Raw genomic sequence first — 115,343 nt, 5'->3', positions numbered from 1 at the left:
AAAATTAACAGAGCGTTCTCTTCAATTAGGTGAAAAATTAGTTGGGCAATTAAAAGAGATTGATAACCCAATGATCACTGAAGTTCGTGGTAAAGGTTTATTCATCGGTATCGAATTAAACGAGCCAGCTCGTCCTTACTGTGAACAACTAAAAGCAGCTGGTCTATTATGTAAAGAAACACACGAAAATGTAATTCGTATCGCACCACCTCTAGTAATCTCTGAAGAAGATTTAGAGTGGGCATTCCAAAAAATTAAAGCTGTATTATCGTAATGATAGAGAGGTTGTCCGACATGTTGGGACAACCTCTTTCTTTTTATATTCATTTATATTAAGATGGAATTGTAATTTTCTGTATTTTAAAATCGTAAAGGAGGTGCGACATGCTATTAAGATATGGTAAACATATTAACTATTTAGCTACAGCTTTTATTTTAGTTACATTCTTCGGTTTCCTACTTTCCACAACATGGCTTCATTACTCAACTCCTACTACACTCACACTACTGAAAGCATCATTTTGGACTTCTGTTATTCTTACTATCATTGGTTTTGGACGAGAAAAAAGCGCACTTACGGTTATACTATTTGGCATTTGTACACTTGCATTCATTGGTCTTTACACTTTTGCCGTTATCGATTACCTCTATAACCCAAGGCCATAAAAAAAGAGCTATCTTTTAACAAGATAGCTCTTTTCTTTATTTCACTACATTTCGTAAAGTACCAATTCCTTCTACTGTAATGACCACTTCATCACCAGCATGTAAAAACTTCGGTGGTGTAAAACCTTTTCCGACACCAGCCGGCGTTCCTGTTGCGATAATATCACCTGGTTCTAAAGTCATTCCTTTACTTATCGTTGAAATAATTTCTTCTATTGAAAAAATCATTTTATTTGTGTTAGAAGTTTGCCTTACTTCTCCATTTACTACCGTTTCAATGTGTAATGCATTCGGCGCATTAACCACCGATTTATGAATTAAATACGGTCCCATCGGACAAAATGTATCGAAGCTTTTCCCAAGGAAAAACTGTTTATGTTTTCTTTGAATGTCTCGAGCTGTTACATCATTGATAATCGTATAACCAAAAACATGCTCAAGCGCTTTTTCTTTTTTTATTTGCTTCCCTCGCTTACCAATAATGATAGCTAATTCTCCTTCATAATCTAGTTCGTCCGTTGCATGAGGGTGACCATTAATTTGCTCATTTATGCCAATAACTGTTGTTGGCGCTTTCGTAAAGATCATTATATTTTCTGGAATAGACTCTACTCCGCCCATTTCTACCGCATGCTCACGATAGTTTTTTCCAACGCACAAAATATTCTTTCTTGGCCTTGGAATCGGCGCTAATATTTTCACCTCTGTTAACGGATAATACGCCGCTTCCCCGTTCTCTTTTGCCCAATTTACAATTTCACATACTTTCTCAAAGCATTCAGTCCCTCTTTCAATACACTCTAACATTGTAATAGGGATTGTAACCTTTTCCCCTTTTTGTCTTTGCGCTTCTCTTAAGTGTAATACCTTTTCTTCTTCTTCATCTACAATACCTACAAATACCTTTTCTTCTTTCTTCGCCGTTACAAAACGCAATATTTCCACTCTCCATCCTAAAACTCATACCCTTTAATTGTATTCGCATCCGCAAGAAAAAAACCTTCTCATGCACGCTAATTTTTACAATATTCTTCTCATCCCCTATTCGTTACCCCTTTATCATTTGGCATAAAATGTAGAAATTTTACTTTTTTTAGCGAATGCATTTCTTTTTTATGAAGTTTTTGTATAATATGTACTACATATATACTAAAAATTTCATTTAGAGATGGAGCCGATTTCAATGTTTGAGCAAGCGATTGAAAAAAAACGTGAAAAAATGATTTATTTTGCTGAACGCTATGGAATGACTTCTCAAAAAACAGTGGATTGTAGCCAAGAACTGGACAGGCTCTTAAATGTAATTTGTCATGTACATACGGATTTACACCCTAATCAAACGTTCAAAACACACACGCAATAATGCGTGTGTTTCTTTTATTTCAAAAAAATACACATTTTATTGGAAACGCCCATACAATAGTAGAAAAGAAAATTTTAAAAACGAAGGGTGTTTTGTATGCCAGCTATGGTCGGACATATTCGTATCGTCAATATTGGATCAAGTGGTATTTTTCATATTGGAGATGTATTTGCGATTAGGCCTATTAGTTACTCACGTGCTTTCGCCGGGGCCGGCTCTTTCAACGTTGGAGATAATGTTTCTGTCTACAATTATCAAAGTGCAACGACTGTCAACGATTCAGATGTAATCGATCAAGCGATAATTGGCTCAACTTAAAAGGAGGCAATTGCATTGAATTTTTATGTAAACCAAAGTATCATCATCAACAGTATTAAAATTGATAGCATTACAACCTCTTCTGTGTTCCAAATTGGTACTGCCGGAAGTATTAAAGCCCTATCTAAATTTTCAAATACGGGCGGATTTACGGAACCGCTTCGCCCATTACAGGCAAAAGGACAAATTATTTCTATCAAACCATCAACTAGTTCTTCTTAAGACATCCTTGTCATAAATATATAGCAGGAATATTTTTACCCTCCCTATTGAAAAGGAGGTTTCACAAATGAATCAAGATATATATACTTACTTACACCAACTTCAACAAGCTCTTCAAACACAACAAGCAGCCATCCTAAATTTAGAAGATCAAGTGCGCCAACTCCAAGAAGAGCTTAACGAATTAAAAAATCGCCCCTCCTCTTCTGTAGGAAAAGTGGAATACAAATTCGATCAATTAAAAGTCGAAAATTTAAATGGTACTTTAAATATTGGTTTAAACCCATTTTCAGCAAAAGGACAACAAATTGAAGATTTTCAAGTGGATACAGAAACATTGAAGGTAAACCCTGAAACCGAAACAAACCCAGACTTTTATCAAGGTATCCTCCAAGAAATGCATCGATACTTAGATGAAGAAGCATATAATCGTATTCTCCATTTTGAACAAGAAGAGCGAACACCGCTTGATGAAATGTATCGACAAATGATGGTGGATGACATAAAAAAACAGATGGAGCATCGACTCCCTTATTATTTATCACAAGCGCAATCATATGAAGGTATTTCAACAGATCCAGATTATTTACGAGATATCATTATTCAGGCAATGAAACAAGATATTGACAAAGCCTTTCTCTCCTTTATTCAGCACATACCGGGAAATTTCCGAAAGGAGTAAGTATGTATGAACCTTAACGTTGTAAACCGTGAGTTAAAAGTCGGACAGATTAAAATGAACGGTGTATCGTCGTCCGCACTCTTTTTAATTGGAGATGCAAATCTCCTCATTCTATCTTCTATTCTCGATACACCATTTGAAACAGTTACAGAGGGTCCATTTGTACCATTAGTAACAGATGTCCCCCCTACTCCAGGTTAAGGAGACTGAAAAATTATGTTGCATCATGTGTCCATTGTCCAAAATGTTTCTATTGTTTCGTTAGGGATTGCTGCCGTATTTCAAGTTGGAGATGCCAATCAAATGGAATTAAAAAGTAGAGCTATTGCCGTCCACCGTGAAATTCCTTGTTATATACGGGGAGAAGGTAGCTTTGATGCTTTTGAAATCTTTACAGATGAACACATTACAATTCCAAAACGAACGACAGATGTAAAATTAAATATTGTAAATGAATGCCCTTTTATTGAAGTGAATAACGTTGAATTGCGGACACTTTTAAATTCTGGTTGCTTTCAAATTGGAAATGTTGATTATGGTTTTAATAACTCTCGTATTATACAAATCCGCCAATATATTACGGATGAACCTTCCGCACAATAATTCATATAGTAATTAAAAAGCTTAGTAAAGTAGGTGGATGGTATGCCTTCGGTTGTAGGAAATCTCGTCGTGCAAAACAGTAACGGCTCTTTCAACTTAGGAGATTTTTATAACGTATCTCCGAAAGAAAACACGAAAGCCTATAACGGATCTGGAGCTTCCAATGTTGGGTTTGTCGTGAATACGTTTAACGGTGTTAGTGCAACGAATACATTTGATTCTGATGTGGCAGATCAAGATCAGATTGGAACAGCGTAAAAAAAGTAGGAGATATTCTCCTACTTTTTTCTTTTATCTAATTCAAAATTATTAAAATGAAATTTTAATAAGCAAGAGCTTTACAGTCCACAAATAGTGGTATAAACACGTAAGTAGTGAAGAGGCACTATTTCATTTTATTTAAATGATAACCCACTCTCCTCCAAAGCCTTCCTAAGCTTCGGCAAAGACGCAGGTCCCATACCATGCAGTTTTAAAATTTCTTTTTCACTATATTTTGAGAGTTCTTCTACAGTTTGAATTCCACGGTGCTCTAATGCCCTTCTTGCTGGCGCTGAAAGAAGAGAGAGAAAACCTTCTTTTGGTTTTCTCTCTTTCTCACAGACTGGGCAAGTTGGACAATCGCTACTTTTATAGTACTCGTGTCCCTGTTCACAAGTTCTTAACGTTTTTTCCGTTACCATTTTCAAGCCCCTCTATTCTTCAATATTTACAACGTGATTCCCATCAAAGAAGTATAAACATTTCTCTTTTACAGGATGTTGTAAGCTTTTCTCCAGTGCTTTTGCATATAACGAAAGCTGCACTTTATATCGATCTTCTAAAATTGGTTTCGCTTGTTCGAATCCGCCTGGGAATTTCCCTTCAATCGTATCTGTTTTAAAGTCGATTAACGTAATGCCATCTTCCTCTTCAATCATGCAGTCGATAACCCCTTGGACAAGAATCATTTCTTCACTCTTCCCTTGCCAATCTTGATATGCTTCTTCTGCTGCAAGCATCATCGTAAATGGTACTTCACGCTCAACACTTTTCGCCGCTAATACCCTTTTACCTAAGTCACTGTCAAAGAATGAAATTACTTTTTCAATCGCTATTTCTTCCGCCTGCTCGAATGTTAATAATTCCTTATTTACCATTCCAGCAATTTGCTCTTGAAGAACCTCAATCGTAATCGGCTTCTTCAAATCAACATGCTGCATAACGGCATGGACTGCTGTTCCGCGCTCTGCGTACGTTAACCCTTTTTTCTCCATAAATCGCGGGCGTGTTTTAATTGGTGCACGTAGTTTTTTAATAAAGGCGTTATCGCTACCTTCTTCAGATTGATAATTTCTCTTTATTTCTGTAACAGATTGCTTCGCACGATGAGATGTCGCATCCTCATATCCGTACTTCCACATTAATCTGTCGTACACTTCTTCTTTCCGTTCACTTTGCAGGGGAACAGCCTTTTTCTCACGAAGCGCTTCTAACAATTCTTGTTTCTCTTCTTGAACTGGCTCTGGTGCAAGTAGCGTGTTACCGTCCACAACTTCTACTTTCCAGCTAGTGTCATACCCGTAAATTTCATCTGGAATACTTCCTTGTCCTAATTCAAGAAGCATTTCACTATCACGGTGTCTATATAATGAAGGTGCAATCCAGTCTAAATAACAAGACGCTCCGGCACGTATGTGATCTGGTAATAACCATTCACTATGTTCCCTCGCATCAAGCCATTTTTCCATTTCCTTATTTGCATCCTTAACTGTGCCGATTAAAATTAACTTCTCTTTCGCACGCGTCAATGCTACGTATAGTACGCGCATTTCTTCCGCAATTAATTCCATTTTCATTTTACGCTTAATCGCAAGCTGTGATAATGTTGTATATTTAATTCGTTTACGCGGATCGATAAATTGCGAACCGAAACCGAAATCTTTATGCAATAAGAAACGTTTCATTAAGTCTTGTGTATTAAAACGACGACCGAGTCCAGCTACAAATACAACTGGGAACTCTAACCCTTTACTTTTATGAATTGTCATAATGCGAACAACGTCTTCTTGTTCACCTAGAGCCCTCGCCGTACCCATATCATCACCGCGTTCTAAAATACGTTCAATAAAACGTAAGAAGCGGAATAATCCTCTAAATGATGTTGCTTCATATTGTCTTGCGCGGTCATATAGTACGCGTAAGTTTGCCTGCCTTTGCTTTCCAGCTGGTAAACCGCCAACGAAGTCGTAATAACCTGTCTCACCGTACACTTTCCAAATTAAATCAGAAAGTGATTGTTGACGTGCAAATTCACGCCATCCTTGCAGTAAGTTATAAAACCACTCTAATTTATCATGAAGTTCTTGCTCCTCTTCAAGCGGTGCCCCTTTTAAGAATGAGCTCATTACTTCATAAAACGAGCCTTTCTTTCCATGAGCACGAAGCGTTGCAAGTTCTTCATCGCTCAATCCAACGATTGGGGAACGAAGTACAGCGGCAAGCGGAATATCTTGCATCGGATTATCAATAACGCGGAATACGTTCATCATAATATTTACTTCCGTCGCTTCAAAATAACCAGTCGCGAGGTCAGCGTATACTGGAATTCCTTGTAATTTTAACTCTTCCATAATTTGCGGGGCCCACGGCATGGAGCGAAGTAAAATAACGAAATCGCGGTATTGCACCGGACGCATACTATCATTTTTACGGTCATACACTTCATAACCGGAATCAACCATCGCTTTAATGCGCTGCGCCATAAGGCGAGCTTCAAGCTGTGCTTTTTCGACTTCTGCACCTTCTTCACCGTCTATTACTTCTTCTTCCGTTTGCTGAATACATAATAATTCTGCTGCTACATCTTCACCTTCTGGATAGGTAGCACCTAGCTTTAGTTCGGCGTCAGCATCGTAGTCAATTTCCCCAACTTCTTCGCCCATAATTTGTTTGAAAATAAAGTTCGTACCTGCTAGTACTTCATGACGACTACGGAAGTTTTTCGCTAAGTCAATCTTCATTCCGCCGCCTAATCCTTCTTGTGTGAAGCGTTTATACTTTCCTAGGAATAATCCTGGTTCTGCTAGTCGGAAACGATAGATCGACTGCTTCACGTCACCTACCATGAACAAGTTTCCTTCACTCTCAGAATCTTTCGTTACGAATTTAATAATGGATTCTTGTACGAAGTTCGTATCTTGATATTCATCGACTAATACTTCAGCAAATTTATTACGATATTGGAGCGCCACTGCTGACGGATTCATTTCACCATTTTCACTTTGTTCACTTAAAATTTGTAAACAGAAATGCTCTAAATCTGTGAAATCAACCATTCCTTTATCTCGCTTCATCGCTTGGAAACGCTCTGTAAATACTTTTACAAGTTGAACAAGCTTTTCTAATACTGGGTGCATATCTTGAAAATCTCGTAAGAAACTTTCAGGTTTGCGGCTAAATAACTCTTCTTGTAATTTCTTCACTTCATCTTTCGCTTTATTACGAAGAGAGTCTACTTGTTTTACAACATCTTCATTGTAATCACTTTTCTTAATACGCTTTAACGTTTGCCACGATACGTTTTGCATCGCTTCATACACACTTGTCCACGATTCACGAGCAGCTGATGATAGCGTTCCAAGTAATGCTACATCTGCTTGCAGAGTTTCAATGCGAGGCGCTGGACCATCAGGAAGCATTGCGAGTTCAGTTGCCTTACGAATATGCTGTTCCGCTGTTTCAAGCTGGAATTTCACATCTTCTAATAAATAAGAAGCATATACTAAATCTTCAATTGTCTTTCCTTCTACGTCATATGCTTCTACTAATTTATCAAGCCATTTTTCCGGATTTGGATGCGCCCTTGATTCTGTATGAAGCGCTAAAATCATACGTTGCAAGTCATCATCACTACGGTCACTCGTATAACGATCAACAAGTTCAAAGAAGATTGTATTATCTTCGATTCCGTACTCTTCTTCTAATATGTCATCTAGCACTTCTTCTTTTAACAATTCATTTTCTGTTTGATTCGCAATACGGAAACGAGGATCAACATCAAGCATGTAGTAATATCCTCTAATTACTTGTAAACAAAATGAGTGAATTGTTGAAATGGAAGCTTTATTTAATAGGCTCAGCTGCTTTCTTACGTGTTGAGAACCTGGTTCATCAATTAATACCTTTTCTAACGCTTCCCCGATTCGGTTTTTCATCTCTTGCGCTGCTGCATTCGTAAATGTTACAACGAGCAGGCGGTCGACATCGACTGGATTCTCTTCATTAATAATCTTTTTAATAATACGTTCAACTAATACTGCTGTTTTACCTGATCCAGCTGCAGCCGCAACTAAAATATCACGCCCGTTCGCTACAACAGCTTTCCACTGGTCATCTGTCCATTGACTACCTTCTGGTTTTTTAGGCCAATTTTCTATCATTCTCCGCCAACCTCCTCTCTTATTTTCTCCATCGCTTCGCTATCTTTCATATCTTTTAACGATCGGAACTGATTATCTTCCAGTGACTCATCAAATTGACAAACAGACTTGAAGTTACAGAACGTACATGCTGCTTTATTTCCCATTTTATAAGGAGCAATATCGATAACACCTTCTGTAATGTCTTTCCCGATGTTTTCAAACGTATGGTGTACGTATTTTTGAAGTACGTTAAACTCTTGCTCACTTGCAATACTTGAACGCGCACTAAAGCTACCGTCTTTTTTCAGACCAGCAGAAATAATATCTGAGCTTCCGGTTGAAAGTTTGTTATCCATTAAACGAACAACGTCAGCATCTCCTAGTACGAGTCCTTTCATTTTAAATTTCTTCAAAATTTCTTTTTCAATTTCTGCTTCCGTTGCGTCACCCTTCATCTCAACGATTGGATTATGAATATGGAAATACAATACACCAGCAGGTAATGCTGCATGGCCTTTTTTCATCCATGTCTGCGCATTTGAAGTAACAACATCTAAATACGTTAACATTTGAAGTGCTAATCCGTAATACACTTCCGTTAAATCTAACGCTTTTGAACTTGATTTATAATCAATAATACGTAAGAACGTCCCGTTTTCATCTTCTGCCTTATCAACACGGTCAATACGGCCGACTACTTCCATCTTCACACCATTTGGTAATGAGAATTCCATCGGCGGAAGTGATCCTGTACCACCCATACCGAACGGCACTTCTAAATCAACTGGTACGAATCCGCTTGACTTCGCATGTTCACGAAGAATGATTGACGTACGGAAAATGATTTGTTGTAGTTTTTGTTTTAAATAGAAATGACGGTTTGAACTTAATAAGATTTGTCGTTGTAATAACGGTGCGATTTCTTCTATTACTAAAACAGAAAGATGCTCACACTCTTTTATGGATAAATCCGCCCAAGTACGGTTTTCACGCAATAACTTGTCCGCAATTTTCTTTAATGCCGCATGGAATAATTCGCCGATGTCCGGCGCATCAAGCTTGAAAATATCACGCTCTCTAAGCGATAAACCGTGCTGCGCAAAATGAGCGTATGCACAACGGTTAAATAGTTCCATACGAGAGACACTTCCTTTAATTATATCTCCGTATAAATCTCTACTTACTGCTGTACTTAATTTCTTCGCACGATTTCGATAGAATAAACTTGATAAGACGCGGCTACTTTTTTGTTTCCATTCATCTGAAGTTACGTAGAAATTATATACGTCCCACCAAAAGTCTAAATTCCCTTCAAATCCGTATCGCTTCCACGTTTGTAGTTGCTGCATAACGTAAGATAACGTTACTTCTGGCGTTGCTACGTATGAAATTTGTTCTGAACGTGATAAATCGTTTACGTCATTCGTAATAAATGAATCTTTCACATTAGGGAACATTCTTTTTATTTTCTTAATAAAGCTAGACGCAAGTAACGTCTTTCCTTCTTCATCTGCAAGCGGGCATGAAATGTATAGCTTCTCAGATGCTCTCGTTACCATTTGATACATAACGAACTGTTCTTCTAACAAAGTTTGTCTCGTCGTTGGCGCTAACTCAATCCCTGCTGCACCAAGAACTTCTCTTTCTTCATCAGAAAGCATACCTTCGTCCATAGGTGCAGCTGGAATAACACCCTCATTTACACCTATAATAAACGTTGCTTTCACGTCAGATAACCTGGAGTGATCAATATTAGCAATTAACACTTGGTCTAATGACGGCGGAATGTTAGCAAATTGAAGTGCCTCAAGACCAGTCGACATAACGTCAGTAAACATAGAAAGAGACATTTTCTCTTCCCCAAGCATCTCTACAAATGTATCAAGAAGGCTCATTACTTCTTCCCATACTTGTTCATGATCTGTCGCAAATAAGAAATCTCCACTTTCTTCTGCACGTATACGTAATTCTTCTAGTTTTTTCGGAACATCCAGTTCTTCTAAAAACAAGTAAACTGCTTCACACATTTGCATAACTGTTCCTGCACGCTTTAACCTTTTTTGCATGCGAATAACAGGTGTTCTTACAACGTCACGTAGCCTATTTATTTTCTCTTCCATTTCACGTTCACTGTCTGTAATCATCCCGTTCGTATCATCAAGAGAACGATAACGGCGATACATCCATGGATCTTCAGCAGTCCATCTCTTTCCTTGTACACCGTACGCTAAACAGTAATTTTCAAATTCATCCATTTCTTCACGCATCGCTTCTTTTCTTACGTCTAATGGATATAAAAGCTCTGTTTTCACGCAACGGAACACCGCATCATAACGCCAATTCCCACTAATAATCTCGAGTGCAGAACGAATACATTCTACTAATGGGTGGTGTGACATTGGGCGCTTTTCATCGATGAAGTGCGGGATATTGTAATCTGTAAATAACGTTCGCATCACATCGTAATAACTTTCCCCATTACGAAGAAGCACTGCAATATCTCGGTAACGATATTTTTCATCCGCAACAAGTTTACGAATTTCACGAGCAACACCTTCTACCTCCGCTCGTAAATTCGCAGCTGTACTAATCGTTACACTCGCTTCACCGTTAAATTTTTCATTCGGACGCGCTTCATAATGAGCTTCTAAATGCGCTAATGCCGGAGAATGAAAACGCGGCTGTTCCATAAGTGGAATTGTTTTTTCAATTTCTATTTTCTCTTCACGCGCTACTTGTTTTATTTTTTCATACGTTAACGTCGTTTCATAAAATAAATCGAGTTCATTTACTGGCTGCGCTAACGTTTTTTCATCTATCGTTAACGTGATCGTAACTCTCGCTCCGCAAATCATAAGCTGTCTTACAATCTCTAACTCTTGCGGGGAGAATGAATGAAATCCGTCTATATAAATTTCCGCACCATTTACATATTCAGACTGCGGAAGCTTTTCCACTAGCAATTGCAGGTAGTCTTCTGAATCTAAATATTTTCCAATTAAAGCACGTTCAAAATCATCGTATAACAGCTGTAAATCATACACTTTATTCGCTAGTAACTTTTGTTCGGCACTGCTACTATGCGCATCTAATTGTTGCCACATTTCATATACGTTAGATGGCGTTACATTGTAACGTTTAAACTCTGCAATCATACTGCCAAGATGTTCAAAGAAACCGTTTTGCTCCGCTGCTTTTTGGAACACCGATAATCCATCTTTACGAGACTCTACAATTTTACGGAGTAACATATGTACACCAGCTTCATCAATATGAAGACGACTCGCTCCGCCAACTTCTTGCAGTACCTTCCACGCTAATCGTGAAAAACTAAAAACTTGTGCCCGAATAGAACCTCTTACATCCTCACTTCCAATTAACGCCTGCTGCGTCTGGAATGTCATCTGTTCTGGCACAAGATATAATATTGTTTTCCCTCTCGGGCGTTGTTTTAACTCTTCTTGCACTTCGCGTAAACAAAGTGTACTTTTTCCACTTCCCGCTCTACCAATCACAAATCGAAGTGACATGTAACCCCACCTTTCACTTACATAACGAACGTTAGTTTGCTACTATAATTGTATTATAGGACACGAAAAAAGACAAACTGAGTTGTTTGCCTTTTTCTATACTTCTATCTATTATATCAACCTTTTGAAAAATTCGTTTGCACCTCTTGAATTGGCCAATATCGCAAATCAACTTTACCGACGACTGTATCAACTTTTACAAAGCCAAAGTGTCTACTATCCCAGCTCCCGAGCCGGTTATCACCTACTACAAAAATAAACCCAGGTGGCACCAGTTTTTCTTTCGTTAACTCTTCTAATGTAAAGTCGCCTGTTAGTTGCCTTCCGTTTATCTCTTTCTTATACTTCTCTAAATACGGCTCATCAATAAATTGACCGTTTATATATAACTTATCCTGCTTATATTCAATATGATCTCCAGGTAAACCGATAATCCGCTTTACATAGTCCTCTTTTTTATTCGCATGAAATACCACAACGTCAAATCTGTTCAAGTCCCCAACTTGATAACTCACCTTATTTACAACTAGCATATTGCCATCTTGCAATGTCGGCATCATTGACTTCCCCTCTACAACATACGTTGAAAAGAAAAACGTTCGAAAAAATACAGCTAATAATACACCAATTAAAATTGTTCGTATCCACTCCATGCCTTCTTTTTTCAAAGTTTTCTTCATCTGCTTCTCCCCTTATCCTTTAATACTGAAGCTTTCCTTTACAAAGAAGACTATTCTTAATGTAGTTCTAACTTTACTTCGATTTTCTTACCGACATACCATAAAATAAAAATACCAATCGCTACAATAACTGATTTCACCGGATTATGAATAAATGACATTAAATCATGACCGATATACGTTAAAATAAAAATCATCACAAGTTTTCCGAATGCTAACGCTAGACCAAACTGTTTTACACTAATTCGGGATAAACCAGCGACAACATTTATGAGCGCTGACGGTGTAAACGGAAAACAAAATATAACAAAAATCGGTGCGAATCCTTTCCTTTCAATCCACCCCATTGCTTTTCGTACTCTCTCATGCTTATTTACAAACGAAAAGAAACGACTGCGACCAAAATGGCGGATGATGAAAAAGACAAGTAATGCACCCATTACTGATCCAAGCCATGAATAAAGAAAACCGAGCCAAAAGCCAAATGCAACAGCATTCGCCAGTACAAATACGATAAGCGGTAATGCTGGAATCAACGCCTCTATCATCGGTAAACCAATACCAAGAAGTGGTCCGAACGCTTTATAACTCTCAACAATATGATCCATATTTTCTGGTGAAAAATACTCTTTGATTGTCTGAAAATCCATTCTACACTTTACCCCTTTACTCTAAATACTATCCCTACTGTATCATTGCTTATATGAAAGAGGAAATGGTAGATACGACATATGGAGATGTATTTATTAAAGTTTCCATATCTTTCATAAGAATTCCTTCATTATTTAGCTATGATAATCTATCAATATTCGACAGGACGTGTCATTCGTTTTGTTATTTAGATTGTTTTTTTGATTTTTTCGGTAAATGAAATTACAATGGTGATTTTCTAAATATAACAATTACAACTCGGTTTTTCTAATATATCGCCTTACCTACAAAGACTGATAAAGTGAAACTTTAATCAGTGGGGATTTTGTTGATCCCCCGCTTAACTTCTTTGCTTTCGCTGAATTTTGAGGCGGGGGTCTTACTGCCCACAAATAACAGGATAAACAAAAAAGAATGGGGATTCCCCCATCCTTTCACACTTCGCCTTCCTTCACAAAATACACACTCTCATAAGCGGGTCTTAATGTTGATTCCTCTTTTTTATCAACCTCTTTAAAACAAGGATTCCCTTGTTTTTTCCTACGATCTTCATATTCAGTACGTAATTTCGCTGTACGATTTTGTTGATTTTCAAAACTAGTTTTTGATATCTCTAATTTCACAGCAAAGCCATTTATAAATCTAATAATAAGATTTCCATCTTTTAGTTCTTTATTACTTTCAATATAAAAATGAGACAACCAAGCGCACTCTTTTCTAGAGTAAGAATAGGTAGGGAAAAAATAAAGCTGATCTGCTGGACTAATCGCAATCGGTGCTTTATGTGTAATATGAGTTAACTCTTTCGTTCCTTCTTTTCTGCCTAAGAAACTAGAGCCATGCTTGCGGCAACTTCTTTCTATAATATCTAGAGGTTTTTGAAATACGAAAAAAGAATCATTCATTTCAACGACTCGCGTAACAATTTTCTTTTCACTTAGAATAACAGGAAGTAAGGCCATCGTATTTTTCGTTACAACATAATTTTCGACATAGCGTTCCACTTTACTTTCCATACTCCATTATCTCCTTTTTTCCATTTATATTAGCAGCTGCATATATAATTTTAGCATCTATGAAAAGGAAATAGCTTACAAGTTCCGCTTTTTTACATTTTTTTATCATTTATCAAACATTTGTCAAATGATAAAATCACGATATAGTAATTATTTAATTTTAAAGTTATAAAAACAGTATTTATACTACCTATAAATATTTATTACCCCTTCCTATTTTCACATCATGAAAACAATTAACTTTGCTATAATTAAAATGTAAATCCAATATATGGAGGGCCACTATGGAGGAAAAAGAGATCCAACCATCGATTCAAATGAAAAATAGTAGCGTCATTATCGTGAAAAACTCAGCTAGTATTATATTTGGTTTATTTTTCATTCTGCTATTCTTTGCTAAACCGTTTCGTAAATCAAGATGTCCAGAATGTAAAAAACGTGAGAAGAAAAAATTAGAGCAAGAACAATAAAAGGCCTTCCTTTATGGATTGCCTTTTTACATTTGTAGTATCATTTTATTTATTCTTCTCCCTAAAAAAACAACTATATTTTCTCCCAAGGTTCTCTACATCTTTTTTGATTTGTAATATGATCCTTATATAAAACATGAGAAAGAGTATTACTTGTTACCCGCTTTTAATTTTTATTAAACACTTCAAATTTGTACATCTTTATCCATCACTAACAATTCGTTAATTAGTTAACTTTGTAATATAAGTTTTGTATATAATGTCATTCAAAAACACAATATATATAAGTAGCTATTTATAATTACATTGCTTTTTATCGAATTCCAAAAAGGAGCTGTATACTATGGACAAAGAAAATCTATTAAGCCAGCAGGTTAATAGCATCCCCTCAGATGCTCTGAATACCCCTAGTAAGGAACAAGAACAACTGTTAGAAACATCATCTCAAAACGTACAAAATTCCAACAACAACACTAACAAAAAAGATGTTACTCAAGGTCTATCTGGAAAAGATTTCCCCATTTCAACAGAGAATACAAATTTATAGTTATTTACTATCATACGCAGCAAATACTCTTGCTGAACTAATTCTTCTACAGAAACTAATACGCATTCCAGATAATTTTTCACCCGTTGTAACATAGAAAAAGAGATTTAGATATAAAAACAGGCTCTGAAAAAACTTTCCCCACAACAAAAAAAGGATGGCATTAGCCATCCTTTTTTCCATCATCAACTATAAAATTATAGTTTGATTACGTTTTTAGCTTGAGGTCCACGGTTACCTTCTTCGATTTCGAAGCTAACTTTTTGGCCTTCTTCTAGAGATTTGAAACCTTCAGTTTCGATTGCAGAGAAGTGTACGAATACGTCGTTTTCGCCTGGAACTTCGATGAAACCGAAGCCTTTTTCGTTGTTAAACCATTTTACTTGTCCTGTTACTGCCATGATTATTTCCTCCTAAGAAAATACAAATTTTTAATTTTTTAGTCTTCCTGTCTAAAAAAAGAATCCACACATTATCAAATACGAAACATAAACTAGTTCTCACATACTTTTTCTCGTTCGTTTCCAGCACTTGATAACATATGGATTGCTTAATTTAACTATTCAACTGACATCATCATAGCACATTAAAATAAAATGTACAATCTTTTTCGAAAATAGAATTTCTAATTTTTAGTATTTCTTATAAAATATAATTATCTCTATTCTAAATAAGGAGGAGTTTATGACCAATAAAATTCCTAGAAAAACATTAAAAAGAATTGAAGAGGATATTGAAAATAATAATCTTGGAAAAGCAAGGGATAGATTGCATGGCCTCATCTTTACATACCCAAATGAATTACATCTTCGAAAACAACTCGGAGATATTTATTATACATTACAATATCCAGAAATGGCTGGACGTTACTGGTATCTAGAGGAGCATAAAGTGAAACTTTAATCAGTGGGGGTTTTGTTCATTCCCCACTGATTATTAGTTGAACCAATCGGGCTTTTACGGGCAGTTGATCCCTCACCTAACTTTTTCGCTTTCGCTAAATTTTGAGGTGGGGGTCTTACTGCCCGTTAATGCGGGATAAAACAGACATTATGCATGAATCATGTTTATTATTTGAAAAATCAATGGGAAATAGTCCTCATCATATTGCACGTGCTTTAAAGTTTAAAGGCGATTCTAACCATATAAAAGGTTTGTATAAAGATCAACCTTTATCTTCAGTGCAGAAGAAAGTAGCAGAGGAGTTAATTTATGAGTATAAAGAAACATGGCAAGATAAGCTAGTTCCTTTTTGCTGTCTAGCATTGCTTGCTTCCCTTCTCTTTTCTGCCGTTGTTGGTTTATTCACTATTTGGAATTGGATTTTTTAATCACAGGGGGAATTTTCACATGTCAAATTACGCTAAAGAAGAAAGGCTAACAGGGGGAAACGTCTCAAGCGTATATCGTTCTGAAAATACTGTTCGGCGAGAGTTAAAGCCAGGCAATGAAAAGATTCATAAGTTATTGCAACATTTAGAAAACAAAGGATTTCATTATGCTCCAAAGTTTTTAGGTGTAGATGAAAAGGATAGAGAGATTTTATCCTTTATTGAAGGAGAAGCTGGCAATTATCCTTTAAAAGAATATATGCGATCTAATAATGTATTAAAAGAAATAGCAAAGATGCTCCGCCTTTACCATGATGCTGTAAGTGATTTTCTGTTATTAGATGATTGGAAACCGATGGATCACACTCCAAATAACATTGAGGTTTTATGTCACAATGATTTTGCCATATATAACATTATTTTTAATAATGAGAAGCCAGTAGGGATTATTGATTTCGATGTTGCTGCTCCTGGTCCAAGACTATGGGATATTGCTTATACACTTTATACTTGTGTGCCTTTAAGTAGAGTGTATTATACAGAATCCGGTGAAGCTGTTCATTATGACTCATCGCAACATGCAGATCGCATTAAAGAGAGAATGAATTTGTTCGTTCAGTCCTATGATAAAAATATGGATGAAGATTACTTAGGAATGGTGTTGCTTCGATTAGAAGGATTATGTACATATATGAAACGAAAAGCGCAAGAAGGCGACTTGAATTTCCAAAGAATGATTGATGAAGGACATCTAGAGCATTATGAGAAAGATATGAAGTTTATTCGTGATCATAGGGCTGAGTGGAGTTGATTTAGTAATAAAGAAAAGGAAGTATCGTTTTTTGCCGACAACTCAATCTCTCTTTTCGAATCGTTTAGAAAATAACAAGGGGCACCCTTCAAAAAGGTGCCCCTTCCTTTTATTTCGTAAACTGTGCTTCTTCCGTAGATCCTTTTAACGCTGTCGTTGATGAAGTTCCGCCTGTAATCACTTGTGCAACTTCATCAAAGTAACCTGTTCCTACTTCGCGTTGATGACGTGTTGCAGAGTAGCCATGTTTTTCAGCTGCGAATTCTGCTTGTTGTAGTTCAGAGTATGCTGCCATGCCGCGCTCTTTATAGCCACGTGCTAGTTCAAACATACCGTAATTTAATGAATGGAATCCAGCAAGTGTTACGAATTGGAACTTGTAACCGTAAGATGCGATTTCCTTTTGGAAGCTTGCAATTGTTTTTTCATCTAGTTTTTGTTTCCAGTTGAATGAAGGTGAGCAGTTATATGCAAGTAGCTTCCCTGGATGCTCCTTATGAATTGCGTCCGCAAATCGTTTTGCATCTTCTAAATTTGGTTCTGACGTTTCACACCAAACGAGGTCTGCGTACGGTGCATACGCTAAACCGCGCGCAATTGCTTGATCAAGACCTGCATTCGTACGGTAAAACCCTTCTGGTGTTCTTTCTCCTGTAATAAATGCTTTATCAACAGGATCGATATCGCTCGTAATTAAATCAGCTGCATCCGCATCTGTTCTTGCAACGATAATTGTCGGCACTCCCATTACATCTGCTGCAAGGCGTGCAGAAATTAAATTGCGTACTGCTGTTTGCGTTGGTAGTAGTACTTTTCCGCCTAAATGGCCACATTTTTTCTCTGAAGATAATTGATCTTCAAAATGCACACCTGATGCACCTGCTTCAATCATACCTTTCATCAGTTCGAATACATTTAATTGCCCACCAAATCCAGCTTCTGCATCTGCTACAATCGGTACGAAATAGTCTGTATCATCGCTTCCTTCCATATGCTGAATTTGATCCGCACGTTGAAGCGTTTGATTAATTCGTTTTACTACAGCAGGTACGCTGTTCGCTGGATATAAACTTTGGTCTGGATACATATGTCCAGAAAGGTTTGCATCAGCTGCTACTTGCCAACCACTTAAGTAAATCGCTTTTAACCCAGCTTTTACTTGTTGCATCGCTTGGTTTCCTGTTAATGCGCCAAGTGCGTTAATATAGTCTTCTGTATGAAGCGATGTCCAAAGCTTCTCAGCACCGCGACGCGCTAACGTATGTTCAATATCAATTGACCCGCGCAGGCGAATTACGTCTTCTGCCGAATATGGACGTGTGATCCCTTTCCAACGCTCATCTAATTCCCAGCTTTCTTGTAACTTCTCGATTCTTTCGTTTTTCATTTGTTCCATCCCCTTTTCATTTTTTATAAAATTTCATAACCCGGTAATGTTAAAAATGGTACGAATTCATCATTTCGAACGAGATCTGTAAACAACGTTGTCGCCTCTTGGAATCTCCCTTTCTTAAAGGCTTCCTTACCAATCTCTCTTTCTATTTTTGCTAATTCTTCTTCTTTTAGCTCTTCCATTAATTCAAGCGTAATATTACGACCATCATTTAGTTTTCCACCTTCATGACGAATCCATTGCCATACTTGTGCTCTTGAAATTTCAGCAGTTGCCGCATCTTCCATTAAGTTATAAATGGGTGCTGCTCCCCGTCCGCTTAACCAAGATGCAATATATTGAATACCTACGCTAATATTCATGCGAAAGCCCTCTTCTGTAATCGTTCCCACCGGTACCTCTAGTAAATTGTTTTCTGTTACACATATTTCTTCACGTTTTCTAAAAATTTGATTCGGTGTTTTCATAATGTGATTAAATACTTCCATTGCAACCGGTACAAGTCCAGGGTGGGCAACCCAAGTCCCATCATGACCGTCTAAAGCTTCGCGCTCCTTATCAGCACGCACTTTTTCAAAAGCTGCTTCATTTGCTTCTGGATTATTTTTAATCGGAATTTGTGCCGCCATTCCTCCAATTGCTGGTGCATTACGTCGGTGACATGTTTGAATTACTTTCAAAGAATACGAACGCATAAATGGTGCCGTCATCGTGACTTGTGCTCTATCTGGTAGTAAGAATTTATTATGATTACGGAAACTCTTTAAAAAGCTAAAAATATAATCCCATCTTCCGCAGTTTAAGCCAGCAGAATGATCTTTTAGCTCATATAAAATTTCATCCATTTCAAACGAAGCGTGAATCGTTTCCAGTAACACAGTTGCTTTAATCGTTCCATTTGGAATGCCGATATATTTTTGAGCAAATACGAATACATCATTCCATAATCTCGCTTCTAAATAACTTTCCATTTTCGGTAAGTAAAAGTATGGGCCGCTTCCTTTTGCTAAAAGAGCTTTCGCATTATGGAAAAAGTACAAGCCGAAATCTACTAAGCTACCCGACATATTCTTCCCATCAACTTGCATATGCTTTTCCTCTAAATGCCATCCTCTTGGACGTACAATGAGTACAGCTGTTTTCTCATTTAATCTATATTCTTTCCCTTTATCATTTTTATGTGAAATCGTTCCCTTTACTGCATCTCGTAAATTGATTTGACCTTCAATTGCGTTTTCCCAAGTTGGTGCATTCGAATCTTCAAAATCCGCCATAAAAAGATGCGCTCCTGAATTTAAAGCGTTAATGACCATCTTTCTATCTACCGGTCCAGTAATCTCTACGCGGCGATCCTCTAAGTCTTTTGGCAGCTTGGCAATTGTCCAATCCGCTTCACGTATGTGTTTTGTTTCTTCTAGAAACTTCGGAAACTCCCCTGCATCAATTCTCTTTTGTTTTTCTACACGTTTTTGTAAAAGTTCTATGCGGCGCTCATTGAAATTCTCATGTAGTTCCTTCAAAAAACTAAGCACCTCAGGTGTCAATATTTCGTTGTACGCTGGTAACATTTCTCCAACGAGTGTAACCCGTGAAGTTTGCGTCGACATATTAGCATCCCCTTCTTAAACTGTTTTATAACAGATTTGATTTCATGTTTTATATTATATAACAAATCTTCAGAAAAGGAAGTTTTTTTTGGAAATTCATTTCATTTTTTTTCAAAACGCCATTCTTTCGTGCTTTATTTCATACAAAAAAGGCCGCTGTTATACAACAACGACCTTTTTGTATTATTTTTAAATTTCACTTTGACTAGTTAAACTTTATTACTGCCCTTGTTCCATATCATGCAATATTGCTCTATGTAAAAACTGTGCGTATTGTTCTCTCGTTACCTTCATAGACGGACCGAATTTACCTTCTCTGATTCCCATTGTAATACCATTTGTTTGTACTGCACTAATTGCATTCGTTGCCCATGAATTTGCTGAAACATCATTAAAGTTATGAGATCCCTTTGCCTGTAAGTCAAAAGCATTCGTAAGAACTTGTGCCATTTCCGCACGCGTTAACGTCGCCTTCGGTCTAAAGTTTCCATTCTCATCTCCCTGGAAAATTCCCATTTCCGTTAAAGCCAATATCTCCTCGATAAAGCTTGTTGAATTTTCATCAATATCTCCATATGGGTTTTCATATTCATCTTGTTCTTCCATATCAAACACACGGTAAATTAAAGCTGCAACTTGCTCACGTGTTACATTATCCCCAAAACCGAATATTCCATCGCCATATCCTAAAATAATTTCTTGTTCCGCTAATTCATGAATTGCCTCATATGCCCAATGTCCTTTTGGTACATCTTTAAATACAATTGTATTTGTTTTTTGCAACGGTGCACTTTCCGCTTTTACACTATTACTCTCTGCTGAGAATAACACCCCACCCATAATTGTTAATGCTGTAGCTGTTTTTAATAATTTTTTGCTCATCAAATTATCTCCCCAATATGTATATGTTTTTTTAAAAATATACAGAATAAATGGTATAGTGACAATATATTTTTCGACACATTTCGTGACGGTTTTGTGAATCATATTAAACATCATGTCTTTTTCATCGGGTTGATTATAAAGCTTGTGTATAACCATAAAAATACATAAATTCGAATAATAATTCTTTTTTAAACAAACAAAAAAGCACAAATATTTCTATTTGTGCTTTCATATTTCACTCTACTTCCAATCCTCTTTCAAATGATAATTAATAATCGCATTATTAATAAACTGAGCATATTGTTCTCTAGGTACAGGGCGATTTAATTCATACATGTCATTCCCAGTTCCTCTCACAACATTATTAGATTGTAACGCACTAATTGCATCTTCTGCCCAGTGGCCTTTTGGAATATCTTTAAATGTATGTTTTTGTTTCGTTTCAAAATTAAATGCTCGTTTTAAAATGACAGCCATTTCCGCTCTAGAGATTGGTGCTTTCGGCCTAAAATTCCCTTGGCCATCCCCTGAAAAAACACCACGTTTTGTTAACGCCAAAATTTCCTTTTTAAAAGTTGTTGTACTATCAGAAACATCTTTATATGGATTCGCTACTGGCCCTTCTTCTTTTATCTCAAGTGTTCTGTAAATAGTCCCAGCTACTTGTTCACGTGTTATAAGATCGCCAACACCATACTTCCCGTTTCCATACCCTAATATAATTTTATGATATGCTAAATCCATAATAGCATCATATGCCCAAAATCCGTATGGAACATCTTCAAACACAATCATTTGTGGATACTCTTCCGCTTTTACAGGCGTCACATTCGTCCCTGCAAATATACCTCCTGCCATTGTCGCAATCATCATTACACCCAATATTTTTTTCTTCATTGTCCTCTCTCCCTATTTCATTCAAATAAAATGAACTTCATTGTTTCAGGAGTACTATTTTTTGGTGAATGTAAGATAAAATGTAAATCTTCTAGAAGAAATATTTCCACTACCTTTCTGCTTTATACTCCCTTCTTTCTTTTTCAAAAAGGAAGTTGTCACATCTAAGGTGTTATATACTAAAACATTCTACAATCTCTTTATAAACTCCTTTTCACTTTATAACTTCCCTTTATTGGCACCTAAAGGAGATACCTAGTGGAGGCTACTATATTCATGGTTTATATTTCAGAGGTAGCATTCCCCTTCACTGATAACTCGTTTTCGCTGAATTTTGAGGTGGGGGGTCTTACTGTCCAGCAAATAGCGGGATAAAAAAATCATCCTTTTTTCTTAAAAGAGGATGATTTTTTTATCTTTATTAACACTCAAATATGCTACTACTTTTGAAGAGTAAATTGGGCAACTATTTGTTTTAGTTTTCCTGCTGCGTTATGCATATGTTCAATTGAAACCGAAATCTCTTGAACAGATTTTTCTTGCTGTTGAATAGACTCTTTTACCCTATCAGTTCGGTCAGATGATCTTTGGGAAATTTGAGCCATGTCTTCTGCAGAAGCCGAGATTTCCTCACTACTCGCTGCAATTTCATCTGTTGACATAGATACCGTTTGAATTTGCTCAGATACTTGCTGTACTTTTTCTGTAATTGTTCCAAATACTTTTTCTGTATGCATTACTACTTGTGTACCTGCCTGTACCTCATTATCTACTTTCCCCATCATATGTACTGTATGGTTCGTTGTTCCCATAACTTGAGTAATAAGATTCTCAATTTGTTTTGCAGAATCACTAGATTGTTCTGCTAATTTCCGCACTTCATCTGCCACAATTGCAAATCCTCTACCACTTTCACCAGCACGTGCAGCCTCAATTGCGGCGTTTAATGCTAATAAGTTAATCTGGGAGGTAATACCTTGCATAACATCAATGATTTTAACAATTTCTTCTGATTGTTCTTTCATAGTCTCTACTTGTCTCACACCGCTATGTACCGAATTTTGGATTGTATCCATCTGTTGAATCATTTGTTTCATTAATTTGTTACCATTCTTTGCATCTAATGCTGATTGAGCAGATAATTCATTTACAGAGGATGATGTATTGACTATACTCTGCATTCCTTGTGTCAACTCTTCCATCGCACCCGCAGTTTGTTCCATTGCTTGCATTTGACTCTCTGCACCATTTGCGACTTCTTCAATATCCATAGTGATTTTTTTGGCTGCACTACTAGATACTTCTGATGCAGATACTACTCCGTCTGCATGTTGAAATAAAAGCTGAATATTATTCTCTACTTCTTGCATATTTGTTCTTAGCCCTGCAATCATCTCGTTAAAATTACTTACTAATACACCTAATTCATCTTTAGCATTATAATCACCATGTACGGTTAAATCTCCTTCTTTCGCTCTTTCCATCATACGACTAACCGTTTGTAAAGGAGCAACTATAAGCTTGCTAATAATATAACTTACTATACATATAACGATTGTAGTAACTACTACAAGAATGATAAAGGTAATAACGGAACGATCAATCATTTTTTGCGAATCTTTAAATACTTGGTCAGCTAAATTTGAAACATACGATTCTAGGTCCACTGCATAACCAGCTAACTCTATTCCCTTCGGTTTTAATTCCTTCTGAAATTCATTTACCATTTGCGGCTCGTTTGTTGCCTTCGCCTTTTCAAATAATTTTTTATATGTATCTTTATAACTTGGCAAAGATTTCTTCATCTTCTGAAACAGTTCATCCTCTTGCTTACTTAAATTAAAACCATCATCATATTCTTTTAATAAAGAATCATATTTTTTAAGATCCTTTTCAATATTATCAATTATTCCCTCTTTATTTGCCACTTCATTTTGTGATACCGTAATTAATTCTAATAAATTATATTCTAGTGAATTTTGTGTGCGAAGCATTCCTTCTAATAAAATTGCAGAATATTGATAATCATCTACTACAACCTCTGTATCATGCTTAATCTTATTAATAGAATGAATTGCTACACTGCTTATAATTACCATACCTAAAACTGCTAATGAAATAAGCGCTAATAATTTATATTTCACTTTTAAATTTTGTAAAAAATACATTTTTCCACCTTTATTCCTTTATATATAGATTTTTAGAATTTTATAGCTTATTATTTACAAAATCACAATAAAAAGCAATGATAAATATTCCCAATATGAAACTTATATCTCTATAAAAAAAGAAGTAGCTATCATGCTACTCCTTTTTGCTTTGTTTCTCATATTGTTCAAACGTATGAATTCTTTCAAAAATTGGTGGGTGCGTGTATAAGAAAAATTTCACTAACGCAGGCGGATTTACTTGGCTTAAACTTGTTTTTGATAAATATTGAAAAGTTTTCACACCAGATTTCCCATCCTTCGTCATATTTAAAGCATATTGATCTGCCGCTCTTTCTTCTATACGTGAAACATAGTTTGTTGCTGGTTGTGCTGCAAAAGAGAGTATAGAAGAAATTAAGAAAAATAAAGGTAAAATGGAGAAACATGCCACTTTTGAAATTTGCAATGTATCTCCCCATTTGCGAATACACATATTTATAATACGACTAATTAAAAACATACCTATAAACGATAGCAATACATAACTTGCAACGCCAAAATATATATGCTTCATAACATAATGCCCCATTTCATGGGCCATGATAAATAAAATCTCTTTATCTTTTAACTGCTTAAGCGTTGTATCCCACATTACAATACGGGCGTTAGGGCCAATTCCTGTTACGTAAGCATTTAATGCATTCGTTTTTTCTGACATATTTACTTCATATACGTGTTTAGCAGGAATATCCGCTTTGTCTGCTATCGCTAAAATTTTCGTTTCTAATTCTTTATTTTTCAGCGTCGAAAAGTCGTTATACAGTGGGTCAATAACGACAGGCTGTATGAATGTTAAAAAGATTGTAAATGGAACAGAGAGCGCCCACCCTGCTAGCCACCATCTCTTCGGAAATTTACGGATAAGCCATAATAGAACGGTCACTACAATTAACATAGTCGCATAACTTTCCCAAAAACCGATAACATGATCTTTTATCCAGCTTTGTGTACTTTGCGTTGAAATGCCGTAATCAACGGACACTTTCCGGCCAATCCATTGCATCGGTAAGGCAAGCACTGTTGTCAGTAATGATAAATAAAAGAAATAAATCGCAACTTGCAAAACACTTATTTTAGTCGTTTCCTTCGACCATTTCTCAAACTTTCTTGAAATACCTAGCACAAGTACAAATAATAAAATAATCCATTCAAGAGGCGTCGCTAAAAAGTATAGTAAATTTTTCACGCGCGAATAATCTTGGCTTAGCGTAAGCTCTCTCGCACTCATAAACGTTTCTGGATCTGCACTCGTTCCCTTATACATGTCCGGAATAAGTTCATGATTCCATCCAAATAAATACCAATATATAAGTAACGCAAATCCAACGTACAAAAAAAGCGACCAACCGATAACCTTCCTCACGCTATTCCCTCCTCTATGCTGCCTGTCTATTATTATTGTAAGTTCGTACACGCTAAATTAGAACAAGCTTATTATGTGAATTGCTCGAAATCCTTTTATTTACATAAAAAACTCTTCTACATAAGAAGAGTTTTGCCTATCTTTAAACACTTTCTTCGGTTCACAATCCGGAATAAGGATCGCACTTGCAAACCAACACGTACCCTACTTGCTTTTTAGATAACATAAAGAGCCTCTTTAAGGAAGTACATCTATTAATAAACTAAAATCTTGTAAAGAGAAAGAACTATATTTCATAATCCCCTGTACAGCTAAAAGCAAAACAAGACCGATCACACACATATAGTTAACGCTTTCTTCATTCTTTTTTTCAGTAACGACTCCACCACTTATACATAAAATCCCCAACAAATGGAGCGCTAAATACATGAAAAAATAAGCTTCCTCCCAGCGCAAAATAACATTCACTGTCGTTATTAACACTAGACTAAGTAAAATCAAATAAAAAAACTTATTTGATGATATCGTTTCATTCATATAATTTTATACATCCCTTTCAAATTTCGAATTAATGATGTTTCAAAGCTATAAAGTAAATGATTGTTTTTATACCATAAAACAAAAGGAAAGCCACCATTACTTTCTCGAATACTTTATGAATCCACATATACTTCTCTTCATTCTTTTTGAAGATGCGCTTCATCATTTCTTCTACAATTAGACCAAATATTAGTAAAACCCCGAACACAATAAGAAGAGAAATAATATTTTCTTTTAAATGAGTACTAGAAAATACGTAATACCCTGGAAACACAATCGTATCTACTACAGGTTGAAGCCAATGACAAACGCTTTTATCACACATATCTGTAATAGACGTAGAATCTATAATGTCTTTTAATATTTTTTCAACCGTCTTCTTCATCTTATTTACTCCCGACTACATCTGAAAAGCTCTTTTTCTGCTCTGCATATATAACTGGCACTTCTTTACTCCAATATTTGCGATTAACAAATAAAAAGATAAGTACTAAGTTTAATCCTGTTATAAAAATAATAAGTCCAGGAAAGAATGTCGTATAACTTGAGAAATCGGCAAAACTCATAATTTTTTCTCTACTTATTAGAAAAGACGCACCTATTACAAATGCATTGTTTAACATATGTATTGCAATTGGCATGAGTAAACTTTTCGTACGAATATATACGATTGACAATACGATGCTGAATATGGCTGCACCGAGGAAATCAACATGTAACAACGCAAACAATATTGCTACAACGATGGTCGCTATGCTCGTTCCCCATTTTGTTGCAAAACGTTGAAGTAAAAATCCGCGAAAAACAAATTCCCCGATAATTGGTGCGATGAATACGACCCTAATGACTTGAGATACATATCCCCCAGTACTATCTACAATTGGTTCATGCAGGGCGTTCATAATAAAGTCCGGTGTAATCCATGCAAAACTATACATATACAAAATAAGATACCCGTAACTAAACATGCATAACATAACCGTAATGTATAAAACTTGTACCAAGTTAAATGTTTCATTTTTATTAACAAATAATGAAAATGAAATGTGGTGCTTTCTATACTCATAAGAAATCCATACCATCGGAAGGATATAGAATATAAGGATATTTATAAAAGAAGAATTTTGTATATGAAATATACTTGTTAGCAAATCGCCACTACTTCTCGCTATTAAAATTAATAGTGCAAATACAATTAAAAAATATCTAGCTCGCATCACTTGAAACGGGTTCACACTCATCTCCTCCCCTATGTTACTTTTATCATATCATTTGATTCTTAATTTTTTGCGAAAGAAAACCTTAAAATTTCCTTAAAAATTCCATAAGTTACAAAATGATGATATGATATTCGAGAAAATTAGGAGGGATGTTTATGTACCAAGCAAATATTTTACTCGTTGATGATGAAACAGCAATTTTACAATTACTAACTACCATTCTTGAAAAAGAAGGCTTTTCTCATATTACAACTGCAACATCAGCTGAAATGGCTTTATCTCTAACTAAGCAAAACAATTACGATTTAATTATTTTAGATGTAATGCTTCCTGGACAATCTGGTTTTGATATTTGTCCAATCATTCGCCAACAAACAGATTGTCCAATTTTCTTCCTATCAGCAAAAGCATCTGATTTAGATAAAATATCCGGATTTTCATACGGTGCAGATGATTATATTACGAAACCATTTAATCCATTAGAAGTAGTAGCACGCATGAAAGCACAGCTTCGGAGACATATGAAACAAACCGTACCACACGAACAAAAATCACACTCGATTTCATTTGGAAGATTTGAAATTGATCAGCACTCTGCAGAACTAACAGTAGATGGGCACATTGTCGAATGCTCCGCTCAACTCTTTCAACTACTACTCTTCTTTTGCGAGAATCCGAACTACGTATTTTCGAAAGAGGAAATATACGAAAAAGTTTGGGGAGCACCTGCCTATAATGGCGATGACAACACTGTTATGGTCCACATTCGAAAACTACGTGAAAAAATTGAACATGATCCAAGTAAACCAGAATATATAAAAACCGTTCGCGGGCTTGGTTATAAGTTCGTTACAAAGTAGGGTGACGATATGAATTTTAATAAACGACTTATTATTCAATTTATCATGCAACACGTTTTTGTTTTAGTTACATTACTTATCGCTGTAGTTGCTGCTTTTACTTATTTAATTTTTCTTCTTACTAGTACTTTATACGAACCTAATATTCCAGATTCTGATAGTTTTACAATTTCAAGATACATCTCTTCAGAAGATGGGCATATTTCGTTACAATCTGAAGTGCAAGATTTAATAAAGGAGAAAAATGATTGGCTCCAAGTTGTAGATGAAAACGGAAAAATCCTCTACCACTTTAATACACCAAATGATGTTCCGAATGCTTATACGAAGACATCTTTAGTCGCATATATACAACATCATATCGAAAGTAATTATAAATTTACATATTGGGAAATTGAATTAGAAGAAAAGAAAGTACTTGTTATTTATGGTGGTATGTTAAAAAGCAATGCGTTACTGACAGCAATTCAAAAGGATCACTCCTCTTTAACGATGGATTCGTTCACATTAACAGATCAAGAAAAACAGTTACTGTCTAAAGAAAAAGCAGCACTTCAAATATTTAATCAAAATGGCGAAGAGGTTTTTGCCTATCCAGCTGGAAAGAAAAAAACATTTTCAGCAATACAAATCGCCCTTAATGAAAAAGAACCGTGGAATCATAAAGAAAATACGTCTAGCTTTTACGATGCAAATAGTGGCAACCTTCTCGTTGTAACTGCAAAAAATGAGCACTACTATCCAGGTGACGAAATTGAAGATGTATTTACTAAGAAGTTTCTCATCGGATGCGGATTAATCCTTCTTATCGTATTTGTTTATTTAGTCATTCTTTCTATTTGGTACGGTAATAAATTCGGGAAACCGTTATTACATGCGATGCGCTGGCTTAAAAATATCGCTGGTGGAAAGTATGAAGAACCTATTAGTAAAAAAGGAAAACCCGTCAGGTTCCGGCGATCTGGTAAAGAAAAATGGTCATTCCGTTTGTTTAGAGATGTAACAAGTTCACTAGAACACCTTTCTATTACACTCAAAAAAAATGATGCGATGAGGCAAGTCCTCCAGCAAACACGAGAAGAATGGATTACCGGTCTAACACACGACTTAAAAACACCACTTAGCTCTATATATGGCTACGCATTATTACTCGAATCGAATCAATATAACTGGACTGATCGTGATATTCAGCAATTTGGTAGTGTTATGAAAGAGAAATCTCAATATATGACAACATTAATTGATGATTTAAGCTTAACGTATCAATTAAAAAATAACAGCCTTCCTGCCCAACACGTAAACGTTGAAATCAATCAGTTCGTTCAAAAAGTGTTATTGCAATTTATTAACAATCCAACACTCCAAAATCAAAATATTGAATTCGTACCGAGCTCAAATAAAATTCAATATTTCATTGAAGAAAAATGGTTCCAGCGTATTATCGAAAACTTACTCGTAAATGCTGTAAAACATAATAATGAAACAACTACTGTCATCGTAAAACTATCACAAAACGCTAATTGCTTTACACTCTCCATTTCAGATGATGGAAAAGGAATGGATGAAAAAACGAAAGAACTTCTATTTGAACGATATTACCGCGGAACAAACACAGAAGAAAGCAACATCGGAACTGGACTTGGCCTAGCCATTACAAAACAGCTCGTTCATGCTCATAACGGAACAATTTCCGTTGATAGTGCACTCGGAAAAGGAACGACGATTATTCTTGTATTTCCGTTTCGTTCGTAGGAAAGACGCTATGTGGCGTCTTTTTTCTTTTCTGGGATGATTTTACAGTAATTGAAATTATGTGGATCGTTTTTTTGAGGTGTTTTATCGGTATATGAAATTATATCGGCGATTTTTTGAATATATCAGCGCAACTCGAATTATATCAGCGATTTTCTAGATATATCGACTTACCGACAAAAACCGACAATACTAACATGCTTCCCTACTATACAAAGTAAAAATAAAACTATTAACAAATACATTTCTAAACTGTTATACTATAAATAGAAGTATAAACTAACTAAGTTTTGCATAAAATGAAGTAGACGAGGTGCTTCCAACACCCCGTCACTGCAACTAATTACCGCAAGGTGGAAGGTTGCAACTAAAGCTTATTTGCGCTTAGAAGACTTCCCACGCTTCGCAGGCAGACGGGTGGTCTTCTTTTTGCGCTTTTTTGCCGTTAATTTCTTAAATCCAAAAACTATACCTTCTCTAGCTATAGTTTTTGTAATTTCCAACAAAATTTGCAAAAGAAATTCCATACGATTACACCTCCTTTCTTCACAAAATGAAGAAAGGGCATAACCTTCCACCCGCAATATTTAATTGCTATTTTATTTTACCATTTTCATATGTATTACAGATAAAACAATACAAATTTAACAATCCACTTATAAAAAAGCGAACCATCTCCCAATGATTCGCTCTTACCCTATTATTTTTTCTTCACCGGTATCCAAAGCTCTACTTGTGCAAACTCACTCTTATCTTCGTCACAACGCTCATCGTACAGTTCAAACTCTGTAACTCCGCAATGTTCATACCCTGAATGCGGGAACCATTCTGAGAATACTGCATTCCAAGTTTGGTGGATAGACGATACCATTTCTTCATGAGGAACTTTCGGCGTTGTAAATACTGCATATGTTGCTGCCGGGAAAGTACGCTTTGCAATTTCATTTGGTACATTTTCAAAGTCTGTAACTTCCATTCCGATAATATAAGTGAAGTCTCCCGTTTCTAAATTAAAATCAGTACATAATCCAAGCTCTACCCATTGACTCGTATCTTTACGATTCAGAATCGTCGTTCCAAGATCTTTTTGTAAATATTCTTGCCAAAATGCTGGAATGTCTTGATGGTTTTTCCCTTCTTTACTTGTCGTCTTCAGTTCATAACCCGCCACTAAAAATTCTGGTTTATTTACAATACGATATTCCATTTGTATGCCTCCTAAATACGGATTTAATTTTCTTTGCTTTACATTTACTCTGTAATACATCGGTGTTTCGATTTCTTGTTTTCGATATTCACTCGGTGTCATTTGAAATAATTTTTTAAAGGCTCTCGTGAACGTTTCGTGAGATTGAAAGCCATGTTCAAACGCGATATCAATAACTTTTTCATCCGTATGAGAAAGTTGATAAGCTGCCCGGGCTAACCTCCTCTTTCGAACATACTCCATTACCGTATCACCTACTAACGCCTGAAATACACGATGAAAATGAGACTCAGAAAAACCTGCAACCCGCGCTAAATTACGCAGCGTTTGTTTTTCCATTACATCTTCCTCAATATAATCAATTGACCTTTGAATTTGTGTTTCATAGCTTTCCATCTCTGTTCACCCACCTTATATGTATTATGATAAAAGAGAACGCAATCCAATTCTTGACGTTTTTTACTATAATTCCATAAAAAATTGTAACTTTTTTATATGTATTTCGTTGTTATGTATGAAGGGAGGGAAATGTAGTGAAACGTAAACAATCATTAGAAGAAATTTACTCAGAGCATATGCAAGATTTATTTCGCTATCTTCTCTCCCTAACCGGAGATTCCCACTATGCGGAAGATCTCATGCAAGAAACATTTTACCGAATGCTCGTCCATATTGACTATTATAAAGGAGAAGAAATTAGGCCGTGGTTATTTACAATTGCCTACAATGCCTTTATCGATTGGTATCGAAAAGAAAAAAAGTATAAAACAACTACAGTGGAAGAATTCCATTTACCAAACGTGCCAAGTACAGAACATGAATATTTCGTAAAACATGAGATTGCTAGTTGGTTAGACAGTTTATACGCTCTTCCGCTCGAAAGACGAAATGTCCTACTACTACGAGATTACTATGGATTCTCCTATAAGGAAATAGCAGAAATGACTGGTCTCTCATTAGCGAAAGTGAAAATTGAATTACACAGGGGACGGAAAGACACGAAAAGCATAAAGGAGTGATACGGATGGGTTGTACAGAATTTAAAAAACTATGGAAGAAGTATGAAAATGGAACGCTCACGCATGATGAACAAGAACTGTTAGAAAGTCATATTGAGTCATGTGAAGAGTGTGAAGCTTACTTAGATGAGCTGTTAACAAAAACAGAACCAATTAAGAAAAAGTTACCTCCAAAAAATCTTAAAATTCCTTTTTGGAGAATTAAGTGGAAACATCGTTTACAAACGTTTGGTTTTATATTATCAATTTGCATCGTTATCTATATAATCGGCGGGGTATTATCAGCCTTTTATTTTCAAGCTAATAATGATAAAAGGCTAGAAGAAATTAGAGAGGTTCCTTCGCTTGCACTTGAAGCAACGATCCCAAATAGCCGTGTTATGGGAGGCGGAACAAGTGTAGAAGCTTTTTTCCGTACGAATAGCCAATTTGATTTAGTACGAACCGTCGGTAAAAAAGAAATGCCCCTCGGTACAATAGAAACAAAAAGCTTCTTATCATCTGTAGATGTTACGAAGCGAACTTGGATGAATCCGTTCTATCAACCAAAACTCTTCTTTGTTCATCCAAAAACAGAGCAGGGTGATTATTTAAAGGATTCATCAAAAAAAGTATGGGATACACTTGCAAAAGTACATGATGGAACCGTTGCAGAAGTAGCAATTTCTTTTGATAAAGCTTACACTTTAAAAGAATTAGAACCGCTTTTATATAGCACATTCGAGGCACAAGAACTCCCTCCAACTCCTTTATGGTACGCTTTAGATACAGGACAAGAAAGAAAAAATGTAGATGACTATATCCTACATGGCGGAGAAGCTATAGGGTTTCCAGAACATGTAAGATTCCTCGATAATGAAACTGACGGGCAGAAAACGCAAGAAGACAAAGTAACCGAAATGATGCGCGTCCTTTCTATCCATAAAAAAACGGTAAGCAAAATAGCAGCGCTTTCTGAGAAAGAACTAAACTTAGATAAACGTTATGAATATGTAAAAGAGAATGGCGTAAAAGTATACGGCATTGTCATTACTGGCCCGTCGAAAGAGTTATTAAAATTACAAAACTCCCCGCACGTACGTTATGCGACTCTTGGAGATATTGAGATTTGGAATTGGTTTGATCATTAATAAAAAAGAAGTAGCGCTCTAAAAACGATGCGCTACTTCTTTTTTAATTCGAAATCACTTTCACATACATCCCTCTCACCGCTTTTTCATAAGCAATATCACTCATCTGTCTTATGTTTTCTGACACAACAGATGCTGGAATAACTTCACCTTCACGAAGTAACGGAGGATCAATAAGACGGACTTTATTTTTCTGATACAAATCGTAATCGTCTCTATCTTCTTTTACTTTTACATTGGGATGAACTTTTCTTAATAAAGCATGGACTTCTGAATCATTACATTGCTGCAATTTCGAAATAAGCTCAGCATCTTCAAGAAGGAAATCATCTGCATGAATAACCTTTTTATGAAGAGCTAACTTTAACGTTTTCACTAACATATCATTTCCGTAAATATTCATTGGTTCCATAAAGAAATCGATTACTTCTTTGTAATACGTTTCTGTAAACCATTCCGCTATTTGGATATTTTGCAGAACCATTTTCCCCTCTACTGCGATAATATCCTCTAAAAATCTATGAACCTCTTCTAAAGAAATATATCCGTATGTATACATATCTCGTAACGTATAATCTACTCGATCTGCGCATAATTCGGGCGCTGACCTTTCTAGTAACGTCCACTTCGAATCATCTAATAAAATATCTTCATAGTTATAACCATACTTCGCAAGGATCGCTGGAATTTCTGAGTTTTTCACAACAGAACTAAATATCTCTTCATGATAACTCTCATCTTCATTATCAAAAACGTAATCAATCACGTGGGAAAAAGCAGTATGCGATACGTCATGAAGTAAACTAGCGATCTGTTCTTCTACTGAACCACCTAGTTTTTTAACTAATAACATAACACCAACGGAATGATCAAAGCGCGTTACATTCCATTTCTCGTTCATTAAGTAACTTGCGCCTCCTTGATGAATCCCCTTTAGTCTTTGCATAGACTTACTTGAAATTAATTCTTCTACTACTTGATCCACTTCAAATTCTCCGTATAGTACATCTGATATGATCACTTACAATCCCCCTTTATTTTAATCGACTCTTATAATCGTATCTCTTTTATGAAATTAGCACCAACATAAATATTTATTGTTATTTGTTTTTATTGAAAAAAATAGAGAGCAATCAGCTCTCTATTTCATAACCCCTATTCAAACGTAACTTCTACCTGCACAATCTCCGACCTACTACCAAGTCTAAGCGGGGGTCCCCAAAATCCAAATCCAGAAGAAACAATTGCGTGGAACGCGCCTTTTTGTGCGTATCCCCAGTCTAGCTCGTACATTCTTCTCGTTACAATATGATTGGGCGCCATTTGTCCGCGGTGCGTATGACCGGATAATAATAAATCTACACCTGCCGCTGCTGCTTGTTTCAACTCAAATGGCTGGTGATCCATTGCGATAACAGGCATCGATTTATCTACCGTACTCATTAATTGTTTAAAGCTTTGACGATCTCGCTCTGTTTTATCTCTTCTTCCAACGAGATAAAAGTCATCTTCAATTGTAATTACTTCATCTAAAAGAATACGAATATCAATCTTATCCATCTCTTGTAAAAACTCTGGAACTGCTCTGCCGTAGTATTCATGGTTTCCTAAAACGCCATATACGCCTAATGGAGCTTTCATTTGTTTCATGATCGATCCCATATTCTTTTGAATGAACACACCTGGATGATCATCGATAATATCACCTGGCAGTAAAATAATATCAGGTTCCATCTCATTTACATGACGAACAAGTCTTTTTAAATGTGAAACGCCAGACAGTTTACCGAAATGCATATCAGAAGCCATCGCAATGCGTAAACTTTTACGCCCCTCTACCTTTTTCGGTATGTGCACCTCGTACTTTCTTACTACCGGACTATACGCATTAAATACTCCGTACGCAAAGATAAAGATAAATGCAGCTATCACAGCCGCTCCTGTCCAAATAATTGCCTCTTCTTTCTCTACTGAAAACTGTAAAAGAAAGACCATAATATTAGCTAATGGCAACAACATAAGTGCATATTGTATGACCGCAAACCAAATCGAACCTATCGTTCGCAGAAATGGCAGAAACTTAAACACTTGCACGAGAATGTACGCATATGAAATAAATGCGACTATGAAAGCATAATATCCCCAAGATTCCCAGCCAAATACCGCATGAAGCCAAACCCATCCGTTCCAGCCGATGTAAAACATAAGTAGTGTGTATATAATTAATATCGTAAATATATTGAGATAACGAAGATTCTTCACAGCCAGCCTCCTTATTGATTTCTTTTATTATAACTTGTTATGCACTTATAACGTAAATATTAAGCGCTTCAATCTTCAGAATAAGAACATTGATAAACATATTGTCTTAAAATTTTTAAGAACGGCTGTAATGGACATTTTCGAGTCTTAAGTGTTGGATGAAATTCTATTATCTTTATCCTTCAAAACTCATCTATGCAATTATGCATAACCATCCATTCCGTTTTATTTTCATGTTACGATATAAATGTAATACGACATATATCGACAAAGATAAAAGGAAGTGATTGTATGAAACGTTCTAAAACATACTTAAAATATTTAGCATTATCCGCTGTTTTTGCTAGTAGCGCTGTAACTCTTTCAACACCTGCTGCTTATGCTCAAACAACATCGCAAGTTGTAACAGATATCGGGCAAAATGCAAAAACACATACGAGCTATAATACATTTAATAATGACCAAGCTGATAATATGACAATGTCTTTAAAGGTAACTTTTATCGATGACCCAAGCGCTGATAAACAGATTGCCGTTATTAATACAACTGGTAGTTTTCTAAAAGCAAATCCTACTATAAGTGATGCACCTATTGATAACTACCCAATCCCTGGCGCTAGTGCAACATTACGTTATCCTTCACAATATGATGTTGCATTTAACCTTCAAGATAACAGCGCTCGTTTCTTTAACGTAGCACCTACAAATGCTGTAGAAGAAACGACTGTAACATCTAGCGTATCTTATCAACTTGGTGGCTCTGTTAAAGCTTCTGTAACGCCTAATGGCCCTAGCGGTGAAGCTGGTGCAACTGGTCAAGTCACTTGGTCTGACTCTGTAAGCTATAAACAAACTAGTTATAAAACAAATTTAATTGACCAAACAAACAAAAACGTAAAGTGGAACGTATTCTTTAACGGATATAACAATCAAAACTGGGGTATTTATACACGTGACTCCTATCATTCTTTATATGGAAACCAACTTTTCATGTACTCTCGCACATACCTATATGAATCTGATGCAAAAGGTAATTTAATACCGATGGATCAACTTCCAGCGCTAACAAATAGCGGTTTCTCTCCTGGTATGATCGCTGTTGTTATCTCTGAAAAAAATACAGATCAATCTAACTTACAAGTCGCTTATACAAAACACGCCGACGATTACCAACTTCGTCCAGGCTACACATTCGGAACTGCAAACTGGGTTGGAAACAACGTAAAAGACGTTGATCAAAAAACATTTAATAAATTGTTCACACTAGATTGGAAGAATAAAAAGTTAGTAGAGAAAAAATAAAGTAAAAAAAACGAAGGGCTATTTAAACTCTTCGTTTTTTTACTTATTCATAATAAGCTCCCGCGAGTAATACCGTCGCTATGAAATTCCATGATATATTTTTAGGCATCTCTTCACCTTTATTTTGAAAAGCACCATCACAATCATTTAGCCATGCTTCCAATGATTCTAAGTAATCTTCTAACGTTATATTCTCCCACTCATCTTTATTTTCTTTAAAATCTTTTTGAAGATAAAACAGGAATTCTACTAATTTTTCTTTTGAATCTACACCAGTAGCTAGCTCATACATATCCATATTATTACTCCTTTCAAATACAAGTAAAATCCGCTATCTCTTCAACACAAAAACATTCTTTTTTATAAAACGCTATATTTCTCTTCCAACCAATCTTCTATAACATATTGTCCTGCTATCCCTGAAGGATTTTTAATTTTCTTACCTTCTTCTTCACTAACCATTTCAAAATCGATTAAAGGACCATCTGCTCTCCCTCGGCTCACAAAATAAGTCCCCTGATTCTTATTCTCAAACACAAAATCTGGAAGATTATACTCCCCCGGATCAAACAATTCCATTGGTAATCCACCAATAATTTTCCAATCACCATCTAACCAACCAGACCAGGCAGTATACGCCGTAAATAATACTTCTTTTTGATTCTTGTAATAGTTTTTAAACTCGCTTATCCGTATTTTTTCATCTGTAAATAAAGAAAAATATTCTACATATGTTTCCCCATCATATGGCCTCGTAACATTTTGTCCTTTCACTAACATTCCGTACCCATACTTATTAATATTTTTAAGATTTATCGCAAAAACTATCCCTGGCTTAAATGATTTTTTGCGACGTTTCTTTAATTTAAACTTACAATCTACTACTTCTTGTTCCTCTAAAGAAAAACTATCACTCTGCATTTCTAATGCATTTTTCAACATAATCTCTAACTCATTTATATGTGGTAATCTGCGAGGCCCTTCATTATATATCTTTTCAATCTCTTGAAAAGCATCCATTAAAATATCAATGCTTTCATCACTTATAATCAATTTATCCCCTTTTATTTCCTCTTTATAAAAAGACATATTTTCTCTCCTTTACTCTCTTATACATATCCCTTGAAGACTCTCTTTTTCTTTCTATCACACTAAACCACGCACCACTTCTTCTAATAATAAATTCAACCATTCATCCAATTTGTTTTAAAACACTCTAATACACTCAGCTTTCTTTCCATAGTACTATCTCGACATTATACTCATTCTTTAGAAAAGAAAAAGCACTTCTCATTGCTTCATCTACTACAATAAGGCTAGAATAAATTAATCCTCTTTGAGCATCGTCATATCCAATGAAATGTAATACTTCTTTTGTATATAACATGAAATCTTCTAATTCTAATTGCACACCAAAGTCCCAATTTTCATGTGCATACCATACAATAATCTTCTTAGACAATAAACTAGTTAATTCACGTTCAAATTCTTTTATTTCATTGATAACTTGTTCAGCATTTAATTCACTCATAACTTTGATAGGATTCGGTGTTTCATCAATTAAAAAGTTTACTAATGAAGCAATTTTCTTCCCGCTAATAATCTCAAATTCTTTTATAGACGGACATAGCATCAAAAACTTTTCTCTAGTAGCCTTTTCCTCGACCTTTTCTCTTAACATTGCAATTTTCTTTAAACGTTCATTCACATTTATCACCTCATACATTCAGTAAATTAACATAATAAAGCGTATCATCCGTTTGAAAATACATAACCGATCCGCGGCTATAATAATTAACAAATTGAATCGGCTCTCCAAAATGTTCATAGTATTTTTTCTGAATGTCACTTAATTTATTTTTTCGAAAAAAATTCATTTATGCTCTACAACCCTCTTTCTACTATACAACCTTGTTATTAAAGATAGATTTCTTCTTTCCAACTACTGGATTTAGATTGAACTACTATTAGATTTTCACTTTCCCATTTTAATGTACCCAAAAATCTTGCATACACCATTTCATTCCCTACCTCTTCTACCAATAGTTGATCTCGAATCTTTAATCCCTTTTCATCATACACTTCACATCGTAGCTGGAAACCTTTAACACGATGAATTCCTTTTAATATCGCTATCTTCTTACGGCTTGGGCTTTTCTTAGGTGTCTTCCCAACTAAAAATATTCCTTCATAGTTTTGCTTCACAATTTCATCTAAAGATTCCTCTATATACCCTTTAACAACAGATGATGAAAGAGTAGAGTTTTCTTCAAGTCCAAGGACAACATATTGGCGTACTAATTTGCAAAACTCTTTATATTTCTCTTCAACTGAATTTAATGCTAAAAAGTCCATAAAATCATATGGAACATATATACGAATTTCACCCAAAGCTCTATTCACTTCATATGAAATATCAGTGTTTTCGTTAGCTAAACAAAAGACAGTTACTTTTTCAATCTCTCTTAATCCCATCTCAAACTCGCTAACTTTCTTTGAGAAAATTAGCTCAAAAATTCTAATTTCATGTACAAGCAAGTAATGTTTTTTAGGACGTTTTTTTTTCCAATCGTAAAACTTTACTTCAAGCAATATAATTCACTCCTTTAAATTTATCACCATGCATCGGGGACCTATGATACCTTTTATTAATTTATTAAACTGTACTCCTTTTTCATTCTACCTTATCTATATTTTTAATATCCTCTACTCACAATGCACGCGGTGACATAACAGCCATAAATATATCACTTCTCTCACCTGGTGCCATATACATTCCTTCTGCATCTAAATATTCAATGGAAAAGGCTGCTAGCTCATACGCCATTTCTTGATCGCATTCAAAAAGTGGATTTATAAAAACCTCACTTCCTGTAATCTTTTGTAAACCTTTCAAACAGTTAGACTTACTTCTTGCATAATCAGCCGCATTCTCATTAGACCAGGACCACATCCAACTGTTACTCTTTTCAGACCAAGAACCTATAAAAACAACACTAAATTCAAGTAATACTTGATCATTTTTTTTAAACTGTAATATACATCGATCTTGATCATACCAATACTCATCAAAGTTATAGATATTATAATCCGAAATGAATTTTTGCTGTTTACTTTCTAATTTGTCATAACACATAACAAGATAATTCTCGAATTGTTCATCCGTCATTGCCAATTATCACACGCTCCCTTCATTCAAGATTTCCGCTACAAACAATATATCTTATATCTTACTCTCTCAAAACCTATATAAAGTGAAACTTTAATTAGTCCTTACCAATCGGGCTTTTACCGGTAGCCCCCCGCCCACATATCATATACCTTTCTACCACTAAGATATCTTAATATATACAAAGAAAGAAGAACTTATATAAGCCCTTCTTTCCATAAATAGTTTCTTTACTACATCTAATTTATTTTATCACGATAATTAAATTCACTATTACACAAATGCACCCCAACCATCTGTATATCCACTAAACTCTTCACCGAGTTTATTCAATTCCTTTTGCATCTCTACGATATCCTCATAAATTAAGAACATTTCTTTAGAACAAGTACATGTCCAATCTTCAAATTCTTCATTATAATCTAATTCACAATTTAAGCCCAATGCTTGTAATCTAACAAGTACTTTTTCCCCATTGTCTTGATCAGGAATTGCAATAAAGAAATCTACTATATGTTTTTTATTAAAATCTATCCCTTGCTTGTATAACATATTTAATACTTGTCCATCTTCATCTTTTGGGAATTTCATTATAATACCCTCCTGTATACCATTAAAACTCTTATTTTTATGCGAATAATGCCTCTTATCCATAAAGCTACCAAATTCTATCCCTTTACAGACACTAAAATCATCATCTACAACATTACTTTCTGCAAAAGAGAACTACTTTAATCTACACAATGTTTCTATAAAACTTATTGTAATTACATCCCCACAACTAAAAATATTTAGGACCTCTAAATATTAAATAGCAGAAAAATCTTCAATTAGACCTTGCAGTAGCTTTAATTTTAATTCTTTTTTGTTCATATAATTCCTTCCCGTTCTCTATTTTGATTTATCCCACGAGGATTAGATACATGTCCTATCCTATATATAAAGAAAAAAGAGCCTATATTCGCTCTTCCTTCATACAAACATTTAACAAATGCATCTTTCTAACCACTAACTTTTCTGGTGATATATTAATAGCCTCTAAAAGCAAACTGAATATACATGTATGTACCAACACCATAAACAACAAAAGCAACTATAGTAATTAGCCAATTTTCACGAGTTTTTTGTACATACTTCGAGCATGCCCAAAAAAGAAGTAAAATAATTAATTGAATTGCAGTCACTTTTGAGACAGCAATTATAGTAGTTTCTGTAACATATAATATCCACACTCCTAGAGACATACGTATGATTGGAATAATAAACAAAAACCTATTCTTACTAATACTTTCTTTAATATCAAACAGATAATTTTCTTGAAAAAAAACGACCAATGTTAATATAAGACTTAAACTCAAAACTATAATAAACTCTAAAAATTCTAGAAACGCTATCCACATCAACAATTCCCTCTTTCTTTTCCTATAGCATAAGGTTCATTGTAAATTTTTAATGCAGCTATTCTATTTTTACTAGAAAGATTCAACAATCGTTTTGCATTCACATCATACTAATATGTAACATTACCATGCATCTTAAACTACCATTAATTTGTTATCAACATTATACCGATACGTAACAAGAATCCTTTGCTCCATATTTTTTTAATTGCGTTGATATTCCTTCAGCATACACCATATTTTTTGGGATAGATTCAAAATACATAGAATTTAAGATAGTGTCATGGTTATGCGCCAAACGCCCTAATGCCTTCACTCTTTTTTTAGGTGAAGTTAGTTCAAAAATAATTCTATCCTGGATTTTTTTTTGAAAAAAACTCCTAACTATGAGTTCTTCATATTCTTTATCCATGTATCTTTTATCCTCCTATATTCTTAAAGTTACCTTTTTTGAAAAATATAAGTGGTGCGACATATATATATTAATTAACTTTGGATATCTCCAGTATCTCCTTGCGCTAAAAAAATCATTTAATTACCTCTTATTATTTTCATGTTGCATAAATATCGAAATTATTACTAGCAATTGTTAAAAGCGCACCATCATATTGAATAAATGCACACGCCGATGATGGAACTAATTCGATTTGTGGTACAACACATTCTCCCATTAAACACTTCATCAATTTACTTTGATTTATTTCCTCTAGTTTAATACCAACGCTATTTCCTAAACTGATAATAGCAAAAGTATTTTCTATACTTACACCATAAAAATACTTGATTATATATGATACTTCTGTCCTTGGTATAGAATCAAAAACAAAGAAAATGTTCCTTCTTCCCGAATCAAAAACTGTGTAGGAAATGTTTTTAGACTCTATTTCTTCTTTCACATTTTTTTCCTCAGATTTATCTACATGTACAATAAACTGATTAATCCTCTCTTGAACAAGTAAACTTAAATTATCAACATTACGATTATAATCATCAAATAAATCTGTTTCATAAATATCAGTTATATTACTAACACGGTATATATTTGCATCTTCAATACGTTGAACCTTTTCGAATGTAAACTCCATAGTACACCTTCTTTTCTCTCAAAGTTATATTTATCCCTATTCCATCCTACTATTCTCATTTAATAATATTAAGTTTATCTATTCCTATTTGTTTTTATAAATCAATAATAATCTAATTCTCCTCACAGAGAATCCGCTTTTCACCTTATAATACGCTACTTGTAGAGTATGCATACCATTCCCTTTTCCATATCTGTTTCGTATAACGGATTAATGTTGTCTCCATTTAAATCAAAATTCCGAATTATAGGCATTTAAATCCCTAGCTTCTTTAAAGTAATTTCTAAATTTATCATCAATATTTATATCGTTACTTAATAACAACATCAAACTGGAATCCCAACAAACAATTTCAAGTTTTGCTTGAGGGTGCTGAATATTTGGACTTGGTACCCAGAGCCCTTCGTTTCCATTTGCATAGGGCTCTACAAGCAAATTATTAATATCAATGTTTATAGACTTATCAAACGCAGATAGTACGCCCCAAATAAATTGAGGATTATATTTCTTTACGAGATTTGAAAGATCTTCACCTGCTATCCAAACTATTGGATACGACATTTTAGGATAATCTCGGATAAGTTTCTCTTCCTGATGTGCGACAATCTCCATGTCTGTTATAAGCCAATTAAACTCTTTTTCCCTACTTTCAAATGAGTCAAAAACGGAAGCCAAAACTGTATGTTTAGATCCATGTAAAATGAAGTTCATCCAATCCCTCCAATTAGTAACAATCGATAAGTTAGCCTTCTTGAACTTATTATGTGTAGATAATTAAACAAATACCAATGAATACTGTTACTATACACAATATAATAGTTGTTGCAGTATCTAGCAAAATGCTTACGGCTAGGAAAATTATTGATTTAAGGGCAAAAGAAGGTCCTTTTTCTTTCCATTGCCGATAGATTTGTATCATTGCATAAATTAATGGAATCATACCACCTATAATCAGAATAATCCCTATTATTTTCTCCATGTTTCCTCTCCTTTTAAAGATTCGAATCAATAAATATACTATATAATCATACGCCCTCAGAATATATCCTTATATTTTTGGAGTTATTCTACACATGCAAAACTCTCTAATCATAGCTACGCTCGTATTAAGCGCATTGTTAAAAATTATATAATCTTTCATTCTGTAATTAACGGAACTTTCCATCTGCTAAAAACGTTGCCATATAGCTTAACATTTTCTAAGGTATTAAATTTCCTAAGATATCAATTAGCTCTTCTAATGCTCTTCCCAAATCGTTTATATTGTCTCGTTCATCAAAACCTTTTTCCATTAATTCATCTACTATAATATCTCTCAATTTATTTATTTTTTCAGTTTCTATCATACTTAAGTCTTCATAAACATTTAACCATAGTAAATGTTTATTTTGTGATTCTAATGTCTGTTTCAATAAAATCTGCATCTCTTTATTTAATTTAAACAACCTTATCTTCTCCTTTCCCAGTTTATTTTGAACCCTTAGCAAAAGTTGTAATTACTTTACCTTTTTTATTTAAAACTACTACAGCCTGTTTACTAGTAGATTTAGTTCTACCGCCACTTTGTATAACTTTTTCGCCAGTTTTAACAGCATTTAAAATGGCCTTAGATGATACTCCTACACCATTACGACTAATTGCCTATACCATTTCTTTTCTTTCATAAACTCACCTGTTATGAAGTGACCTTTGTCAATAGTTTTTCACCCATAATATTTTTCTTGATGGCATACAAAAGCTTCAGAAATAAGATCTATCGACAGTTAACCACTCTGTTATTCGTGGATTGGTTACCTCAGGTTAATGGTTCGTCGTTAGGCTCTTATAATCTCACTGCGTGGATCACACCTTTTCAAATTCTAATAAATAGCTTGTTTATCAGAATTTCAGCCATGCCAGAAGAGGTGAGTCATAGATAGCCAGACCTGTAATTCACTATCTCTGAAGCTCATCTATGCCATCAATTGATACCTTTGGTTTCTAACTATGAATGAATCAATCAACTTCATATCCTTCCCTCTTTATTTTCGGTGAATTTTACCTGTTTCTAATCCCCATATAAAACACCCCAGTTCTCTTGCGATAGCTGTAACGGCAACATTTCTAGGTTTCCCTTGATATATCATGCGATAATATTTTCTTTGTAACCTTTCTACAGCCTGATCCGCATAAGCAATCACTTCGCTTCGTTGCCCTTTTTGTCTTGCTTTCACTCGCTTCGATTTTAATCCGATTGTTCCTTTTACCAACGCATTTGCACATTCTACAAGAGTAGACCTAACGGTCGAATTTCCTTGTTTTGTAATCGAACGTCGACTGATTTTTTCTCCACTTGAGCTTTCGCTTGGTGTCAATCCTACATAAGCCATAAATGCTTTAGCCGTGGGAAAACGAGTGAAGTCTGCAATTTCCACATGAACAGTCATTGCCGATGTTGTATCTATACCTTTTAAGCATCTTAAATTTGCGATTGGTTCTTCGTACCTTTCACGATGAGATAATTCTTCTAATCTCAGACTGAACCGCTCAATTTTATCGACTAGAACATCATACTGTAATAGGTATTCGCCTAACGTTTCTTTGAATAATCCTTGTAGATCAAGATTCTTTAACCATTTCATATAAGCGATTGTCCAGCTTGATTTCCCTTCATACACATAGCCATGCCTTAAAAGGAATGCTTTTATCTGTTGTTTTATTTTTTTCAAAGATGTTTTAAAATCACCTAACATGCGGATATACTCTTTCACGGCAACATCCTCTTCTTCTGGAACATATACTTCTTTATAGGTGCCATTTGCTAAATTAAGAGCAATCATTTTGGCATCGAATTTATCATTTTTAACCATTTTATTTTTTGATGAACTGTACATTGTTGTGGGAGCTAAAATATCACAATCAATTCCATTTTGTTCAAGAAGATTATGAAGTGAATACCCTAAACAACCAGCCTCATATCCAGCTTTAATTTTTATATCTTCACCATATTTTGTTTTCAGTTTCTCAACGAATTTTTTTACGAGAGATACATTTGAAGCACATCGTGCTTCTCTTACAATTTCCCCAGTTGTTCCGTGTAGTGCACATAAGCTAAAACTTTCCTTGTGGACATCCATCCCAATATAGATTATATTTTCCATAGTGGCCTCCTATTATCATAGGGTATAACCCCATTCATAATGTTTTCATTCATTATTATGGGTTAAAATCCCTGACTTGATAATCTAGGAGGTCGCTTCATATTATCTCGCTGAAATATTTTTTAACACAATAATGTTACATATCCAAATCTAAATAAAATAAAGAGTAAAGTAAATACAGTTTAAAAATAAATACATCTATCATAAAAAAGAAAAGACGATTTCTTTTCTCATTTATGCTTGTAGTATCCCAATCCGATTTAACGATTGATAAAATAAGACAAGGGCCTTTTTGGAATCATCGGTTAAACTTGCAATTTAGTTGAAGAAGGAACAAACTGATGATGCGGAAAAACGTAGTATATAGAAGACTATGTAAGGAGTTTGTCATATGATTGATAACAGAATTTCGAAAGATTATGATCATGAAATAGATGATTCTTTAAAAGAAATTACAGATACAACCATCTTACTTAATTTTCAAAAAGCGATTGTAAGTTTATATCCTCATCTAATACCAATTCATGCTTTTGCCTATGACGCATGGGATGATATTGTAATGCCATTGTTTTATGAAATGGTATATAAAACCTTTGCTTTTAAATACGGGATAGATATTAACTTTAAAGAAACTCATACCTATATGTTTTCGCTTAATAGTTATAAAGGGATACATCACATCGAGTGTGTTCCAAAGTGCACAACATTTAAGATTTATATTAACGAAGAATGGATTGAAATGGATAATAAAAGTTTGAAAGACAATGTATTTGTATTTAAGTCATTTGGGGATGGATTGCATTTTCTAACTGGTGGAATTGAAATTGAAGATGCTTATCGTGTAGGATTTGACCTTGTTGAGGTTGATATTGTTTCTACCATAACAGGTCTTCCATCTAAAACAAGTATTTTTATTGATAAAGAGCGTGTAGACTTTGTGTTTGTCGCAGAAACATATGATACAAATATCCAAAATTAAAAATTTTATGTAAGAAAGTAAGAAGAATCTCTTCATTACTACTCGTACCAAATAGTTGTGTGAACACGCTCCGCTATTATATATGCAAACTTCCGACTACATTTCATATGAGAAAAGTTATTACGATAAACAAAGAAAAGGTCTCCTAAAATATCTTTTAGGAGACCTTTTCTTATTAATAGATTTTGTAATTTAAGAGTGAACACTCTTAAATTACAAAATCCTCCGGAATAAACACTTTCACTTCTTTCGGCTGTACGTATACGAAATCACCCGCTTGAATGTTCAGCTGCTTGAACTGTTCTTTCGTAATTTCTGCTTCTAAATATTCATCTGTTCCGTCTCGTTTTAATTCTACATATACGATATTTCCGACTGCGTGAGAATAAGATACTTTTGCCGGGATTGCATCTATGCTCTGTTTCGTACGAGAGATTGATAAGTCATGCGGCCTTACGTAGGCTATTCCGTCTACGTTGGAAACGTGCTTATGCTCTGGTGCTTCTAGTTCGACCGATCCTACATTTAGCTTTCCTTTATGAACGCGGCCGTGAAATAAATTTACATTTCCTAAAAAATCGTAAACGAACGGGCTTGCTGGGTTTTCATATACTTCTTCCGGTGTTCCCATTTGTTCAATGCGACCTTCATTCATTACAACGATACGGTCTGCAACGTCTAACGCTTCTTCTTGATCATGCGTTACGAATACGCTCGTAATTTGAAATTCGTCATGTAATTTTCGGAGCCATCTTCGTAATTCTTTTCTCACCTTTGCATCGAGTGCACCGAACGGTTCATCAAGTAATAAAATTTTCGGTTCGACTGCAAGTGCCCGGGCTAGTGCAATACGTTGACGTTGTCCACCAGATAATTGCGCTGGATAACGTTTAGCAAAGCCATCCATCTTTACGAGCTTTAATAATTCTGTTACCTTTTCTTCTATCGCTTCTGCTGACGGTCTTAAGCTTTTCTTTCTTACTTTTAAACCGAAAGCGACATTCTCAAATACATTCATATGTTTAAAGAGCGCATAGTGCTGAAAGACGAAACCGACTTGCCTGTTTTTCACGTGAATGTCTGTTAGATCTTCCCCATCAAATGAAACAGAGCCTCCATCCGCTTCTTCTAATCCTGCAATAATGCGTAATAACGTCGTTTTCCCAGAACCTGACGGGCCTAATAAGGCAACAAGTTCACCTTTTGGAATATCCAAATGAATGTCTGTTAGTGCTTGAAATGTACCATATTGCTTTGATACACCTTGAATTTGAATACTCACCGTAATCCCCCTCTTATTGTCGTTTTTCCATTCGCCATTCAATCCAGTTTTTTATAACGAGTGTAAACACTGCAATTAATGACATTAACGTCGCTACTGCAAATGCTGCTGAAAATTGATATTCATTGTACAAAATTTCAATATGGAGCGGCATCGTGTTCGTAATGCCACGCACGTGACCTGATACGACAGAAACGGCTCCAAACTCACCGATAGCACGGGCATTACATAGAATCATGCCGTATAAAAGACCCCATTTTATATTTGGAAGCGTAACGCGCCAAAACATTTTCCAGCCACTTGCGCCAAGTGATAAAGCTGCCTCTTCTTCACTTTTCCCTTGCGCCTGCATAATGGGAATTAATTCACGTGCAACGAACGGGAAGGTTACAAAGATTGTTGCGATAATAATGCCTGGTACAGAGAAAATGAGTTTCACTCCATGTTCAAGTAACCATTCGCCAAGAGCACCCCTCGGTGTGAAAAGTAAAACGAATACTAATCCTGCGATAACTGGTGACACAGCAAACGGCAGTTCAATAAGAGAGAGTAATACTTGTTTTCCTTTAAACTGAAACTTTGTAATAAGCCATGCGGCCGCTACCCCAAATATCGTATTAAGCGGCACAACGATTAACGCAACGAGAAGCGTTAATCTAATTGCTGAAAATGCTTCTTGATCTGTAATAGCGGCAATGTATACATCCATCCCTCTTTCAAAGGCTTTTAGAAAAATAGTTATGAGTGGCAGTAATAGAAAGAGAGATAAAAATAAAACTGTAATCGTAATTAATATGCCTGGTACAAGCTTAGATTCTTTTTTAGCTGATACGCTTTTTACTATTTTCTTTTCTAATAATGTTGGTTCCATTTTCTCTCCCCCTATTCACTTTTTAGTTCATGCCTTCTACTCCAGCTTTGAATCATATTAATCAGAAGAAGGAAAAGGAGGGAAATAATAAGCATCACGGTCGCTACAGCTGTTGCCCCCGCGTAATCATATTGTTCTAGTTTTGTCATAATCATGAGTGGTGCAATTTCTGTTTTCATCGGCATATTACCTGCGATGAAAACGACAGATCCGTATTCTCCTAATGCTCTTGCAAATGCGAGTGAAAAACCTGCAAGAAGAGCGGGAAAGATTTCTGGTAAAATGATTTTCACAAATATTTGCAAGCGGGATGCACCTAAGCTCGAAGCTGCCTCTTCTACTTCTTTATCAATATTTTGCAGCACTGGTTGCACCATTCGAACGACAAATGGTAAACCGATAAAAGTAAGCGCAACGATAATTCCGAGTGGTGTAAAAGCTACTTTTATATGCAACAGACCAAATATTTTCCCAATCCATCCATTTTCCGCATAAAGCGTTGTAAGTGTAATACCAGCTACAGCTGTCGGAAGTGCAAACGGTAAATCAATGAGTCCATCTAATAGTCGTTTCCCTGGAAATTTGTAGCGTACGAGCACCCAAGCTATTAATAAACCGAAAATGGCATTTACAATAGCCGCTACCAATGAAGTTGTAAAACTAACTTGATAGGAATGCAACACACGCTCGTTCGTTATAACCCCAGCGAACTTCTTCCAACCTAACTGTGAAGTTTGAATAAATACGATAGAAAGTGGTATAAGTACGAATAAACTCATGTACAACATTGTAAATCCAAGCGATAATCCAAACCCTGGTAAAACACGCTTCTTCCTCATCCTCTTTCACCTCTTCCCCCTTTAGCAGTGCATTATTTTTGATAAATTTTATCGAATACGCCGCCGTCATTAAAGTGTTTTTCTTGTGCTTTTTTCCAACCACCAAATAGTTCACCTACTGTAAATAATTGAACTTTCGGAAATTGGGATGCATATTTTTCTGCTACTTTTTCATTACGCGGACGATAAAAGTTTTTCGCCGCAATTTCCTGTCCTTTTTCTGAGTACAAATATTCAAGATACCCTTCTGCTACTTTTTTCGTTCCTTTTTTATCAACGACTTTATCTACAACCGCTACTGGTGGTTCTGCAAGTACACTAATAGAAGGGGTTACAATTTCAAATTTATCTTTTCCAAGCTCTTTTTGAGATAATAACGCTTCATTTTCCCATGCGATTAATACGTCACCAATTCCTTTTTCAACAAATGTTGTCGTTGCTCCGCGCGCTCCTGAATCTAATACTTCTACGTTTTTATAAATTTGGCTAACAAACTCTTTCGCCTTATCTTCACTATTATTATATTTTTTCAATGCGTATCCCCACGCCGCTAAATAGTTCCAACGTGCTCCGCCTGATGTTTTTGGATTTGGTGTAATGACAGACACACCTTTTTTCGTTAAATCATCCCAGTCTTTAATTCCTTTCGGGTTTCCTTTTCGAACAAGAAATACAATTGTTGACGTGTATGGAGTGGAATTATTCGCAAGTCGCTTCTGCCAATCTTCTGCTAGTTGTTTTTTCTTACTAATGGCATCAATATCATAAGCAAGTGCTAGTGTAACAACGTCTGCTTCTAAGCCATCAATAACAGAACGCGCCTGACTTCCAGATCCCCCGTGTGATTGTTTTACATTTACTGTTTGCCCGTGCTTCTCTTTCCAATACTTCGCAAAATCTTTATTAAAATCTTGATATAACTCCCTAGTTGGATCATAAGAAACATTTAAAAGCTCAACTGTTTTTTTATCCCCACTTCCTTCAGAATTACTAGTGGATGTTGCCGAACCACACCCTGATAAAAGTACAACTGCTGATAATAAAACACCTGTACTTTTCATAAACGCTGCCTTACCCCACTTTTTCATCGTTAAGCCCCCTTAGTTTATACAATAGAAAAAGGCACACAATATATTCACAAATGTGAACATTGTGCGCCTTCAGTTTATCTGATTAGCTTCTAATGTATTGTATTCGATTTCTTTTCATTTTAATTCTGTAATTCATATGTGTCAACTTGGATTTTAAATTTTCTTGCTAAACTAAAATATTGGCATACTTCGAGCCCAATGATTTTTCAAATCAGCAAATTCTTTTGGTAACTTACTATTTTCATTCCATTCTAATTTATATGCATTTACTAACACCGTAGCCATTGATTCACGGTTCATTACTCCATTTTGATTAAAATTACCGTTCTTATCATTTTCAGAGTTCATCCATAATTTCACAAATAAGATATTGCACTCGCCGTAAGCGTTAATCCCTTCTGTTCTATGTATATCTCCTCCTTGTTGGTCATATGAAGCTTTAAATATATGGCACCACAGCTTAATCAATGCACAAAAAAATGAGGCAACCACCTTCAAAGATGGTTGCCTCATTTTTACACTTGCATCGCTTTCTCTCTCAATGCTCTTCTTAACAACTTACCAGTCGTATTCTTCGGTAATTCTATTAAAAACTCAATGCTTTTCGGCACTTTATATTTCGCTAAATGTAACGTGCAGTAATGCATTAGTTCTTCTTCTGTTACGTTTGCTTGCTTCAAAACGACGTACGCCCGCACAGCTTCTCCTAAGTTTTCATCAGGAACACCGATTACAACAACTTCCGCTACTGATTCGTGCGTATATAATACTTCTTCTACTTCACGAGGATATACGTTATAACCGCCAACTAAGACGATATCTTTTTTACGATCAACGATATAGAAGTAACCTTCTCCATCCATTTTCGCCAAGTCACCTGTATATAGCCAGCCGTCTTTCAATGTCGCAGCTGTATCTTCTGGTGCATTATAGTATCCTTTCATAACGTTAGGTCCGCGAACGATTAATTCGCCGACTGCGCCGACAGGTACTTCTTCCCCAAGTTCATTTACAATTTTATTTTCTACATGCCAAATATTTGTGCCAATCGACCCTGGTTTACGAGGACGATCTAGCGGATTGAAACAAGTAACTGGTGATGCTTCTGATAAACCGTATCCTTCTGAAACAATAACGTTAAAACGTTTTTCAAAGTTTTGTAGAAGAGCAACAGGCATCGATGCGCCACCGGAAATACAAAGACGAAGCGTCTTCACATCTTCTGCGCTTGCTTCTTCAAATAAATATAAATAATTGTACATCGTCGGTACGCCAGCAAAGATCGTTGGTTCGTACGTACGACAAATACGGAATACTTCTTTCGGACTAAATTTCGGTAACATTAAAATCGTTGCCCCGTTCACAATCGGTGCATTTACCGCCACTGTTAAACAGAATACATGGAACATAGGCAGTGCCGCAACAACACGGTCATCAGCCGTATATTGTAAATACGAAGCCACATCGCTCGCATTACTATATAAATTTTTATGTGTAAGCATAGCGCCTTTCGGTTTTCCAGTTGTGCCCGAAGTGTATAGGATAACCGCTACATCTTCTTCATCTAGTTCAGGACCTTCGTAAGTTGTATCTCCAGTCCCCACAAAACTAGTAAACGTTTTCATTTTTTCGGTTTCTGTATGGTTAAAATCTGATGAGGTTTCGCATATGATGATGTTTTCTAATGAAGGAAGTCTTGTTGTAAGAGATTGTATAACAGGTAGAAGGACGTCGAGTACGATGATTGTTTTTACATCTCCATTTTGTAAAATATAATGCATTTCGTCTGCTGTATAAATTGGATTAACTGGAATAACAGTTGCTCCGGCTTTCATTGTTCCGTATAAACCGACCAAAAAATGTGGTGAGTTCCCAACAACTAATGCGACATTGTCCCCTTTTCCAATGCCTATTTCTGCTAAATTGCCAGAAAACCTTGTGACCATTTTGTTTAATTGGTCATATGAGACCGACTGATCCATAAATATATAAGCCGGTTTATCCCCCTTCTTTTTTGCCGTTTCAGCCAAAGATTGAACGAGATTCACAAAAACCCCACCTTTATAAAATTTAGAATATTTAAAAATTCTAAATTAATTATATTAAAAGAAAATTAAAGTGGCAAGTGATATTCTATTAACTGCATATAGACAGACCACCTACTCTTAGTTTACTTTGGAAGAATAAGGGGATTTTATTTGTAAGTAATTTATGAAACTAGACCAGAAATCATTTTAGGATAATATGCATTCATCTTTTCTCTAAGTTTATTAAGTTCCTCTTTATTTAACGTCGTATGCTCGCCGTGCAAGTTAAGAGCGTCCGCTCCATCTTCATGAAAATACACCGTAACATATAACGTCGGTAACCCTTTGTTGTTTTCATCTATTGATAAGACGACATCTGGTGTTTTATTAACAGTGCTGAATGTTTCATTTCTTTTCCACTTCTTATTTTGAAACATGTCTTGTATATCATGTATCTTTCGTTTGTTATCTGTATGCGTAAAATATATAACATTATCCTCAGCCGGTTTTCCGATAGACAAAATTGTACGACTTGAGGGCAATCCACTGTTACACGCTGTCATTCCGATGACGAAGCTGAGCAATAATATAACGTACATTACCCTTTTCATTTCGATTCGCCTCCTTTTGAATATATATATTCCTTTACGAGGGGCAAATGTCCTGTGATTTTATGTTTTTTGGTAAATGAAATTATATGAGCGATTTTTCAGTTATATCAGCGCAACTCAATTTATATCGGCGATTTTCCAAATATATCAGCGCAACTCGGTTTATATCGGCGATTTTTCAAATATATCGACTTACCGACAAAACCTGACAATCTACGCAAAAAGAAAGAGGCTGCCCGTTATGGAAGCCTCCCTCATTTTTAGAAGAATAAATGTAAGAAATCTTCTGTTGTAATGTTACCGAAGTAGCGTGCAATATCTACGCCTTCTAAAGCTGCAGTGAATGCATCTTTATCGAACTGAACGCCTGTTAGACGCTCTTCGATATCATGAACATCTAATGAACCGAAGAAGTCGCCGTAAATTTTACATTCTGTTACTGTTCCTTTTTTCACTTCAAGACGAACATCAACTTGTCCAACTGGGAAGCGGTGTGAATGTTGTAAGTTGAACTTCGGTGATTTTCCGTAGTTCCAATCCCAATTTTGGTAACGTTCTTCAGAAAGTTTGTGGATCTCTTTCCAAACATTTTCTGTTAATTCATACGTTGGGATTTCTGTTTCTCCTTCGAAAATTGTTTCTAGAAGAAGTTGTCTAAACTCCTCTGTCGTCATTTCTTCGTTTAGGAACTCTGTAATGTTCGCAACGCGGCTACGGATTGACTTAATTCCTTTTGATTGAATCTTATCCATTTTTACTTTTAACGCTGATACGACGTGATCGATTTCAGAGTCAAATAGTAACGTACCGTGGCTGAACATACGACCTTTCGTTGCGAACTGTGCGTTACCTGAAATTTTTCTGCCTTCAGCTAAAATGTCGTTACGACCACTTAGTTCTGCATTTACGCCTAATTTACTAAGCGCTTTCGTTACAGGCTCTGTGAATTTTTTGAAGTTGCTGAAACTGTCTCCATCATCTTTCGTAATAAAGCTGAAGTTTAAGTTTCCTAAATCGTGATATACTGCGCCTCCGCCTGATAGACGACGAACGACATGAATACCTTTTTCTTTTACGTAATCTGCATTAATTTCTTCTACTGTGTTTTGGTTTTTACCAATGATAATCGAAGGCTCATTAATGTAAAACAGTAAATATGTTTCGTTAATATCTAAATTTTTCACACAATATTCTTCAATTGCTAAGTTTATTCTAGGGTCTGTAATTCCTTTATTATCAATAAATAACATCGTATCACCTCATGAGTTCCATACGTAGCCACTATGCGCTAGCGTAATGTGACCACTGAAAATTTGTTTTGCTTCTGTTACTAAATCAGATGGGTTGCCTGTATGCGGTAAGTGCGTTAATAAAAGTTCTTTTACATTCGCATCTTTTGCAATACTTGCTACTTCTGTACTATTCATATGCCCTGCTTTTGCAGCCTCTTGATGTGCATACATATTACACTCACAAATGAAAAGATCAGCATCTTTTGTGAATGGAATGAATTCAGGAATATAACTTGAATCAGCGCTGTATACTACAGCATCATCTCCAGCTGTAATACGCATCGCAAAGCATGTAACAGGATGAACAGTTTTTAAGAATGAAATCGAGAACGGTCCAATTTGAAGTGTTTCTTCTGGATTGTACGGGATTCCTTTCGTATGCGGTTCATGCGTTAAAGAATGGAATCCATTCTCATCAAATGTATGACCGTATATTGGTAGTTCTGGTAGTTGCCTTGTTGTCGCACTCGTAATTAGTCTCGCATATTGCAATACCCCAATGTCTGCAACATGATCGTGATGATAGTGCGACAGTACAACTGCATCTATATCAGACGGTGTTATATATTTTTGAAGCTGTGCTAGTACACCACTACCACAGTCTACAAGTAAACGAAAACCATCGTGTTCAAACAAATACCCCGACGTTGCTTCTCCCGCTTCTGGAAAGCCGCCCCAAAAGCCGACAACAGTCATTTTCATATGTATCCATCCTTTCTAAAACCGAGTAGAAATGCATGTTTTGCTTACATCCTACATTGTTAACTATAATCCATTTCCTAAACTTTTTCATTAATTTTCAATTTTGTTATAAAACAGTTGTTGACTTTTATTTTTTGTACTAATACAATAATAGTAAGAAATGGAAATGGAGGGATTGACATGATCGATCAACCAATGGAGTTTTTCAGAAATTTACCGACGAAAACTTGTGCGCACTGCGGGAAAGAAATTGATGAGCAGCACGAAGCATACCATAACAAATGTGATGATTGCGTTCACGAAGAATAGTAGTTTGTGAACATAAAAAAAACCTAGCAGATATAGTCTACTAGGCTAATAACATCTTATTCTTCATCGTTGAACCTTTCACCAAGAGCTCCAGTTCAAACTCATACAATTCTTTTTTTCGATAATTTTTCGTATGGATTTTATCCATCATTAGGTCGACAACTTTTCGGGCCATTTCATCAATTGGCTGTTCAATTGTCGTAATACCTGGTTCTGTAATCTGCGATAATATTTGATTATCAAAACCGATAACAGCGAGATCATCTGGAATGCTCCAGTTATGGCGTTTCGCCTCTGAGATAATTCCAGCTGCTACCTCATCGCCTCCTGCCAAAATCGCGGTAGGATTTTTTTTGTCCTTTAATACTTCATGGAATATTCGTTTTCCATCTTCCCAAGAGAAAGCGTTTTCAAGAAAGTCAATCGCTTCTACTTGGCGGCTCTTCTCAGTTATTGCACGTAAAAAGCCCATTTTTCGCTGCTGGCTAACAACTTTGGTTTCGTTACCACGGCAAAAAATAAGATTACGATATCCTTGATCTAACACATGCTTCGCAGCTATGTATGCTCCTTGCGCATGATCAAACTTCACTGTTGGAATATTTGCTTCCTCAATATATTCATTACACAACACGATTGGACCGTGCTGTAAGTATGGCTCTACATCTTCCCACGGGTTTTCTAGTGAACATAGAATAATCCCATCTACTTGCTTCGTAGATAATAATTGTAAATACTCCATCTCTTTTTCCGGTAAATATCTTGTTTGACAAATAATCAGTTTATATTTATGTTCAGAAGCAGCAATCTCGATTGCTTCGATAAATCTACTGAAGAAAGGATTTGTAATCCTTGGAACTAGCACCGCAATTGTTTCCGTTTTTTGTTTACGAAGCCTTCTCGCCGCAGAATTAGGAACGAAGCCTAAATGCTTCATTGCTAATTGAACCCTTTTTTTCTTCTCATCTGAAACATATGGATGATTATTAATCACCCTAGAAACCGTTGTCCTTGATAACCCCGCTAATTTCGCCACGTCCTCTATAGTCGACACGAAATTCTCCCCCTTTGCATGAAAACGTTTTCTTAAATTGATTATATAGTATATTATTGGAAACTGCAATATCGGTTGTTATGATTTTACTATATTAATATTATACATAGGTAAAAGTCTGTTAATGCAGGGGAATTTATACTGCTTTTAGAAGTTTACAGTAGGTATATTTATAAAAATTTGAAGGTGATATTCCATGAATCGGACAGATCGTTTATTAGCTATATTAATTGAATTACAAAGAAGACAAACTGTTACAGCACAAAGCTTGGCTAAAAAATTCGAAACTAGTATAAGAACTATTTATCGAGATATGGATGCACTTAACGAATCGGGTGTTCCTATTTATTCAATGCCTGGCTACGGCTATTCATTAATGGATGGTTATTTCTTACCACCCATTCAGCTTACGCCTGAAGAGGCTGTTACTCTTTTATTAGGCGGTGATTATATCGAGAAAACTTTCACTTCTTCTTTTTCTGTACATGCACGATCAGCAAAAGAGAAACTTGAAATTGTTCTCCCTGCTGATCAACAAAAGAAAGCCCGGGAATTACGAGGAACTTTTCGTTTTCTTTCTCCTATATTTTCGCAGCAACAACCTGAACAAAAAAAACTTGAAAACCAACTGATTCTGTTGCAAGAATCTATACAAAAAGAACAAGCTGTCTCTTTTTCTTATCGTAAACCGAGGGAAAATACAAAAATGCAGCGGACCGTCCATCCTTACGGCTTAGTCAATATTTCGGGAATTTGGTACATCGTTGCACATTGCTTACTTCGAAAACAAATACGCAATTTTCGTTTAGATCGTATGGATACGTTACAGCAAGAACAAGAATTCTTTACAAAGGGTTCTGGTGCAACAATAGTGGAATGTGAAAAAAGAATAGAAGATTCCTAACGGAATGGAACTTTATGCTGTTAAACCAAAGAGTTCATTGATAAGATATATCTGCTTTTGGACAGACTTCTCCCCTTGGAGAGTTTGTCCTTTTTTGATCATATGCATAGCTTCTATTCCAGTAATCATTTTTATAGCTGTAGGGAATGATTTCAATCCTAGCATATTCCGAATCCGTTTTTTGATAAACCGATGATCTTGCTCAATGATATTGTTTAAGTATTTTTTTACACGAAGTGGTATACCGTGTGGTATACACTTTTCTTCCTTTAGTTCACGTACTGCAACAGGATAGGCTTTATCGCCATCAGCAGTTATCGAACGAGGTTTTGTGGCATGAACAGAAGCCAAGGCTTTCTTTAGAAAACGTTTGGCAGCCTTCGCATCTCTTTTACGACTTAAATAAAAATCAATCGTGTTTCCTTCAGAATCAATCGCGCGATATAAGTACATTTTCTCTCCTTTGATTTTGATGTATGTTTCATCCACACGCCAAGAATCATTGGTTGGTTTCAAATGTTTTCGAATACGCTCATTTAATTCTGGTCCATATTGATGCACCCATCGCATAATTGTTGTATGTACTAAGAATAATCCTCTTTCCTCCATCATTTCCACTAAATCACGAAGACTTAAGTTGTACCGCAGGTACCAACGTACGGTTAATACAATGATATCAGGCTGATACTGTTTCCATTTGAATATATTTTCTTTTTCCATACTGATCACACACCTTTTTTTAGTAATAGCACCAGTATTGCCAAGTTTGAAAGAGCATTTTCAAATCATTTCGCTTTTTTGCACCAGAACCTGCAATTCACTTGATCCGTCGTGTAGTTTACTTGCCCCTTCTGATCCATCTGCTAATCCTTTTGAGACGTCTTTAATAGAATCGAACATTTTCTCTGCATATGTTTTCGTTAACGTGCTTGATACTTCAGTTTTAATCTTTTCAATGGCTGTTCCTCCAATTTGTGAAGATAAGAAGTTTAAACTTTCGTTTGGAATGTACTCTAAGTTTAATGGCTTTGGATTGTCTTTTAGTAACGTTGTAGCGTTACTTGAGAAGTCATCTGGAATGCGCACTAACATGTAATACTTTCTACCTTCCATTCCTTTCTTCGCTTCTTTTTCACTTACGAACTCCCATTTAAAACTTTTATTATCTTTTAAATTATCAACGAGCCCTTTTCCGACCTCAATTGGTTTCCCATCAAATACTGCGCCTTTATCTAAATTGACTACTGCAACTGGTAAGTCATCTAACTGTTTATACGGATCCCAAAAGGCCCACAAAAACATCCCTGCATATAAAATCGGTACGAATAAGACCGCAATAATTGGAATTAATATTTTTTTACTTTTTATAATTTCCGTGAACTCTTTCCGAAGTAACTGATTCCCTTTCATAATTTCTCCCCCTTTTATAAAATGACCAAAATGTTCATATAGTCATTTTCACCCAAACAAAAAGGCTATACTTGTTCATACATATGCCTTATCCCCGAATTTATTACTATGCAACTTTTTCTCATTATGATTATAATTTTTCTATATCCCCTCTTAACTTAAATATATGACCGTATTATTCATTTGGTCATTTTTTATAAAATTAAAAGGATCATCTTAGTTTGACAATCCTTTTAGTAAATAAAGTTCAAATAACTCTGCAATTTTTTCTTTTTCAAGCGGTTCATGATTTTTTTCCCAATCAAAAATAAGCGATACATATAGACGAAGCATAATAAATGCTGTAATTTCTGGATCACATTTGCTAATTTCACCTTTTTCAATCGCAATTTTTAAATACGATTGAATAACAGAAACGATTTCCACATCAACTTGTTGCATAACTTCTTGTACTTCTTTCGTTCCCATATCGCGCTCTTCTTGAATTAATTTAATCATGAGCTGATGTTCTTTTCTAAATTCCAAGATGCTATATAATGCTCTATGTACATTTTCAAAAAATGAAACATCTGAACGAATTGCACTTTCTGCAACTTGCTTCATTTCTGTAATTAAATTAGAAATAATTTCACCAAATAGCTCTTCTTTATTTTTGAAAAAAGTATAAATCGTTCCTTTTCCTACATTCGCTAACTTCGCTACTTGATCCATCGTTGTTGCTTTATAACCGAACGCTGAAAAAGACTTTGTTGCAGCTTCAATAATAGAACGTTTTCGATCTATCGCCACATTGTCACCTCCAAAAATGACCAATTGGATAATATAGTCAATCAGTACATCTTTGATATTACCACACGCTTACATTCTATACAAGTTCTCTTTTTATTATTTCCAGTATAAAAAAATTCCAGTCAGTGTATATCATACTGTCCATAGTTTATCAGAAGAAAAGAGAAAAGGAAAAGGTGTTCTTGAGATATACATCTTAAGAACACCTTTTTATTATTTCACCATAGAAAGCATAACCTTCTCTAACTCTTCTTTATTTACATTCTTATCAAATACTGCTTCTCCTTGCTTCTCTAAACTATGATTAATAATGACAATTTGATATGCACTATCTTTCCCTTTTGCTGGAACAATCATCTTCATACCTTGTAAATTACTATCCGAGTGATGAGTAGCGTAGAATATTTGATTCCCTTCTAGTTCGTACTTTTCTATATTTTCAGGCACTATAAACTGGTGGCTAAATGGGTCTTTGCTTTCCCCAAAAACTTGCGATTGAGAAATTGTATAATTTCCTTTTCCGTTCGCATATTCTAATTCAATAGTGAATTCCGGCTTTATCTTAAGATAATAATTCACTCTTTCGTCTTTTTGGGTATATCCTTTAATTGTATAAGTTGGCCTCTTGATTTTGAAATCAACATGTTGCTGCACTTCTTCAACTGTATATGTTAAATACTTCCCTACCTTATCCTCATAAGGAGTTGTTTTATTACGAATTTCTTTTAATTTTTCACGATCTTCTGTACTTAAGCGCTCTTCTTTCACCTCTTTTATATCCCCTTGGAAATTTTCGGGTAAGTTTAATCTAACTAATCCTTTTTTCTCGATCTGTAATACCTCTTTATATAACTGCACATAATTCTCAAACTCTTCCTTTCTCAAAGCTTTTTCAGCATGATATAAAAAGGCTGTTCGGTTTTCATATTGCCAGTTTGACATTCCCCACTCTTTTCTCGCCTTTTCCTCTGTACCAAATAATGTATCTACAGCATTTTGGAAAGCATCCTTTGACTGCTCTACTTTATCCTCTTGCTTTTCTTTTCCTTCCGTTGCACGTGCATTGAATAAAGAAAGGGATGCAATAGCAACTATAGCAATAACTCCAAGTAAAGAAAGACGATACGATTTCTTTTGGAATTTTTTAATCATAACGATTCTCCTTTTTAGTGTTCGTTTATTTCTACTTAAATTTGCTAGGCTTGGTACTTGATAGGAATAGTGTTGTAGAAGGGTAATAATTGTATGTCCGTATGCAATTTGTTCCTCTTTATCTATAAAAGTAAGTGCATATGCATCACAGGCTAATTCTTGATCTTCTCGCATACAAAAATAGGCGTACCAAAGAATCGGATTGAACCAATTTAATAGGATTAAACTGTACATAATCCAATTTACAGCTACATCGTTTCTCTTAATATGAGCTAACTCATGGTAAAAGACATATTGTAATTGTTGTTCATTTAATACTTTCATATGTTTTTTTGATAGTAATACTTTCGGACGAAAGAAACTAAACACAGTTGGGCTCGCAATCTTTCCCGCCAGACGTAACGAAACTGCCTTCTTTATTTTCATAGACTGCTTACAGCGATTAAACACTGTAACGACCTGTTCATTCGTAATATCCGGTTGTTTCTTTATGTACGAATATAACCGTCTATTTGTACGAAACGTAATATATGCTAATACGATGACCCCAGCTAGCCACACATACAAAGCAATTTTGTATAAAGAAAATGTAGTCTGTTGTTCCGAACTTACTTCTACTTCCGGTTCGCTAGTTTTTGTCACCATTTTAGGATTTGATTCCAATTCCACTTTACGGTCGCTTTCTATGTTCACTATATTCTCAGTAGCCGGCATATTTTTTGGAATAACTTCCGATACACTAGAACGATAGGAAAGTAATGAGTAAATGCTATAAGAACTATCTGGCGACCACGGTAAAAGGAGTCTTACCATTAATACGATCCACAGCATATATTGCCACCGGGGTGTTAATTTATTTCTAAATAAAATTTTTATACATAAAATAAAACCCACTAATATGCTAGCCATAAGTGACGTTTCTATAAGCCAATCAAAAAAATGAGGAAGGTATACATTTATAAGCGTGTTTATCATTTTTATCGATCCTTCCTCTTATTCTCCTCTGTCTTCTCATCTAAAATGCGTTTTAATTCATTAATATCTTCTGAAGATAATTTCTCCTCTTTTAAGAAATTAACAAGTAATGGCTTAAACGCTGCACCGCAAAAACGTTTTAGTAAAGATTTCGTTTCCACTTGCAAATAATTATGTTGTGATACTAACGGATAATAAGCGTACATTCGCCCTTTATCTTGATGGTAAGAAACGGCTTCCTTTTGTACTAATCGATTAATTAATGTGCGGATTGTTTTTGGTTTCCAGTCCATTGCATCTTCCAGTTCTTCTATAATTTCATTCGCTGTTTGTGGAGAATTCGACCAAAGTACTTTCATAATTTCTAATTCCGCTTCAGATATTTTAGGTAATTGATTTGTCATCGTATGTTTCACTCCTAAGTATTACATTTGTAATCTACAATTAGGATTACAAATGTAATACTTAATTGTCAACCATATTTTAGAAAAATTTCTTTCAGCTAAACCTTACCTCACAACAACAAAATTCCTCTTTTTCAAATAATCAAATAAAAAAACAAGAAAATCTTTACAATTAATAGTAATATAGAAAATAGACAAGTTTATCAAAATAGTGGAGGCTTTTTCAGTCATGATACGTGCGCTTCGTTTAAATATAAAGCAAGCTTTTTGTAATCGTGTTTCTTTAATTATTATGTTTAGTGGATTTGTTCTTATTTGTATTTATCATTATTATTATGTAATTCGTTATTTAGGAGACGCTGCGAATGGACCTATATCGACGGATATTAAATGGATTGGATTTCGTGGAAATGAAATGGATGTTTATTTATTATTAATGCCAGTTATTGCAAGTCTTCCCTTTAGTACAAGTTATAACTCGGATAAGTCCGATGGTTTTAAACCGTTTGTCAGTAAAGAAATTTCTTTATTTTCTTATTCAGTAACGAAATATATCGTTACATTTTTTTGCGGCGGACTTCTTTATACATTTCCATTCATCTTATCGTTATTATTTTGCAAATTAACCATTCCAGACGGAGTACCAACGGCTGGTTCAGGCATTATAAATGATAACGGGATGTTCGCAAACTTATATGAAACTTCTCCCATCACTTACATTGCTGTATATATCGGAATTAATTTTTTATTTGCAGGTTTGATGGCTCTTTTAGGACTTGCTGCATCTGCATGGTCCCAAAAAGACTATATGGCGCTTCTATTTCCATTTGCAACTACCTCTATTCCTTACGTCCTGCTAAATACGGTACTCCCTACAATAGGCGGAGCACCTATTCATTTATATGATCCAAGGCAGCCGCTGCATGGCATGTCACCATATATTTTGACAATACAATGTGCCTTCTTCCTCTTCGTTAGCTTAATCATGTATATACAAGGAGTAAAACGGGATAGAAAAAAATATAGAAGAAGGTTGCAAAAAAGAGAGCGGTGTAGAAAGGCGTTTCAAGTATAATAAAACCCTAATTTCCTTACTATATTGGAAATTAGGGTTTTATTTACTATTCACTTACGGTGTACCTGCCAATCCCCATAAAATAACAACCGCTACAAAATAAATCGCTTTAATCGCTATTACTAAACATAATGAAACAATTGCATATTTACTTAATTCTCTTCTTGCACCTATTAAAGTGAAAATAACCGCCAAACTAAATGTTATATAAGAAGCTGCTGTATGTATTAAGTTATACGTCATATCTAGATTGCTTGTAAGTCCTGTTATATCAGCTACAAACTGAAGCATGATGATCGTACTAAAAAAAATTGCAAACTGATTCATTACCTTTCCATTTATTTGTAACTGCATTGTTGTCCTCCTTATTAAAAACTAAATATTCGTAACTACTCAGCTTCTTCAAATAAAAAAACAGGCCAAATACATGTTTCCGATTCGAAAACATGAAAAGAAAATACTCCAATCAGAGAAAGAATCTATGCCAAATAGAGAAATTCTCTTATGAAGTCGTGTTATTCCAAGGAACCGTTCTAGTTTCTATGACTTGGTTTATCGCTTGTAAGACCGATTGTTTTTGTTTTTTCATGGTACTCATAAAGCTTCGTATCTGACAAAAAGATTCTGCGCCTTTCTTACTTCGGAAAGTCCCAGACACTTTCTGTTTTACTTTCGTCATCCGAATATCCCGTTCTGCTTGATTGTTATCAAATGGAATGGCTGGATGTTCTAAAAACGCTAGAATTCTGTCAGAATACTTGACGAAGCGATTCCATAAATTTTGAGAAGGCGTCTGCTTTCCTTTCTTCTTTTGTTTCGTGGAAAGAATCTGTTGTTCTTTCAATATGGATTGATACATAATAAACAGATTCTTTTGCGTCGCTTTTGGCATGGTACCTTCGGATTGCTTTTTCATCGTCAACGCTTGCGTTAGAAATTTCTGCATCTGTTGTGCCCATTGTTCTCCAGTACTATCTATAATTCCTTGTAAATCTCGTAAGAGATGGGCATTACATAAAACGTGACGACAATCTGTATACGCATCATACGATTTCCAACCATCATGCATCGCAATTCCAGAAAAAGATGGCAAGATTTCTCCAGCATCCATTGCTTCTTTTCCACGTTTTTGATGAATATGTTGCAATGTCACCTCCGGTGTACTGGCAGTATGTAACCATTGTGTTTTGTTTTCTACACGCATACCAGTTTCATCAAAATGGACAACAGGAGACTGCAGAATCTTTTCCTTTACTTCTTTTATGAATGGCTGCAATTGAGAAGCGAAAGCCTGTGTATGATTTACCAGGGTTCCTTCGCTTATAGAATGTCCAAAACAATCCTGAAAGAATTCTTTTGTTCGCTTCAAAGAAATGCATTGATAATGCGTTAAATAGGGAATCAGTCTTTTTATATTTGGACCATATTGAACAGGACGAGATACTGTCGAAGGAAATTGGGCTTCTTGGATAGAATGGCAATGTGGGCATTCTTTCTGTTCTACTTTATGTTCTGTCACTTCGATCTGAATAGGTGGTAAGTCATACACTTGGCGAATGCGATACCCTTTTACAGGCTCGTGGTTCAAGGAAGTATGACAACAAGTACAATATGTAGGAGAATGTGTAATCGTATGATCTGGAGTCGCTGTCAAACCAAGAGTATGTCCCTTGTGGCCCAACTGGCCACCCGTTTGACGATGAGACGGTTTGCGCAAACTTTTTGTAACGGGCTTACCCAAACCATCTGTAGAAGGTGGCTTATGACTATTTTTGGAGTTTTTTTTTGAAGCATTTTCTAGTTCTTGTATACGTTTTTCTAACTTAGAAAATGTTTCTTCAAATAAAGAAATAACAGCTTCAGGTCCTTTTTTATATGTATCTAAAATAATTTTTCGATCGACCATAAGATTCACCTCCCCTGTTTGATATACTCAGTATTTACAAATGGGAGGCATATGAAACTAGTAAAATTTAAAAAAGACACCGAAAGGTGGCTGAGTAGTTACAAATATTCAATCAATTTTATCATTAGATTACAAAAAAAGGAATCATCTCTTTATACTATTCTATAACGATGCAAACAAAGAACGCTTAGTCACCTAAGCGTTCCTTTCTTTAAGAAGCTTTCTTCAAATCAATTTGAGCAAGTACTGGGTCATGGTCGCTTACACGTCCGTGCTCTTTCATTATATTTGAGTTTAAGTGCACTGGATCTACAATTGTGTGTGGTGCGATATTATTTGTTACTAAAATATGATCTAACACTTGTGCATTTCCTTCGTGAATGTACGTGTAACGATTCTCTTTTGGCACTGTGTTTAACATATCTTTTAAGATTGTTCCCTCTAGAGTTTTTAGTGGTTTAGAGAATTCGAAATCGTTCATATCACCTAACACGACAACTGGTGCATTCGTATTCTTTTTCTGAATTCCTTGCACGAAATGATTTACTTCTTGTGCTAACTGAATTCGTTTGTCTTCACTTTTTAATACGAGCGGCTGCACTTTTCCAAATGGCGTTGCATCTCCTAGTTTTGAGTTTAAGTGATTTGCAACGACAACAATGTTTTGTCCTTGGAACGTAAATTCTGCCGCTAACGGTTTACGTGTACTTTCAAATAATGGATTTTCGTCTCCAATACGAACAACATTTTTATCAAGTAACTTTGGTACCGGCGCTAATTTCACGCGTGATGGATTATAGAAGAAGCCGACGCGAATATTCGCTCCTGGTGCTCCTCCGTCTTGATTATTGTTTGGAGCGATTTCTACATACTCATACTTCGGTCCACGAATTTCTAGAACTGCATCAATGATACGTTTTGCGCTTAATGACGCATCTGTTGTACCGTCATTAATTGATCCGTTATTATCTTGCATTTCCTCTACACCGATAATATCTGGCATTTTTAAGTTGTATTTAATAGAATACGCTAACGCTTTTACCTTTTCATCTGTTGTTTCTTTTTTATTCGCTGAGAAGTTTTCAATGTTATATGTAGCAACCGTTAACTTATCAAGACGTGGCTGAATATTTGCGCCTACTTGCTTAAATCCACCATCCACTACAGCTGGCAGTTCTGTTATTGGCGAAATACGGAAAGAACCGTAATCATATCCTACTACCCCTGTTATATCTCCAGTGAAAGTATCTCCTACTTTTGCTACATAATCACGAGGTACTTTTACAGAAAGGCGCTCTGGGTTTAATTGATTTTCATCTAATAGAGGTGTGCCATATTGTGTTACTACTTTATCTCCACCATTTTTTACTGTTACATATAAATTTCCGTTTTTCTGAGGTGTAATAATTTTTGGTGTTGGCATCGTAACACGCATACCTTCTATACTTTCATAAAAGTCGATTGCATCTTCATTTGGATCAAATAAACTAAATGCATCATTATCAATAATCTGGTCTGGGATTTTCACACCGTTTTCCCCAAGTACAATCGGTGCCGGCAAAGATTGATCTTTTGCGATTACAGCAACGCGACTCGCCTTAATTTCTGTCGTCGTTAAGTCTGTTTCAAATCGCTCTGCATAGCCTGGTCCAACATATTCTTCTACTACTCCATCAACTTGAATAAGATCTCCTACTGCTACATTCGCATCTTTTTTATATACGTACATACCTTCTGAAGTAGCTGGATCATTATCTGGCTGATTATCTTCTATATAAAAACCATTTTTATCAAGCGCTGTTACAACGCCTTCCACATTGTTTACTTTCTTCCCGTTGTAAGGAGACATATGTGATTTTCCTTGAATGTCATGAATACGAACCTGTTCATTATTTACGATAATAAATGAAAATGTCGAAATTGCTGAAGAAGTAAGTCCTTCTTTTTCTGCGATTGCTTTCACTACACTATTTTCATTCACTATAATTTGTCCATTATAACGAACACTTTTATTAGTAGGATTAGAGCCATCTAACGTATAGTAGATTGTTGCGCCTTCTGTATTCGTCGTTAATGTTACCGCTGTTCCTTTAGCAACTTCTCCGCCGTTCGGTGAAGCTACTACATCGCTAACATGATTCTGTCCTTCACCTTGAAACTTATAAGCTGTTACTGATTTTAGGCCTGGGTTACTAAAATATAATTCAAGAGTCCCAGTCAAACTAACTTTCTTCCCGATATTTTCAGGGTGATCTTTTACATTCACTGCCGTTCTCACATCACCTTTTGGCAACTGAACGGGCATGATTTTGTCTGGATTCGTTTCGTTTGGCGAATCTGCAATTGCTACGTTTGTATCATCAAACTTAGCTGGATCCTTCGTATATTTAGAAGAACTTTGCGTATATCCGACAATATAGCCTTCCACAATCCCCTTCGTTTTCCCTTGCTGCTTAAATACTTGAATTGCTTTTTCTACTGACATAGAAGCAGTTTCTTCTGCTTGCGCTAAAGTTCCAGTAAATGAAAGCAATAGCAAGAATGATAAAAAGACGCTTAACAATTTCTTCACAGCCATTTTCCTCTCCCTATTTCATATTTTCTCAGCATTTCTATCATAACAAATGATTCGTTATATAGAACTATTTTTCGACAAATTTTACAAAAGATTTATTTAATTTACAAGCTTTCAAACTATAATACAAAATAATAATTTTACACCTTCTACAAATGCACTCTATAATGTTAGAGAGAAAACAGAAAATATCGACATTTGATTGGCATGTAAAATGGATTCATTTGAATAGGAGTGATTGGATGGAAGTGCAAACAGAAACATACCGCGCAGCTATGAATGGAACATTAGAACGTCATTTTTCAGATATGATTGCCGTTATACCAACTAGAATTAAAATTGAGCAGTTAAAACAACGGCTAGAAACTATCGCTACTAAAGTTGATGAGTTAAAAATTGTTTATAGTGATGAGACAAGCCTTATTGTTGAGTTACATATGAATGAAACAATCATACCGTATGAACTGCATATTGATGAGGCGAATGACCCAGAAGAATATAAAATGTACAATAGACAAGATTCTACAATCGTAGATCGTAATTTTGAAGATGCGGCTTTCGGTACTGAAATTTTCACTCGTACGCTGTTTGTAGGCGATGTACTGGACTGCTTTTTCCAGCAGTTACAGTTTTTATGGAACCTCGCCCCAGATTTGTTATTTGTAATCGATTCAAGTGCAGCAATGAAAGTGCTATCTAGAAGCTATATTGAATATCACGTTGAAAATGAATTATTACCTGACATTCCTGACTTATACGTTATTCATTCCGTTTATGAAGACGATAAAGAAGGCGAGCCTACGCAACATTGGTTTCATACACATGGTCTTTTAAGAGCAGGCGTAACTGAAATAGAGTTAATTATTCCAAATCGCATTTCTTCCTACTACGGCATTGGCGATCTCTTTCAAACATTTGCTAATAATGCCGTTGAGAATGGACAAGTCCCTATGAATGAGCCTATCGTTATCGCGCATAGTCAGCAAGGTTCTATACATACAGTCGCTGTTCCGTGGGAAAAAGGATTATCTTATATAGGGCATAAAACGTGTATGGACCAATTATCTTCAATCGAGGATGAAGAAGTGAAACTACAACCAATAGATGCACAAAATACATTCTTAGGCGGAATGGATGCCCGAGATGAATACCATCAATCTCCATCCGTTCTCTTATTCAAATTTAATACTTCAGGAGAATATATTGAAAGTTTTTTCAAAGAACACGAGGAAGCTACAGGGCTCATGTTCTATAAAACAAATAGTGAAACCGATCGTATGGCTTACAATGCGAAAAATACTTTCGGGTATTTCAGCAACATTTTTCACATTGAACAATCAAATGAAGATTTTCGTTTCCTTGCTAAGTTTGGTGTCTCCTACGAAGAAGGAAAAAGTGAACATATGTGGTTTGAAATGCAAAACATTACGGAAGATTTCATTCAAGGAATACTCATTAATGAACCATATTTTATAGAAGATATGAGTGAAGGAAATTCTTATCATTTAGATTTTGATAACTTAACAGAGTGGGTTATTTATGCAGGAGATGCTATTATAAAGCCAAATAACTTATATATGTTTATTGGCGAATAAGTATTTTATATAATAAACGAAACGCCTTCAATATGATTGAAGGCGTTTCTTATAATTTATTGTGCGATTAATTCAGCATCTATTACTTTCTCCAAATGAGATAATACACGCTTTGCAGCTTCCTCACCTTGATTCATACAGTCTGGAAGTCCAGCACCAGCATAGGAGCTACCTGCCAAGTATATACCAGGCAACTCTTTCTCCATAAATGTTGTGAGCTTTTTCATTCGCTCGTTATGGCCTACTGTATATTGAGGCATCGCTTCTTTCCAGCGGCTTACGATTGTAAACTCTGGATCCTCTGTAATATCCATCGTCTTCCTTAAATCTTCTAGTACGAGCTGAACGAGTTCTTCTTCAGTTTGTTCTACAACCGCTTCATCACCAGCACGTCCAACGTAACAGCGAAGGAGTGTTTTTCCTTCTGGCGTTGTATGTGGCCATTTTTTATGCGTCCACGTACATGCTGTAATGGTGTAATCGCTATTTCGTGATACGACAAATCCTGTACCATTAATATCGCGCTGGATTGCAGACTTTTGGAAAGCAAGTGCCACATTCGCAACGGATGTGGCTGGAATATTACGGAAGAAACGAAACTGCTTGTACTGAGCAAACATGGACGGCAATACTTTATGCGAAGTTGCCACTACGATGGCGTCTGCTTCTATTTCTTTTCCGTTACTAAGAGTAATCGTATAACCATCACCCTGTTTTGCAACTTTTTCAATGCGAGTTCCCTTTATTATCGTACCTTCATGCATCTTTGCTTCGAGAGATTTTACGATAGATTCTAAACCTGTTTTCACTGTTTGGAACATTCCCTTTTTCGGTTCAGCTTTCTCTTCTTTCGGAGCGAGCGTACGCATACCGAGTGAAATACTGCGATGTTTCTGCTCAATTTGATACATTTGCGGGAATGTTGACATTAAGCTCATTTCATCAATATCCCCTGCATAAATACCCGATAGTAACGGCTCTATTAAGTTTTCAACCACTTCGTTTCCAAGACGATGTCTGAAAAATTGTCCGAGTGATTGGTCAGATACTGGCTTTGACCTCGGCATTAATAGATCAAAGCCAGCTCTTAGTTTACCAATTGGGGAGAACAGCCCGGAAAATAGAAACGGCGTAATTTGCGTTGGAATTCCCATCATTGATCCATTCGGCATTTTATGTAACCGATTGTTTACAAGGATAAATGATTGACCGGCTTGATTATTTACAAGTTCATCGCCAAGACCTAATTCTTTCACTAATCTAGCTGCACTTTCTTTTCGTGCTAAGAAAGAATCTGGTCCGCGCTCAATTGTAAATCCATCTTTTCGAACGGTTTGAATTTTTCCGCCAAGTTTACCCGATGCTTCTATAAGTAATGTATCAATCGGCAAGTTTTTTTCATGAATATTTTTTTGTAAGTTATACATTGCTGTTAATCCAGTGATGCCTCCGCCGATGATCACAACCTTTTTCCTCAAGCAGGCTCCCCCTTTCTTCTTACAGTACAGATTCTTTTTTCTTTAATACAACATCTGTTAAACAATCAATAAATGCGTCCGCTGCATTTGGCATTTCTGGACGATAATATTTCGCGCCAATTTCATCCGTTACAACTTTACACTCAAAGTCGTTATCATATAAAACTTCTAAATGTTCCGCAACAAATCCAACTGGTGCATATACGAATGAAGTATAACCGTGCTTTTCATTTAGTTCTCTCGTTAAATCTTGTACATCTGGACCAATCCAAGGATCTGGTGTGTTTCCTGCACTTTGCCAGCCTACTGCATAGTTTGCTACTTCAGCTCCGCGCGCGATATAGTCCGCTGTTTCATTTAATTGATCTGGATATGGATCGCCCATTGCAATAATTTTCTCTGGTAAGCTATGTGCAGATACGATTAATACTGCTTTTTCACGCTCTGCATCTGACATACCGTTATATATACCTTTCACTGCATCGACCCAGTACTGGATGAATTTCGGCTCTTTATACCAGCTATCAATGCCATGAATTGTTAAGTTTCCAAGTTTCTCAGCTTCTTCTTGTGCTCGTCCAACGTACGATTTCACGCTAAACGTAGAATAGTGAGGTGCAAGAACAAGTGCGATTGCATCTTGTATTCCGTCGTTATGCATATCTTTCACCGCATCTTCAATAAACGGTTCAATATGTTTTAAGCCAAGATACATATGGTACTCTACTTCATCTTGTACTTCATTTAAACGCTTCTCTAACTTCTTAGCTTGCTCTAATGTAATAGTAGCTAAAGGAGAAATACCACCAATTGCACGGTAACGCTCTGTTAAATCTTCCAGCATTTCAGGACTTGGCTTTCTTCCTCTGCGAATATGTGTATAGTAACGTTCAATATCTTCTTCTTTATATGGCGTTCCGTATGCCATTACAAGCAAACCAATTTTCTTTTTCATACAGCAATGCTCCTTTACTTCGCTAACTGCCCTTTAGAGTATTCATGAATAAATGTAGTTAAACGTTTTAATGTATCTGGATTTACTTCTGGGAATACACCGTGACCTAGGTTAAAGATATAACCCGGCTGTTTCATCCCTTGATCTAAAATACCTTTTACATGTTCTTCAAGAACAGACCATGGTGCAAGTAAGAATGAAGGGTCCATATTACCTTGTACCGCCTTATGAACGCCCCGTGCACGTGCTTCTTCAATCGGTAAGCGCCAATCTAAGCCGACTACATCAAGCGGTAAGTCGTGCCACTCATTCACTAAGTGTGCAGCTCCTACGCCGTGCATAATCATTGGAACACCCATCTTACGAACTTCTGCAAAAATACGCTCCATTGCTGGTTTAATAAATACGCGATAATTCGCTACATTTACTGTTCCAACCCAAGAATCGAAAATTTGAACTGCTTTTGCTCCTGCGTTAATTTGCGCTTTTAAATATGTAATAACCATATCTGCTAGTTTATCCATTAAAGCGAACCAAGCTTTCGGCTCTGCATACATGAACGCTTTCGTATTATGGTAGTTACGAGATGGTCCGCCTTCAATCATATAGCTCGCTAATGTAAATGGAGCTCCTGAAAAACCGATTAACGGTACGTCTAACATTTCTGTCGTTAATAAACGAATTGTATCTAGTATGTACGGTACGTCATCTTCTGGATTGATTTCCCCTAGTTTTTCTACGTCTTGTAAAGAACGGATTGGGTTATCGATAACTGGGCCAATACCTGATTTAATTTCTACATCCACACCAATTGCAGGTAGTGGTGACATAATATCTTTATAAAGAATTGCTGCGTCTACGTTATATTGATCAACTGGCAATTTTGTAACGTAAGCACATAACTCTGGATTGTGTGTAATTTCAAATAAAGAATACTTTTCTTTAATCTTTCTATATTCCGGCTGTGAACGACCTGCTTGACGCATATACCATGCTGGTACATAATCGGTACGTTCCCCCCTACATGCTTTTAAAAATGTCTCATTTATAGTTCTTACCAAGACCCTTGCTCCCTTCCTTACCAATGCTTCGAATACGTTCGATATTTATCTTTTTTTACTATACAGCTTGTAAAAACAAAATGCATAATATTATGTACGTTGTTCATTAAATTGACACAAACATTCTTAAAAACGCTTACTATTTTCACAACATTCTTATTATAACACAGAGAAAAACTATGGTTTAGCTACTTTTGACTTTTCTCCTTCACGATTCGTTTGTGTATTATATGGTACAACGTAAAAGCTCGGTTTTGAAAATATGTTAACGAACTTTTCCTCATATTCCCCAGCACCATTTACAGTGCTAACATGCGTATGAATTCCGTTCTCCACTCTATAGATTCGGTACATAATTCTGTTATCTGGAAGTGGCGTCCAGCTTAATTTTGCTTTAAATAAACCGAAAGGGCTAAATGATAATTTCATTTTTACATCTTCAATTTTGCGCAGCCGAATCGGAGCGCCGATTGTTTCCACACCTTCAGGCTTCATAAACTTCTCTTTATGTTCTACATTAGACTTCGTTAAAATTTTCTTAAACAATTTTGTCGCAGATGCACTTTCTCCTTGCAACTGATGCTCCTTATCCGTACGGTCATAACCAATCCAAACAGCGCCTACTAAGTTCGGTGTATAACCAACGAACCACATATCTCTTGCTCCCTTATCGTCATTTGGCAATGAAGTTGTACCCGTTTTTCCAGCTAACGCACCGTTATATACACCAACTCTTGCTGTCCCTTCCTTCACAACTCCTTCTAGCATTTTCGTCATATACCATGCTGTCTGCTTCGAGAAGATTTTTGTCTCTACTTTTGGAGATTCCCCGATGACTGCACCGTGTCTGTTTAATACTTTATCAATAACGTGCGGCTCGATAATATTTCCATTTGCTAAAAATGAACGGTACATTTTTACAAGATCAAATGTTGAAACGCCATTTTTCAATCCGCCAAGCGCTGTACTTAAACCAGCATCTGCAATATGAACATTTCCTTTTTCTAAATATTGCTTTCCTTCTTCTACCCCTAACTCATTTAATAAAGAAACTGCCGGTACATTTGCCGACTCTAAAATCGCATCATACATCGTCATTTCTTTTGAATACTCATGATTATAATTTCGAGGTTCATACCCTTCAAAAGAATTTCTTTCATTCGTTAATAAAGAATACGGATTATACTTTTTCGTTTCTAGTGCTGGTGCATAAACGATAAGTGGTTTTAAAACAGATCCAGGCTGCCTTTTGGCAAAAACACGATTAAATCCTCTCGGGACGTACTTTCTTCCCCCAATCGCCGCTTTAATCCCTCCCGTACGATTATCCATTAATAAGAAAGCACCTTGCGCCCCCTCTTCTTTCCCAGGGAAATTCCTTGCATCTTGAAACTGGTTATATGCTACCTTTTGAATCTTTTCATCCATAGGTACGACAAACGTATATCCTCCGCGAAGTACTTCTTGATGAGACAACCCGTATAAACGAGCGGCTTCATCTATGACCATATCAATATACGGCATATATGCAAGCTCATTCTCATCTGAATTTTTATATAGAGCAATTGTCTTCCCTTGATAACGAACGCTTTCTTCTGCAGTCAAATAGCCTTGTTTATGCATAAGTGACAACACTAGATCACGGCGTTCCTTACTCTTCTCTGCAGAATAGTACGGTGAATATCCGTTTGGTGACTTCGGAAGGCCTGCAAGCATTGCCCCTTCCTCTACTGTTAAATCCTCAACATTTTTATTAAAATACAACTTTGCTGCCGCTTGAATGCCGTAAGCCCCATGACCAAAATAAATATGATTCATATACATTTCAAGAATTTGTTGCTTCGTATATTTTTGCTCTAATTGAAGAGAAATTGCGACTTCCTTCAATTTGCGCGTAAATGTTTTTTCACGAGTTAAAAAGACGTTTTTAGCGAGTTGCTGCGTAATGGTACTACCGCCCTCTACCTTTTCTCTAGCTAACGTATCTTTATAAAGAGCACGGAATATAGACGGATAATCAATCCCTTGATGCTCATAAAAACGAGAATCTTCCACCGCAACAAACGCCTGCTGCACATACTTCGGAATTTGCTCGATCGGTACGAGGTCTCTATTTTCTACGTATAATTTCGTAATTTCTTTCCCTTTCTGGTCAACGATACGTGATGAAGAGTGGAAAACGAGCTGCTTTTCATCCATCATATAGCCACCAGCTAACACGATAAGTTTATAGATTACAATCGCTACTACGAACGTTGCGACGCCGCCTAATAAAGTCCACTTTACTTTCTTCATACATCGTCCTTCTTTCCAAATGATGGTACATTTATTATTTGAAAAAGAAGTATCTTTATGTATATAATCTTCGAAGTTTTTTAAGAGAGTTGATATAATAGAAACAAACTATTAAGGGGGCATTAAAATGAAGGCTATTATTTCATACGAAACACCTCTAGAACAAGCACATTTCACTGCAAAAAATGATGAAAAAAATATGTTTTATAAAGAAAATACAGAAGAATCTGTAGAAGGCTCACTTAAGTATGACGTACTAGATGCTGTCGGTGAATTTAAAGGACAACCTGGCTATATCGTTTGTAACAACATTTCTGTCACAGACGAAGGTCGCCCAGTATTTGAAAACCGCTTTAAAAACCGCGCAGGCCTTATTGAAAACGAACCAGGATTCCAAGCAATCCGTGTTCTACGTCCATTAAGTAACGATACATACGTCATCTTAACGATGTGGGAAACAGAGCAAAACTTTAAAGACTGGACAGAATCACGTTCATTCGAAAACGCTCATAAGAAACGCCCTGTACAAGCAGAAGGACAAGCTCCAGCGCATCCACATGCGGAACAGCAAAAGAGTATTTTCTCTCGTCCATCTTTTGTGACTACTTTTGATGTGTTAGTTTAATTAAAACATAATACAACACTAACAGTACGTGAAATTATATCAACGATTTTCCGAATATATCTATCACATCTTGAAATATATCAACGATTCGACTAAAGATATCAATTTAATGACAAAAAGGAAACACCATTACACACCGGTGTTTCCTTTTTCTTTGTACCAATTATATATACGAAGTGAATCTTTTTTTCTCATATGCTTTACTTCATAACCGCGCCCAGCTACCGCTACAAGAGTTGTACATAATTCATCTTTTCTTTGAAAATACGATTGATTATAACCTACTGCTTGAACATGTCTTCTTCGCATTATTCCTGTATATTTCGAAAAATTACGATATACAACCGTTAGTTGATTTTCTCTTAATTCATAACCGCCACTTTTATATCTAGCATACGCAAGTAACGAAAACACGATAAATAACGGTAAAATAACAAACAACGCAATATATTGTTTAAAATATATACTCACGCTGGCAATTAGAACTGTGAGTATGATACTTATTAACCAGCCCATAATGAAATAACGACGCAACGCTGTTTTTGGTAAGTGAACGATCTCCGCTTCGATTTCATATGGTAACTCTAAATATGTGATCAGGTGCTGTACATCTTTTTTCTTCATAAATGGATGCAACATTACTTCGTTACTTGCTGCTCCAATACTTTGAATTGCTTCCACTTCAACAGCACAATAGCCAAACGGCTGGCGAAGCATACCTTCTTTTACAGTAATCGCTTGAATGCGGTGCAATTTTAAGACAAACTCTTTCTTTTCAAATAATCCTTGAACGATACGAATCTCTTCCCCTTTTCGCTCAATTTTAAAGTTTGCATATTTCAACACATATCCAGCCGTGGAAATAATCCACGAAATTGCCATTAAAATTAATGCAATTACAATTAGTTTATAAACACCGTTTCCCATCACATACGCTTCTACTTTACTTGTGAATCCTTCAGGAAGAACAAAATCAAACTTTGTGTAAAGAAGTACCAGTCCAGAGAACACTAGTCCGAACCGACCAGATGTAATCGCTGCGGCTAAAACCTCTTTCGCTGTTAACTGATAAACCGTCTTGCTTTCTTCCTCTTCTATTTCTTCTTTTACAGTAGTTTCTTTCTTATGTAATAAAGAAATTAAATGTTTTGCCTCGTCTTCTTTAATACCAGCCAACATCACTTCTGGTTCATTACCACCACCGGCTACTTCTATATTTAACTTCATAAGTCCGAGCATTTGATAAATGATGTTAGAAGACGTACTAATATTTTGTACACGCTCTTTATTTAAATAGCTTTCCTTCTTTACAAAAACACCGTGCTTTATATGTAAAATATTATTCTCAATCCAGTACACTTTAAAATACCATTTAATTGCTGAAAAAATAGCCATGATGAATAAAACAACCAGAAGAAAAAGATAAAATAAATACCAAGGTTCCACTTGTTCATCAGGTTTAAATAAAACAAGAATAATAAGTGGCAACAAACTCGCAATCCTAATACCTAACAATATCGTAATCGGATGTTGCCTCTTATACATCCTTATCACTCACTTTCGCAAGTTCTCCAATTTGTCTTTTCAGCTGTTCTGCTTCTTCTTTCGTTAAACCTGGAATACTATGAGAAGTTGCGGCTGTTGAAATATGTAATTCTGCTAAATTATACTTTCTCATGATCGGCCCTTGCTCAATCGTTACGTGCTGCACACGGATCATCGGAATAAGTACGCGTTTTACAACAAACATTCCCTTTTGAATCTCAATCTCTTCTTCATTTAATCTGTAACTATAATAGCGTTGACGTAAATTTGGAAACACAAAATAATCAAGGGGAATAAATGTAATAGCTCCTGTTACTAATAGTCCGAACAACCAGCCCCACCAGTTAAAGTTACTCATAAAAAAGAAATACGCAATTACGACTGTTAGTATAACTACCGCCCCAATTAAAGCGTGCATCCTCCACACTTTCAGCATATTAGAATGAATCTCCCTTTCTAACGGCTGCATCTCATCACTCCAATTCTATGAATTTATTACTTATATATTATCAAAAAATAAGGTTTTATATACATTTTTGTAAATTTATAGTCAAATAAAAATAGTTGAATCAAAAGCATATTAAAGAAACACATACCTCAGTTTTGAAAATTATGTATTATAAATATGAATTATATTGAACTAAAATAAACCTTACATGATTCATGCAAGGTTTATCGTTTTATACACAATATATTTCATTATTGTTGAGATATACTAGCATCGCTTTCAATTCGCTTTTCTTTTTGGCTTAGTTTTTTATCTTTAGATTTTTTTAATGTTAAAGTCATGCCAATAAAAATAAAAAGAATTCCTGTTATTTGCATTAAAGTTGGACGGAATCCAGTAAGTACAGTATCTAATAATATTGCCACTGCCGGATCTAAAAAAACTAATATTGAGATTGTTTTTGTAGATAAATAGCGTAAACTATCAAAAAACAGATAATATACTATCCCTGTGTGAATAAAACCAGTAGCTATAATATATGTCCAATTACTTTGAGTGAGGCCACTAAAAGCATCTAAATCTATAAATGGTATTAAAAGAAATATCCCCAAGAATGTTTGTAAAAATGTCATTGCATACGCACTCATTTTGTTAATCCCTTTACCAAATAAAGTTGTAAATGCATAAAAGAGAGCCGCAAGAAATCCCCATATCATACCTGAAGACATTAATGAGCCGACAGAGAAGCTTCCATCAATACCAGCAATTAATAAAGCTCCTGCAAAACACACAATTATTGAAATGATAGATATGAATGTTAATTTTTCTTTAAAGACGATACTTCCAATTAACAGTACAATTACTGGTGCAAGATGATAAACTGAGATAGCAATGGTAACTGACATATTTTCAAAGGCTTTAAATAAGAAAACCCAATTAAATACTAAGAAAAAACCACATATTAAAACTTGAATAACTTCTTTTCGTTCCCATTTATCTTGTTTATATTGCCCTGTAAGCAACCAGCATACACTTAAAAATATTGTCGCAAAAATACACCTTACAAACACTAATTCAAACGAAGGTAAGTTTGTTTGAACAGAAAAAAATCCAACTGATCCAAAGATAACCATTGATGCTATCATCTTTAAGGCCGGTACCGTTTTCTCTTGCTTAAAACTCTTTTGAAGCAAATTAATCCCCCTCCAATAAAAACTCGGTTTATAGTGAGAAAAACACCAGCCTAAAAAAAGGACAGGTGCTTTTCCTCAAAAACACTCAATTATAAATTTTTCCCAGCAGTCCAACCACCATCAATTACAAAATTAGAACCAGTAATAAAGCGGGCCTGATCAGAAATCAAGTACTCAATACATGAAACAATATCCTGCGGCAACCCCCAAGTATCTAAAGATTGATTACTTTTTATCATAGACATCAAGGCTTTATTACTAAAGTATTCTTCTGTAAGTTCGGTTCTAATAACACCGGGAGAAATGCTATTTACCCTTATATTTTGCTTCCCAAATTCCATAGCCATCTGTTTAGTCAATCCGATTAAAGCATGCTTTGATGCAACATAAGCAGCTCGCTCTGGTTCAGCCATTAATCCAGAAACCGATGCTATATTCACAATACAACCTTTTATTTTCGATTCACACCATCGCTTAGCTACTTCCCTAGAAAGGATAAATGGGGCTACTAAATTTACATCAATTACTTTTTTAAACATATCATCGGATAAATGTAAAACAGGTGTTATCTCTCGAATACCAGCTGCATTTATTAATATATCAGGAGAAAGCTTTTCTAAATCTAATTGAGTAAAAAGATTATGAATCGCTTCGCTATTACTTAAATCAATTTGCACTACTTTCAAAGGCATATCTGTTTTCATATAATCTATTAAATTATTATTATGAATATCAAGCGCTATTACATAAAATGATTTTTCTAAAAAGTATTTTATACAAGCATGACCTATACCGCTATTGGCTCCAGAAATCATAATTATTTTATTCTCTCTCATTTTGTCTCCTTATAAGAAAATGTTACTAATAAAATATCACGAAAAGCCTCCGTACTACATTCTGTTCCAAGTGGCGTTACGGCATGGAAGACCTTTTGTCCAAATACTAAAGTTTCTAAAGGCTCCTTCAAACTTATAAACTGATTAATTTCTCGAGGAGAATTAGCTATTAAATTATCTCCACCAATAGCTGTATTACTTAAATTCATAAGGTGTAAAAATACTACTGGTTCATCATCTTTATGTAACCAAATAGGTGAACTAAAAGATGGTCTTTCTTTAGTAGCTTTATATCTTACTTGATGTAAACCTATAATTAAGTCTTTACTTGTATCTATTATATTTGTTTTAAATGCAAATTCAGTATCGAAACGCACGATATTCTGAATTAAAGGATTGCATAAAAAGCTATCATTTATGCTATTGAACTGTCTAACTTTCCCGCCATCGTCATAGTTATATTCTTTAGATTGGAAGTAATCATTACTATTATCTAAAATATAATCTGGTGAATCAACATACTTTATATACCTTGAATAAGATCTAGCACGGCATTCACCGTACGCATCATCTTCCAAATTATAATAATCTAACTGTGCTTGTGTTAATAAACGATGATTCTCTTCCTCTTGTAAAAAGATTTCATTTGAGATTTCAAGGAATCCTTTAGATTCAAATTCATGTACCTTTTCTTCTATGCTAAACCCATTCATTTTACTAAGAACAAACGTCATTATCAAAACCTCCACACTATTGTATTTTTCTATCTCACCCTATGTTAGAAATGCAATAAGTAACCGAGATTCTTGCTTAATAAAATTGAAAATTATGATATTCAATTAATACACCAAATGAAATATATGTAATTCATTAAAATTATTTATTAAGCAATATTATATATCCTTTTGGTTATTTTTTCTAATTATCTGAAGATTTATCAACATTAGTCTTAATATTCGAAATTAAAGAAATGGATTTTTCAGAAAGATAAAACTGCGCGTATCGCAATTATTTATGTATATAACTTTTTTAAAAATTATATTTTAAATATAGCTAGTTTTTTATAAATTTTTTGATATAATTACATACGGGAAAAGGGAAGAATTTTGTCTTCCCTTGTGTTTTTATTTGCATCTAGTACTTTTGCTAGATGCTTTTTTTTATGCTAAAAAAGGTATCCTCAAATACTTTGAGGATACCTTTTCACCTTTATTATCTCTGCTGTTTTCTACCTAATACGAGTAACCCAAAACTCATCATTACAAGAAGTGCTCCCATATATGGTTCCACAGGCATTTTCTGCCCTGTCTTCGGTAATTCTTTTTCAGGTTTCTCTGGATTCGGTGTCCCTGGCTTTTCTGGATCTGGTGTTCCAGGTTTTTCTGGATCTGGTGTTCCAGGTTTTTCTGGATTCGGTGTTCCAGGTTTCTCCGGATCCGGTGTTCCAGGCTTTTCTGGATCTGGTGTTCCAGGTTTTTCTGGATCTGGTGTTCCAGGCTTTTCTGGATCTGGTGTTTCTGGACCTGGTGGTGCTAAATGATTCAATTTGTTTAATACTTCTAATTGAACTGCATTTATCATTCCATTTGTAATTTCAAATGGAATTGGATTAGTTAATTTTTCATATCCCTTTGGTGCTTCTACTTCTACTAGTGTGTAGTTACCTACAGATAGATCTGTGATTTTTGCCTTGCCATCTTTATCTGTTGTTACTTTCACTACTACTTTTCCCTTTTCATCATGAACTTCAAACACAGCTCCTGATAAGACTTCCTTGCTTTCAGCGGCCATTTTTGTAATCTCCACTGAACCTTTGTCTAACTGTTCGTTCTCTACTTTCAATGATAAGACTTTTGTCATACCTTTTGTAATTTCGAATGATACTGGTTCCGTTAACTTTTTGTAACCTGGTAAGCTCTTCGTCTCTACTAATTTGTATTTTCCTACTGATAGATCTGAAACGTTTGCTTTTCCTTCTTTATCCGTCGTTACTTTCACAACTACTTTGCCTTTTGAGTCACGTACTTCAAATACAACATTTTCTAATGGTGCTTTACTGTCTTTATCTATTTTTGTGATTTCTACATTCCCCGTATCTACCATTTCATTTTCTACAGTGAACGCTAAAGATTTTGTCATACCTTTTGTAATTTCAAATGGTACAGGCTTTTCTAATTTTTTGTAGCCTGGTAAACTCTCTACTTCTACTAGCTTGTACTTTCCTACTGATAAATCTGAAACTGTTGCTTTTCCAGCTTTATCTGTCGTTAATTTCGTTACTACCTTGCCTTTGTCGTCTTGTACTTCAAAGACTACACCTGCTAACGGTGCCTTATTATCTTTATCTATTTTTGTAATTTCTACATTTGCCGTATCTACCATTTCATTTTCTATTTTTAATGATAGAACTTCTGTCATACCTTTTGTAATTTCAAACGATACTGGTTCTGTTAATTGTTTGTAACCTGGTAAGCTTTCTTTCTCTACTAATTTGTACTTTCCTACAGATAAGTCTGAGATTTTTGCTTTACCATTTTTATCTGTTTGTACTTCTGTTACTACTTTTCCTTTGTCGTCTTGTACTTCGAAGACTACGCCTTCTAATACTTTTTGACTATCTTTATCTACTTTTGTGATTTCTACTGAACCTTTGTCTAACTGTTCATTCTCTACTTTTAATGATAAGACTTCTGTCATACCCTTTTTAATTTCGAATGATACTGGCTCTGTTAGCTTTTTGTAGCCTGGTAAGCTTTCTTTCTCTACTAATTTGTACTTTCCTACAGATAAGTCTGAGATTTTTGCTTTACCATTTTTATCTGTTTTTACTTCTGTTACTACTTTTCCTTTGTCGTCTTGTACTTCGAAGACTACGCCTTCTAATACTTTTTGACTATCTTTATCTACTTTTGTAATTTCTACTGAGCCTTTATCTACTAATTCATTCTCTACTTTTAGTGATAAAACTTCTGTCATACCTTTTTTGATTTCGAATGATACTGGTTTCACTAGTTTTTTATATCCTGGTAAGCTTTCTACCTCTACTAGCTTATATTTTCCTACTGGTAAATCTGAAATTGTTGCTTGTCCTTCTTTATCTGTCGTTACTTTTGTTACTACTTTGCCTTTTTCATCTTGCACTTCGAATGTTACGCCCGCTAATACTGCGCCACTTTCTTTGTCCACTTTTGTAATCTCTACTGAACCTTTATCTAACTGTTCGTTCTCTACTTTCAATGATAAAACTTTCGTCATACCTTTTTTGATCTCGAATGATACTGGTTCTGTTAATTGTTTGTAGCCTGGTAAGCTTTCTTTCTCTACTAATTTGTACTTTCCTACAGATAAGTCTGAGATTTTTGCTTTACCATTTTTATCTGTTTGTACTTCTGTTACTACTTTGCCTTGCTCATCTTGTACTTCGAAGACTACGCCTTCTAATACTTTTTGACTATCTTTATCTACTTTTGTAATTTCTACTGAACCTTTGTCTAACTGTTCATTCTCTACTTTTAATGATAAGACTTCTATCATACCCTTTTTAATTTCGAATGATACTGGCTCTGTTAGCTTTTTGTAGCCTGGTAAGCTTTCTACTTCTACTAGTTTGTAATTCCCTACAGATAGATCTGAAATTTTCGCTTTTCCTTCTTTATCTGTTGTTACTTTTGTTACTACTTTGCCTTGCTCATCTTGCACTTCGAATGTTACGCCTTTTAATAACGCGCCACTTTCTTTGTCCACTTTTGTAATTTCTACTGAACCTTTATCTACTAGCTCATTCTCTACTTTTAGTGATAAAACTTCTGTCATACCTTTTTTGATTTCGAATGATACTGGTTTCACTAGTTTTTTATATCCTGGTAAGCTTTCTACCTCTACTAGCTTATATTTTCCTACTGGTAAATCTGAAATTGTTGCTTGTCCTTCTTTATCTGTCGTTACTTTTGTTACTACTTTTCCTTTTTCATCTTGCACTTCGAATGTTACGCCCGCTAATACTGCGCCACTTTCTTTGTCCACTTTTGTAATTTCTACTGAACCTTTATCTAACTGTTCGTTCTCTACTTTCAATGATAAGACTTTTGTCATACCTTTTTTAATTTCGAATGATACTGGTTCCGTTAACTTTTTGTAACCTGGTAAGCTTTCTTTCTCTACTAATTTGTACTTTCCTACAGATAAGTCTGAGATTTTTGCTTTACCATTTTTATCTGTTTGTACTTCTGTTACTACTTTTCCTTTGTCGTCTTGTACTTCGAAGACTACGCCTTCTAATACTTTTTGACTATCTTTATCTACTTTTGTTACTTCCACATTTCCCTTGTCTAACATTTCGTTTTCTACTGTTAAAGCAAGAGATTTTGTCATACCTTTTTCAATTTGGAAAGTAATCGGATCTACTAATTGTTTATATCCTTTTGGTGCTTTTACTTCTACTAACTTGTATGTGCCGACTGATAAATTAGTAACTTGTGCTTGTCCTTTTTTATCTGTCGTTATTTTAGCGACTACTTGTCCTGCTTCATCTTGAATTTCAAAGACTGCATCAGCTAAAGCATCTTTATTTTCTTTATCTACTTTTGTAATTTCTACATTTCCTGTATCCACTAATTCATTTTCTACAGTCAATTGTAATGCTGTTACTCTACCCTTTTCAATTTCGAATGAAATTGGCTTTTCTAGTGGTTTGTATCCTGCCGGTGTTTCTACTTCTACCAACTCATACTTTCCAATAGATAAATCTGAAACGTTTGCTTTTCCTTCTTTATCCGTTTTTACTTTCGCAACTACTTTTCCTTTTGAATCACGTACTTCAAATACAACATTTTCTAATGGAGCTTTACTATCTTTATCTATTTTTGTTATCTCTACATTCCCTGTATCCACCATTTCATTTTCTACTTTTAATGATAGAACCTCAGTCATGCCTTTTTTAATTTCAAATGATACTGGTTTTTCTAACTTTTTATAACCTGGTAAACTTTCTACCTCTACTAATTCATACTTTCCTACAGGTAAATCTGAAACATTTGCTTTTCCTTCTTTATCTGTCGTTACTTTCGTAACTTCCTTACCCTTTTCATCTTGTACGATGAATGTTACTCCCGCTAACGGTGCTTTATTATCTTTATCTATCTTTGTTATCTCTATATTTCCCGTATCTACCATTTCATTTTCTATTTTTAATGATAAGATCTCGGTCATACCTTTTGTAATTTCAAACGATACTGGCTCTGTTAATTTCTTATAGCCTGGTAAACTTTCTTTCTCTACTAATTTGTACTTTCCTACTGATAGATCTGAGATTTTTGCTTTACCATCTTTATCTGTTTTTACTTCCTTTACTACTGTTCCAGCTTCATCTTGCACTTCAAAGACTACGCCTTTTAATGCTTTTTTGCTGTCTTTATCTATTTTTGTAATTTCTACTGAACCTTTATCTAACTGTTCATTTTCTACTTTCAACGATAGGACTGTTGTCATACCTTTTGTAATTTCGAATGATACTGAATCTGTTAGCTTTTTGTAGCCTGGTAAACTTTTCGTCTCTACTAATTTGTACTTCCCTACTGATAAATCAGAGATTTTTGCTTTACCATCTTTATCTGTTTTTACTTCTGTTACTACTTTGCCTTGCTCATCTTGCACTTCGAAGACTACGCCTTCTAATACTTTTTGACTATCTTTATCTATTTTTGTAATTTCTACTGAGCCTTTGTCTAACTGCTCATTTTCTACTTTTATTGCTAAAGCTTTTGTCATACCTTTTTTATTTCAAATGGTACTGGTTCTGTTAGCTTTTTATAACCTGGTAAACTTTTCGTCTCTACTAATTTGTACTTTCCTACTGATAAATCTGAAACGTTTGCTTTTCCTTCTTTATCTGTTACTACTTTTCTTACTACTTCATCTTTCTCATCTTGGACTTCAAATTCGACACCCGCTAATACTGCTCCGTTTTCTTTGTCCAATTTTGTAATTTCTATATTACCTTTGTCTACCATTGCATTTTCCACTTGTATTGGGAATATGCCGTCCCCTGTTACATTTACTTCGAACTCTGTTTCTTTTAATTGGTAGCCTTCAGGCGCTTTCGTTTCTTTTAAAATATATTTCCCTGGTGCTAACGGTTTAGAGATTGCCTTACCATCTTTATCTGTAACAATATGTTCGACTACTACACCGTCTTTTACTATATCAAACTCTGCATTTGCTAATGGTTTTTCACCATTTTCCGAATCAATTTTTTTTACTTCAATTTGACCCTTTTGCATAGTATTTTTAATTTCAATTGTTTTTGTTTCTCCAGCTTGAAGTGTAACCTCTACTGGTTCTTTTAATTTTTGATATCCTTCTGGTGCTACTGTTTCATAAACTTTATACGTCCCAGGAGCTAAAGTTTGAGGTACTGAAAAACCTTTTTCGTCCGTTTTCAGTTTTGCAACAACTTCATTTGCACTATTTCGAACTTCAAATTCGGCACCTTTTAACCCTTTGTTCGGATTCTCAGAATCTATTTTATGAATCGATACTGTACCGTCTTTTGGAGCTTCAGGCGGCGTAATAGTTACTTCTTTTGATGTTAATGTTTTATCATCAAAATGTAATTCCGCTTTATTAGGAATCTTCTTATCTACGTAAGAAGATAAGTCTGCATTATTTTTAATTTTCGCCTTGATACTAAGATTGATTCTCTGGTCTTCATATGACTTATAGTCAAAATTCTCACCAAACGTAAATGTTACTTCACTTCTTTGTTTATCTATATTTAACGTTCCTTTAGAAGTAATATCTTGGCCATTTTGATCATACACTTTTGCCTCTAATACTTCTAAAACATCTTCTAAATCATCACTAATTACCATAGATGTGTATTTAGGAGGATCGTTCGGTATGTGTGTACCAACTTGGTATTGAATCACTTGATCCATTTTTGTTAACTGCTCATTCTCTACAAGCTTGCCATTCTCATCAACTATATTTTTTTCAATGCTAGGTGGATTATTGTCACCTGAACCGGATCCTCCCCCACCACTTACAAATACTTGTCCTACTTTTTCTTCAGTTTTAATATTTTTACCTTCTAATTTCACAGTATTTTTATGAGGCTTCGCAGCAGGATTTGTAACCTTTGTTTTATATCTTAAAATATAGCCTTTTGAACTGTCTGGAAACTCAATTGTAAATCCAGCCTTTGTTGCATTAATTTTAATGTTAGATAAATCTGCTGGCTTAATATTTGTTGGTGCATAACCATCTTCAAATACAGCCTCTTCTAATACTACGCTGTCTGTAATTAACTCATGCCCAGGTCCTAATGTATCTGTTAATTTAAGATCTTGCATTTCTGTTCCAGTTGCATTTACATATACAAGCCAATCAGCAATCGAAGGATCTTCTTGATTATAAGAACCCCATTTCAATAGATTATCTGTATTGGGCTGCGGCTTCGGTCTCTCTGTCGTATTACTTACATTTACTTCTTTATTGACGATTTGACCATCAACGTTAAATTCTAATGGAATTTCTTTAACACCATCATATGCTTCTAGACCAAAGTAGAATTCTACGAATAAAGAACCTTTAATGTTATTCTTTCCTTCTACGTAATCACCCATAGTACACGTTAATAGACCCTTTTTCATCTCACATGTACCAACTGTTTTTCCTTCAGCATCTTTTAAAGGAAAACTCATATTCATAAGGTCTTTTCGAAACTCTTTTGGCATATCAATTGTGAATTGATCTCCACTTTTTATTTTTTCTTTAGCTGACCACTTCACTTCTACTTTCATACCATCTGAGGCTTGATACGGTTCAGATGTCGTGCCATCAGTACGGGAAATATTAATTTCGTCCACTGGACTTTTCATCACAGCAGCTTGAATAACTGGAGCCCACACATTCAGCACTGAAAATAATACTAGAAAAACTAATGAAACCATTGAAATATGCCTTTTAGTACTTTTCATTTGCATAGTTCCCTCCTATTTTTTTATATTTATATAACAAAAAAAGACCGTCCGGTTGCATCAAAAATGTGCAACCAGACGATCTTAGTAACCAATATGTATTACCGTAGACTCTAAGCTTTGCGGCCTATCCTTTCGAATAGTGTGCTAAAAATATCTTTTATTCTTTTTTTGTTTCATTTTCCTCTTAAACCAAATATTACTATACCGTCTGGACGGTTATAATTCAATACTCTATAAAATTGTTCTATTTTTCTAATAAAAAAAACAATTCACCACTACATTAAAGAAGCAATGGTGAATTGTTTTCGCATTATATAGTTCGTATATTCTATTTATATGAATTACTAATAAGAGCTTGAATCACTTTTTCTCTTAACTCGGGGCTTAGTCTGCCAACCCCTAAATATTCCGAATACCATAATCCATCTGCTGCTAATCTAATAATTGTTGCACAAACTGAATCTATCTCATCGTTTTCTATATTCTTTTGCAGTTGCTGAAATGATTGTTGTAATGGCTCAAGTAATTCAGGTTTTAACATGAATGCTGCCATCATACTACTAGACAACTCTTCTGTTCTTCTCTCATTATTTAATCTTTCCTCTACAAAAGAGCGAACCCATCTCCCTTTCCTCTCTGAGTCTTCCGCTACTTTATTGTAAATGGCCCCTTCATAATCCTCTACCCCTCTGACTATCATACCTTCTATTAAAGCTTCTTTATTTGAAAAGTGATACAATAATCCACCTTTACTTACACCCGCCTCTTTTGCCACTGCTTCTAAGGTTAATTTAGCAACCCCTTTACATTGCACAATTTGAGAAGCGGCCGCCAAAATCTTTTGCCGCGTTATGCTTATACTCATTCCTTTTTAAAACCCCATTTCTACTAAATTTATATAAATACGAATCTTATTTTTAATGTTGTTGATTACTACTAAGTATTTTCTTTATACAACAAAAGCTTCATTACCTTTGAATTTTTAGTTACTTATTCTATTAAAAATTTCCATATCATTCAATATGATAACATTAAACACACAAAGCTGACTATACATCTATACTTTTGTATTTATTGAAATTATATCCATAAACACGAAATGTATAAAAATTGATTATCCTTATACATCTAATCTATAATTTAAAGAGGTTTATATTTTCATAAAAATAAAGTGAAATTTTATAAGTATGATTCCATTGAAAAAATTTTCTATTAGTTATTTAATATGCTTACTGTTTTTTTCTATCATTGTGAATGTTTTACAGTATACAAGCGTTCCAAATTATGCGGATTCATGGGGGCCGATTTGGGTATCTATTATTATGCTTTCAATTCTTGGAAGTATTCCTGTTCTTATCGGTTGTTTAATAGGCGAATTTTGTTATAGAAAAATAAAAGGAAGTCACGAATTAAAAATCGGTATTCCTTTATTTATAGTGTTAGGTATTTCCTACAATCATTTCTTCTTTATGTTGTTTAACGACCGATATTTTCTATCCTTTAATTTAGAAGCCTTTTTGGAAACAGGCCTACCTATTACGTTATCATCTTTATTATTTTACCTTATAAGACGCCGTTAATTCTTTCATCATTACATAAAAAAATGTTATTACTCTTGTTACATCGAGTAATAACATTTTTATTTAAATCTATTTAACTAATTTGCTTCCAACTAGTATCCTTCACATCTTCGCTAGTCAGCTTTCTAACTGATTTCACAAAACATTCCTCGCAAGCACCAAATGCAATAAAATTTTTCTGTGCTTGTCTTAACGAGACTTCATTTGCACCGCCTTCAAAGTCAGGATCGTTAAACTGTACCTCATCATCTTCCCAGTAACATATATTACAAATTTCATATATACCTGGTGGTTCTTCTTCTATTGTTCTATACCCGCAGCACGGACATGTATATTTCATTCTGTTACTCCATTATTCATTTCTTTTTTCTCCCATATATTCCGGCCCATAAAGAATGTAACAGCGCAAATCATAGTTATTACCATGAAAGTAGTATTAGAATCCTCATATGTAGTTGGAATTCCAACCGTTACAGAAACAATACTAAAAGCTAAAAGTAAATATAATAATAAAGATAGAATATAGCTTAGTCTAAATCGTAAAATGATACCTCTAAACAATAGCTCACCAAGTAGACAGCCACCTAAAATAATAGGTACTCCGAAATACAATGTAAGGACTCCCATTTGCGCAGTAGATTGAATTATCTTTCCAATTATGTTCGGCGAAACCAGCTCACTATTGTTTCCCATCCTATCATATAAATCAAGTGCTGTTGCTGAAATAAAGAAACTTAATATAGAAAATGAATACGGTATTAAAAATTTGCTCACTCTCATTCACCTCGCTTTTTTTGTTTCACATATATTATTCATTACTTTCACAAAAAAAATAGCCCTCTATGCTAAAACATAGAGGGCATAATTTTTATATAAAAACCTATACCTTATCCTGAAATCCCCCCTAAACAGAACATCTAAACTATCTGTGCCCTATATTCTTTAGGGGATAGGTGGTTATTAGAAAGTAGTGCCTTCTTTTTTATAATATTCTTTTGAAATCTCTTCATAAAATGCGGCTGATGTCGCGTAGAAATACGGTGCTAACCATAAGAAACCGATTCCTATAGTAAGAATACTTAATATGAACCAGCCTAAGAAACTTAAGCATAGTAAAAAGTAATCCATTTTATGTCCATTCATCATATGACGACTCTCAGTAATCGCTTGATTCGCTGTATATTCTGGATGATCATTCAAAATAAAATATGTCATAGAATAAGAAAATGATTTAATAATACCTGGAATAATAAGAAGTAATGTCCATAGAGTCAAGTATACATACATTAGTAAATATGTTAAAAACGACTTCATCAACTTACTTCCATCGCTAAACCATCTAAATATATGACCAATGCGAGCATCAGTCCCACGAATTGCATTTAAAACAAGATAATAGGCACCTATTGTTAATGGACCAATAACAAGCATTACTATAATACTTACTGTAAGTGAATCACTTGCCTCTTCCCAACCCCAAAATATCGAGAAAATACCTGTTGTTAGCATTTCAACAGCTCCAATAAGGATTCCAATTAATAAAGTTGCCCCTACCGCTAATCCCCATCTTCCTTTTAATGCATCAAGTGCTTCTCTTTTCAACTGACTTATCATATATAACCTCCTAATACTATTTATATTTTAGTATACCATTTATATCAAAAATTCCATAGATTTCCCTGAAATAGAAGCATACTCCTTTTTGCATACGTATTGATACATGTGTGCTGTAGTTGTACTAATATATGGATTAAACGACTCTTTTCCCTATAACAAAAAAGCTTGCCCTTCATAATAGGCAAGCTTTCTCAAGTTATTTCTCACTTAACTTCTTCTTATACCAATCCTGCATTCTCTCCGCATCTTCTACTCTCGTATGCTCTATTTTGTAACTAGATGATGCACTCGAAAACTTATACGTACATAAATCCGCACGGCGCTGGAAATATGATTGTGTCTTCTCCATTGATTGGACGTGTCTTCTTCTAATAAGTCCTGTATATTTTCCGACGCTACGATAGACAAGTGTAATTTGTTCTCCGTTAACACTGTAACCATTTGTTTTAAATGTTGCGTATCCAAGTGTAAAGATAAGGATTGCGAGCGGTAATAATGCCCACATGATGTAATACTTTTCAAAGTATATGCTTATTCCAGTAAGCGGGATTGCGAGCATAGCGAAAAAGATGAAACTATCAATGAGATAACGGCGCAATGCTGCTTTTGGTAACGAAGTAATATTTGCATTCAGTTCGTATGGTAATTGTAAATGCGCGAGTAACTGTTGCACTCGATCTTTTCGAATGATAGGATGCAGTGTAACTTTTTCTTTTTCGTCATCCGTTCCCTTACTTTGAATGACTTCTACTTGCACAGCACAATAACCGAACGGTTGGCGTAAAATACCTTCTTTTATCGTAATCCCTTGAATACGGTGCAATTTTAGTACGAGTTCTTTTTTCTCCAGTAATCCTTGCGAAATACGGACTTCGTCATTTCTTCGATTCACTGTGAAATCTCCATGTTTTAGCGCATAACCAATTGTCGATATAATCCACGAAAGGACGAGCAAAATAGCTATCATGAAAATCCAGCCATATATATCATGTTCCATTACATACGACTTTACGCTATTCTCTATCCATTTCGGAATGTACTCATCTACTTGGTGATACACAAAAAAGATTAATGAGAATAATAATCCAAATTGACCAGATGTAACAGAGGCTATTAAAATCTCTTTCCACGTTAATTTGTATTCTCTCGCTTGTTTTTCCTCTGTAATGATTTCTTTTACTTCTACTTCTTCTGATGTTGTTTCTACTTTCAATTCTGAAGCCGACTCATTTAACATTGCGATAAGCTCTGTCGCTTCTTCTACCGTAATTCCAGCTAAGCTAACTTCTGCTTCATCGCCCCCGCCAGCTGTTTCAATCTGAATTTTTTTCAAACCGAGCATTTGATATAGTACGTTAGAACTTGTATTAATCGTTTGAACACGTTCTTTATTTAAGTAGCTCTCCTTTTTCACAAAGAGACCTTGTTTCACATGTAATACGTTATTTTCAACCCAGTATGTTGTGTAATACCATTTTTCAAACGCTGAAAAAACGGTGAGTAAACCAAATGCTGCGGGAATTAAATACCAAAACGGGAATTTTCCGTTTAAGCTAAACATGAAAATAATGAGTGGTATAAAGTCTGTTATTTTTAACTCTAATAACATCGTGATTGGATGCTGCCTTTTATACATCCTCATCACTCACTTTCGCTAATTCTGCGATTTTCGTTTTCAACATTTCAGCTTCATACATCGTTAAACCTGGGATGCTATGAGAAGTTGCTGCTGTTGAAATGTGTAATTCTGCTAATCCGTATTTTCTCATAATTGGCCCTTGTTCAATCGTTACGTGCTGTACACGAATCATCGGCACTAATACGCGCTTAACAACGAAAAGGCCATGCTGAATTTCAAGTTCTTCTTCATTTAGTTGGTAGCTGTAATAACGTTGACGTAGTTTCGGGAATAAGAAGTACGAAAATGGTGCGAACACAACTGTCAGCCCAATCATTACATACAAAATCCACGCCCACCAATCAAACTTTATCATGAGGAAAAGGTAAGCTAAAATGACGAGTATACCGATCCCTTCTTCAATTACAGCACGAACTTTCCACACCTTGACCATGTCAGGGTGAATTTCATTTTTCAATGGATCCATGTAACCACTCCAAATCTAGTAATCTAATATATGAATACTCTTAATCTACATTTTACATAACTTTACAGAAAATTGAAATTTAATCTTCTTTCTTCTCAGGAATAAAATATCCGAACCAAAGTAACCAAATGAAACCGATTAACTTCATCCAACTTCCATCCGCTTGAAAAGCTTCAATCATACCTGGTATTTTATAAATCCCAATAAATCCAAGAAAACCGAGCCACCAGTTTTTTTGCATTTTCATCTTTACTCCTCCTTCATGACGTTTTTCACATTTCGAATCCAAATTTCTTTATACTTTAAATGGAATCCCATGAGCATATAGTTGCTCATATTATCGATCACAAGCGCTAGCGTATGAGCATTTTCTTCCGTTTCATGTTGTGACACAACGCCCAGTCTCGCGCCTTTCTTCAATAAATCATGGAAACCATGCAAAAAATCCTCTTGTATTTCAAATAAACGTTTCTGATACTTTTCATTTCGCGATGCAGTTACGATAAATTCATTGATAACGCGTAGTATTCCTTCTTGCCCTTCATACTCAGAGAGCATATGTAAACCATCTGCGATTAGCTTTTCTGCAAAGTTTTCTTTCGTATACCGCTCTTCATTAAAGTATTTTGTAAAATGATAATCAGAAAAAATCTCTTCAAATAAAAAATCAACTAACGCTTCTTTAGAAGAAAAATGATAGTAAATAGCCGGTTTTGAAATACCTACCTCTTTCGCAATCATGGAAAGACTCATCTTCTCAATGCCGTGTTCTGCCATAAGTTTAAATGATGCCTCTACAATGTTCTGCGATGTTTGTAAATTCTTCGTCATACTGTACCTCACTTATTTTTACTTACCGTTCGGTAAGTAAATTATAAAACAAAACGAAATGATTTTCAATTTAGTTAGCACTACAGAAGGTATTTATTGGAAAATACAGAAAGTTATAAAGTAAAAGCAACATATAAGAATAAGGAGGATATCATATGGGACTTGGTGGTAGTGGTGGTAATGGCGGCGGTGAAGCGGGACAAGCTGGTAAGAGCGGATTTTCATTAATCATTGTACTTTTTATCGTATTGATTATAGCTGGAATTAGCTATATCGGACTTAGCTTCTAAGAAAAGGCGTCCTGCATTACATATGTAGGACGCCTTGTTTTTAATCTCTATTCAGCAATCGCATACGATAACAATTCATCGTCACTTCTCCAAGCCTTTGCAGTAATTGATAGTTCGCATATGCGCCGACTGGGGCACCGATTACTGGTACGAGCTGAAGCATTTTCGCTAAATCAATATAGTCTCGGTACTCTGTTTGGAACTTTTCCCAGTCCATATGATTTTCTTTTTCTGTATCCCACGTTTCGATTGCTTTCCATATTTCTTTTCTGTGATCGTCACTTGAAAAGGCAAGTTGGAAAACGTGAAGGATAAAAAGACGCTCTTCTTGTTTACTCGTATCAAATCCGTACAATGTCGCTGCATCGAATAAAAATTTAATTTTAATTGTAAGTAAAAGCGGAAAGTCAGCAAGACCGAGGAGAATACCACCAGCTCCAGTCCCTGCTCCTTCTGCCGCTGCTATTTTTTTGTACTCATCCATTTTTTTACGAACTTCATCGTCACGTCTTTGCAGTGACCATGTCGTCTCTTTTAGCTTCGGCTTTATAAAGTTTGACCCGGCGCTAATCGTTTGCACCATCATACGAATCGTCTCTGTTAGTACCTTTTGTACTTTCGCCGGAATGAGCTGTTGCACCTTCGTCTGCACTTTTTTGGAGAACCGTGTCATCATAGAAGAATCTTTCATGAATGTAGCTTTCCACTGCTCCAATTCTTTTATAACCTTCTCTTCGTATGTAATCATAGGTTCATTCCTTTCAATTTAAACGCTCAATGCGCTTCGCCCCGTATTGGTAAACGAAACCGATACTAAATAATATGCTTACGATAAGTAAAATTCCTGTCATCATGAAATCTTTCGTTGCTAGTGCAAATATAATTGTAAATATAACGCTACCTGTAATAAGAATTGCATTTAATAAAGTAAGAAAATCTTTCTTCTTCTCTTCTCCGCCTACTGGGTACAAATCAAGCCAAATTTTCATGCGGTGATGTTTCCATAAAGTTAATAGCTGATAACCGATTAAGTATAGGAAGATAAGGCTTACGATAAATCGTCCATATAAAAACGGAATGAAGTAAAGAATAACTCCGCCTAGAGCGAGCAGGCGCACATATAATCCAAAATAGTTACCTGATCTTAAAAATGTTCTCGTATATAAGTATAAATATGTACGCTTTTCGCCGATTATCGAAAGAATGAAATCTAGCCATTTTCGGCGAGATACTCTTTCTTTTAATGCTGGTACATCAACGAACATATTCGCGATGCGGTACAGTAGCATCATCTTCTTACCTTCTTCGGAAATTAAATACTCCCAGTTTAGTGGCTTTCCTTTGACCATTTGATGCATGATAGCAAGGTATAACACCATGAGAAGGACGATTCCACCAATGAAAAGAACTGAAGTACGTTCTACAAGGAAATATACAAATAAACCGTTTAGGATAAAACGAATAAACCAATCAGCCCTTTGTATATTTTGATCTGTTAAAAATGACTTTTCCCACGCTATAAATAAATTCCACGCTTTTACAATGACGAATGCGAGTACGATCCATATGTAGCCAGCACCTGTTTGCTTCATTTGTTGGAAGTATAACGGGGCAAGCGCAGCTGCTACAATTGCGATTATGTATAACTGAATCATAAATGTAAAAAGAAATGCCTTTGTGAAGTAAGGTTTTAACTTTTCTTCAACTGGCAGTAAGTAAACGAGATCCGCTTCTTTTAATAACGTTTGAATGGATCCAGCCGTTAACACGAGTCCAATTAATACTGCCATTACGAGCGCAGTTGGAAACAAAGATGTTAACGTTTGTAACCATTGCTGGTAATAATACGCTCCCGCACCGATGATGAACACGAAAATAAATTTCAAATGATCATTAAATACGTATTTACTATATGTACGAACTTCTTTTAGAAATTGACGAAATCGTTCTTTCCATAACGCTGTGCTATTCATAATCTTCTTCCTTCGTTAATGCAATGTAAATATCATCTAACGTTGCACCTGGCATATTAAACTGTGATTGCAGTTCAGATAGAGTTCCCTTCGCTCTTACTTCACCTTGATGCAAAATAATGAACGAATCACAGTAACGCTCTGCCGTCGCTAAAATATGTGTGCTCATTAAAATACCGGCACCACTCTTTTTCATTTGGTCCATCATTTGAAGAAGGGATTGAATCGCTAACGGGTCTAATCCAACGAAAGGTTCATCTACTATGTAAAGAGATGGCTCCACTAAAAATGCGCTCATAATCATTACTTTTTGTTTCATCCCTTTTGAGAAATGAGATGGAAACCATTTTAAACGATTTTTCATACGAAACTCTTGTAGTAGTTGTCCTACACGTTCTTCATATTGTTTTTCATCCACGCCATACGCCATAGCTGTTAATTTCAAATGCTCTTCTAACGTTAATTCATCATATAATACCGGCGTTTCCGGAATAAATGAAAAGCTAGAACGGTACGCTGTCATATCATCACGAATTGTTTTCCCATTAATTGTGACAGTTCCTTTTTTCGGTTCCATTAAACCGATAATATGTTTAATCGTCGTACTTTTACCAGCTCCATTTAAACCGATTAAGCCGACAAGTTCGCCTTTATTAACAGAGAACGAAACGTCTTTTAATACAGGTCGTTTCGTATATCCTCCTGTAACATTTTCTACACGCAATAACTCGCTCATACGACACCACTTTCTTCATTAGTATTCATTCTATATTCATCTTACCAAAAATTATGCTGTACTACATAGTATCCATGTACTCAAAAAAAATTTTTAAATTTATTAGCATATAATTTCCCGAAAGCGGACATCATAATTATTGAAGAAGGAACACATTGAAAAAGCAACCACCAATTGATGAGTACAACAACATAGTGAAGTCATCATGAAATGGGGTGTCCAAGTTGGACAATGAAATTTACACATAACCAGATTATTTGTTTCATTTTCGAAACGGGGTGTCTCTGAAAGAGCATATACTGTTTTAAAAAATAAACAATTTCATTTAAAAAAAGATTGCAATTCATTTCACTTGAAAATGGGGTGTCTACGGCAGAAACTTTAGCCGATTTACCGTGCATTTCTTAAATAAATGAGGTGTCTGCGAAACGTAAATTACGATAATGCTTTTTCAATCCCTCTTCAGAAAACAGGAAGCTGAGTCAGCTTCCTGTTTTTCGTGTTTGTTCTCTTATGTAATTATGGTAAAATACGGCTAAGGATATTTGAAAGGATGAGATCAATGAATCATACAGCAGACAATTGTATTTTTTGTAAAATCATTGACGGGCAAATCCCTTGCTCAAAAGTATACGAAGATGAACATGTGCTTGCATTTTTAGATATTAGTCAAGTAACAAAAGGACATACTCTTGTTATTCCGAAAGTTCACAAACAAGACATTTTTGCGTTAACGCCAGAAATCGCATCACATATTTTTTCTGTCGTTCCAAAAATCGCAAATGCGATTAAAACAGAGTTTAATCCAGTTGGCTTTAACCTACTTAACAATAACGGTGAAAAAGCTGGACAAACTGTGTTCCACTTCCACCTTCATTTAATTCCACGCTACGGTGAAAAAGATGGTTTCGGTGCTGTTTGGAAATCACACCAAAATGAATACACTATGGAAAATTTACAAAACATCGCAAGTACAATTGCAAATAGTGTGAAATAATGACACTATAAGAAGGCGTAATACATAACAAGCCACTTCCCTGAAGTCATCAAATTCCGCATGGCTTGTTTCTTCACCTAAGATGCTCAGGGATGATTGTTTGTGCATAGCACATATAAGAAAGATATGCATATGTTTTCACATCATGAATACGAACAAAAAATAAGGAGGTCTCCTTTTATGTCAAAAGCTAAATCCTTTATTACAGGTGTTATTTGCGGCGGAGCAGTTGCTGGACTAGCCGTTCTTTTCTCAACTCCTTCTTCTGGTAAAGACATGCGCGGCAAGTTAAAAGAAAAAGGAAATGATATTAAAAAGACTTTAGCTGATATTACAGCTGATACGAAATTATTAAAGCGTCAAATTGTTGAAACTGCTTCAGAAGGTAAAGAAGTGTTTCAAGAACTAAAAGATGACATGCAAGACACTCTTTCTAATTGGAAACAAGATATTTCTCAAAACAAGCGCCATATTGAGAAAGAAATTTTGGACATCCAAAAGTCAATTGAGAAACTGCAAGAAGCTGTTCCAGAAAAAGCGTAAACAAATTCCTGCTTAGTTTTTTGCATATAACAAATATTTTTTATATAAATTGACCTTGACACGGCATATCGTATAGATATGCCGTGTTTTTATGCATTTACAATATATGTTATCAATTAACATGTAAGGACAACGCATGTATTCACGACTCATAAAACGCTTCCATAGTTATGCATGATTTGTATAGAATGTCATTTTGTTAAAAAATTTTCACAATTCTTACAAAAAGACTTTATTAATTTTTATTTTACTGGCATAATAGATAGTAATGAAAAAGAATGTTAAAGTGGGTGAGTAAATGAAAAGTGGAGAAAAAGATTACTCGGTAAAAGAAGCGATGATTTTCAGCCAACGCATTGCTCAATTATCGAAAGCGTTATGGAAATGTGTAGAGAAAGATTGGCAGCAGTGGATTAAACCTTACGATTTAAATATTAATGAACATCATATTTTAACAATCGCTTATCATTTAAAAGGGGCTTCTATTTCTGAGATTGCTAAGTTTGGAGTTATGCACGTATCAACGGCATTTAACTTCTCTAAAAAGCTAGAAGAACGCGGCTATCTTGTATTCTCAAAAAAGGAAGATGATAAACGAAATACGTACATTGAAATTACAGACAAAGGGGAAGAATTACTACTTCGCTTAATGGAAGAGTATGATCCTGAAAATAATTCAGTGTTTAATGGGGCTCTTGCACTTCGTAATTTTTATGGGAAGTTCCCAGAAAATATCGAACTGATTGCAATCCTGCGTAATATTTACGGACAAGACTTTATCGATATTTTTGAGAAATCATTAGAAGATATTGAAGAGAACTTTACAGAATCCGATCAAAAGTTAGTTAAGAAGTAATCTTTTTATTTTTTCGCAATCATGCTTAAGAATTCATTCATAAGCGGCTTAAATAAACCTTGTTTTGCTAGCGCTTCCGCAGTTTCGTGTACTTCGAGCTGATGTGGAAGCGCTTTTTCAAATTGATCTAACAGCGCATCGAACAAAAGAAGCCCTTCTGCTTTCTCCACTACATATTGCTCGTTCAGTTTTTCACAAAGATTTAGTATACGTTCAATATCTTTTTTACGAGCTTTTTTCTTTATGATCAAAGAATAAAATGGACACTTCTCTTCATCAATCATTTTAAATAGTAGGTCTACATAGTATTCAGCTTGTTCTAATCTTCTAACAACGTCCATTTTCTCCCTCACTTTCTAACACAAAGTCTTCTATTTCTGAATTTTGTAACACGAACAAAATATCGTGTGATACAATATATGTATATGTATTTTAGCCAAAAGGAGGTCTCGCCTCATGACACTTATAACAGTTGTTTTTGTCGCATTTGCACTTCTTGTTATATTTTACACGAATTTCATGACACATACACTGTGTGAACGAAAACAAATAGCTGCGAGCCGCCAGCCCGGTGTCTTTCGGGTTATTAATGTATGTATAACAATTTTATTAATTTCTAGTTATATAGAAATTATATTTCATGGAAAGTGAGGAAGGAAAGCCCCTTCCTCACTTTTTTCCTCTATAAGCAAATTATACCTACAATAACCAATAAAATAAACAGTACAAGTAATAAAATAAGTTGAGAATTCATCCCCATCCCCTCCTCTATTCTGTATATGCGGCATACGCCCAATATGGCACACTTTCAAAATCTGACACGTGCTGGTTAATTTTTCTTTATCAATATGAAAACGGTTCGAAATATGATATATTAAATTTTGTACATATTGCTTATACTATAGAACAAAACATTCATCAAAACTTTATCCTCAGCCTCGGTAAGCCCTGTTAAGCGCGCTTTACCAATATAAAAAAGCAAAAGTATCAGTGAGACTTAATCGGGCTCTTATGAATCAAAATTCATTGGTGTAGGATAAATTAAAAATACATAATAGTAGGAGTGTTTATCGAATGAAGAAAGCTATGCTTGCCTTAGCCGCAACAAGTGTAATCGCATTATCAGCATGTGGAACATCATCATCAGACAAAATTGTTACATCTAAAGCTGGTGACATTACAAAAGAAGAATTCTACGATCAAATGAAGACACAAGCTGGTAAACAAGTACTAAACAACATGGTTATGGAAAAAGTACTTATTAAAAACTACAAAGTTGAAGACAAAGATGTAGACAAAAAGTTCGATGAAATGAAAAAACAATACGGTGATCAATTCGATACACTATTAAAACAACAAGGTATTAAAGAAGAAACTATAAAAACTGGTGTGCGTGCTCAATTAGCTCAAGAAAAAGCTATCGAGAAAACAATCACTGATAAAGAACTAAAAGAAAACTACAAGCCTGAAATTAAAGCAAGCCACATTCTTGTAAAAGATGAAGCTACTGCGAAAAAGGTAAAAGAAGAACTTGGACAAGGTAAATCTTTCGAAGAGTTAGCGAAACAATACTCTGAAGATACTGGTTCAAAAGAAAAAGGCGGAGACCTTGGCTACTTTACTGCTGGTAAAATGGTTAAAGAATTCGAAGATGCTGCTTACAAGCTGAAAAAAGATGAAGTAAGCGAACCTGTGAAATCACAATTCGGTTACCACATCATTAAAGTAACAGACATTAAAGAACAAAAACCATTTGATGAAGTAAAAGGCGACATCAAAAAAGATCTAGTTCAGAAGAAAGCACAAGATGCTGCATTTATGAACGATCTTATGATGAAAGAAATCAAAAAAGCTGACGTAAAAGTTGACGATAAAGATTTAAAAGATCTTTTGGAAGAGAAAAAAGCTGACGATAAAAAAGAAGAAAAGAAATAATGAAGTAAAAAAAGCTTGGGCTTCGGCCCGAGCTTTTTTATGTATCCTCTTCGTTAATGAAAGTTTATTTTTTCATTCGTTTAACTAAAACCATCTTTTATGCATTTCACTTAAAAACATTTCTGTAATTTTAAATCCAGAATTTTCTCCTATAATAGAGTCAATCCCGCAATGCGGACAAACTGCTGTGTTATCATCATCCCACCACTCTGTAATTTTTTCTGGATGAAAAATTTCTAAACAATAGAAACAACCACATATAACATCCTTTTCTAAGTACTTTCTATTACGAGAACAAAAACGATGCGCTTCCTCAAAATACTTTTGCATCAGTATCCCCCCTATTCCTGATTTTCTTCTTTGCTTTACTTACATTCTCCTCAATAAAATTGCAATTCTTCCTTAAAGAAAAACACAAAAAAACCTTGATCCACGCCACGCAGAACCAAGGTTTATCTTATTATCATTGATTAAATTCAAAAACTATGTTAAATTAGTACAGAAACACGTTTTCTAAAACGAAAGGAACGTATTTATCCGTATCTTAATTGTACACCAAAACACATCTTCAGTCAACCTCTATTTTTCACTTTTAAAGGAGTGCTACCGTATGAACAAAAAACTTGATTTAGAGCAAAAACGATTGGATACCGTAATTGAAACGATTAAGGAGCAAATTGATAAACTGGAAAACGAAACTGGCAGACGCCGGGCAGAAGTAATCAATATTCGTAAACACTTTTGGGATGATGTGAAAGTGAACACGGATACTTTTGATGATTATCTTGAAACAGTTATCAACTTAAGACAACAAGCTCAGTCACTAGCTGTCACACAAATTACCCATAAGCACACCTTTAATCGACTTGCCGCATTAAGACGCATGCATAAAGCACCTTATTTTGGACGAATTGATTTCAAAGAAGAAGGAGAATCTGCTGCGGATCAAATTTATATCGGTGTTGCTACACTTACGGATGCTAGCGGAGAAAACTTTCTTATATATGACTGGCGCGCACCTATTTCGAGTGTATACTACGATTATCCACCAGGACCAGCTGAATACAGTACTCCAGGAGGCGTAATCCACGGTAATGTGGAGAAAAAATTACAATACATTATTCAAAATGGCGAGATTGATTCTATGTTCGATACGAGCCTTACAATTGGCGATGAAATCTTGCAACAAGCGCTCGGAAAAGGTACGAACAAACATATGCAAAGTATCGTCGCTACAATTCAGCGTGAACAAAATGAAATTATTCGTCACGATGAAGGCCGACTCCTTATCGTGCAAGGAGCTGCTGGTAGTGGTAAAACGTCAGCTGCCCTGCAGCGAATCGCCTACTTACTATATAAATATCGCGAATGGCTAAAAGCGGATCAAATTATTCTCTTCTCCCCTAACTCTATGTTCAATAGCTACGTTTCTAACGTACTACCTGAACTCGGTGAAGAAAATATGCAGCAAGTGACATTCCAAGAATATTTAAATCATAGACTGAGTAAGTCATTTGATGTTGAAGACCCTTATGAGCAATTGGAATATATGTTAACTGAAACGAATAGCCCTACCTATAAAACGAGAAATGCGAGCATCCGATTTAAAGCATCCACTCAATTTTTCGAGATGATTAGAGCGTACAGACAATCTCTTGAATCTTCAGGCATGCTATTTAGAGGAATGAAATTTAGAGGAAAACTGATTGCCTCAGCTAAAGAAATTACAGAGCAATTTTATAATACTGACTCCTCCCTCCGCTTCCATAGTCGAATTGAGAAGTTAACGGATTGGCTAAATAAGCAAATAGATGCACTTGAAAAAGCAGAACTGAAAAAACCTTGGGTAGAAGAGGAAATTGAATTACTTAGTAAAGATGAATACCAAAAGGCTTATAAATATTTACAGAAAAAAGGCGAGTTTGACGACAACTCCTTTCAAGACTTTGAGAAAGAAACAAGAGTACTTGGGCGTATGATTGTCCGTAAAAAAATGAAGCCGCTTCGTAAAGGCGTTCAAACATTGCGTTTCATCAATTTCACAGGCATATATAAACAGCTCTTCACAGATGCATCATGGGTTCTTGGGGAAAAACCGAAAGAGTGGGATGACATTTGCTCATTAACAGTAAACATGCTTGATGAAGGAAAGCTATATTACGAGGATGCGACTCCATTTTTACTTTTAAAAGAATTAATTGAAGGCTTCCAAACGAACAGATCGATTAAACACGTACTCGTAGATGAAGCGCAAGATTACTCTCCGTTCCAGTTCGAGTTTTTAAAACGTCTCTTCCCTGCTGCAAGAATGACGGTACTCGGAGACTTTAACCAAGCGATATTTGCCCATGCGAGTGAAACGGTGAATTTCGATACACTTACGAATTTATACGGACCAGACGAAACAAACGGCATTAACTTAACTCGTAGCTATCGCTCAACAAAACCGATTATTGAATTTACACGTGCTCTCGTACCGGAAGGGAAGAACATTCACGCCTTTGAACGTGACGGCGCGAAACCTACAGTGACGAAAGTAGCTAATCACAACGAACTACACGAACATATTACTGCTAAAGTTGCTGCACTACAAACAGAGCAGCACAATACGATCGCAATCATCTGTAAATCCGCAGCTGAAAGCGCCGCTGCCTATGAGGAACTTAGTAGCATTGAAGATATTAAACTTGTGAAGAGCACCTCTGCTGAATACGAACAAGGCGTTGTTATTATCCCTGCTTATTTAGCGAAAGGCATTGAATTTGATGCCGTTATTATTTACGATGCTTCTAAAGATGTGTACAGCGATGAGAGCGTTCGTAGATTGTTCTACACTGCTTGTACGCGAGCGATGCATGAATTGCACCTTTATAGCGTTGGCGAGGTTAGTCCTTTTGTGCTTGGGGCTGATTCGGAGAGTTTTGAGCTTATTACAACACCTTGATGACAATCAAGGTGTTTCTTTTTTTGCAGGATTTACACCTTTAAAGTAGAATATGTCATTTTAGAAAAAGAAGAGGGTTATTTATCATACCCCTCTTCTACTATCTATTTACGTTTTTGAAACAACACAATTAAGACCGGTAATATGGTTAAAGCGCAGAATAAAGAAAGTGTTGTATCAATAACAGTTGTAATACCAAATTCACGTAAGACTGGGAAGTTAACAAAAATTAACGTTGAAAACCCAACAATTACAGTTAATCCGGAAGCGGTAATGGCTTGCCCCACTTTTGAAAGCGAGACGCGAATTGCTTCTTTGGGAGACAGTCCCTTCGCCTCTTCTTCACCATATCTTTCCATAATGAGAATCGTAAACTCTGTTCCAATTCCAAGTACAAGGCAACTAAGTGCTGTTGTTAGTGGATTATATGAAATATCGAGTAGTTTTAAAGCACCTGGCGAGAATCCTAATACTAAAACAATTGGTATTAATGGATATAATGCATGTTTTACACGGCGATACACAAGGAATAAAGATAGGAAAATAATAAGTAGCCCCGCACCAATCATGAGTTCACTATTTGCACCGATGTTATCAATACCATAAAGCATCATAACTTGCGCACCCGCTGGCTTCATTTTCACACTATCGATTGGCTTCATATCCTTTGATATGTTATGCATCAATTTCAATTGCTCAGCAGAAGAAAGATCTGGATTCACTTGGAACTGAACTGTTGCGTATTTTTTATTCTTACTTATAACCGTTTCTTTCAGAGAATTCGGCACGTTTTCAAGTTCATTTGCTACTTGTTCAGTAGATTTTGGCAACGCGCTTTTCCCGTTGATTTGCAAAATAACTTTAGGTAGTGATATAACATCACTCACATCTTTATATTCATTTTCAATCTTTTCACTTTCACTATGCATCCAAGACATCACTTTCGGTTCTGTGACATCCTCTGCTTCTACTAAATACGTAATATATGTTGTCGAGCCAACTATCTTTTGTAATTGTTTCGTATTTTTTAATGTCTCCATATTTTGCGGAATCATTTTTGTTAAGTCTGTTTCAGTCGGAATAGACCTTTCTGCCATAAATCCAAGACTAGATAAAATAACGGAAACAATTAAAATAGGAATTGCGAGTTTCATAGCTAGATTAGCATATTGATTTAAGAAACGTGATAGCATTGTATTTTTATCTGCATCACTTTTTAATGGAGGTGCTGCTTTTTTGCGATCTAATAAGTAGAATGTTGAGAACATCAATAATAGTTCAATAACGTAACAGAATAACACACCAATCGCTAACGTTAATCCAAATTGTTGCATCATCGGCGCTTTCGATACATACATCGTCAGAAAGCTTAAACTCATAATTACAACTGCAATCCCTACGCCAGGTCCAATATGACGAACGGCATGTAATGTTGCAAGTTTCGCATTACATCCACTCGTTTTATATTCCTCTTCATATCTATTATGGAATTGAACACCAAAATCGGTGCCGATCCCTATAATGATTGGTAATGTTGCCATAGTTGCGAGTGTAATCGGAATTCCGGCCCACCCCATGAAACCAAATGTCCATATTAACCCGATTAACACAAAGGCTAATGAAATAACACGACGCCTTACAGGGAACACGAAGAATAGTACAACAATCATTAATAGAACCGCTAAACCGAGCATGATTCCTAAAGTTGTTATAACCTCTTCTTGAATATCTCCTAAAATAGCAGGCATTCCAGCTACTTTCACTGTTACACCTTGACTGAAGTTCGTATTTTTAATAAGCTCGTTTAACTCTTTATTAATACGTACATAAGTCGTCATTTCTGTATTATTCGATGTGTGAAGCTGAATCACAACGTATTTTCCATTCTCAGGAATGAGTTGTTTCAATTGGTCTGGTACTTTTCCTTTATTTGAAAAGACGATTTCATGAAGTAAATCATTGTTCATATGTTGAACATTCGGTAGAGCTTTCAAAATATCTCGTTGCATATGATTTTTTTGTTGTTCTGTTAAAATGCTTTGCGTATACTTTGCAACTTCATCATTTTGCTTTTCCGTTAAAACAGATTGCGTTATTTTCTCTTGTTCATCAACTGTAGGAGTATGGCCAAGTGCAATCAATTGCTTTTGTATTTCTTGCATTGGTTCAGGTGCAAGTTGTTGGTGAATAAATACTCCCATTTTTTCACGTTGCTCATTCGTTAAGCTACTTTTTACGTTATTATTAATTCCGTTCATTTTTTCACTCGGAATGGAGTTTTTCAAAGCTGTTTCTAATTTCAGATTTGTTTCCCCTGTATCAAATGCTGAAAAAGAAGGAGCAGGAGCGGATAACATTTCATTTAATAAGCCCACATAATGCGTTGATCCTGTAATATCTTTTATATCTTCTGCTTTTTTAGTGAATTCTACAATTGCCTTATTCGTTTCTTGCGAAAGCAATGTATCGCTCTCTCCACTAAGTAATACGTATATACCATCCCCGCCAAAATGTTTTTGGTACGTTTCGGTATCCTTATAAACGTCAGATGTATTACTTAAAAATACATCATTCCCCATCCTCATCTCAATTTTCGTTATACCAAATACGAAAAATATCGTTAAACATAATATAAGCGCAATATTCATCTTTGCGTACTTGATGATAAAACGTCCAATTGTATCAAAAGCCTTATTCATATTTTTCTTTCCTCCTTTGCTATGCTCAATAATTTATCATAGGCTTTAGAGGAAAACGATGAATAAAAATGAATATACGTCTCAAAATGAGACATATGTCTTATTTTGGTTCATTTATGAGAAAATTATTAACGATATAGATGAGTTCTTCTTTTGAATACGGATATTCATTATTAATCCATTTCTTTATAATCTCAAAAAATCCACTACAGTAAAAATCACATAACACATTTGGATAATCTGAATTTTGGATTTCCCTTGAAAGAGGGTCGTTATATTGCGTTGCATTTTCATATAAAGCCTCCCCACCAAGTTGAATCAACTTATCATATAATTCACGGCTATTATTTTTACTCGTAACGTTAAAAAACAACGCACGATTGACATCTATGTAATCAATTACTTCTTCAAAAAATGTACGTTCTAAATTTAAACCTTGCTTCGTTTGTTCGAATAGCTCTATGGCAACAGTATTTATCGTGGCACTAAAGAGCTCATACTTATCAACGTAATAACGGTAAAACGTACTTCTATGAATCATTGCTTTTTCGCAAATATGATTAATCGTAATGGCTGAGAATGGTTTTTCTTTTAATAGTTCCATGAACGTGTTCGTTATTAAAATTTGTGTACGTAAACGAGTGAGGTTACTCAATTTGTTTGTCCTCCTATATGTAAGTGATGCTAAAATATCATTTTGTTGTTCTTTTAGTATGCCGTACTTAATTATAATAGTGAATTCTTTTTACATATAAAAGAAACACCTTGATTATTATCAAGGTGTTCTCTTCATTCTAAATGGCATATCTTTACGTCGATATACACTCAGCACAATCCCCATTATAAATGCATGAAACAGAGTTGGTATCAATCCGTAGCTAATAAATGGTAATGATATAGAAACACGTGGTAATATCCCGAGGGTCATGCCAACGTTACAAATAAAATGGATTACAAAAAGAGTCACTCCGCCAACGAGAAGCAATTTACCATAACCATCATTTATTTTATAAGCTATGTTCATTATTCTTACTGCAAAAAGAGAAAGAATCACGACAAGAACTAGCGCAAGTACATATCCATAATAGTAAGTCAAACTTGCAAATACAAAATCAGTATGGGCAGCACGGATAGACTTTATATTTTCATATGTACCGAACCAACCTGCTGAAGACATCGCCTCTTTTAAACGTAAATACCATAGATCATGCTCTGGGTTTAACATTCCTAAAACTCTGGCCATACGGTATTCTTTTACAGCAGACCAGGAAAGTAGATCCCTAATAATCAATGGTACAATAGGTAAAATCGTAATGAGCCATGCCGTTTTCTTTCCTAACTTACTCCACCAAAGCATAACAAATACCATCGTAATGTAGATGAAAACGGGTAAAAGAATTGATATAGTTGAAAATAAATATAAAGAAAATACGTACAACATGAGAAGATGTATAAACTTTAACCTACTATTATTGAAAAAAGAAGCCCAAGCTAGAAAGAAGAATGGTATCGTCATTAAACAGTCAATTTTGATGGGGCCAATTTTTATTATCGCTTCCCCAATCACGTAACCAGTCGGAAAACATTTTATAGCTAACAAGATAAGTATTCCAATTGTATAAAACAGCCACCCGAGTCTTTCTAGCTTCCGGTAATCAAGCAGCATCATCCCAACAGCTGTTGCAATGCCGAGAATTACAAAAATTACTTTGTTCATTAGTAAATCGTTCGTATGCCCAAGAGCGATTATTGGTAAAAACCCTAACCCCATAGCAGCTACTAATAAAATAAGTAAGAACCAATCCACCTTTGGCTTATGAAGTTTGTTAAGTTCCCGGCCAAGTTTAATCGGACTCCCCATTTGTTCAACAGCCTTATCTTCAGCAACTTCCTCACTTAATCCTTTATCCATCCACATATTCTTCGTCTGTTTCAAGTGAAAATCTAGTTCCGTTGCTACTAAGTCCTTCGCTTCTTTTGATTTAATATGGTTCGTAACTTCTTTTAAAAAACGCTCTCCTTTTTTGTTCATTTTTTTCTCACCCCTGTACTAAGCCTTTTAATATAAATCGTGCCTTTGTAGCATTTTTCTCTGCCTTTCGCAGCATCTTGTTTCCTTTATCATTTAATTGATAATATTTAGCTCCTGCGTGATCCCAGCTAGATTGGATAAAGCGATTCTGTTCTAGACGATGTAATAAAGTGTATAGAGACCCTTCATCACCTTCGAATTTTTGAATCCCTCTTCCTCTTAGTAACTGCATCAATTCATAACCTGTTTTTTCATTCATAAGAAGTTGTAACACTGCTAAAAGGATATCTCCTTCCTTTTCGGACGATTGCTTAATTTTTTCGCGCACCTGCTTCTGGTGCTGATCAGAAAAACTCAAATGTTTAAACGTTGTGTTCTCCATTGATTTTCGCAAGCCTTTTAATCGATCTTCCATTTGATTATTCCTCCAATCCTTCCTTCAAAAGTTCCTTCGCTTTTTTCAGTCTCGTTTTTATCGTGTTTTCCTTTACGTCTATTACCATAGCAATCTCTTTAATTGATAATTCTTCATAATAAAATAGATAAATGACTTCTCGATATTTTATCGGTAAATTCATTACTGCAGAAGCTAACCTACTATCCTCAGCATTTTGAATGACAGTTTGTTCGACACTATCATTTTGAATCCCACTATACGCAAATTCATCCTCTGTAACGATTACCTTTTTGTTATACCAACTTTTTATATAGTCCTTACATTGATTGATCGCAATTCTCCATAACCACGTTTTCACATTCGATTTCCCTTTGTATGTATGAAGAGATTTATAACATTTCACAAATATATCTTGCGTTACATCCTCCGCAACCTCTTTATTATTCACATATGAATACACAAGCTGTAGGACTTCTTGTCCATACTTGTTCATTATTTCGTCGATAAGGTCCTCCTTATCTTCTATTTCAAACGCTTCTATCGTTAATTCATCCACATCATTTCCTCCTTCCCATATATTAGACGACGGACTGTATGGAAAAGTTTTATAGTAACTACTCAGCTTCTTCAAATAAAAAAACAGGCCAAATACATGTTTCCGATTCGAAAACATGAAAAGAAAATACTCCAATCAGAGAAAGAATCTATGCCAAATAGAGAAATTCTCTTATGAAGTCGTGTTATTCCAAGGAACCGTTCTAGTTTCTATGACTTGGTTTATCGCTTGTAAGACCGATTGTTTTTGTTTTTTCATGGTACTCATAAAGCTTCGTATCTGACAAAAAGATTCTGCGCCTTTCTTACTTCGGAAAGTCCCAGACACTTTCTGTTTTACTTTCGTCATCCGAATATCCCGTTCTGCTTGATTGTTATCAAATGGAATGGCTGGATGTTCTAAAAACGCTAGAATTCTGTCAGAATACTTGACGAAGCGATTCCATAAATTTTGAGAAGGCGTCTGCTTTCCTTTCTTCTTTTGTTTCGTGGAAAGAATCTGTTGTTCTTTCAATATGGATTGATACATAATAAACAGATTCTTTTGCGTCGCTTTTGGCATGGTACCTTCGGATTGCTTTTTCATCGTCAACGCTTGCGTTAGAAATTTCTGCATCTGTTGTGCCCATTGTTCTCCAGTACTATCTATAATTCCTTGTAAATCTCGTAAGAGATGGGCATTACATAAAACGTGACGACAATCTGTATACGCATCATACGATTTCCAACCATCATGCATCGCAATTCCAGAAAAAGATGGCAAGATTTCTCCAGCATCCATTGCTTCTTTTCCACGTTTTTGATGAATATGTTGCAATGTCACCTCCGGTGTACTGGCAGTATGTAACCATTGTGTTTTGTTTTCTACACGCATACCAGTTTCATCAAAATGGACAACAGGAGACTGCAGAATCTTTTCCTTTACTTCTTTTATGAATGGCTGCAATTGAGAAGCGAAAGCCTGTGTATGATTTACCAGGGTTCCTTCGCTTATAGAATGTCCAAAACAATCCTGAAAGAATTCTTTTGTTCGCTTCAAAGAAATGCATTGATAATGCGTTAAATAGGGAATCAGTCTTTTTATATTTGGACCATATTGAACAGGACGAGATACTGTCGAAGGAAATTGGGCTTCTTGGATAGAATGGCAATGTGGGCATTCTTTCTGTTCTACTTTATGTTCTGTCACTTCGATCTGAATAGGTGGTAAGTCATACACTTGGCGAATGCGATACCCTTTTACAGGCTCGTGGTTCAAGGAAGTATGACAACAAGTACAATATGTAGGAGAATGTGTAATCGTATGATCTGGAGTCGCTGTCAAACCAAGAGTATGTCCCTTGTGGCCCAACTGGCCACCCGTTTGACGATGAGACGGTTTGCGCAAACTTTTTGTAACGGGCTTACCCAAACCATCTGTAGAAGGTGGCTTATGACTATTTTTGGAGTTTTTTTTTGAAGCATTTTCTAGTTCTTGTATACGTTTTTCTAACTTAGAAAATGTTTCTTCAAATAAAGAAATAACAGCTTCAGGTCCTTTTTTATATGTATCTAAAATAATTTTTCGATCGACCATAAGATTCACCTCCCCTGTTTGATATACTCAGTATTTACAAATGGGAGGCATATGAAACTAGTAAAATTTAAAAAAGACACCGAAAGGTGGCTGAGTAGTTACGTTTTATAAATACATAAAAAAATACGGATGGTAATGTCCATACCGTTTTTTTATGTATATTTATTTACTTCTTGTCCCCTGACACTAATGTTCTGCTTAAAAACAGGAATTTTCATCCATATATCTTGTTCCCTATTTTAAAACATAATACAATGAATACGTAACTTAATAAGCTATAACTAGTAGGTGTGGCAGTCATCTCTTCCATTTTGAAAAAAGGGGGAGGTGATAATATAATCGCGATGTTTGTAATTAAATTAGTGTATGGTATCCTAACCGGAGCTGGCGTTGTCATCGGTAGAAGATACGTCGGTCCGTGGCTAATTTCTGTATACAAAAAAGCGAGAACCACCCTGCTTCGTGGAAAAGGTAAGGGCGGTTCTCGGCTAAAACGTTAATGTAATTGTCTTATAACCGCACCTACTACCACCACAATAGCAAGTTAGGTTACAAAGGCAGAAGTTTCTCAGGCTTCTGTCTTTTTTATTTTATGCAAAATTCACACTAAATACTCTATCATCATTGTAACACATTTTATTTATTTTTAGTCAAGAGAAAAAATCACCTAAAAGGCTCCCCTTCAGGTGGTTCTCTATTTTACGCTAACGCAGCTTGCTCTTGTTGATCTAGACTTTTTCTAGTTCAGCTGTGCCGCTCTCATCATTTATAGCACCAATAAAGACGGATTATGGACCCGCTTCATAACAGTAGGATTAAACAAGGAACAACACCTATTACGAATATAAAAAATCCTCTCACTACATAGTACCTATGTTTTCAGCGATACTCTATTACCATCAAATTAAATTTGTATAATTTAAACTACAGAATAGCGAGCTAATTTTCAAATATCTTCTTTCGCATAACCCTAAATTTATTATCCAGTTGCATTATGCTTATAAATAAAAGATATCCTACCGACGCACCGAGCATATTTATAGCAATCCGCCACACATCAAAAACATCAGACAAAGTTAGTAAATGTAATATCTCCCAAACAAGAAAGGTCATAACATACCACTTACGAGCGTTCTTATAGTTAGTCACTTTATTAATGAGCACTGGAACGAAAAATCCGAATGGAACTACTAATATTATATGTTGTAAAACGCTTAACCAATAAGTTGAGTTTCCCCAAGGACCTGGATGTGCAATAAAATCTTTAACTTGCCAAAGTGTTATTCCAAAAAGTTGTAATAACGTTTCTAAATCAGATATATGTAAAAATTGCTGCCAAAATTCAATGGGATGATAGACAGTCCCACCACCTGTCAAACTGCGAACAGAGTCAAATGTAGAAGTTGAAATAAACGTTCCTAAAAAGACAATAAAACAAATGATTATATAAGGAATACATAAAATTTTTGATAATACCTTTAATGGCCTAGGAACTTCGTATACCGATTTATTAATCTCTACGCCAATAACTTTTGATTCTCCAAAACTTTGAATCGCTTTATAAATCGCTTCTTTTTCATTCATACCTTGTTCCATATATTCTTCTTTCAAGCTGTTCAAGTGATCATACATTTCTAGAAATAACTCATCCTGTTCAATATCACTAAGTTCTGAATAGGCTAAAATAGACTTAATATACTCGTCAAATTCACTCATAAATAACTCCTTTCTGACAAGCTTGAATTAATGCTGTTACACTCTCCCAAGAGTTCACTTTCTTCTGCAATTCTTTTTTCCCTTTATCTGTAATAGTATAGAATTTCCTTTTCATCCCATTCTCAGATTCATTCCAATAAGATTCAAGAAACTCCTTTTTCTCTAATCTCTTTAAAGCAGGGTACAAAGTTCCCTGTCCCATACTATACAAATCTTCACTTGCATCCTTTAAACTTTGAGCTATTTCGTATCCGTATGTATCACGTTTTGCAATGATAGAAAGTAATAAAATATCTATACTTCCCTTCAAGATTTCTTTGTCCAACAATACCACCACCTTATATGCATAGTATAACAACATATGTCGTTATGCAACATAGTTAGAAAAATACCCCATAAAAAAACCACCTAAAGGCTCCCCTTCAGGTGGTTCTCTATTTTATGCTAACGCAGCTGCCTGTTCTTGTTGATCTACAGGAATTACAGCGTCTGTTAGTGCTTTTTCTAGTTCAGCTGTATATTTCATTTCCACACTATTATCATTAATAACGCTATAAAGACATATACAGTGGTGAAAGCCTTCTTAGATCTGGAGAATTTTGAGTATGATAAATAATACCTTAATTCGTTCAAAACTTACAATAATGATGGCCTATTATTTATTATCTTGATTTAATTCTATAGAAACCTTTCTTTTCCCTATTCGATTTGCAAAAGGAACAAAAATAATAAACGCCATTCCTAACATAACTCCTACAATCGTATTCACAAAAATAAAATCAATATATACTTTCCCATGATCAATTAAACTAATAGCATATGTTAATAGAATCCCGGCAAAAGTACCAAGTATTAATCCTATAAGGATATATAGAATAACTTGTGTCATTATGACCCTTATAATCCCTCTTTTATCAATACATATCGTCCTTAAAACAGCAAATTCTTTTCTTTTTGAATTTATATTATTAATAAGAGTATTAAATACTCCTAACATAACACTAAACACCATTACTATCACCACTACAATAAATATGGACCATCTTTGATAAAACATTTGTTTTGCCTTTTTGACCGACTGTTCATAGCTATTGATTTGTAATTCTGGATACTGTTTTTTTAATTCTTCTAATTGTTTCAAGGTATATTTTTCATCGTTGGAGCTAATAAATAAACGACTAAATACAGTGAAATCTGTATTAAATTCTTTATTTCTCCAATCCATATACATTTCTACATTTGAGCCAGATAATTTTTGAACGATTTCCCCCACAACAACTCTTCCATTCTCTTCTATTTTTTGTGAGGATTCTGAGTACATACCAAGAACAATACTATCCCCTACATGAAGATCATGTTGTAGCGCAAAACCTTTAGTAATAACAACCTTTTTTTCCACATTTGTAGAAAGAAGTGGAAGTAAATTTTGTTTCCCCATCTCCTTTAAATCAGCTAATGCATAATTAAAAGAAACATATTGATCGCCTTTCTTCAATTCTGCAGAAACAAAATTACTTAGTGTGCTTACTTCCTTAACACTTTTTATTTTTTTTATCTCCGCTTGCAATTCTGCATGCTTAATTGTTGAATTTTTACTTAAATGACTTTTCACAATAATATTTGTTGGATATTCTTGTTTTAAATATGCTTCTTCATTCTTTTGAATAGTTTTTAATAGTGCCGATCCAAAAACAGCAATAATCATCATTGTACTAATAGTCAAAACAACAAATGTATTCTTTTTTACTTGTGGTATAAGATTCTTAATTGCTACAAATGATGTATTACCAGTAAGATATTTAATGATAGGTAAAGTGCGCGTTAATAACGTTGGAAGATAAATAGGAAACAATATAAATATCCCTAATATTAATAACAGTGATCCAATTAATACAAACGCTACTCTTGTACCTTCTCCATAAGTTACAAATCTTCCTATAAGAATTAGAGCTATACTGATAAAAGTTATG

114 protein-coding genes, 6 pseudogenes and 1 riboswitch (2 of these 121 cut by a window edge) are annotated in these 115,343 nt (G+C 35.2%); of the genes and pseudogenes, 34 read left to right on the top strand and 86 right to left on the bottom strand.

Features of this window, described 5'->3' with window-relative positions; translation table 11 throughout:
• Positions 1-274 carry the 3' portion of an ornithine aminotransferase gene (gene rocD / locus MHH55_RS22220; protein ID WP_000616658.1) on the top strand. 917 nt of this gene lie to the left of the window's left edge, so 274 of the gene's 1,191 nt are visible here — the last part of the coding sequence; the start codon falls outside the window, past its left edge; it ends in the stop codon at positions 272-274.
• Positions 275-384: 110 nt separating this feature from the next.
• Positions 385-666, top strand: a complete 282-nt coding sequence (locus MHH55_RS22215) for a hypothetical protein (protein WP_078186992.1) — start codon at positions 385-387, stop codon at positions 664-666.
• Positions 667-702: 36 nt separating this feature from the next.
• Here MHH55_RS22215 and MHH55_RS22210 read toward each other — a convergent pair whose 3' ends face one another.
• The gene (locus tag MHH55_RS22210; RefSeq protein ID WP_001213071.1) at positions 703-1,602 is read right to left on the bottom strand and encodes a fumarylacetoacetate hydrolase family protein; all 900 of its coding nucleotides are present in this window, start codon (positions 1,600-1,602) and stop codon (positions 703-705) included.
• Between the two features lie 247 nt (positions 1,603-1,849).
• Between MHH55_RS22210 and MHH55_RS22205 the strand changes: the two genes are divergently transcribed.
• The 7 genes from MHH55_RS22205 to gerPF all read left to right on the top strand — a co-directional run bounded on the left by MHH55_RS22205 (position 1,850) and on the right by gerPF (position 4,112).
• A complete protein-coding gene (locus MHH55_RS22205; RefSeq protein WP_000462841.1) occupies positions 1,850-2,029 on the top strand; it encodes an aspartyl-phosphate phosphatase Spo0E family protein in 180 nt (59 codons plus the stop codon).
• Positions 2,030-2,125: 96 nt separating this feature from the next.
• Positions 2,126-2,347 carry a spore germination protein GerPA gene (gerPA, locus tag MHH55_RS22200; RefSeq protein WP_001111187.1) on the top strand — a complete coding sequence of 74 codons (222 nt, stop codon included), beginning with the start codon at positions 2,126-2,128 and terminating at the stop codon, positions 2,345-2,347.
• Positions 2,348-2,362: 15 nt separating this feature from the next.
• A complete protein-coding gene (gene gerPB, locus MHH55_RS22195; RefSeq protein WP_001012508.1) occupies positions 2,363-2,569 on the top strand; it encodes a spore germination protein GerPB in 207 nt (68 codons plus the stop codon).
• Between the two features lie 67 nt (positions 2,570-2,636).
• Positions 2,637-3,251 (top strand): spore germination protein GerPC, encoded by a 615-nt coding sequence (gene gerPC, locus MHH55_RS22190; protein WP_001070760.1) that lies wholly within the window; start codon positions 2,637-2,639, stop codon positions 3,249-3,251.
• Positions 3,252-3,257: 6 nt separating this feature from the next.
• On the top strand, positions 3,258-3,452 hold the full coding sequence (gerPD, locus tag MHH55_RS22185; protein ID WP_001052807.1) for a spore germination protein GerPD: 195 nt from the start codon (positions 3,258-3,260) through the stop codon (positions 3,450-3,452).
• Positions 3,453-3,467: 15 nt separating this feature from the next.
• Positions 3,468-3,854 carry a spore germination protein GerPE gene (locus MHH55_RS22180; RefSeq protein WP_000902331.1) on the top strand — a complete coding sequence of 129 codons (387 nt, stop codon included), beginning with the start codon at positions 3,468-3,470 and terminating at the stop codon, positions 3,852-3,854.
• 42 nt (positions 3,855-3,896) lie between these two features.
• Positions 3,897-4,112, top strand: coding sequence for a spore germination protein GerPF (gene gerPF / locus MHH55_RS22175; protein ID WP_001141566.1), 216 nt, complete (start codon positions 3,897-3,899; stop codon positions 4,110-4,112).
• A 137-nt stretch (positions 4,113-4,249) separates the two neighbouring features.
• Here the strand turns inward: gerPF and MHH55_RS22170 are convergent, their stop codons facing one another.
• The 6 genes from MHH55_RS22170 to MHH55_RS22145 form a co-directional block, all read right to left on the bottom strand.
• Positions 4,250-4,537 carry an RNA polymerase alpha subunit C-terminal domain-containing protein gene (locus MHH55_RS22170; RefSeq protein ID WP_000255728.1) on the bottom strand — a complete coding sequence of 96 codons (288 nt, stop codon included), beginning with the start codon at positions 4,535-4,537 and terminating at the stop codon, positions 4,250-4,252.
• Between the two features lie 12 nt (positions 4,538-4,549).
• On the bottom strand, positions 4,550-8,275 hold the full coding sequence (gene addA, locus MHH55_RS22165) for a helicase-exonuclease AddAB subunit AddA (RefSeq protein ID WP_078186991.1): 3,726 nt from the start codon (positions 8,273-8,275) through the stop codon (positions 4,550-4,552).
• Complete coding sequence (gene addB / locus MHH55_RS22160) at positions 8,272-11,787, bottom strand: helicase-exonuclease AddAB subunit AddB (RefSeq protein ID WP_078186990.1); 3,516 nt, start codon at positions 11,785-11,787, stop codon at positions 8,272-8,274. The genes addA and addB overlap by 4 nt, the downstream gene beginning before the upstream one ends.
• Positions 11,788-11,903: 116 nt before the next feature.
• Complete coding sequence (gene lepB, locus MHH55_RS22155) at positions 11,904-12,467, bottom strand: signal peptidase I (RefSeq protein WP_078186989.1); 564 nt, start codon at positions 12,465-12,467, stop codon at positions 11,904-11,906.
• Positions 12,468-12,523: 56 nt separating this feature from the next.
• Positions 12,524-13,117, bottom strand: a complete 594-nt coding sequence (locus MHH55_RS22150) for a TVP38/TMEM64 family protein (RefSeq protein ID WP_000347517.1) — start codon at positions 13,115-13,117, stop codon at positions 12,524-12,526.
• Between the two features lie 435 nt (positions 13,118-13,552).
• The gene (locus MHH55_RS22145; protein WP_000444443.1) at positions 13,553-14,134 is read right to left on the bottom strand and encodes a competence protein ComK; all 582 of its coding nucleotides are present in this window, start codon (positions 14,132-14,134) and stop codon (positions 13,553-13,555) included.
• Between the two features lie 284 nt (positions 14,135-14,418).
• Here MHH55_RS22145 and MHH55_RS22140 point away from each other — a divergent pair, with 284 nt between their 5' ends.
• Together MHH55_RS22140 and MHH55_RS22135 are read left to right on the top strand one after the other, a co-directional pair.
• Positions 14,419-14,604, top strand: a complete 186-nt coding sequence (locus tag MHH55_RS22140; RefSeq protein ID WP_075677594.1) for a hypothetical protein — start codon at positions 14,419-14,421, stop codon at positions 14,602-14,604.
• Between the two features lie 343 nt (positions 14,605-14,947).
• Positions 14,948-15,151, top strand: a complete 204-nt coding sequence (locus MHH55_RS22135) for a hypothetical protein (RefSeq protein WP_000356916.1) — start codon at positions 14,948-14,950, stop codon at positions 15,149-15,151.
• A 197-nt stretch (positions 15,152-15,348) separates the two neighbouring features.
• Here MHH55_RS22135 and cspA read toward each other — a convergent pair whose 3' ends face one another.
• A complete protein-coding gene (cspA, locus tag MHH55_RS22130) occupies positions 15,349-15,552 on the bottom strand; it encodes an RNA chaperone/antiterminator CspA (protein WP_000301522.1) in 204 nt (67 codons plus the stop codon).
• 283 nt (positions 15,553-15,835) lie between these two features.
• Between cspA and MHH55_RS22125 the strand changes: the two are divergent.
• The 3 genes and pseudogenes from MHH55_RS22125 to MHH55_RS22115 form a co-directional block, all read left to right on the top strand.
• Positions 15,836-16,039 (top strand): annotated as a pseudogene (locus MHH55_RS22125) (DUF6584 family protein); the annotation flags it as partial.
• Between the two features lie 152 nt (positions 16,040-16,191).
• Positions 16,192-16,482: pseudogene (locus MHH55_RS22120) on the top strand (DUF6584 family protein); the annotation flags it as partial.
• Positions 16,483-16,501: 19 nt separating this feature from the next.
• On the top strand, positions 16,502-17,293 hold the full coding sequence (locus MHH55_RS22115; RefSeq protein WP_074554830.1) for a phosphotransferase: 792 nt from the start codon (positions 16,502-16,504) through the stop codon (positions 17,291-17,293).
• A gap of 109 nt (positions 17,294-17,402) precedes the next feature.
• On the opposite strand, the gene aceA is transcribed toward MHH55_RS22115, so the two are convergent.
• The 10 genes and pseudogenes from aceA to MHH55_RS22070 all read right to left on the bottom strand — a co-directional run bounded on the left by aceA (position 17,403) and on the right by MHH55_RS22070 (position 27,423).
• Positions 17,403-18,680 (bottom strand): isocitrate lyase, encoded by a 1,278-nt coding sequence (aceA, locus tag MHH55_RS22110; protein ID WP_000787346.1) that lies wholly within the window; start codon positions 18,678-18,680, stop codon positions 17,403-17,405.
• 23 nt (positions 18,681-18,703) lie between these two features.
• Positions 18,704-20,293, bottom strand: a complete 1,590-nt coding sequence (aceB, locus tag MHH55_RS22105; protein WP_071740670.1) for a malate synthase A — start codon at positions 20,291-20,293, stop codon at positions 18,704-18,706.
• 219 nt (positions 20,294-20,512) lie between these two features.
• Positions 20,513-21,280 carry an S-layer homology domain-containing protein gene (locus MHH55_RS22100; RefSeq protein ID WP_139362526.1) on the bottom strand — a complete coding sequence of 256 codons (768 nt, stop codon included), beginning with the start codon at positions 21,278-21,280 and terminating at the stop codon, positions 20,513-20,515.
• Positions 21,281-21,418: 138 nt separating this feature from the next.
• On the bottom strand, positions 21,419-22,075 hold the full coding sequence (locus MHH55_RS22095) for an S-layer homology domain-containing protein (RefSeq protein WP_048656609.1): 657 nt from the start codon (positions 22,073-22,075) through the stop codon (positions 21,419-21,421).
• A gap of 440 nt (positions 22,076-22,515) precedes the next feature.
• Positions 22,516-23,307, bottom strand: a complete 792-nt coding sequence (locus MHH55_RS36440) for a methyl-accepting chemotaxis protein (RefSeq protein ID WP_407707413.1) — start codon at positions 23,305-23,307, stop codon at positions 22,516-22,518.
• A 156-nt stretch (positions 23,308-23,463) separates the two neighbouring features.
• Positions 23,464-24,243 (bottom strand): annotated as a pseudogene (locus MHH55_RS36435) (MCP four helix bundle domain-containing protein); the annotation flags it as partial.
• 136 nt (positions 24,244-24,379) lie between these two features.
• The gene (locus MHH55_RS22085) at positions 24,380-25,648 is read right to left on the bottom strand and encodes a M48 family metallopeptidase (RefSeq protein ID WP_001233314.1); all 1,269 of its coding nucleotides are present in this window, start codon (positions 25,646-25,648) and stop codon (positions 24,380-24,382) included.
• Between the two features lie 237 nt (positions 25,649-25,885).
• A complete protein-coding gene (locus MHH55_RS22080; protein ID WP_001006050.1) occupies positions 25,886-26,185 on the bottom strand; it encodes a DUF2101 family protein in 300 nt (99 codons plus the stop codon).
• A 31-nt stretch (positions 26,186-26,216) separates the two neighbouring features.
• A complete protein-coding gene (locus MHH55_RS22075; RefSeq protein WP_078187129.1) occupies positions 26,217-26,573 on the bottom strand; it encodes a hypothetical protein in 357 nt (118 codons plus the stop codon).
• Position 26,574: 1 nt separating this feature from the next.
• Positions 26,575-27,423, bottom strand: a complete 849-nt coding sequence (locus tag MHH55_RS22070; protein ID WP_001067988.1) for a CPBP family intramembrane glutamic endopeptidase — start codon at positions 27,421-27,423, stop codon at positions 26,575-26,577.
• 140 nt (positions 27,424-27,563) lie between these two features.
• Between MHH55_RS22070 and MHH55_RS22065 the strand changes: the two genes are divergently transcribed.
• Positions 27,564-28,268 (top strand): response regulator transcription factor, encoded by a 705-nt coding sequence (locus MHH55_RS22065; protein WP_000283871.1) that lies wholly within the window; start codon positions 27,564-27,566, stop codon positions 28,266-28,268.
• 9 nt (positions 28,269-28,277) lie between these two features.
• Positions 28,278-30,020: a sensor histidine kinase gene (locus tag MHH55_RS22060; RefSeq protein ID WP_078187130.1), complete on the top strand. Its 1,743-nt coding sequence runs from the start codon at positions 28,278-28,280 to the stop codon at positions 30,018-30,020.
• 374 nt (positions 30,021-30,394) lie between these two features.
• Here the strand turns inward: MHH55_RS22060 and MHH55_RS22055 are convergent, their stop codons facing one another.
• On the bottom strand, positions 30,395-30,547 hold the full coding sequence (locus MHH55_RS22055) for a hypothetical protein (RefSeq protein WP_000394943.1): 153 nt from the start codon (positions 30,545-30,547) through the stop codon (positions 30,395-30,397).
• Between the two features lie 173 nt (positions 30,548-30,720).
• Positions 30,721-31,623 carry an AraC family transcriptional regulator gene (locus MHH55_RS22050; RefSeq protein ID WP_078187131.1) on the bottom strand — a complete coding sequence of 301 codons (903 nt, stop codon included), beginning with the start codon at positions 31,621-31,623 and terminating at the stop codon, positions 30,721-30,723.
• A 137-nt stretch (positions 31,624-31,760) separates the two neighbouring features.
• On the opposite strand from MHH55_RS22050, the gene MHH55_RS22045 reads away from it, so the two are divergent.
• Positions 31,761-32,246, top strand: a complete 486-nt coding sequence (locus MHH55_RS22045; RefSeq protein ID WP_000824008.1) for an RNA polymerase sigma factor — start codon at positions 31,761-31,763, stop codon at positions 32,244-32,246.
• A gap of 5 nt (positions 32,247-32,251) precedes the next feature.
• Positions 32,252-33,376, top strand: coding sequence for an anti-sigma factor (locus tag MHH55_RS22040; protein ID WP_000501943.1), 1,125 nt, complete (start codon positions 32,252-32,254; stop codon positions 33,374-33,376).
• A 43-nt stretch (positions 33,377-33,419) separates the two neighbouring features.
• On the opposite strand, the gene MHH55_RS22035 is transcribed toward MHH55_RS22040, so the two are convergent.
• Positions 33,420-34,397, bottom strand: coding sequence for an HD domain-containing protein (locus tag MHH55_RS22035; RefSeq protein ID WP_075677610.1), 978 nt, complete (start codon positions 34,395-34,397; stop codon positions 33,420-33,422).
• 134 nt (positions 34,398-34,531) lie between these two features.
• Complete coding sequence (locus tag MHH55_RS22030; RefSeq protein ID WP_063220280.1) at positions 34,532-35,638, bottom strand: metallophosphoesterase; 1,107 nt, start codon at positions 35,636-35,638, stop codon at positions 34,532-34,534.
• Positions 35,639-35,672: 34 nt separating this feature from the next.
• Here MHH55_RS22030 and MHH55_RS22025 point away from each other — a divergent pair.
• Together MHH55_RS22025 and cytK2 are read left to right on the top strand one after the other, a co-directional pair.
• Positions 35,673-35,786 (top strand): annotated as a pseudogene (locus MHH55_RS22025) (TetR family transcriptional regulator); the annotation flags it as partial.
• A gap of 143 nt (positions 35,787-35,929) precedes the next feature.
• On the top strand, positions 35,930-36,940 hold the full coding sequence (gene cytK2, locus MHH55_RS22020) for a beta-channel forming cytolysin CytK2 (protein WP_000830637.1): 1,011 nt from the start codon (positions 35,930-35,932) through the stop codon (positions 36,938-36,940).
• Between the two features lie 43 nt (positions 36,941-36,983).
• On the opposite strand, the gene MHH55_RS22015 is transcribed toward cytK2, so the two are convergent.
• From MHH55_RS22015 to MHH55_RS21955, 13 genes are all read right to left on the bottom strand, one after another.
• Positions 36,984-37,238, bottom strand: a complete 255-nt coding sequence (locus MHH55_RS22015) for a DUF7660 family protein (RefSeq protein ID WP_000367770.1) — start codon at positions 37,236-37,238, stop codon at positions 36,984-36,986.
• 62 nt (positions 37,239-37,300) lie between these two features.
• Entirely contained in the window at positions 37,301-38,029 is a 729-nt protein-coding gene (locus tag MHH55_RS22010; protein ID WP_016122082.1) for an Imm26 family immunity protein, read from the bottom strand.
• A gap of 136 nt (positions 38,030-38,165) precedes the next feature.
• Positions 38,166-38,648 (bottom strand): hypothetical protein, encoded by a 483-nt coding sequence (locus MHH55_RS22005; RefSeq protein WP_001005736.1) that lies wholly within the window; start codon positions 38,646-38,648, stop codon positions 38,166-38,168.
• 209 nt (positions 38,649-38,857) lie between these two features.
• A complete protein-coding gene (locus MHH55_RS22000) occupies positions 38,858-39,532 on the bottom strand; it encodes a hypothetical protein (protein WP_061456910.1) in 675 nt (224 codons plus the stop codon).
• A gap of 118 nt (positions 39,533-39,650) precedes the next feature.
• On the bottom strand, positions 39,651-40,115 hold the full coding sequence (locus MHH55_RS21995; protein ID WP_017674274.1) for a DUF6882 domain-containing protein: 465 nt from the start codon (positions 40,113-40,115) through the stop codon (positions 39,651-39,653).
• A gap of 267 nt (positions 40,116-40,382) precedes the next feature.
• Positions 40,383-40,700, bottom strand: a complete 318-nt coding sequence (locus tag MHH55_RS21990; protein WP_061456909.1) for a ribonuclease E inhibitor RraB — start codon at positions 40,698-40,700, stop codon at positions 40,383-40,385.
• Between the two features lie 437 nt (positions 40,701-41,137).
• Entirely contained in the window at positions 41,138-41,509 is a 372-nt protein-coding gene (locus MHH55_RS21985; RefSeq protein WP_074553938.1) for a hypothetical protein, read from the bottom strand.
• A gap of 163 nt (positions 41,510-41,672) precedes the next feature.
• Entirely contained in the window at positions 41,673-41,921 is a 249-nt protein-coding gene (locus MHH55_RS21980; RefSeq protein WP_074553940.1) for a hypothetical protein, read from the bottom strand.
• Positions 41,922-42,060: 139 nt separating this feature from the next.
• Positions 42,061-42,594, bottom strand: a complete 534-nt coding sequence (locus MHH55_RS21975; RefSeq protein ID WP_000397230.1) for a hypothetical protein — start codon at positions 42,592-42,594, stop codon at positions 42,061-42,063.
• A 231-nt stretch (positions 42,595-42,825) separates the two neighbouring features.
• Positions 42,826-43,305, bottom strand: coding sequence for a hypothetical protein (locus tag MHH55_RS21970; protein ID WP_078187132.1), 480 nt, complete (start codon positions 43,303-43,305; stop codon positions 42,826-42,828).
• A gap of 49 nt (positions 43,306-43,354) precedes the next feature.
• Positions 43,355-43,573, bottom strand: coding sequence for a hypothetical protein (locus tag MHH55_RS21965; protein WP_000411162.1), 219 nt, complete (start codon positions 43,571-43,573; stop codon positions 43,355-43,357).
• A 220-nt stretch (positions 43,574-43,793) separates the two neighbouring features.
• Positions 43,794-44,039 (bottom strand): hypothetical protein, encoded by a 246-nt coding sequence (locus tag MHH55_RS21960; protein ID WP_000475564.1) that lies wholly within the window; start codon positions 44,037-44,039, stop codon positions 43,794-43,796.
• Between the two features lie 576 nt (positions 44,040-44,615).
• Complete coding sequence (locus MHH55_RS21955) at positions 44,616-45,734, bottom strand: IS110 family transposase (RefSeq protein ID WP_340880263.1); 1,119 nt, start codon at positions 45,732-45,734, stop codon at positions 44,616-44,618.
• Positions 45,735-46,125: 391 nt separating this feature from the next.
• Here MHH55_RS21955 and MHH55_RS21950 point away from each other — a divergent pair, with 391 nt between their 5' ends.
• The gene (locus MHH55_RS21950) at positions 46,126-46,713 is read left to right on the top strand and encodes a hypothetical protein (RefSeq protein WP_078187553.1); all 588 of its coding nucleotides are present in this window, start codon (positions 46,126-46,128) and stop codon (positions 46,711-46,713) included.
• 208 nt (positions 46,714-46,921) lie between these two features.
• On the opposite strand, the gene MHH55_RS21945 is transcribed toward MHH55_RS21950, so the two are convergent.
• The 9 genes from MHH55_RS21945 to MHH55_RS21905 form a co-directional block, all read right to left on the bottom strand.
• Positions 46,922-47,995, bottom strand: a complete 1,074-nt coding sequence (locus tag MHH55_RS21945; protein WP_000027105.1) for a sulfate/molybdate ABC transporter ATP-binding protein — start codon at positions 47,993-47,995, stop codon at positions 46,922-46,924.
• A 13-nt stretch (positions 47,996-48,008) separates the two neighbouring features.
• Positions 48,009-48,866 carry a sulfate ABC transporter permease subunit CysW gene (gene cysW, locus MHH55_RS21940; RefSeq protein ID WP_000433826.1) on the bottom strand — a complete coding sequence of 286 codons (858 nt, stop codon included), beginning with the start codon at positions 48,864-48,866 and terminating at the stop codon, positions 48,009-48,011.
• Between the two features lie 11 nt (positions 48,867-48,877).
• Positions 48,878-49,705: a sulfate ABC transporter permease subunit CysT gene (gene cysT, locus MHH55_RS21935; RefSeq protein WP_048534210.1), complete on the bottom strand. Its 828-nt coding sequence runs from the start codon at positions 49,703-49,705 to the stop codon at positions 48,878-48,880.
• A 32-nt stretch (positions 49,706-49,737) separates the two neighbouring features.
• Positions 49,738-50,793: a sulfate ABC transporter substrate-binding protein gene (locus MHH55_RS21930; RefSeq protein WP_016122071.1), complete on the bottom strand. Its 1,056-nt coding sequence runs from the start codon at positions 50,791-50,793 to the stop codon at positions 49,738-49,740.
• A 174-nt stretch (positions 50,794-50,967) separates the two neighbouring features.
• Positions 50,968-51,144 (bottom strand): hypothetical protein, encoded by a 177-nt coding sequence (locus MHH55_RS21925; protein ID WP_001986183.1) that lies wholly within the window; start codon positions 51,142-51,144, stop codon positions 50,968-50,970.
• Between the two features lie 167 nt (positions 51,145-51,311).
• Complete coding sequence (locus tag MHH55_RS21920; RefSeq protein ID WP_078187554.1) at positions 51,312-52,844, bottom strand: fatty acid--CoA ligase family protein; 1,533 nt, start codon at positions 52,842-52,844, stop codon at positions 51,312-51,314.
• Positions 52,845-53,005: 161 nt separating this feature from the next.
• A complete protein-coding gene (locus MHH55_RS21915; protein ID WP_000832612.1) occupies positions 53,006-53,434 on the bottom strand; it encodes a hypothetical protein in 429 nt (142 codons plus the stop codon).
• 260 nt (positions 53,435-53,694) lie between these two features.
• Entirely contained in the window at positions 53,695-54,684 is a 990-nt protein-coding gene (locus tag MHH55_RS21910) for a lipoate--protein ligase (protein ID WP_078187555.1), read from the bottom strand.
• A 9-nt stretch (positions 54,685-54,693) separates the two neighbouring features.
• Positions 54,694-55,428, bottom strand: coding sequence for an MBL fold metallo-hydrolase (locus MHH55_RS21905; RefSeq protein WP_016122068.1), 735 nt, complete (start codon positions 55,426-55,428; stop codon positions 54,694-54,696).
• Positions 55,429-55,608: 180 nt separating this feature from the next.
• Between MHH55_RS21905 and yhfH the strand changes: the two genes are divergently transcribed.
• Positions 55,609-55,737 (top strand): protein YhfH, encoded by a 129-nt coding sequence (yhfH, locus tag MHH55_RS21900; protein ID WP_000567010.1) that lies wholly within the window; start codon positions 55,609-55,611, stop codon positions 55,735-55,737.
• Between the two features lie 40 nt (positions 55,738-55,777).
• Here the strand turns inward: yhfH and MHH55_RS21895 are convergent, their stop codons facing one another.
• The gene (locus tag MHH55_RS21895; protein ID WP_078187556.1) at positions 55,778-56,791 is read right to left on the bottom strand and encodes a LacI family DNA-binding transcriptional regulator; all 1,014 of its coding nucleotides are present in this window, start codon (positions 56,789-56,791) and stop codon (positions 55,778-55,780) included.
• A gap of 196 nt (positions 56,792-56,987) precedes the next feature.
• Here MHH55_RS21895 and MHH55_RS21890 point away from each other — a divergent pair.
• Positions 56,988-57,644, top strand: a pseudogene (locus MHH55_RS21890) (helix-turn-helix transcriptional regulator); the annotation flags it as partial.
• Between the two features lie 63 nt (positions 57,645-57,707).
• Here MHH55_RS21890 and MHH55_RS21885 read toward each other — a convergent pair.
• From MHH55_RS21885 to MHH55_RS21865, 5 genes and pseudogenes are all read right to left on the bottom strand, one after another.
• Positions 57,708-58,415 (bottom strand): IS6 family transposase, encoded by a 708-nt coding sequence (locus tag MHH55_RS21885; RefSeq protein WP_100910607.1) that lies wholly within the window; start codon positions 58,413-58,415, stop codon positions 57,708-57,710.
• Positions 58,416-58,508: 93 nt separating this feature from the next.
• A pseudogene (locus MHH55_RS21880) lies at positions 58,509-59,105 on the bottom strand (YhgE/Pip domain-containing protein); the annotation flags it as partial.
• Between the two features lie 216 nt (positions 59,106-59,321).
• Entirely contained in the window at positions 59,322-59,894 is a 573-nt protein-coding gene (locus MHH55_RS21875) for a TetR/AcrR family transcriptional regulator (RefSeq protein WP_000963381.1), read from the bottom strand.
• Between the two features lie 213 nt (positions 59,895-60,107).
• Complete coding sequence (locus tag MHH55_RS21870) at positions 60,108-62,021, bottom strand: M56 family metallopeptidase (protein WP_078187963.1); 1,914 nt, start codon at positions 62,019-62,021, stop codon at positions 60,108-60,110.
• A 2-nt stretch (positions 62,022-62,023) separates the two neighbouring features.
• Positions 62,024-62,425 (bottom strand): BlaI/MecI/CopY family transcriptional regulator, encoded by a 402-nt coding sequence (locus tag MHH55_RS21865; protein WP_000184504.1) that lies wholly within the window; start codon positions 62,423-62,425, stop codon positions 62,024-62,026.
• 229 nt (positions 62,426-62,654) lie between these two features.
• Here MHH55_RS21865 and MHH55_RS21860 point away from each other — a divergent pair, with 229 nt between their 5' ends.
• Positions 62,655-63,500 carry a hypothetical protein gene (locus MHH55_RS21860; protein ID WP_078187964.1) on the top strand — a complete coding sequence of 282 codons (846 nt, stop codon included), beginning with the start codon at positions 62,655-62,657 and terminating at the stop codon, positions 63,498-63,500.
• Between the two features lie 54 nt (positions 63,501-63,554).
• Here MHH55_RS21860 and MHH55_RS21855 read toward each other — a convergent pair whose 3' ends face one another.
• The 3 genes from MHH55_RS21855 to MHH55_RS21845 form a co-directional block, all read right to left on the bottom strand.
• Positions 63,555-63,854: a hypothetical protein gene (locus MHH55_RS21855; protein WP_078187965.1), complete on the bottom strand. Its 300-nt coding sequence runs from the start codon at positions 63,852-63,854 to the stop codon at positions 63,555-63,557.
• 148 nt (positions 63,855-64,002) lie between these two features.
• On the bottom strand, positions 64,003-65,406 hold the full coding sequence (tnpC, locus tag MHH55_RS21850) for an IS66 family transposase (protein WP_100910632.1): 1,404 nt from the start codon (positions 65,404-65,406) through the stop codon (positions 64,003-64,005).
• Positions 65,407-65,617: 211 nt separating this feature from the next.
• The gene (locus MHH55_RS21845; protein WP_078186692.1) at positions 65,618-67,984 is read right to left on the bottom strand and encodes a DUF6359 domain-containing protein; all 2,367 of its coding nucleotides are present in this window, start codon (positions 67,982-67,984) and stop codon (positions 65,618-65,620) included.
• A gap of 239 nt (positions 67,985-68,223) precedes the next feature.
• Here MHH55_RS21845 and MHH55_RS21840 point away from each other — a divergent pair, with 239 nt between their 5' ends.
• Positions 68,224-69,576 (top strand): DUF4026 domain-containing protein, encoded by a 1,353-nt coding sequence (locus tag MHH55_RS21840; RefSeq protein ID WP_078186691.1) that lies wholly within the window; start codon positions 68,224-68,226, stop codon positions 69,574-69,576.
• A gap of 56 nt (positions 69,577-69,632) precedes the next feature.
• On the opposite strand, the gene hemY is transcribed toward MHH55_RS21840, so the two are convergent.
• The 4 genes from hemY to MHH55_RS21820 form a co-directional block, all read right to left on the bottom strand.
• Entirely contained in the window at positions 69,633-71,054 is a 1,422-nt protein-coding gene (hemY, locus tag MHH55_RS21835; RefSeq protein ID WP_078186690.1) for a protoporphyrinogen oxidase, read from the bottom strand.
• Between the two features lie 19 nt (positions 71,055-71,073).
• Complete coding sequence (hemH, locus tag MHH55_RS21830; protein WP_078186689.1) at positions 71,074-72,009, bottom strand: ferrochelatase; 936 nt, start codon at positions 72,007-72,009, stop codon at positions 71,074-71,076.
• A 14-nt stretch (positions 72,010-72,023) separates the two neighbouring features.
• Positions 72,024-73,070 carry a uroporphyrinogen decarboxylase gene (gene hemE / locus MHH55_RS21825; RefSeq protein WP_078186688.1) on the bottom strand — a complete coding sequence of 349 codons (1,047 nt, stop codon included), beginning with the start codon at positions 73,068-73,070 and terminating at the stop codon, positions 72,024-72,026.
• 177 nt (positions 73,071-73,247) lie between these two features.
• The gene (locus tag MHH55_RS21820) at positions 73,248-75,365 is read right to left on the bottom strand and encodes a transglycosylase domain-containing protein (protein ID WP_078186687.1); all 2,118 of its coding nucleotides are present in this window, start codon (positions 75,363-75,365) and stop codon (positions 73,248-73,250) included.
• Positions 75,366-75,492: 127 nt separating this feature from the next.
• Here MHH55_RS21820 and hmoB point away from each other — a divergent pair, with 127 nt between their 5' ends.
• Complete coding sequence (hmoB, locus tag MHH55_RS21815; protein WP_078186686.1) at positions 75,493-75,990, top strand: heme-degrading monooxygenase HmoB; 498 nt, start codon at positions 75,493-75,495, stop codon at positions 75,988-75,990.
• Between the two features lie 129 nt (positions 75,991-76,119).
• Here the strand turns inward: hmoB and MHH55_RS21810 are convergent, their stop codons facing one another.
• From MHH55_RS21810 to MHH55_RS21780, 8 genes are all read right to left on the bottom strand, one after another.
• A complete protein-coding gene (locus tag MHH55_RS21810) occupies positions 76,120-77,535 on the bottom strand; it encodes a PH domain-containing protein (protein WP_000278131.1) in 1,416 nt (471 codons plus the stop codon).
• Positions 77,528-78,004: a PH domain-containing protein gene (locus tag MHH55_RS21805; protein ID WP_075677640.1), complete on the bottom strand. Its 477-nt coding sequence runs from the start codon at positions 78,002-78,004 to the stop codon at positions 77,528-77,530. The genes MHH55_RS21810 and MHH55_RS21805 overlap by 8 nt, the downstream gene beginning before the upstream one ends.
• Positions 78,005-78,234: 230 nt before the next feature.
• Positions 78,235-79,176: a DMT family transporter gene (locus MHH55_RS21800; RefSeq protein WP_000939625.1), complete on the bottom strand. Its 942-nt coding sequence runs from the start codon at positions 79,174-79,176 to the stop codon at positions 78,235-78,237.
• An 89-nt stretch (positions 79,177-79,265) separates the two neighbouring features.
• The gene (locus tag MHH55_RS21795) at positions 79,266-80,012 is read right to left on the bottom strand and encodes an SDR family NAD(P)-dependent oxidoreductase (RefSeq protein WP_001208947.1); all 747 of its coding nucleotides are present in this window, start codon (positions 80,010-80,012) and stop codon (positions 79,266-79,268) included.
• Entirely contained in the window at positions 80,009-80,746 is a 738-nt protein-coding gene (locus MHH55_RS21790) for a 2OG-Fe dioxygenase family protein (protein ID WP_000144813.1), read from the bottom strand. Before MHH55_RS21790 ends, MHH55_RS21795 begins: the two co-directional genes overlap by 4 nt.
• Before the next feature lie 478 nt (positions 80,747-81,224).
• Positions 81,225-85,778, bottom strand: a complete 4,554-nt coding sequence (locus MHH55_RS21785) for a SpaA isopeptide-forming pilin-related protein (RefSeq protein ID WP_445661836.1) — start codon at positions 85,776-85,778, stop codon at positions 81,225-81,227.
• Entirely contained in the window at positions 85,775-87,994 is a 2,220-nt protein-coding gene (locus tag MHH55_RS36430) for a SpaA isopeptide-forming pilin-related protein (RefSeq protein ID WP_445661835.1), read from the bottom strand. The genes MHH55_RS21785 and MHH55_RS36430 overlap by 4 nt, the downstream gene beginning before the upstream one ends.
• A 60-nt stretch (positions 87,995-88,054) precedes the next feature.
• Positions 88,055-88,147: riboswitch (cyclic di-GMP riboswitch) on the bottom strand.
• A 172-nt stretch (positions 88,148-88,319) separates the two neighbouring features.
• A complete protein-coding gene (locus MHH55_RS21780) occupies positions 88,320-88,856 on the bottom strand; it encodes a TetR/AcrR family transcriptional regulator (protein ID WP_000028022.1) in 537 nt (178 codons plus the stop codon).
• Between the two features lie 331 nt (positions 88,857-89,187).
• Between MHH55_RS21780 and MHH55_RS21775 the strand changes: the two genes are divergently transcribed.
• On the top strand, positions 89,188-89,571 hold the full coding sequence (locus MHH55_RS21775) for a hypothetical protein (protein WP_000714567.1): 384 nt from the start codon (positions 89,188-89,190) through the stop codon (positions 89,569-89,571).
• A gap of 73 nt (positions 89,572-89,644) precedes the next feature.
• Here MHH55_RS21775 and MHH55_RS21770 read toward each other — a convergent pair whose 3' ends face one another.
• The 7 genes from MHH55_RS21770 to MHH55_RS21740 form a co-directional block, all read right to left on the bottom strand.
• The gene (locus tag MHH55_RS21770; protein WP_075677648.1) at positions 89,645-89,911 is read right to left on the bottom strand and encodes a CPCC family cysteine-rich protein; all 267 of its coding nucleotides are present in this window, start codon (positions 89,909-89,911) and stop codon (positions 89,645-89,647) included.
• Entirely contained in the window at positions 89,908-90,351 is a 444-nt protein-coding gene (locus MHH55_RS21765; RefSeq protein WP_002025431.1) for a hypothetical protein, read from the bottom strand. Before MHH55_RS21765 ends, MHH55_RS21770 begins: the two co-directional genes overlap by 4 nt.
• 180 nt (positions 90,352-90,531) lie before the next feature.
• Positions 90,532-91,185 (bottom strand): DUF975 family protein, encoded by a 654-nt coding sequence (locus MHH55_RS21760; RefSeq protein ID WP_000625399.1) that lies wholly within the window; start codon positions 91,183-91,185, stop codon positions 90,532-90,534.
• A 199-nt stretch (positions 91,186-91,384) separates the two neighbouring features.
• A complete protein-coding gene (locus MHH55_RS21755; RefSeq protein WP_078186685.1) occupies positions 91,385-92,824 on the bottom strand; it encodes a PH domain-containing protein in 1,440 nt (479 codons plus the stop codon).
• Positions 92,817-93,293, bottom strand: coding sequence for a PH domain-containing protein (locus MHH55_RS21750; protein WP_000371358.1), 477 nt, complete (start codon positions 93,291-93,293; stop codon positions 92,817-92,819). The genes MHH55_RS21755 and MHH55_RS21750 overlap by 8 nt, the downstream gene beginning before the upstream one ends.
• A 79-nt stretch (positions 93,294-93,372) precedes the next feature.
• The gene (locus MHH55_RS21745) at positions 93,373-93,540 is read right to left on the bottom strand and encodes a hypothetical protein (protein WP_000783808.1); all 168 of its coding nucleotides are present in this window, start codon (positions 93,538-93,540) and stop codon (positions 93,373-93,375) included.
• Positions 93,541-93,542: 2 nt separating this feature from the next.
• On the bottom strand, positions 93,543-94,124 hold the full coding sequence (locus MHH55_RS21740; protein ID WP_000164837.1) for a TetR/AcrR family transcriptional regulator: 582 nt from the start codon (positions 94,122-94,124) through the stop codon (positions 93,543-93,545).
• Between the two features lie 155 nt (positions 94,125-94,279).
• On the opposite strand from MHH55_RS21740, the gene MHH55_RS21735 reads away from it, so the two are divergent.
• The gene (locus MHH55_RS21735; RefSeq protein ID WP_078186684.1) at positions 94,280-94,414 is read left to right on the top strand and encodes a YjcZ family sporulation protein; all 135 of its coding nucleotides are present in this window, start codon (positions 94,280-94,282) and stop codon (positions 94,412-94,414) included.
• 40 nt (positions 94,415-94,454) lie between these two features.
• Here the strand turns inward: MHH55_RS21735 and ecsC are convergent, their stop codons facing one another.
• Genes ecsC through ecsA form a run of 3 tightly spaced genes read right to left on the bottom strand, consistent with a single transcriptional unit; the run spans position 94,455 to position 97,123 of the window.
• A complete protein-coding gene (gene ecsC, locus MHH55_RS21730; RefSeq protein ID WP_000634142.1) occupies positions 94,455-95,162 on the bottom strand; it encodes an ecs operon protein EcsC in 708 nt (235 codons plus the stop codon).
• A 13-nt stretch (positions 95,163-95,175) separates the two neighbouring features.
• A complete protein-coding gene (ecsB, locus tag MHH55_RS21725) occupies positions 95,176-96,387 on the bottom strand; it encodes an ABC transporter permease EcsB (protein ID WP_078186683.1) in 1,212 nt (403 codons plus the stop codon).
• Positions 96,380-97,123 (bottom strand): ABC transporter ATP-binding protein EcsA, encoded by a 744-nt coding sequence (gene ecsA / locus MHH55_RS21720; protein WP_001292603.1) that lies wholly within the window; start codon positions 97,121-97,123, stop codon positions 96,380-96,382. Before ecsA ends, ecsB begins: the two co-directional genes overlap by 8 nt.
• Positions 97,124-97,685: 562 nt before the next feature.
• On the opposite strand from ecsA, the gene MHH55_RS21715 reads away from it, so the two are divergent.
• The 3 genes from MHH55_RS21715 to MHH55_RS21705 all read left to right on the top strand — a co-directional run bounded on the left by MHH55_RS21715 (position 97,686) and on the right by MHH55_RS21705 (position 99,519).
• A complete protein-coding gene (locus tag MHH55_RS21715; protein WP_001016841.1) occupies positions 97,686-98,120 on the top strand; it encodes an HIT family protein in 435 nt (144 codons plus the stop codon).
• Between the two features lie 180 nt (positions 98,121-98,300).
• On the top strand, positions 98,301-98,663 hold the full coding sequence (locus tag MHH55_RS21710) for a YtxH domain-containing protein (protein ID WP_000030302.1): 363 nt from the start codon (positions 98,301-98,303) through the stop codon (positions 98,661-98,663).
• A 298-nt stretch (positions 98,664-98,961) separates the two neighbouring features.
• Complete coding sequence (locus tag MHH55_RS21705; protein WP_000834924.1) at positions 98,962-99,519, top strand: HTH-type transcriptional regulator Hpr; 558 nt, start codon at positions 98,962-98,964, stop codon at positions 99,517-99,519.
• A 5-nt stretch (positions 99,520-99,524) separates the two neighbouring features.
• On the opposite strand, the gene MHH55_RS21700 is transcribed toward MHH55_RS21705, so the two are convergent.
• Positions 99,525-99,860: a DUF1878 family protein gene (locus tag MHH55_RS21700; protein WP_000383655.1), complete on the bottom strand. Its 336-nt coding sequence runs from the start codon at positions 99,858-99,860 to the stop codon at positions 99,525-99,527.
• Between the two features lie 115 nt (positions 99,861-99,975).
• On the opposite strand from MHH55_RS21700, the gene MHH55_RS21695 reads away from it, so the two are divergent.
• The gene (locus tag MHH55_RS21695) at positions 99,976-100,170 is read left to right on the top strand and encodes a hypothetical protein (protein WP_000172690.1); all 195 of its coding nucleotides are present in this window, start codon (positions 99,976-99,978) and stop codon (positions 100,168-100,170) included.
• A gap of 423 nt (positions 100,171-100,593) precedes the next feature.
• Entirely contained in the window at positions 100,594-101,454 is an 861-nt protein-coding gene (prsA, locus tag MHH55_RS21685) for a peptidylprolyl isomerase PrsA (protein ID WP_078186682.1), read from the top strand.
• Positions 101,455-101,538: 84 nt separating this feature from the next.
• Here prsA and MHH55_RS21680 read toward each other — a convergent pair whose 3' ends face one another.
• Positions 101,539-101,784, bottom strand: coding sequence for a hypothetical protein (locus MHH55_RS21680; RefSeq protein WP_001174909.1), 246 nt, complete (start codon positions 101,782-101,784; stop codon positions 101,539-101,541).
• Between the two features lie 280 nt (positions 101,785-102,064).
• On the opposite strand from MHH55_RS21680, the gene helD reads away from it, so the two are divergent.
• The gene (helD, locus tag MHH55_RS21675; RefSeq protein ID WP_078186681.1) at positions 102,065-104,398 is read left to right on the top strand and encodes an RNA polymerase recycling motor HelD; all 2,334 of its coding nucleotides are present in this window, start codon (positions 102,065-102,067) and stop codon (positions 104,396-104,398) included.
• Between the two features lie 104 nt (positions 104,399-104,502).
• On the opposite strand, the gene MHH55_RS21670 is transcribed toward helD, so the two are convergent.
• From MHH55_RS21670 to MHH55_RS21630, 9 genes are all read right to left on the bottom strand, one after another.
• On the bottom strand, positions 104,503-107,097 hold the full coding sequence (locus tag MHH55_RS21670) for an efflux RND transporter permease subunit (protein WP_001030130.1): 2,595 nt from the start codon (positions 107,095-107,097) through the stop codon (positions 104,503-104,505).
• Positions 107,098-107,197: 100 nt separating this feature from the next.
• Complete coding sequence (locus tag MHH55_RS21665) at positions 107,198-107,752, bottom strand: TetR/AcrR family transcriptional regulator C-terminal domain-containing protein (RefSeq protein WP_000067983.1); 555 nt, start codon at positions 107,750-107,752, stop codon at positions 107,198-107,200.
• Positions 107,753-107,872: 120 nt separating this feature from the next.
• Positions 107,873-109,129 (bottom strand): FtsW/RodA/SpoVE family cell cycle protein, encoded by a 1,257-nt coding sequence (locus tag MHH55_RS21660; RefSeq protein ID WP_001034628.1) that lies wholly within the window; start codon positions 109,127-109,129, stop codon positions 107,873-107,875.
• 7 nt (positions 109,130-109,136) lie between these two features.
• On the bottom strand, positions 109,137-109,544 hold the full coding sequence (locus MHH55_RS21655) for a PadR family transcriptional regulator (RefSeq protein WP_000390153.1): 408 nt from the start codon (positions 109,542-109,544) through the stop codon (positions 109,137-109,139).
• A 4-nt stretch (positions 109,545-109,548) separates the two neighbouring features.
• Complete coding sequence (locus MHH55_RS21650) at positions 109,549-110,082, bottom strand: sigma-70 family RNA polymerase sigma factor (protein ID WP_000344003.1); 534 nt, start codon at positions 110,080-110,082, stop codon at positions 109,549-109,551.
• A gap of 171 nt (positions 110,083-110,253) precedes the next feature.
• Positions 110,254-111,657, bottom strand: a complete 1,404-nt coding sequence (gene tnpC / locus MHH55_RS21645; RefSeq protein ID WP_100910632.1) for an IS66 family transposase — start codon at positions 111,655-111,657, stop codon at positions 110,254-110,256.
• A 939-nt stretch (positions 111,658-112,596) separates the two neighbouring features.
• Positions 112,597-113,373 (bottom strand): VanZ family protein, encoded by a 777-nt coding sequence (locus MHH55_RS21640; protein WP_078188063.1) that lies wholly within the window; start codon positions 113,371-113,373, stop codon positions 112,597-112,599.
• Positions 113,366-113,698, bottom strand: coding sequence for a PadR family transcriptional regulator (locus MHH55_RS21635; RefSeq protein ID WP_000356630.1), 333 nt, complete (start codon positions 113,696-113,698; stop codon positions 113,366-113,368). Before MHH55_RS21635 ends, MHH55_RS21640 begins: the two co-directional genes overlap by 8 nt.
• A 330-nt stretch (positions 113,699-114,028) precedes the next feature.
• Positions 114,029-115,343: the 3' portion of an FtsX-like permease family protein gene (locus MHH55_RS21630; RefSeq protein ID WP_254849808.1), read on the bottom strand. 143 nt of this gene lie beyond the right edge of the window; the window shows 1,315 of its 1,458 coding nt (coding positions 144-1,458); the start codon falls outside the window, past its right edge; its stop codon occupies positions 114,029-114,031.

The sequence above is a fragment of the Bacillus sp. FSL K6-2944 genome (genome assembly GCF_038005385.1).
In the GTDB taxonomy this organism is placed as follows: Bacteria; Bacillota; Bacilli; order Bacillales; family Bacillaceae_G; genus Bacillus_A; species Bacillus_A cereus.
Note: the sequence above shows the minus strand (reverse complement) of the source record. Positions and strands in the feature narration are given on the sequence as shown.

What these genes read in the sequence shown, in the direction of transcription:
- ecsA (WP_001292603.1), bottom strand. Translation starts at nt 97,123, where the DNA reads ATGAGCGAGTTATTGCGTGTAGAAAATGTTACAGGAGGATATACGAAA.
- addB (WP_078186990.1), bottom strand. Translation starts at nt 11,787, where the DNA reads ATGTCACTTCGATTTGTGATTGGTAGAGCGGGAAGTGGAAAAAGTACA.
- MHH55_RS21765 (WP_002025431.1), bottom strand. Translation starts at nt 90,351, where the DNA reads ATGAGAGTGAGCAAATTTTTAATACCGTATTCATTTTCTATATTAAGT.
- MHH55_RS22215 (WP_078186992.1), top strand. Translation starts at nt 385, where the DNA reads ATGCTATTAAGATATGGTAAACATATTAACTATTTAGCTACAGCTTTT.
- MHH55_RS22180 (WP_000902331.1), top strand. Translation starts at nt 3,468, where the DNA reads ATGTTGCATCATGTGTCCATTGTCCAAAATGTTTCTATTGTTTCGTTA.
- MHH55_RS21840 (WP_078186691.1), top strand. Translation starts at nt 68,224, where the DNA reads ATGGAAGTGCAAACAGAAACATACCGCGCAGCTATGAATGGAACATTA.
- MHH55_RS21845 (WP_078186692.1), bottom strand. Translation starts at nt 67,984, where the DNA reads ATGGCTGTGAAGAAATTGTTAAGCGTCTTTTTATCATTCTTGCTATTG.
- MHH55_RS21795 (WP_001208947.1), bottom strand. Translation starts at nt 80,012, where the DNA reads ATGAGAGAGAATAAAATAATTATGATTTCTGGAGCCAATAGCGGTATA.
- MHH55_RS36440 (WP_407707413.1), bottom strand. Translation starts at nt 23,307, where the DNA reads ATGCAAGCAATGGAACAAACTGCGGGTGCGATGGAAGAGTTGACACAA.
- MHH55_RS21750 (WP_000371358.1), bottom strand. Translation starts at nt 93,293, where the DNA reads ATGGATCCATTGAAAAATGAAATTCACCCTGACATGGTCAAGGTGTGG.
- prsA (WP_078186682.1), top strand. Translation starts at nt 100,594, where the DNA reads ATGAAGAAAGCTATGCTTGCCTTAGCCGCAACAAGTGTAATCGCATTA.
- MHH55_RS22115 (WP_074554830.1), top strand. Translation starts at nt 16,502, where the DNA reads ATGTCAAATTACGCTAAAGAAGAAAGGCTAACAGGGGGAAACGTCTCA.
- MHH55_RS21805 (WP_075677640.1), bottom strand. Translation starts at nt 78,004, where the DNA reads ATGCAGCCGTTAGAAAGGGAGATTCATTCTAATATGCTGAAAGTGTGG.
- MHH55_RS22060 (WP_078187130.1), top strand. Translation starts at nt 28,278, where the DNA reads ATGAATTTTAATAAACGACTTATTATTCAATTTATCATGCAACACGTT.
- MHH55_RS22100 (WP_139362526.1), bottom strand. Translation starts at nt 21,280, where the DNA reads ATGATTCACAAAACCGTCACGAAATGTGTCGAAAAATATATTGTCACT.
- MHH55_RS21735 (WP_078186684.1), top strand. Translation starts at nt 94,280, where the DNA reads ATGGGACTTGGTGGTAGTGGTGGTAATGGCGGCGGTGAAGCGGGACAA.
- MHH55_RS21990 (WP_061456909.1), bottom strand. Translation starts at nt 40,700, where the DNA reads ATGAAATTCCCAAAAGATGAAGATGGACAAGTATTAAATATGTTATAC.
- MHH55_RS21885 (WP_100910607.1), bottom strand. Translation starts at nt 58,415, where the DNA reads ATGGAAAAAGAAAATATATTCAAATGGAAACAGTATCAGCCTGATATC.
- MHH55_RS21640 (WP_078188063.1), bottom strand. Translation starts at nt 113,373, where the DNA reads ATGAGTGAATTTGACGAGTATATTAAGTCTATTTTAGCCTATTCAGAA.
- MHH55_RS22080 (WP_001006050.1), bottom strand. Translation starts at nt 26,185, where the DNA reads ATGAATGAAACGATATCATCAAATAAGTTTTTTTATTTGATTTTACTT.
- MHH55_RS36430 (WP_445661835.1), bottom strand. Translation starts at nt 87,994, where the DNA reads ATGCAAATGAAAAGTACTAAAAGGCATATTTCAATGGTTTCATTAGTT.
- cysW (WP_000433826.1), bottom strand. Translation starts at nt 48,866, where the DNA reads ATGGAACCAACATTATTAGAAAAGAAAATAGTAAAAAGCGTATCAGCT.
- MHH55_RS22140 (WP_075677594.1), top strand. Translation starts at nt 14,419, where the DNA reads ATGGAGGAAAAAGAGATCCAACCATCGATTCAAATGAAAAATAGTAGC.
- MHH55_RS21655 (WP_000390153.1), bottom strand. Translation starts at nt 109,544, where the DNA reads ATGGAAGATCGATTAAAAGGCTTGCGAAAATCAATGGAGAACACAACG.
- MHH55_RS22015 (WP_000367770.1), bottom strand. Translation starts at nt 37,238, where the DNA reads ATGGATATGTATGAGCTAGCTACTGGTGTAGATTCAAAAGAAAAATTA.
- cysT (WP_048534210.1), bottom strand. Translation starts at nt 49,705, where the DNA reads ATGAGGAAGAAGCGTGTTTTACCAGGGTTTGGATTATCGCTTGGATTT.
- helD (WP_078186681.1), top strand. Translation starts at nt 102,065, where the DNA reads ATGAACAAAAAACTTGATTTAGAGCAAAAACGATTGGATACCGTAATT.
- ecsC (WP_000634142.1), bottom strand. Translation starts at nt 95,162, where the DNA reads ATGATTACATACGAAGAGAAGGTTATAAAAGAATTGGAGCAGTGGAAA.
- MHH55_RS21715 (WP_001016841.1), top strand. Translation starts at nt 97,686, where the DNA reads ATGAATCATACAGCAGACAATTGTATTTTTTGTAAAATCATTGACGGG.
- MHH55_RS21970 (WP_078187132.1), bottom strand. Translation starts at nt 43,305, where the DNA reads ATGAACTTCATTTTACATGGATCTAAACATACAGTTTTGGCTTCCGTT.
- MHH55_RS22075 (WP_078187129.1), bottom strand. Translation starts at nt 26,573, where the DNA reads ATGAAGAAGACGGTTGAAAAAATATTAAAAGACATTATAGATTCTACG.
- MHH55_RS22150 (WP_000347517.1), bottom strand. Translation starts at nt 13,117, where the DNA reads ATGGATTTTCAGACAATCAAAGAGTATTTTTCACCAGAAAATATGGAT.
- hemH (WP_078186689.1), bottom strand. Translation starts at nt 72,009, where the DNA reads ATGAAAAAGAAAATTGGTTTGCTTGTAATGGCATACGGAACGCCATAT.
- MHH55_RS21780 (WP_000028022.1), bottom strand. Translation starts at nt 88,856, where the DNA reads ATGAGTATAAGCATAACGCGGCAAAAGATTTTGGCGGCCGCTTCTCAA.
- MHH55_RS21695 (WP_000172690.1), top strand. Translation starts at nt 99,976, where the DNA reads ATGACACTTATAACAGTTGTTTTTGTCGCATTTGCACTTCTTGTTATA.
- MHH55_RS21860 (WP_078187964.1), top strand. Translation starts at nt 62,655, where the DNA reads ATGATACGTGCGCTTCGTTTAAATATAAAGCAAGCTTTTTGTAATCGT.
- MHH55_RS21760 (WP_000625399.1), bottom strand. Translation starts at nt 91,185, where the DNA reads ATGATAAGTCAGTTGAAAAGAGAAGCACTTGATGCATTAAAAGGAAGA.
- aceA (WP_000787346.1), bottom strand. Translation starts at nt 18,680, where the DNA reads ATGAAAAACGAAAGAATCGAGAAGTTACAAGAAAGCTGGGAATTAGAT.
- MHH55_RS21965 (WP_000411162.1), bottom strand. Translation starts at nt 43,573, where the DNA reads ATGGAGAAAATAATAGGGATTATTCTGATTATAGGTGGTATGATTCCA.
- MHH55_RS22145 (WP_000444443.1), bottom strand. Translation starts at nt 14,134, where the DNA reads ATGGAAAGTAAAGTGGAACGCTATGTCGAAAATTATGTTGTAACGAAA.
- gerPD (WP_001052807.1), top strand. Translation starts at nt 3,258, where the DNA reads ATGAACCTTAACGTTGTAAACCGTGAGTTAAAAGTCGGACAGATTAAA.
- MHH55_RS22050 (WP_078187131.1), bottom strand. Translation starts at nt 31,623, where the DNA reads ATGGAAAGCTATGAAACACAAATTCAAAGGTCAATTGATTATATTGAG.
- MHH55_RS22170 (WP_000255728.1), bottom strand. Translation starts at nt 4,537, where the DNA reads ATGGTAACGGAAAAAACGTTAAGAACTTGTGAACAGGGACACGAGTAC.
- MHH55_RS21985 (WP_074553938.1), bottom strand. Translation starts at nt 41,509, where the DNA reads ATGTGGATAGCGTTTCTAGAATTTTTAGAGTTTATTATAGTTTTGAGT.
- addA (WP_078186991.1), bottom strand. Translation starts at nt 8,275, where the DNA reads ATGATAGAAAATTGGCCTAAAAAACCAGAAGGTAGTCAATGGACAGAT.
- yhfH (WP_000567010.1), top strand. Translation starts at nt 55,609, where the DNA reads ATGATCGATCAACCAATGGAGTTTTTCAGAAATTTACCGACGAAAACT.
- MHH55_RS22095 (WP_048656609.1), bottom strand. Translation starts at nt 22,075, where the DNA reads ATGAAGAAAAAAATATTGGGTGTAATGATGATTGCGACAATGGCAGGA.
- MHH55_RS21755 (WP_078186685.1), bottom strand. Translation starts at nt 92,824, where the DNA reads ATGTATAAAAGGCAGCATCCAATCACGATGTTATTAGAGTTAAAAATA.
- MHH55_RS21740 (WP_000164837.1), bottom strand. Translation starts at nt 94,124, where the DNA reads ATGACGAAGAATTTACAAACATCGCAGAACATTGTAGAGGCATCATTT.
- gerPF (WP_001141566.1), top strand. Translation starts at nt 3,897, where the DNA reads ATGCCTTCGGTTGTAGGAAATCTCGTCGTGCAAAACAGTAACGGCTCT.
- MHH55_RS21670 (WP_001030130.1), bottom strand. Translation starts at nt 107,097, where the DNA reads ATGAATAAGGCTTTTGATACAATTGGACGTTTTATCATCAAGTACGCA.
- MHH55_RS21710 (WP_000030302.1), top strand. Translation starts at nt 98,301, where the DNA reads ATGTCAAAAGCTAAATCCTTTATTACAGGTGTTATTTGCGGCGGAGCA.
- MHH55_RS22055 (WP_000394943.1), bottom strand. Translation starts at nt 30,547, where the DNA reads ATGGAATTTCTTTTGCAAATTTTGTTGGAAATTACAAAAACTATAGCT.
- MHH55_RS21930 (WP_016122071.1), bottom strand. Translation starts at nt 50,793, where the DNA reads ATGAAAAAGTGGGGTAAGGCAGCGTTTATGAAAAGTACAGGTGTTTTA.
- lepB (WP_078186989.1), bottom strand. Translation starts at nt 12,467, where the DNA reads ATGAAGAAAACTTTGAAAAAAGAAGGCATGGAGTGGATACGAACAATT.
- cspA (WP_000301522.1), bottom strand. Translation starts at nt 15,552, where the DNA reads ATGGCAGTAACAGGACAAGTAAAATGGTTTAACAACGAAAAAGGCTTC.
- MHH55_RS21785 (WP_445661836.1), bottom strand. Translation starts at nt 85,778, where the DNA reads ATGACAAAAGCTTTAGCAATAAAAGTAGAAAATGAGCAGTTAGACAAA.
- MHH55_RS21910 (WP_078187555.1), bottom strand. Translation starts at nt 54,684, where the DNA reads ATGTTATTTATTGATAATAAAGGAATTACAGACCCTAGAATAAACTTA.
- MHH55_RS21915 (WP_000832612.1), bottom strand. Translation starts at nt 53,434, where the DNA reads ATGAAAAGGGTAATGTACGTTATATTATTGCTCAGCTTCGTCATCGGA.
- tnpC (WP_100910632.1), bottom strand. Translation starts at nt 111,657, where the DNA reads ATGGTCGATCGAAAAATTATTTTAGATACATATAAAAAAGGACCTGAA.
- MHH55_RS21770 (WP_075677648.1), bottom strand. Translation starts at nt 89,911, where the DNA reads ATGAAATATACATGTCCGTGCTGCGGGTATAGAACAATAGAAGAAGAA.
- MHH55_RS21870 (WP_078187963.1), bottom strand. Translation starts at nt 62,021, where the DNA reads ATGATAAACACGCTTATAAATGTATACCTTCCTCATTTTTTTGATTGG.
- ecsB (WP_078186683.1), bottom strand. Translation starts at nt 96,387, where the DNA reads ATGAATAGCACAGCGTTATGGAAAGAACGATTTCGTCAATTTCTAAAA.
- aceB (WP_071740670.1), bottom strand. Translation starts at nt 20,293, where the DNA reads ATGTCGACGCAAACTTCACGGGTTACACTCGTTGGAGAAATGTTACCA.
- MHH55_RS21980 (WP_074553940.1), bottom strand. Translation starts at nt 41,921, where the DNA reads ATGGATAAAGAATATGAAGAACTCATAGTTAGGAGTTTTTTTCAAAAA.
- cytK2 (WP_000830637.1), top strand. Translation starts at nt 35,930, where the DNA reads ATGAAACGTTCTAAAACATACTTAAAATATTTAGCATTATCCGCTGTT.
- MHH55_RS21705 (WP_000834924.1), top strand. Translation starts at nt 98,962, where the DNA reads ATGAAAAGTGGAGAAAAAGATTACTCGGTAAAAGAAGCGATGATTTTC.
- MHH55_RS21925 (WP_001986183.1), bottom strand. Translation starts at nt 51,144, where the DNA reads ATGAACTCTGAAAATGATAAGAACGGTAATTTTAATCAAAATGGAGTA.
- MHH55_RS21865 (WP_000184504.1), bottom strand. Translation starts at nt 62,425, where the DNA reads ATGACAAATCAATTACCTAAAATATCTGAAGCGGAATTAGAAATTATG.
- MHH55_RS21855 (WP_078187965.1), bottom strand. Translation starts at nt 63,854, where the DNA reads ATGCAGTTACAAATAAATGGAAAGGTAATGAATCAGTTTGCAATTTTT.
- MHH55_RS21820 (WP_078186687.1), bottom strand. Translation starts at nt 75,365, where the DNA reads ATGAAGAAAGTAAAGTGGACTTTATTAGGCGGCGTCGCAACGTTCGTA.
- hmoB (WP_078186686.1), top strand. Translation starts at nt 75,493, where the DNA reads ATGAAGGCTATTATTTCATACGAAACACCTCTAGAACAAGCACATTTC.
- MHH55_RS22065 (WP_000283871.1), top strand. Translation starts at nt 27,564, where the DNA reads ATGTACCAAGCAAATATTTTACTCGTTGATGATGAAACAGCAATTTTA.
- MHH55_RS21950 (WP_078187553.1), top strand. Translation starts at nt 46,126, where the DNA reads ATGATTGATAACAGAATTTCGAAAGATTATGATCATGAAATAGATGAT.
- MHH55_RS21700 (WP_000383655.1), bottom strand. Translation starts at nt 99,860, where the DNA reads ATGGACGTTGTTAGAAGATTAGAACAAGCTGAATACTATGTAGACCTA.
- MHH55_RS22135 (WP_000356916.1), top strand. Translation starts at nt 14,948, where the DNA reads ATGGACAAAGAAAATCTATTAAGCCAGCAGGTTAATAGCATCCCCTCA.
- gerPC (WP_001070760.1), top strand. Translation starts at nt 2,637, where the DNA reads ATGAATCAAGATATATATACTTACTTACACCAACTTCAACAAGCTCTT.
- MHH55_RS21975 (WP_000397230.1), bottom strand. Translation starts at nt 42,594, where the DNA reads ATGGAGTTTACATTCGAAAAGGTTCAACGTATTGAAGATGCAAATATA.
- MHH55_RS21790 (WP_000144813.1), bottom strand. Translation starts at nt 80,746, where the DNA reads ATGACGTTTGTTCTTAGTAAAATGAATGGGTTTAGCATAGAAGAAAAG.
- MHH55_RS21680 (WP_001174909.1), bottom strand. Translation starts at nt 101,784, where the DNA reads ATGCAAAAGTATTTTGAGGAAGCGCATCGTTTTTGTTCTCGTAATAGA.
- MHH55_RS21745 (WP_000783808.1), bottom strand. Translation starts at nt 93,540, where the DNA reads ATGAAAATGCAAAAAAACTGGTGGCTCGGTTTTCTTGGATTTATTGGG.
- MHH55_RS21905 (WP_016122068.1), bottom strand. Translation starts at nt 55,428, where the DNA reads ATGAAAATGACTGTTGTCGGCTTTTGGGGCGGCTTTCCAGAAGCGGGA.
- MHH55_RS21810 (WP_000278131.1), bottom strand. Translation starts at nt 77,535, where the DNA reads ATGTATAAGAGGCAACATCCGATTACGATATTGTTAGGTATTAGGATT.
- MHH55_RS22010 (WP_016122082.1), bottom strand. Translation starts at nt 38,029, where the DNA reads ATGTCTTTTTATAAAGAGGAAATAAAAGGGGATAAATTGATTATAAGT.
- tnpC (WP_100910632.1), bottom strand. Translation starts at nt 65,406, where the DNA reads ATGGTCGATCGAAAAATTATTTTAGATACATATAAAAAAGGACCTGAA.
- MHH55_RS22205 (WP_000462841.1), top strand. Translation starts at nt 1,850, where the DNA reads ATGTTTGAGCAAGCGATTGAAAAAAAACGTGAAAAAATGATTTATTTT.
- MHH55_RS22040 (WP_000501943.1), top strand. Translation starts at nt 32,252, where the DNA reads ATGGGTTGTACAGAATTTAAAAAACTATGGAAGAAGTATGAAAATGGA.
- MHH55_RS21660 (WP_001034628.1), bottom strand. Translation starts at nt 109,129, where the DNA reads ATGAACAAAAAAGGAGAGCGTTTTTTAAAAGAAGTTACGAACCATATT.
- MHH55_RS21955 (WP_340880263.1), bottom strand. Translation starts at nt 45,734, where the DNA reads ATGGAAAATATAATCTATATTGGGATGGATGTCCACAAGGAAAGTTTT.
- gerPA (WP_001111187.1), top strand. Translation starts at nt 2,126, where the DNA reads ATGCCAGCTATGGTCGGACATATTCGTATCGTCAATATTGGATCAAGT.